This window comes from Actinophytocola xinjiangensis (genome assembly GCF_001921215.1).
Classification (GTDB): Bacteria; Actinomycetota; Actinomycetes; order Mycobacteriales; family Pseudonocardiaceae; genus Actinophytocola; species Actinophytocola xinjiangensis.
The window spans coordinates 169,323-284,665 of sequence record NZ_MSIF01000004.1 but is presented as its reverse complement, the minus strand read 5'-3'; the positions used below and the strand labels follow the sequence as shown (position 1 = coordinate 284,665).

The window sequence follows — 115,343 nt, the reverse complement described above, 5'->3', positions numbered from 1 at the left end:
CCGGTGGCTACGTCGGTGGCCTCGACGCGAAGCAGACCCTCCTCACCCTGGAGAACGAGATGGTCAGCGGTTGCCCTTGACCCACTCCGGCCACGGGATCTGCCAGTCACCGAGGCCGTCCCAGGACTCCAGCCTGGGACCGCCGGAGTTCTTGACGACGATGATGTCGCCCTTCTGGGAGATCCGCTGCAACCAGGCGGCGTTCTCGGTGGTCATGTTGATACAGCCGTGACTGACGTTGCGGTGGCCCTGATCGCCGACCGACCACGGGGCCGAGTGGTAGAAGATCCCGCTGTTGGACATCCGGGTCGCGATCTCGACATGGGTCCGGTAGCCGAGCGGTGAGTCGGCCGGCACGCCGTAGGTGCTCGAGTCCATTGTGTAGTTCGTGTGCTCGCTCATCACGACATACGTGCCGAACGGGGTCTCGTTGCCGGGTTTACCCATCGCGATCGGAATCGTCCGGACGACCTTGCCGTCGATCGCCACCGTCATCTGATGGGTGCCGCCGTCTGCCACGGCCGTGATCGCCTTACCGACAGTGACGTTGGCGACACGGTCCTCGTTGCCGAAAACACCGCCGCCGAAGTTCCTGCCGTAGATGGTGGCCCGAACCGAGATCTTGGTGCCCGACGGCCAGTACTCCTTCGGTCGCCAGTGGACCTCACTGTCGTTGAACCAGTAGAAGGCACCCGTGACATGCGGCGTGGTCGTGATCTGGATCGCCTGCTCGGCCGCCCGCTTGTTCGGGATGTCCACGTCGAAGTAGAACGCCAGCGGCTGGCCGACGCCCACCGTCTGCCCGTCCTGCGGGTTCATCGACAGATCGGCCTTCAGCCGCGGCGTGATCGTCCTGAACGACGAGGTCAGCGACGCCGGCTTGCCGTCGGAGCCTTCCGCCTTCGCGCTGACCGTGTACCTGCGGTCGAACCCGAGCGGCTCGGCGGCCTGCCAGGTCGTCGAGTCCGGTGACAACGTTCCTGCCACCGGCCGGCCGTCGTCGTTCTTCAGCGCGACCTGCGTGATCCGCCCACCCACGGCGGCGACCGTGATCGGATCGCCCGGAGCGACGTCCGCGGCCTTGTTCCCCGGCGAGATCGACAGTTTCACCGGCGTCCCCGGCGGTTTGGGCCTGGTCGACGCCGTCTGCTCACCTCCGGCCTGCTCGACCGGATCGGCCGTCGTGCCGCTCGTGCACGCACTGGCCAGTGCGACCGTGACCAAAGCCACGACCGCGGTTCCCCACCAACGTCCCTCACCCCGTCCAGCCATTGCCCACCCCACAGATTTGTCCAGCTCCTACCACCCTGGGTCTAGTCTGCCGGATCCCCCAATCGTGTGGACACGGATGGGTGCAGGTCGCGAAAGGGAATCCGGTTTCGGTGGCCTCCGGGAGCCGTGCTACGGTTTCGCCGTCACGGTGGGGGGCAACCTCCAGACGGGCGCCGCTAGCTCAACTGGCAGAGCAGCTGGCTCTTAACCAGCGGGTTCGGGGTTCGAGTCCCTGGCGGCGTACCTTTTGGCCGGCCCTGCGAGGTTGCTGATGCAGCATCGCAGGGCCGGCCGTAGTTATTTCTGGGACAGGGCACCAGCACCGCGATCGGTAGGGCGGATCGTGACTTCGAGACCTTCACGGATCCACGAGGAGTAACCACGTGTCGGGGTTCACCAGTCTCCGTGAGGTTATGTCGGCCGAGCAGTCATCCCGGGACTGGATGCGCCGGAGCAGCTCCTGGCCTGGGGCGTGGGCCACAAGGAACCCGACCTGTACGGCTGGATCATGACCTCCGCCCTGGCGGACGAGTGGCCGGTCGTGGTGTGGAGACGGCAGGAAACCCCGGACTTCGTCCACTTCGACATGGGCATGGTCGATTTCCTCCATCGGCTGACGACCGGGGACCTACCGGAGAACCCCGCGAGCAACGACCTGGTCTGGGGCCTGCGGAAGCCGTATATCGGCTGGCGAGCGACACTCACGTGAACGACGGCTCGGCGGCCCCGTTAGCGGGCTTCACCGTGGTCACGGCGACGGAGCACCGGTCGGCACCGCCGCCTGCTCGTCGTCGGTTCGCCGAGCACGTCTACCAGCAGTTCCCGGTTCCTGTGCCGTACCGTCAGCGATACGACTGACCTGCGGTGTGGTGTTCGCGCACCGTCGGGGACCGTCCGTTGTGGCCGGTCGGGAGCGAATACTCGGTGTCCTGCCGGTCCCGGAAGCCACACAATGGCTCGCATGCCCCTGACCACCCCCGTCCTGGACACCGATCGCCTGCGGTTGCGGCCGGTCACCGGCGCCGACGGCGACCGTCTTTTCGCGCTGCACAGCAGCGCCCACGTGATGCGCTACTGGGATTCCCCGCCGTGGAGCGAGCGGGCCCGCGCCGATCGCTTCGTCGCGGTCAGCCACAGGATGGCCGAGGAGGGCACCGGCGCGCGGCTGGCCATCGACCGCGGCGCCGACGGGGCCTTCGTCGGCTGGTGTGCTCTGACCGGCTGGGACGCGGACAACCGCAGCGCCGAACTGGGCTATGTGCTCGACGCGGCGATGTGGGGTCACGGTTACGCCACGGAAGCCGCGCGGGCCGTGCTGCGGTGGGCCTTCGACACCCTGGACCTGAATCGGGTTCAGGCCGAGACCGATACCCGCAACGTGGCCTCCGCCCGGGTCCTTGAGAAGATCGGCTTCGTGCGCGAGGGGACGTTGCGGGAGAACTGTGTGGTGAACGGCGAGGTGTCCGACTCGTGGGTGTTCGGGCTGCTCCGCCGGGACCGGTGACCACACCGTGACGCTTCCCTACCCGGACGCCGGACAGTGCGTCCCGCTGCTGAAGGTCGCCGGCGCGGTGCTCGCCGACCTGCGGGAGTGGACCGCTGCCGCCCTGCCCGGCCACGACGACCTGCCGTTGGTGAGCCTCGCGTTCGGGGCGGCGGTCGTCGGGCCGTGGGCCAGCGCCGACCAGCTGCGGCTGCCCACCCGCATGGCCGCCTGGGCCTACGCCCTCGACGACCACCTCGAACTGCGGGCCACCGACGCCGACGACCTCGTCGACCGCTGTCTGGCCGTCGTCCGGACAGGGCAGGCCGACACCAGCCACCCGCTGCTGACCAGCCTGTCCGCCTGGAACCAGGAGCTGACCAGCCTGCCCGGCTACCCACCGCTGGACACGCTGTGGCAGGCGAAGTTCGCCAGCTGCCTGCGCGGCCACCGCTACGACTGGGTCGCCGGCCGCACCCGAGAACGCGGCACCGTCGCCGAGTACCTCGACCACGCCGACAGCATCTCGCTGTGGCTGGTGAACCTGCCCCGCTGGGTGGCCTACGGCGGCCCCGACCTCCCCGCGCACCTCGACGTGCTCGTCCCGGCCGTGGACGACCTGTCGATGGCGGTGCGGCTGGCCAACGACCTCGCGACCATCGACCGCGAACGCGACCAGCCGGGCCAGAACAACATCCTGATGTACGACGGCGTCACCGCCGACTGGGTACGCGGCCGGGTCGCCGAGCGTCTCACCGCGATGCGACGCCGCCTGGAACCACTGCTCACCAGCGACTTCCTGCCCGCGGTCGGGGTCGTTCGGCTGTCGGAGTGGGCCATCGGCGTCTATCAGGGCACCGATCTGCGGACCCTGACGCCGCCGTAGCGGGGAGGGCTCCCGTGGCGCCGTCGTTACCGTACGCGCCGACATGCCACCGACATGCCACGGAGAACTGAGATGAAACGAGCCTGTCTAGCGGGTCTGACCCTGGTGCTCGCGGCCGGACTGGTGGGGGTCGCCGACACGGTCGCCCTGGCGGAGGGGGATCCGCTGCCGGTCACCGGTGTGCGGGCCAGCGGCGACGACGGCAACGTGCCGGCCAACACCCTCGACAACGATCTGGACACGCGCTGGTCCGACGAGGGCGACGGCGTGTGGATCGAGTACGACCTCGGGTCCGCGCGGACCGTCGGCTCGGTGTCGCTGGCCTGGCACAAGGGCGACGAGCGGACCTCCAGCTTCGAGATCCGGCTTTCCGCCGACGGGTCGTCGTGGACGACCGTGCTCTCCCGGCGTGACACCAGCGGCGCCACGCTGGAGTTGGAGAACCACGACTTCGCCGACCGCTCCGCGCGCTACGTCCGGATCGTCGGCCACGGCAACCCGGTCAACGACTGGACCTCCATCACCGAGACCACGGTCAACGCGGCCGACGGCGGCGGGGGCGGCGACGAGTGCGCCTACCCGGCCGACGTGCTGGACCTGCGGAACTGGTACATCGGCCTGCCGATCGGCGAGGAGGAGAGTCCGCTCAACATCAGGCAGCCGGAGCTGGCGACCTACTCGATCGACCCGTGGTTCCGTGCCACCGACGACTGCGCGGCGGTCCAGTTCCGCGCGGCCGTCAACGGGGTGACCACCAGCGGCTCGAACTATCCGCGCTCGGAGCTGCGGGAGATGACCGACTCGGGGCAGGAGATGGCCGACTGGTCGTCCACGTCCGGCACGCACACGATGGTGATCGACCAGGCCATCACCGCCACGCCCGAGGGCCGGCCCAACGTCGTCGCCGGCCAGATCCACGACGACAGCGACGACCTGTCGGTGTTCCGGTTGGAGGGCAGCAAGCTCTACGTCACCGACGAGAACGAGAAGCACACCCTCATCACCGACGAGTACGTCACCGGCACCCGGTTCCAGGCCAAGTTCGTGGTCAGCGACGGCAAGATCCGCGCGTACTACAACAACGAGCTCAAGGCCACCCTGTCCAAGAGCTTCACCGGCGGCTACTTCAAGGCCGGCGCCTACACGCAGGCCAACTGCGGCAACGCCTCCCCGTGCAGCTCGGGCAACTACGGCGAGGTCGAGATCTACGGCCTGACCGTCACCCACACCGACTGATCCGCCCGGGTCCGCCCGGGGCGCGACGGCCCCGGGCGGGCACCGGTCAGCGCGGCGGCCGCCAGAGGTGGAGGCTGGCCTGCGCGGACATCGCCACCCGGCCGTCCGCCAGGACGGTGCACAGGCGGTAGGGAACGCGCCGAGGTCGGTGACCGCGCCGTTGGTGACGCGGACCCGGGACAGCCGCCCGGCGACGCGGACGCAGAGCGCGCAGGTTTCGGTCAAGGCCGGAATATGGTCGGGGCGGGTGGGTACCACAAGGACGGTTCGCTGCCCGGCCGACGACCGGAAGTGGTTCAGCTGGGCAGTCGACCAATGGTCACGGTACCCAGCTTGGTTTCCAGGAACCGTCGGTGCCCGCGAGTAGGCTGGCAACCGGGGGGCGGAGGCCCACCCCAGCCCTGACCTGATGGCGCTCGGGGCAGCGGGCCTCGAAGCTCGCGGGACGGTTTGGGCCTGGACCGTTGCGTTTCGTCGCGGCTGCCGGGTTGGCTGATCCCTTCCCGGCGAGCGGGGGTGGGCGTCTAGCTCTGTCGCCGGGCGAACAGCATTCCCGACGGGGAGTCCCCGTTGAGTTGGATCTCCGCCTCCACCGCGAATCCGGCATCGCACAGCCACCCGCTGACCCGTGTCAGTGGGCGTCGGTGCACCTGGACCTCCATCGGCAGGCCGCCGTAGCCGGAGGTCTTCAGTCGCACCTCGTCGCCGGTGTGGAAGCCCAGTTGCAGTGGTGCCCCGGGGCGCAGGACGCGGTGGAAGTCCTCGAGTGCCAGGGGAATCACGTCGTCCGGGAGGTGGATGAGGGTCCACCAGGACAGCACGCCGGCGACCGAGCCGGTCGCCAGCGGCAGGGTTGGCATCGCACCGACCAGGAAGGCGAGGTCGGGGTGTTCCCGGCGGGCCACGTCGATCATTCCGGGTGCGAGGTCCAGGCCGAAGGTGTTGACGCCCAACGCCTTCAGGTGTGCCGTCACGTGTCCGGGGCCGCAGCCCACGTCGGCAACGGGTGCGTCGGCGTCGCGTAGTTCCTCGGCCAGGTGTGCCAGTGCTGTGCGGAGGTAGGGGTGGTGCGACAGGGCGTCGCGCGTGAGGTCCGCGTAGTTGGCGGCCACCGTGTTGTAGGAGGTTTGGGTCGGGGACGGCATCGGTCCAACCTAGCGGCGGGGTTCTCCCCGGTAGTGGCCGAAGGACCAGTAGTTGCCCTCGGGGTCGGCGATGCTGAACTCGCGGTTGCCGTAGTCCTGGTCGGCCAGCTCGCTGACGATCGTCGCGCCGGAGGACCTGACGCGCTCGTACAGTGCGTCGACGTCGTCGGTGACCACGTACATGCCGGCGGTTCCCGGCTCGCGGGTCCAGGCTCGGCCGGGGCGGTGGGAGCCCAGCATGACGCCGCCGCCTTCCGGCCAGTCGAGTTGGGCGTGGGCGACCAGGTCACCGTCGGCGTAGACGGCTGTCTTCTCGAAGCCGAGGGTGTTGACCAGGAAGTCGATCAGGGCTGGTGCGTTCCTGGCCTGCAGGGTGGGCCAGACGGTCTTGTTCGGTGTGTTCATGACGGCCAGTCTTGCGCGCGTTGGTGGGCGCCGGCTTGGATGTTTTGGCGTTCCTCGGTGAGCCAGCGGGTCGGGCTCGTGCCGGTGTACTGCTGGAAATCCCTGACCAGGTGGGAATGGTCGAAGTAGCCGCAGGCGCTGGCGATACCGGCCAGGTCCAGCGGCTGCGCCGCGCGCACGAGGGACGCCATCCGCTGTCTGGTGTACTCGAAGCGCATCAGGCGGGACACCGCTTTGGGCGACAGGCCGATCTCCTGGCGGAACACCGTGGTCAGCTGGCGTTGGCTCAGCAGCACGTGGTTGGCGAGGCCGGCCATCGAACCCGTCCCCCGGTGCCAGGCGATCCAGCGCCACGCCTCCGCCACCTCCGCGCGCGGCTCGCGGACCCGCCCGTCGCGGCGGTCGCGCAGATAGCCGCGCAGGGCGGCGAACCGTTCGGGCCACGTGTCCAGTTCGGCCAGTTGTTCACGCAGGCTCGACGCCGACGCGCCGAGGATGTCGGCACCCTCGGTGGTCAGGGCGCGCAGTTCACCGGCCGGGACGCCGAACAGCTCCCTGGCCGCCAGCGGGCGCACGGCCAGTTGGATACCGGCCTGCACCGGCGGTTGGGCGATGTAGGCGGGGCTGGTGTGCAGGCCGCCGACGACGATCTGGTTGCGGTAGGCCCCCGGGCCGTGCGCGTGCGCCGGCGACAGGCCGGTGACGATCGGGTCGTCCAGGCTGAACACCACGGTCAGTGACGGGGAGGGCAGGCCCCGGTGGGTCACCGGTGTCGCACCGGCGATGCGGTACCCCACCGCCGACACGACGGCGTCCGGCGCGAGACCCGGAACGCTCACGAACTCGGCCTGCACACCGCCACGGTAGCTCGCACACGCCACGAAAGCTCACGACAGGTGCGCGAGCACGTTGACCACCGTCCCACCTGGATCCTCGACGAAGAACCGCCGCACGCCCCACGGTTCGTCGGTCAACGGGTAGGTCACGCGCAGGCCACGGCGGCGCACCTCGGCGTGGGCCTGGTCGACGGCGGCCGGGGTGCCGACGTCGATGCCGAGGTCCGCGCTCGGTGTCCCAGGTGGAGTGACGATGACCTGGGCGGCCGGGGTGTCCGGCGAACGCAGGCCCAGCACCGGGTCGGTCATGGTCACCTCCAGGCCGAGCACGTCGACGTAGAAGTCGCGGGAGGCGTCCAGGTCACGGCCGCCGGCATAGGGAATGATTCGTGTGATCATGCCGCCACCGTGCCATCCCGACCCGGCCGGTGGCTTGGACGGATCGGCGGTCCCCCGGTGGTCGTGGGGACGCGTTCCCCCTGGTCGCGCACCGTGATCACCCGGACGCGGATCACGGGTCTTCTACACTCCGGTGAACCCGCTGGGAAGGTGTTCATGGAGTTCGTGGTGTTCGGGACGATCGGGGTCCGGCAGGACGAGGAGTCCGCCCCGCTGTCCGGACGCCTCGCGCGGACCCTGCTCGGTGTGCTGCTCATCCGGCGCAACACCCCCGTGTCCGTGGACGTCCTGGTCGACGCGCTGTGGCCGGGCGACGCACGCACCGGCGCGGCGCGGCGGCTGCAACTGCACGTCTCCCGGCTGCGCACGCTCGTCGGCGACCCCGCGCGGCTGGTGTTCGAACAGGACGCTTACCAGCTGACCGTGCGGCCGGGCGAGCTGGACGCGCAGACCTTCGAGGACCTTCTCGACCAGGCGACCGAACTCGCCGACACCGACCCCGTGCGCTGCGCCGCCCTGGTCCGCGAGGCCCTGGGTCTGTGGCGCGGCGAACCCTACGGCGGACTGGACCTGCTGCTGGTCGCCGACGAGGCGCGCCGGCTCGGGGAACGGCGCCTCGCCGGGCTGGGTCTGTTGTACCGGGCCGAGATCGGCGCCGGCCGGCACGCTGAGGTCCTGCCCGAACTCGTCGACCTCGCCGCCCGCCACCCCCTCGACGAGCGCCTGCACGGCGTCCTGATCACCGCGCTGCACCGGTGCGGGCGGCCCGCCGACGCGCTGGCCGCCTACCGCACCATCCGCCGCAACCTGGTCGAGGAGCTGGGAATCGAGCCGGGCGCCGAGCTGCGCGAGCTGGAAGCGCGGGTGCTGGCCGGCGAACCGATCGCGCCGGCCGGGGGCACCCCGCCGGTCCAGCGCGCCGAGGTCCCCGCGCAGCTCCCCCGCCGGGTGCGCACGTTCGTCGGCCGCGACCACGAGCTCGCCGACCTCGACGACCAGCAGCGCGCCGGGGACGACACCGGGGACGACACCGCGCCCGTGGTGGTGATCTCCGGGACCGCGGGCGTCGGCAAGACCACCCTCGCGCTGCGCTGGGCCCACCAGGTCCGCGACCGTTTCCCCGACGGCCAGCTCTACGCCGACCTGCTCGGCTACAGCCCGCGGCAGCCGGCGTCGGCCGGGGACGTGCTCGCCGGGTTCCTGCGCGCGCTCGGGGTCGACGGCGCCGCCATCCCGCACCGCCTGGCCGAACGCGCCGCCCGGTTCCGCACGCTGCTGCACGGCCGGCGGATGCTGGTCGTGTTGGACAACGCCGCCAGCACCGAGCAGGTCCGGCCGCTGCTGCCGGGCGGCCCACCGGCGTTCGTCCTGGTCACCAGCCGTGACGCGCTGGCCGGGCTGGTCGCGATGCAGGACGCCCACCGGATCATGCTCGACCGGCTGCCCACCGCCGAGGCCGAGACGCTCGTGCGGTCGCTGCTCGGCGACCGGGCCAGCGCCGAACCGGCGGCCACCCGCGCCCTGATCGACCGCTGCGCGCGGCTGCCGCTGGCTCTGCGGGTGGCCGCCGAGCTGGTCCGCGCGCACCCCACCACCAGCGTCGCCGGGCTGGTCGCCGAACTCGCCCAGGAGCAGGGGCAGCTGGACTGGTTGAGCATCGACGGTGACCCGAGCACGGCCGTCGGCGCGGTGTTCTCCTGGTCCTACAAGCATCTGAGCGATCCCGCCGGGCGCCTGTTCCGGCGCTTGGGCCTGCCGAGGGGCCGCGATCTGGACGTGCACGCGCTGGCCGCGCTGGCCGGCACCCCGCTGGCCCGCACCCGCCGCGTGCTCGACGAGCTGATCAGGGCGAATCTGGTGGAGCAGACCCAGGACGGCCGGCTGCGCCAGCACGACCTGCTCCGCGCGTACGCCGCCGACCTGGCGGTGGCCACCGACTCGGAGGCCGACCGGCACGCGGCGCTGGCCCGCCTGTTCGACCACTACCTGCGCTGCGCGGCGCGGGCCATGGACGCCGTCGCGCCCTACGCGGCGGCCGTGCGCCCCACGGTCGCCGGCACCGACCTGGTGACCCCCGACCTGTCCACCCACGACCTGGCGGTCGCCTGGCTGGACGCCGACCGGGCGAACCTGCTGCTGGCCGTGGAGCACGCCGCGGAGCTGCGCTGGGCGGAGTTCCCGGCGTCGCTGTCCGGGGTGATCGGGCGCTACCTGTCGATGGGCGGGTTCCACGAGGAGGCGCTCGGTGTGCACGAACGCGGCCGGGTCGCCGCCCGGGCCCTCGGGGACCGGGCAGCGCAGGCGCGGGCGTTGATCCACCAGGGCGTGGCCAGCAAACAGCTCGGCCGGGCGGAGTCGTCGCTGGTGGCCTGCCAGCAGGGGCTGGTGCTGGCCAACGCGATCGGCGACCGGGCGTTGGAGGCCACGGCGCTCAACAACATCGCGATCGCGTTGTTCACCGCCGGCCGGCTGCGCGCGGCGGCCGACGCGGTGGCGCGGGCGTTGGCGCTCTACCGGGAGCTGGCCCAGACCGGCATGCTGGTCGTCCCGCTGTACAACCTGGGTGTGCTGCGCTGGCGGCTGGGCGAGCGGGCCGAGGCGACCCGGCTCTTCCACGAGGCGTTGGAGGTCGCCGAGCGGGCCGGCAACCTGGCCATCCAGTCGGCGGCGCTGTGCGGGTGCGCCAGGGCGCATCTGGGGCGGGGTGATCCCGAGGCGGCGATCGAGGCGGCGCGCCGCTCGGTGTCGCTGGCCTGTGAGAGCGACGACCGGGGCGCCGAGGTGGAGGCGCGGTACGTGCTGGCGGTCAGCTACCGCCGGCTGGGCCACCCGGAGGCGGCGTGGCGCCAGCACGAGCAGGCGGTGGCGGTGGCCAGGGCCATCGGCGACAACATTCTGCTGGTGGAGGCGCTGAACCGGTTCGCGGAGACCCAGGCGGCGCTCGGCGCGCGGACCGGGGCGCTGCGGCTGCACCGGGAGGCCGTGGAGACCGCGACCGCCGCCCGCTACCGCGACGAGCTGGCGCGGGCGCACACCGGCCTCGGCGACGTCTACGCCGATCTCGGCCGGGCGGAGGCGCGCACGCACTGGGAGCTGGCGCGGGCGATCTACCAGGAGCTGGACCTGCCGGACGTGGCCGAGCTGGACGCGAAACTCACCGGCTGACCGGTCACCCGGTGGCCTCGGCGACGTCCCAACCGCCGGTCTTGGCCATGTTGTCCAACGAGGACTGCTGGTGGGGCAGCGGCGGGAAGGTCGTCGCGGTGATCTCGATCTGGGTCAGGTTCTCCTCGTAGCCACCCATGACGAGGGCGGCGTCGGCGATCAGGTCACCGACGGTCCTGACGAACTCCGACAGCGCGCTGCCGAGTTCCCAGACCTCCACGACCGAGGACATGTTGACCACGTTGGCGGCGGTGCTGGACATGAAGCGCAGGACGTCGCTGTAGGTCGTGTGGACGAGCATGATCGCCTCGGCGACCCGGGAGCCGATCTCGGTCATCCTGTCCGAGGTGGTGACGACCCTTTCGAAGATGTCCTCCAGGTAGTTGGAGAACGCGTCGAACGCGCCGCCGTCCCAGTAGAAGTCGACGTTGTTGCGTTCGTCCTCCAGGGTTTCCTTGACCGTCAACGACGCCGTGGACAGTTCCGCCCAGCCGATGCCGATGTCCCTGGCGACCGTCCAGTCGCCGAGGAACGTGCGGATGGTGTCCATGGTGGCCAGGATGGCGATTTCGAAGGTGGCGGCCGCGGGGTTGAGCAGCACCACGATCGAGTCGACGTAGGCCGCCCTGTCCCGCAGGGTCTCGGCATCGCTGTCGGGGAACGGTTCGGGGGTCAGGTGTTTCAGTTCACCGGGAGAGACCGGGGAGGTCATCGGGGCTCCGTTCCTGGCTCAGTTCTGGGAGTCGGCGAGGTAGCCGAACTGCTCGTACCACTCGGCGTCCTTGGCCAGGTAGGTCTGGGCGACGGCGTCCATCGCCGTGGCCATGTCCTGCCACACGGTCACGCCGTCGTCGAGCACGTCGTGGACCTGGTCCTTGATGGTGTTGTAGCGGGCGGGGTAGTCCTTGGCCTCGCCGAGCATCCCGAGGTCCAGCACCCCCATCCGCATTCCGTCGACCGTCGAGGCGACGCTGTTCCAGGAGTCGGCGGCCTTCCTGAGCGCGGTGGCCAACCTGACCAGCGCGTCGGGTACGACCCGGAAGTCCTCTGCCACGTCATCTCCTGTGCGGGGTGTCGGCGTCGAAGGCCGTGTTCACGGCGCGCGTGAGGTGGTCGCCGATCCGGTCGGCCGGTGTTGTCCGGATGGCCTGTTCGTCGAGGTCGATGGCGAGGTCGTCGCCCTGGACGCCGACCCGGCCCAGGCCGCCGGCGATCTCGACGCGGGTGGCGTAGCCGGCGGTGGTGCCGTCCCGCTCGGGGAGGTCGCCCTCGACATCGCCGTCGACATCGTCGTCGAACGCGTCGTGGAACACGTAGTGGTTCACCGCCACGCCTCCCCCGGTGGGCCGGCGAGCGCCGTGGCCAGGCGGCGACGGGCGGCGGCGGCCCCGGCGCGTGCCTCGGTGACGGCCTGGACGGTCTGGGCGGCGAGGTCGCCGGCGCGGTTGCGGGTCGGCGCGGTCGGCTCGATCTGGATCGCGAGTACCCGTGAGGTGTGGTCCACGTGGGCGGTGACCAGGCCGCCGGCGGAGTTCGCTGTGAACCGCGTGCCGGACAGCTCACGGGTCAGTTCGCGGCCGATCCGGGTCACCTCGGCCAGCCGGCGCGCGTGGTCGAACAGCAGGTTCACTTCGTGTCGCATGTCCGAAGGGTGGCCGACGGCCCGCTCGCGACGGTCTCAGGACGCGCTCATCGGGTGCTGGTGAACACCGCCTCCCGTTCCCGGGCGATGATCGGCGGGATGTCCAGGTCGTAGTTGCACAGGATGACGCCGACGAGGTCGCGCTGGCGGTAGATCGACCAGTTGGTGTTGCCGCCGCCGATTCCGCCGCCGTGCCCGACAACCTGCTCGCCGTGGGTGAGGCCGGCGACGACCCCGTAGGCGCCGAAGGGGTGGTCGGGGCCGCCGGTGGCCTCGGTGCGCAGCGGGGTCTGGGGCACCTTCGGGCTCAGGTACAGCTCGCGGAAGGCCGGGGTGAGCAGCCGGTCCTGGCCCAGGGCGGTGGCGAAGGAGACCAGGTCACCGGCGGTGGCGAACCCGCCACCGCCGCCCGAGCCGATGTAGCCCCTGGCCGCGTTGGAGCCCGGTCCACCGCCCAGGACCGCGCCGGCGTCCAGGTTCCGCACCGCGTCGACCCGCGATCCATCCTCCTGATACATGTACGGGTGGGCGATCCTCGGGTTGGTCAGCCAGTCGTCGCGGGTGTAGTAGTCCGAAGAGGACATTCCAGCTGGACGGAGGATGTGCTCGGCGACGTACTCGTGGAAGTACCTCCCGGTCACCTTCGCGACGATCTCACCCAGGATGGACATGCCCACCGAGCTGTACTCGTGCTGGCTGCCGGGCGGGAACCTCGGCGTGCCCCGGCGGTTGCGCTCGTGCTCACGGGCCGTCGCCTCCTCGACGCTGTTGTTGACGTGCTTGTCGTCGGCGTCGACCAGGTTGGGCAGGCCACCGGTGTGGGTGAGCAGGTGGTGGATGGTGACCGTGGTGGCCGTCTGGTCGGGGTAGTCGTGCAGGTGGGTGCCGATGGTGTCGGTGAACCGCAGCCGGTTCGCCTGCGCCAGCTGGACGATCGCCAGCGCGGTGAACGGCTTGGACGCCGACGCGAGGTTGTAGATCGTGTCGATCTCGTTGCGGATCCCGCGTTCCCGGTCGGCCAGGCCGTAGGCGCGGGCGAGCACCGTCCGCCCCCGGTGGGCGATCAGGACGGTCCCGGAGAACTGGTCCGCCTCGGCCAGCCCCCGAATGAACCGGTCGTAGCCGCCGCCCGGCAGCAGGTCCCGGGAAACCCTTGTGCCGCCGGAGGAATCGGCCGCCGCGAGGGCGCCGCTGGCCACCAGCGGCCCCAGCCCCAACAACCCCAACGCGACCCGACGCGACGTGCGCGTCCCCTCAGCCGAAGTGCTCACAGAGTTCTCCTCCGTCGTCGTAGGAACACCCGCATGCAACTCCGCGGAGTGTTTCCGTGACGTTTCCGTTGGGAACGTCTGGTTGATGGACCAGTCACGCGCACCGGTCATCGAGGCGATCGACGCCCATCGCCGGGGGGCGCACCTGTCGTTCCTGCCGCCGGGCCACAAACAGGGCCGGGGCGTCGACGACCGGACCCTGGCGGTACTCGGCCGCGACGCGTTCGAGGCCGACGTGATCATGATGAGCGGCCTGGACGACCGCGCGATGCGCCACGAGGTACTCGCCGAGGCAGAACAGCTGATGGCCCAGGCCGTCGACGCCGACCGGGCGTTCTTCTCCACCTGCGGCAGCTCGCTGTCGGTGAAGAGCGCGATGCTCGCCGTCGCCGGCCCCGGCGAGCGGCTGCTGGTGTCGCGCAACGCCCACAAGTCGGTGGTCGCCGGCCTGATCATCAGCGGCGTCGAGCCGGTCTGGGTGCACCCCCGGTGGGACGCCGACCAGCACGTCGCCCATCCCCCGGAGCCCGACGACGTCCGCGCCGCCTTCGACCGCGCCCCCGACGCGAAGGGCATGCTGCTGATCACCCCGACCGACTACGGCACGTGCGGCGACATCGCCGGCACGGCGTCGGTGTGCCACGCCCACGGTGTTCCGCTGATCGTCGACGAGGCCTGGGGCGCGCACCTGCCGTTCCACCCCGACCTGCCGGCGTGGGCGATGGACGCCGGTGCGGACCTGTGCGTCACCAGCGTGCACAAGATGGGCTGCGGGTTCGAGCAGGGTTCGGTGTACCACCAGCGCGGTGACCTGGTGGACGTCGACGTGCTGGCCGCCAGGGCGGACCTGCTCAACACCACCAGTCCCAGCGCCCTCATCTACGCCGGCCTGGACGGTTGGCGCCGCCACATGGTCCACCACGGCCGCGCCCTGCTCGACCGAACCCTGCGTCTGGCCCACCAGACCCGCGCCACCATCGCCGACCTGCCCGGGATCCGGGTACTCGGCCCACCCGAGCTGGTCGGCCCCGGCAGGTCCGTCGACCACGACCCCCTCAAAACCGTCCTCGACCTGGACGGCCTGGGGCCGTCGGGCTACCAGGCCAACGAGTGGCTGCGCGCCCACGAGCACGTCGACGTCGGCGTGTCGGATCACCGGCGGATCGCCGCCCAGTTCACCGTCGCCGACGACCAGGACACGGCCGATCGTCTCGTCCGCGCCCTGCGCTCCCTGGCCGACCACGCCGGCGACCTGCCAGCCGCGCCGCCGATCGACCTGCCCGCGCCCGGTGATCTCGAACTGGAGCAGGCGATGCTGCCCAGGGACGCGTTCTTCGGCCCCGCCGAACAGATCCCGGCGTCGCGGGCCCCCGGCCGCATCTGCGCCGAAACGGTGAGCCCCTACCCGCCCGGGGTGCCGGCGCTGCTGCCCGGCGAGGTCATCACGCGACCGGTGATCGACTACCTGCGCAGCGGGGTGGCCGCGGGGATGTATCTGCCGGACCCGGCGGACCACCGGCTGGAGACGGTGCGGGTGGTCAGCGGTTCAGCGCGGCGGTGAGGGTGGGGCACAGGAGGAAGGTCTGACGCAGACCGAGGACCGCCAGCGGTCGGGTGACGGGCCGGTCGGCCAGGACGTGCAGCGGGGTGTGGTGACGTTGGCAGCGCTGGTGGGCGCGGAGCAGGACGCTGACGCCGTTGGAACCGAAGAACATGACCTCACGAAGATCGGCGACGACCGGCGCCGGGGGGTCGGCCAGGGTGGCGGCGGCGGTGAGGTGGTCATCGAGCAGCTGCGCGGTGGTGAGGTCGACGTCCCCGGCGGCCTTGACGATGATCGCCGGGCCGGAGAAGTGGTGGTCGACGTGCAGGGTGGCCATGTGGTGCCTCCCGGTGGTCGGTTCCGTCTACCAGCGTACGCGGTTGGTGAGTCGCTGTTGGGGTGGCGTCGGGCCGGGAGAACGCTCAGGTGGTCGGCTTGACCGCCATCCCGGCGAAGGACAGCTCGTTCATCTCGGGGTCGTCGGTGATGTCCCCGGCCCCCCCGGGCCGCCAGGTCCCCGTCGGCACCAATCCGGGCTCGACGAACTCGAAGTCCCCGAACATCGCCGTGATCTCGCCCCTGGTCCGGGGGAAGACCTGCCCGTCCCCCCGGCTGCTCCGCACGATCCCCGCCACGTCACTGATCTTGTCCCGCTGGATGTCGTCAGTCATATGGGTGACGACCAGGTGACTCCCCGTAGCTAAGACTTCGCGGTAGCGGGCGACCAGCGCGGGCGGGTCGGCGTCGTCCGGTACCCAGTGCAGGACCAGCAGGAACAGCAACCCGACCGGCTCACTGAAGTCGATCAGCTCCCTGGTCCGCGATCCCAGGACCGACTCGGGATCACGCATGTCGGCCTGCACGATGGTCGCCCGGTCGTTGCCGGCGAGCATCATCTCGCTGTGGGCCACGGCGATCGGATCGATGTCGACGTACACCACGCGGCACGACGGGTCCTCCTGGTGCGCGATCTCGTGCACGTTGCCCACCGTCGGGATCCCGGAGCCGATGTCCAGGAACTGGCGCACGCCCCTGCCGACCAGGTACCGCACGGCCCGACCGAGGAACGCCCGGTTGAGCCTGGCCGCGTCACGGATCCCCGGAACGGCCTGCTCGACCTTGTCGGCCATCTCGCGGTCGGCCGCGAAGTTGTGGCTGCCGCCCAACAGGTAGTCGTAGGTACGCGCGCCACTGGGCGCCGTCGTGTCCACAAGTCGCGGGACCCAGTCCTGCTGCGTCACAGCGGAAACACCTGCTTTTCCGATTCGTGATTCGGTGGGGAGCCACTGTGGAGCATGCCCTAATGACCCGAAAGTGTCACCTGCCGCCACCCGTTCGGCCGCTGTCGGTTACAACTGGATAACCTCTACTGTTGGCAACCCATCGCTGGCCAAGGAGTGCGCATGGCCGTTCGGACCGCACCGGGGAAGTGGCCCGTTCTTGGCCACACCCCGGCGATGCTGCGTCGGCGGTTCGCGTTCACCTCGGCCCTGCGCGAGCACGGCGACCTGGTTCGGCTCTATCTCGGCGCGAAGCCCATCTACTTCGTCACGACCCCGGAACTCACCCATCAGGTGCTGGTCACCGACGGTTCGGCATTCGAGAAAGGGGCGATGTTCGACAAGTTCCGACCATTCGTCGGAAACGGAATCGTAATCTCCAGCGGAGCCTTTCACCTGCGACAACGCCGGCTCATCCAGCCCGCTTTCCACCGCGAGCGGATCGCGCACTACGCCGCCACCATGCGCGCCGCGGTCGAGCGGCTCACCGGCTCCTGGCGACCAGGCCAGGTCCGCGAGATCAACGACGACATGCAGGCCCTCGCCGTGACCATCACCGGTGAGGCCCTGTTCGGCACCGAGTTCGGCACCGCCGCCATCGAGCAGGCCCGCGAGTCCATCCCCATCGTGATCCGCCACGGCATGATCCGTGCGCTGTCCCCCGCTTTCGTCGAGAAACTGCTGATGCGCGGCAACCGGCAGTTCGACAACGCGGTCGTCCGCATGCGCGCGGTGGTGCTCGACCTCATCGCCCGGTGGCGCGCCGAGGACACCGACCGGGGCGACCTGCTGTCGATGCTGCTCATGGCCCGCGACGACGGCGGCGATGGCATGACCGACGACCAGGCCTACGACGAGGTCGTCACCCTGCTCAGCGCCGGCATCGAGACCAGCGCGCTCGCCCTGGCCTGGCTGTTCCACGAGATCTCCCAGCATCCCGACGTGGAGGCCCGGCTGCACGCCGAACTCGACGAGGTGCTCGACGGCCAGCCGGTGACGGGCGACCACGTCCCCCGGCTGACCTACACCCGCCAGGTCATCAACGAGACCCTGCGGATGTACCCGATCTGGATCCTGATGCGGCGCACCACCAGCGAGGTCGACCTGGCCGGCGCCACGATCCCGCCCGGCACCGAGGTGACGATCAGCCCACACGCACTGCACTTCGACCCCCGATCCTTCCCCCACCCGGACCGGTTCGACCCGGACCGGTGGTCCGCGCGGCGGGCCGACAGCGTGCTGCGCGGCGCGTTCGTCCCGTTCGGCGCCGGCAACCGCCAGTGCGTCGGCAACGCGTTCGCGCTGACCGAGATGGTGGTCACGATCGCCACCGTCGCCGCCCGCTGGCGGCTCGTACCGGTGCCCGACCGGCCCCTGCGGGTGAAGTACACCTCCACCGCCTATCCCGCCCGGCTGTCGATGTCAGTCGTGCCGAGAACCTGAGAAAGGCCAATCCCGCCGTGTCCCGGATGTCCCCGCGGCGAGCCCGGCTCGCCGCGTCGGCGCTCGTCGCCCTGCTGTGCTCCCTGCTGCTCACCCCCGCCGCCGCGCACGCGGCCCCGGCCCCGGCCCCGAACTGTCGGGAGCTGAGTTTCCCGGTGACGGTCCTGCACCTGGCGCAGACCGTGTCCGGGACGCTGTGCGTGCCCGCCGGTGGCGCGGACACCGTGCACCTGCTGGTTCCCGGCGGCCTGTACAACCGCACGTACTGGGACGCCTCGGTCCACCAGGGCACCCGCTCGTTCCGGGCGGCGATGAACCGCGCCGGCCACGCGACGCTGACCGTCGACCGGCTCGGCAGCGGACGCAGCTCGTCCCCGCCCAGCGTGCTGCTCACCGCCATCGCCCAGGCCGACGCGATGCACCAGGTCGTCGGGTCGCTGCGGGCCGGTGAGCGGAGCCCCCGGTTCGGCACGGTGATCATCGCCGGGCACTCGCTGGGGTCGGCCGTCGCGGTCATCGAGGCCGCCACCTACCGCGACGTCGACGGCGTGCTGGTCACGTCGATGGCCCACCGGCTCAACGTCCTTGGCCTGGTACCGATCTTCGCCACGTTCGTCCCGGCGGCGATCGACCCCGCCTTCCGCGGCCGCGTCCTCGACCCCGGCTATCTCACGACCGCGCCCGGCACCCGGTTCGACTCGCTGCACAGCCCCGGCGCCTACGACGCCGAGGTCGACGCCGCCGACGAGTCCACAAAGGACGTCACGTCGCCCGGCGAGCTGGTCGACGGCGCGCTGATCGGCGTGGTGCTGCCCTACAGCCGGCGCATCGACGTCCCGGTGATGACCGTCATGGGCTCCGGTGACCCGACGTTCTGCAACCGGCTGCTGGCCACCGACTGCTCGTCGGCCGGCGCGCTGGCGCGCTCGGAGAAACCGTTCTACAGCGCGAAAGCCCAGCTGAGGACGTACGTGGTCGACGGCTACGGGCACTCGATCAACTATGCGCCCAACGTCGCCGGCTACCACGCCGCCGTCGCCGAGTGGGCGGAAACCACGGTCGGCACCCCCGAATGACCTCGATACCGGCGTCACGACCGGACGACTCGCACAGAGCGGGTGGTCCGCGCCGGTCACCCGAGGAACGCGACCGGGCCAGGGTGCGGCTGACCAGGAAGTGGGCCTACCTGGTCAGCATGACCGCGTACGTGCCGCTGGTGCCCACCGAGCTCGAGATCCCGCTGCGCGAGATGGTCGACACGGTGTTCGCCGCGGTCGCCGGTGAGGGTGAGGAGGCGGCGGCGGAGGCCGTCGAGCAGGTCGGTGTGCGGCTGGTCGAGCTGAACTGCGTGGACCGCAAGAGCCTGCGGACCAGCGTCGACATCCTCGCCGGCGCGCTGCTGGCCGACCCCGACCTGCGCGGCCTCGACCGGTTGACCGAGCGGGTCGTCCGCGTCATCGGCGCCCTGTCCGGCGGCTTCGCCGAGGCGATCCGCAAACGCACCGCCGACCAGCAGGACAGCATGTGCCGTGCGCTGATGGAGGTCACCCGCCGGGCGGTGGCCGACGCGCAGGAACGCGCGAACTCGCTGAACGAGGTGAACACCGAGCTGACGTTGCTGCAGCGTCAGCTGGGCCACCAGCTGCTGCACGATCCGCTCACCGGACTGCCCAACCGTCAGTTCTTCACCACCAGGTTGGAGGAGATGCTCGCCTCCCCGGGCCCGGTGACGCTCTACCGCCTGGAACTGAACGGCTTCCCCCTGGTCAGCGACGGCCTGGGCCGCCAGGGCGGCGAACGCCTGCTGGGCGCGGCGGCGTCCCGCATCCTGACCGCGGCCGGCGAGTCGGCGATGGTCGCCCGCTTCGACGGCGCACACTTCGCCATCCTGCGTGAGGGCCCCGCCGACCCCGAGGTGGTGGACCGCCTCAACCACGCCCTGTCCGAACCGGCCTACGTCGAGGAGTCGGGCCTGGCGACCACGGCCAACGCCGGTGTCGTGCAGTGCCCGCCGCACGGCGCCGACCCCACGGAGTTGCTGCACGCCGCCGACCTGGCCCTGCGCCACGCCACCCGCCGAGGCCCCGGCCAGTGGGTCCTCCACCAACCCGACGACGACGCCGACGACCGGCGGTTGCTGCGCCTGGCCGCGATCATGCCCGGGGCGTGGGAAACCGGTCAGGTCCGAGTCGGCTACCGCCTGCGCGTCCGCCTCGCCGACCTGGAGCCCGTGGCGGTCGACGCGTTCGTCCGCTGGCCGGAGGCCGAACGAGCCGGCCAGCCCCGCCACAAGTGCATCGACCTGGCCGAACGAACCGGCCTGAGCCAACAACTGGACGGCTGGCTGCTACGCAGCGCCGGCGAACGCCTCCGCACGTGGAACGAGGAGTCAGGCCGGGACCTGCCCCTGACCGTGAGCCTGTCCCCCAACCAGTCCAGCGCCCCCACCCTGGTCGACACGGTCCTGGGCTCCCTCGCCTACAGCGGCCTGCCCCGGGAGCGGTTGCGGTTGGCCATGCCCGCGGCGGAGCTGTTCCACGGCCGGGAACAAGCGGCGACCAACCTGACCGCCCTCGCCGAGGCGGGCGTCAGCATGGCCGTCCACGACTTCGACGGAGCCGCCGGAGACATCGTGTACCTGGAAGAACTGCCACTGCATTCGGTGGGACTGAGCGCGGCCCTGGCGTCCCGGGCAGTGGGGAGTCCGCGGACATCGTTGGTGGTCAAGGCATTGACCGGCCTGGTCGCCCTGACCCACCTGGCCGGGCTGCCGGTGTGGGTGGACGACGTCGGCGCGGGAGAGGTCGACTGGTGGCGGGCCATCCAGATCGACACCGCCGGCTTCGGCTCTGCCGGCGACATCGGGTTGCTCTTCTGAGTGCGCCCCTGCCGGACCGTCGTCAGCAACGGAGGACGGCTGGCCATGACAGGAAGTGACCGACACGACCACCGCCACCGCCGACCTGCTCCAACCGCCGTGAACCCCTTGTCTCAGACCCCCGCCCTCACCGGGGGCACCCCTCAGCGCCATTCTATCCGGCAAAGGTGCTGGCCAGAGGGGTGGTGGCGGGCCTGTGGACAACTCGGGGCGCGACTGGCGGCAAAGCAGGCAAACAGGCGTCGCGAGTGACATTCGTCACAGAGACCGGTCGGAGTGGGACGAAGAGTAAGCGGGTAACAAGTACTTGTCACGGTCCGATATCGTTGAGGGCGGGTCGAGAGGCGCTGCAACGGACCACGCCGGTCCGCCACGCTCGATCCGTAGTCCAGTAGAGCTGTAAGGGCGCCTCCCATGATGAGACTCTGGGAGGTAGCGCATGAACAGCGATCGTCACCAGGCCCTGCGGGATCTGCTCGCCCAGCGGATCGCCGTCCTCGACGGTGCGTGGGGCACGATGCTCCAGGGCGCCGGTCTGACCCCTGAGGACTACAAGGGCGACCGGTTCACCGAGCACACCCACGACGTCACGGGTGACCCCGACCTGCTCAACCTCATGCGCCCGGACGTCGTTCTCGACGTCCACCGCCAGTACCTCGAGGCCGGCGCGGACATCACGACGACGAACACGTTCACCGCGACCTCGATCGGCCAGGCCGACTACGGGCTGCAACACCTCGTGCGCGAGATGAACGTCGAGGCCGCGAAGCTCGCTCGTCAGGCCGCCGACCAGTTCGACAACCGGTTCGTGGCGGGGTCGATCGGGCCGCTGAACGTCACGCTCTCGCTCTCGCCGAAGGTGGAGGACCCGGCTTATCGGGCGGTCACCTTCGACCAGGTGCGCGCGACCTACGCGGAGCAGATCTCGGCGCTGGCCGAGGGCGGCGTCGACCTGCTGCTGATCGAGACGATCTTCGACACGCTCAACGCGAAGGCGGCGATCGCGGCCGCGCGTGAGGTCGCACCCGATCTGCCGTTGTGGATCTCGGTGACGATCGTCGACCTGTCCGGGCGCACGTTGTCGGGGCAGACGGTGGAGGCGTTCTGGCGGTCGATCGCGCACGCCGAGCCGATGGTCGTGGGCGTGAACTGTGCGTTGGGGGCCGAGGAGATGCGCCCGCACATCACCGAGCTGGCCCAGTTCGCGGGGACCTACACCGCCAGCCATCCCAACGCCGGGTTGCCCAACGCGTTCGGCGGCTACGACCAGACGCCGGCCGAGACGGCCGCGCTGCTCAAGGACTTCGCCGGGGCGAACCTGGTCAACATCGTCGGCGGGTGTTGTGGGACCACGCCGGCGCACATCGGCAAGATCGCCGAGGCGGTGCGGGGGATGGCGCCCCGTGAGGTGCCCGCGCCGGCCCCGACCACCCGGTTCTCCGGGCTGGAGCCGTTCGCGATCGGTGAGGACACCGGGTTCGTGATGATCGGCGAGCGCACGAACGTCACCGGGTCGGCGAAGTTCCGCCGGCTCATCGAGGCCGACGACCACCAGGCCGCGTTGGACGTCGCGCTGGAGCAGGTGCGCGGTGGCGCGAACCTGCTGGACGTCAACATGGACGCCGACCTGCTCGACAGCGAGCAGGCGATGACCACCTTCCTGAACCTGGTCTCCACCGAGCCCGAGGTCGCCCGCATCCCGATCATGATTGACAGTTCCAAGTGGACTGTTCTGGAGGCGGGGCTGAAGTGCGTGCAGGGCAAGGGCGTGGTCAACTCGATCAGCCTCAAGGAGGGTGAGGAGCAGTTCCTCAGCCAGGCCCGCAAGATCCGCGACTACGGCGCCGGTGTCGTCGTGATGGCCTTCGACGAGCAGGGCCAGGCCGACACCACCGACCGCAAGGTCGACATCTGTGCCCGCGCCTACGACCTGCTCACCCAGAAGATCGGGTTCCCGGCCGAGGACATCATCTTCGACCCGAACGTGCTCGCGGTCGCCACCGGCATCTCCGAGCACAACGGCTACGCCAAGGCGTTCATCGACGCGCTGCCCCGGATCAAGCAGCGCTGTCCCGGCGTGCACATCTCCGGCGGCATCTCGAACCTGTCGTTCTCCTTCCGGGGCAACAACGTGGTGCGCGAGGCGATGCACTCGGCGTTCCTGCTGCACGCGGTGCGCGCCGGCCTGGACATGGGCATCGTCAACGCCGGGCAGCTCGCGGTCTACGAGGACATCCCCGCCGACCTGCTGGAGCTGGTCGAGGACGTGCTGTTCGACCGGCGCGAGGACGCCACCGACCGGTTGGTCAGTTTCGCCGAGAACGTCAAGGGCTCGGGCACCAAGCGCACCGTCGATCTCACCTGGCGGGAGGGCACGGTCGCCGAGCGGCTCTCGCACGCGCTGGTGCACGGGATCGTGGACTTCATCGAGGACGACACCGAGGAGGCCCGCCAGCTGTTCCCCCGGCCGCTGGAGGTCATCGAGGGTCCGCTGATGGACGGCATGAAGATCGTCGGTGACCTGTTCGGCGCCGGCAAGATGTTCCTGCCTCAGGTGGTGAAGAGCGCGCGGGTGATGAAGCGTTCGGTCGCCTACCTTGAGCCGTTCATGGAGGCGGAGAAGGAGGCCGCGCGCGCCGCCGGCAAGGCGGAGTCGGTGCGCGGGCAGGGCAAGGTCGTGCTCGCCACCGTCAAGGGCGACGTGCACGACATCGGCAAGAACATCGTCGGCGTCGTGTTGGGCTGCAACAACTACGAGGTGATCGACCTCGGGGTGATGGTGCCGGCGTCGGTCATCCTGGACACCGCGGTCGCCGAGGGCGCCGACGTGATCGGCCTGTCCGGCCTGATCACCCCGTCGCTGGACGAGATGGTCACGGTCGCCACCGAGATGCAGCGGCGCGGGCAGAAGCTGCCGCTGCTGATCGGCGGCGCGACGACCTCCCGCCAGCACACGGCGGTGCGCATCGCCCCGGCCTACGAGAACACGACCGTGCACGTGCTGGATGCGTCGCGGGTCGTCGGCGTGGTCTCCAACCTGCTCGACCCCGACCGCGCCGAGACGTTGGACGCGGAGAACCGGGCCGAGCAGGCGCAGCTGCGGGAGGCGCACGAGAACAAGCAACGGCGCCCGCTGTTGACTGTGGAGCAGGCCCGCGCCAACCGTGAGGTGGTGTCCTTCGAGGACCTGCCGACCCCGGAGTTCCTCGGTCTGAAGACGGTGTCGCCGTCGATCGCCGAGCTGCGCGAGATGATCGACTGGCAGTTCCTGTTCCTGGCGTGGGAGTTGCGCGGCAAGTACCCGGCGATCCTGGACCAGCCGGTGGCCCGCGAGCTGTTCGACGACGCGAACACGTTGCTCGACGAGATCATCGCGGACGGCAGCTTCACCGCCGCCGGCGTCTACGGTTTCTGGCCGGCGCACTCCGAGGGCGACGACATCGTGCTGGCCGACGGCACGCGGTTCGCCATGCTGCGCCAGCAGACGGAGAAGCCGGCGGGCCGGCCGAACCGGTCCCTGGCCGACTACATCGCCCCCGAGGGCGACCACCTGGGCGGGTTCGCGGTGGCCATCCACGGCGCCGAGGACCTGGCCGGGCGCTACGAGGCGAACAACGACGACTACCGCTCGATCATGGTCAAGGCGCTGGCCGACCGGCTGGCCGAGGCGTTCGCCGAGTACATCCACCTGGCGGCGCGGCGGGCGTGGTTCGAGCCGGACGTGGAGCCGGACCTGGCCGACCTGCACGCGGAGCGTTTCCGTGGCATCCGCCCGGCGCTGGGCTACCCGGCGAGCCCGGACCACAGCGAGAAGGAGATGCTGTTCGACCTGTTGTCCGCCAAGGAGTTGGGTCTGGACCTGACCGAGTCGTACGCGATGACCCCGGCGGCGAGCGTCAGCGGGTTGATCTTCGCGCACCCGCAGGCGAAGTACTTCACCGTCGGCCGGGTGAACCGGGACCAGATCGAGGACTACGCGCCGCGCCGTGGGCTTGAGCTGTCCGAGGTGGAGCGTTGGCTGCGGCCGAACCTGGCCTACGACCCGGAGTAGTGGTCCGGCCGGGTCAGCCGGCCGGGCAGCCGGGTCGACGCGTCGCCGGTGGCGGCGTTGACCTGGAACTGGGTGAGGAACAGTGATGTCGACAGGTCGGCGCCGGCGAGGTTCGCCCCGCGCAGGTCGGCGCCGATCAGGTCGGCCAGTCGCAGGTCGGCGCGGGTGAGGTCGGTGCCGATCAGGTAGGCGCCGCGCAGGTTCGCCCGCCGGAGGTCCCGTGTGGACAGGTCGCGGCCGACGAGGTCGGCGCCCCGGTGCTCCGGGCCACGGCCGCGCAGGGTCGCCGAGGCCCGCAGCAGGAGTTGGTTGACGCGTTCCCGGTGCGCGCCGATGTCCGTGGTGGGCGTGAGGCCGGCGGCGAGCCGTTCGGTGTCGTCCACAGCGGACGCGAGGTCGGCGCGCAGCGCGGGGACACGGTCGCGGACCTCGGTGAGGTACCAGAGCAGCTCGTGCAGGTCACGCATGGTGCCGAAGACGGCTGGCGCGTCGTCGCGCCGGGCCACCCGCTGCCCGGCACCGAAGCAGTCGTAGACCGTGCAGCCGGTGAAACCCTTGCGCCGCAACGAGTCGTGAATACCGCAGCGGTGGTCGGCGAGCAGGTTCGGACAGGCCACGCCGGCCGGCTTGCTGATCGCGAAGTCGGCCGACGCGGCGAACGCGGGCACGACACAGCACAGGCCGACGCACCTGGCACAGTCCGCTCGCAGTTCGGTCACCCCGCCACGCTACCGGTGGGCTCAGGCCACCAGGGTCGGCCGGTCGGCGCGCTGCTCGCCGGGCTCCCGCAACGCGAGGACCCGCTGGGCGAGGACCACGAACCGCTCCAGAGCGGGCCGCTCGAAGGCGAGGTACTGCCCGTCGCCGGTGGGGGCACCGAAGGTGAAGCGCAGTTCGTCGTGGAAGTCGAGCATGCCCTCCATCCGGCAGTCGTCGGGAACCTCCAGCCAGGACGTGACACGCGGTGGGTTGCTCATGGGCCGCTCCGTTCTCTCGTGGGCCGCCGTTCGACCTGGTAGGGGGCGAATTCCGCAGACGAACGGCGTGGGATACGGTTTCACCGGTTCCGGTGAAGTCCTCCCAGAACTGTAGCCCCACCAAACAGTAGGTCGCTACAGTTTGTACCCGACCGAGTGACCCACCGATCCTGGTAAGAGGTGAGCGCCCCATGGTGGCGCACGTTTCCCGATCCGCCGTTCGCCGCTGGATCGCCATCGAACTGAAGCGGCTACGCGAGGACGCGGGCTACGAGACCGACGAGGTCGCGGCCCGCATCTCCAAGGGCGTCGGGGCCTACCGGCACTACGAGAACAACGTCCGAATGCCGTCGGCGAGCGACATGGAGGTGCTGCTCACCTGGTACGGCAAACCCGAGCGCGCCGACTTCTTCCGCGAACTGCTGCGGGCCGCGCACCGGGGCAAGGACTGGTGGACCAGTTTCACCACCGCCGTCCCCGACTGGTTCGAGCTCTACCTCGGCCTCGAGTACGGCGCCGCCCGCATCAGCTCCTACGACACGGTCATCCCCGGCCTGCTCCAGACCCGCGAGTACGCCGAAGCCCTGATCAGGTCGGGCGAACATCACCTCACCGAGGAGCAGGTGGCCGAGCAGGTGGAGATGCGAATGGCCCGACAGCAGACCCTTCTCCGAGACGTGGGCGCCCCGCAGCTGTGGTCAGTACTGGATGAAGGTGCCGTGCAACGCGTCGTCGGCGGACCCGAGGTCATGCGGGCGCAACTGGAGCACCTGACCACGATGTCCAAGCGGAGCAACGTCGAGATCCAGATGCTTCCCAACAGCGTCGGGGCCCACCCTGGCATGGACGGCGCGTTCGCGATCCTGGACTATCCCGCAGCTTTCACGGGTGACCCCGGCACGGTTTACGTGCAGACTCGCCTACGAGGCATCTACTACGAGAACATGGCCGAGGTGACCGACTACCGTCGAGTGTTCGAACGCCTGCAAATGTTGGCTCTACGTCCCGACGAGTCACGCGAAGCGCTCGCCAGGTGACGTGACGGAAGGAACGACGATGGAACAAGACGTGTTAGGCACCTGGCGCAAGTCCAGCCGCTCACAGGGCGCCAACACCTGCGTCGAGCTGCACCCGGCCGGCCTCGTGCGCGACAGCAAGAACCCGGCGGGGCCGACGCTGAGTGTCGACCTGGCTGGCTTGCTCGCCGCCGTCAAGACCGGCTGACGCCGGACCACCGTGCTGGTGGGGACTTCGGTCATGGGCCCAGGGGCCGGCCTCCCGTCGCCGGGAAGCCGGCTCTGGGTCCTCCACACCGAGGCCGCTGTCAGACAGCAACGACACCGAGCGGTGCCGAAGCCGTTCTTCTTTTCACCCGGCGTCAATCACTGACCACGAATTTCGTGGACGATCATCGGCCGGGCGCGGACAAGATCAAATATTCTTCTGGTCGACCAATGACGTAACGCTGGCCCCATTCGCGCCGACATTGTCTACACCTGGCTCATCACTGGTGGTCGTCGCACCCAGGTGGGGGTGAATGCGCAGCCACCTCCTACCGAGCCTGCTAGGAGTGCCTGGTGGCGAGCGAATCTGGTGCCACGCACGGACGCGGTCTCTTCGTGACACTCGACGGGCCCAGTGGCGTCGGCAAGACGACGGTGAGCACGTTGTTGGGCGAACAACTGGCCAGCCAAGGCGTTCCGACATTGGTCACCGCGACTCCCTCGCCGTCCAGTATCGGCGAGTTGGCCCGGCACGGCACCCATGAGTTCCACGGCCCGTCCCTGACCTGTCTGGTGGCAGCCGACCGATATCACCAGGCCAACATCATGATCTCACCGGCCGTCGAGCAGGGCACAACGGTGGTTTGTGATCGTTTCGTGCCGTCGTCGCTGGTCCTTGATCCCCTCGACGGTATCGAACGCGGCTTTGTGTGGGACATCTATCGGAAGATTCTCGTACCCGATATCGCCATCGTGTTGATGGGCGATGCATCACTGTGCGCCACGCGGGTCGCGAATCGTGGACGATTCAGTCGGTTTCATGGCAGTGACTACGAAGATCATCGACGTGAACGCGAATACTTCACCGAAGCACTGGCCTTCCTGAGAGGAGCCGGCTATCCGGCCCACGAGTACGATATTGGGAGGGCGACGGCCCGTGAAGTGGCGGCCGGGCTTGCACACTTCATCCTGGCCATCAAGGACGGTCGATCATGAAGGTGGCTTTGCTGTACCCAGAAGTATACGACATGGCGCGCTTCAAGGAGCAGCGCAAGGAGTTCCCGCCCTTTGGGGTCATGTATCTGGCCGCCGTCGTGGAGAAGGCGGGAAACTCTGTCTCCATCATCAAGGTCACGCCGTTCACGACCGAACTCGACCTGAGCGGTTACGACGCCATCGGGTTCAGCCTGGCGTCATCCGCCACCTACGACATGATGCGCGCCGCCAGGGATGGCGGCACAATTCGCGACGACACACTGGTAATGGTCGGCGGAGTTCACTGCAACTTCTATCCCGAAGGGAGCATCAGGGACTTTCGGGCGCACGTGGCCACCGACGGCGAGTCCGAAGAAACAATCCTTGACATCCTGGCGCACGCCAGCAGCAAGCAATTTCACGACGTAGCCGGCGCGTTGTGGCTGAGTGGAAGTGAACTACACCGCGAACGACCTCGACCGTTGCTGCGGAACATCGATCAGCTACCATTGCCGGCACGCCACCTGCTGCCGGTCGAGGATTTCGTGATATCCGATCGCCTCGCGGGAACCGATGTCCGAATGGCGCACGTGATGTTCAGTCGCGGCTGCCCGTTTCCCTGCAGCTTCTGCGCGGCCGGCCAGACCCGGATTCAGTACCGAAGCGGCGCCAGCGCACGATCCGAACTCACACATCTCATGGAGACCTACGGCATCCAGGGATTCGCTGTCGTTGATGACAACTTCATTGTCAACAAGCACAGGGTTGGTGACATCTGCGACCACATCGATGATCTGGGCCTTCGATGGTCGGCATTGTCTCGTGTTGACACCGTCGATGAACCGCTACTGAAGAAGATGGCACGCGCCGGCTGCATCGAAATCAAGTTCGGCATGGAGTCCGGCAGCGAGCCACTGCTCAAAGCCATGCGAAAGAACACCAGGCGGGAGCACATCAGACGGGCGGTACACATGACCGCCGATGCCGGAATCGCCGCGAAGGTGTTCATCATCCATGGGTTTCCAGGAGAAGATGCCTCGACAACCGAGCAGACAGTGGAACTCCTGGACGAGCTCGGCGAAAATATTTCTCGCGTTTCACTGTTCCGGTTCGTACCCCTGCCCGGCACACAGGTCTATGAGCAGGCCGATCATTACGGCATACGCGGGACGCATCTGCAACAGGACTGGGACGGTGATTGGTCGAAGTTTCACATTCACCACAACGAGCGACGATGGTGGGGCACGGACGCCCAGTGGTCGGAGACCGAGCAGTCATATCAACGGTTGCGAAACTTCGTGGAATCTCACTGGAACACGCAGGGCTGATTGTCGCCCAGATTCCTGTGTGTTACCGTTCGCGCATGGCTGTCGTTCCAGAATGTACTGGATCGCACACGATCCCGAAGCCCGAAGCCGAGCGACTCTGGAGCTGGCTGCTTCGCCGACAGGGCCTTTGCGACGACCTGAAGTATGCGTCTGTCGTGGAGATTGCCCATGCTTCCCTCGGACTACATGCGGCACGCCTGCCAACACCGTTCGCGACGGTACTCGCACGCGGCACATCACCCGCCGTCGCCCTGAGCCTCTTCAGTTCTTCCACTGCGGATAATGTCGTGACATTGCGGTGCATGCGGAAGACATTGCACAGTTTGCCGCTCCCTTTGGCGGCTGCGGCGCACGCCGCGACTCTCCACTTCCGCGAGCGTGACGCACTTCGCTCGATAGCGAATCACGGCATGAGCGCACGGACGGTGACCCGGGTAACAACAGCCATTATCGACCTTGTGGAGCAATGCGGGCCGCTGAACCACCGCGCCATGGAAGCGAGGCTCACTGACAGCAGAACTGACACGGTGTCCGTGCGACTGGCACTCAAACTTGCCTGGGAGCGGGGTGTACTGACCTATCTCAACCGGACCAACTGCTGGAACAGGGAGCATCGCAGGTTCGGTCTGACAGGCAGGCTCCATCCAGGTCTCGACATGGCGATGGACAGACACCGGGCAACCACAGAGCTGGTGATTGAGTATTTTGATCGCTATGGCCCGGCATCACTTCGTGACGCGGCCTGGTGGTCGGGCCTGTCCCGATCCGCCATAACGGCAGCCATGAACGAGTCCGCCAGAGATTTTGTCATGGTCCACACCTCGTGGTGCGAGTCGCCCATGTACATGTACCGGGACAGACTCGAAGAGTTCCGCTCAGACTCCGCCGAGCAGCGGAGTTCCGGGATAAGTTTTCTGGCCCACGAGGATGTCGCCCTGAAGGCCTATTTCGAGAGCCGCAGGCGGTACCTGGGCGACCTGCCGCCACGGACCGCGTTCAACCAGATCGGCGAAGTGCTACCGACCGTCATCATTGACGGGCAGCTGGCAGGGACCTGGAAATGGGACACCGGCAAGAAAGCGGTCGGCTGGTCGCTCGTGTCATCCTGTCGATCAACGGTGCTACGGCGAGAGATCCGACACCGCGCTCACACTCTCACCGAGGCACTTCGACTCGGCTGGGGAACCGGCGACAGGAAGAAGGTCACCACCGCGCAGCAGGAAGTTACGCCCACGTCCTCGTCTCGTTGAGTTGTTCCTTCTTTCGAAACGCCTCATCGAGACTGATGTCGAGCCGGTTGGCGATTGCGCACACGTAGATCAACACATCGGCGAGCTCCTCATCGACACTTCCGGTCACCGATGTCGTGGCCACGCGCATCTTCTGGCTTTTGCGGACGGCCTTGAACAGCTCGCCGACTTCTTCGCCCAGCAGGAGGCACTGTTGCACGACGTCACGTTCGCTGAACCCACGTTCTTTCTCCATCTCGGCGACATACTGTTGGAGATCCGCGAGCGCAGACGTTGGCTTCAGCGGGATCATGGGCAACCTCACGGGCAGGAGTGTCGTGAACTGAGTGTCACGATCCGAGGGCACGCACCCTAGCGCGGCCGCATTGTGGATCGCTATGTGGGCAGCACGCCAAAACAGCTGGGGTGACGTGGTTCCGTACCGGCCACGGGGTCTGGACAGTTCGCGCCACCTGACCACGAAAGGCCTGGTTGGCCACGTGGACTGGTCATCGACGCCGGTGGACGGGCCTACCGGGAAAGATCATGGCAGGGTCGTGCCGGAACGCTACGTACTCAGCGATCTGACACGACGTAGTCATGTTTCACTCGATCGGTCCACGTTCACCGCATGACTCCTCGCCGGTCTGTGACTGCCGGCCGGCTGTGCCCCTCCCGTTCTGGCGCGGACAGCCACCCGGCCGGGCCGACGTTGACTGTCGACCTGGCCGGGTGGCTGGCGGCCGTCAAGGCCGGTCAGCGCTGGACCACCGTGCAGGTGGCGGTGGCGGTCTTGCTGGGGTCGCTCTCGGAGGTCGCGGTCAGCCGGACGGTGGCCGAGGTCGGGCCGGTGCCGGTGCGCTTGGCGTAGACCGGGATGTCGACGTAGCGGCCGAACTCCGCCGACGCCAGCGTGTTGGGGACCTTCGTCGCCCAGCCGGCGCCGTCGACGGTGGCTGACAGGCGGTAGACGTCGCGGTTGAGGTACTGGGACACGTTCTCCGGGTGTTCGCCGGCCGAGGCGGTGCCGGTGCCGCTGTTGGTCAGCGGGAACTCGCACTTCGCGAGGCCGGACCGGTTCGGCACGCTGACCGTCGGCAGGACCCGCACGCCCCGGCGTTGCGGGCCGGCGCCGTCCAGGGAGCGGATCGCGACCGTGTAGGTCAGTTCGCCGGCCGGGTTGCGGTGCAGGTCCAGCACGTAGAAGTGCAGGCGGTTGGCCTCGTCGACGTACTCGTACTGGCTGCCCGAGTCCGCACCGGCGTGGAACAGGGCGTCCGAGAGCTGGCGGTAGTCACCGATGGTGATCGGGACCTCGGTGCCGTCGGGCAGGACGTAGTCGGTCATGCCGATGTCCTGCGGGTTCGCGTCGATCACCCACTCGAACGGGGCGCGGTCGACGTTCTTGGTCTTGGCCAGCAGCACCCCCGAGTCGGGCGTGAACGAGTCGGCGCCCATCCGGTCGACGACCTCGACGGTGTAGTTGTCGTAGCCGCCGCCGTCGCAGAACGGGTCCGTCGTCGGGGAGCAGGACGGGCTGTGGTCGCCGTTGTCGAGGGCGATGTTGATGCCGGACAGGCCGTTGCGGCCCGGCTGGACCACCCGCGCGGTGACCGTGGCGGTCACCAGGCCGGAGTCGGCCAGGGCGTCGCGGGACAGGCGCAGCACGTTGCGTTCGTCGACCATGCCGAGGTCGATCTTGTTGCGCAGCATGTGTTGTGCGCCCATCGACGAGCCGCCGGTCGCTGGGATCGCCCAGCGGCTGTGCGGGCCGCCGGGGCCGTTGAACGTGCCCCGGGACAGCATCTCCCAGATCCCCGAGTACGCGCGGCGCGGCGGGTTTCCGTAGGGGTTGTTGTAGTTGTCGGCGATGCCGAGGATGTGGCTCAGCTCGTGGGCGTAGGTGCTCATGCCCGACGACTCGGCCTGCGTGGACGACCCGGCTGACGCGTTGGGCCAGATCGTGGCGCCCGACGCCCACGACGTCCAGTCGACGTAGCGGGTGTCCGACCAGTTCGGCAGGGCGTCGTCCGGCGGGCCGAACTCGTCGGTCACGTCCTCCTTGGTCGGGAACTTCATCATCCCGAACTCCTGCCAGGTCGCCGACTCGTCCTGGCCGGCCGACAGGAAGAACACGAAGTCGAACCCGGCCGGCACCCCGGTGCCGACGTCGGCCACCCACGCCGCGCGCCCGTCGGTACGGATGTCGCGGTCGCAGTCGTCCCCGGCGGGACAACCCGTGCCGCCCTGGAACTCCATGGCGTACTCGTGGGCCTTGCCGGGCATCTCGTAGGGCCCGAACGCGGTGAGGTCGACGCCGTAGCGGCCGCCGGAGTCCTCCATCCACCACTCGTGGATGGTGTGGCCCCGGTTGAGCGCGCCGGGCCTGTTGAGGAAGTCGTGGTACCACTGGGCGACGTCGGCACGCGGGATGTCGTGGGCCTCGGCGCTGGGGTTGCCGAACACCGTCGAGTTCTGCGGCTGGGTCACGGCGAAGGGCTGGTTCGGGTAGTCCAGCAGCACCAGCGCGCCTTTGAAGTCGCGCACCGAGCCGTCGACGTCCGGGTTGGCCCAGTCGGTGTTCGGCGGCGGGCGGTAGTCCGCCCACGTCATGTGGTCGGGGTTCTGCCAGTCCTGCTGGTCGATCGGCGGGGGGAAGCCGGCGGCGGTGGCGAGTTGGGCGGCCAGCGGCGTCGCGCCGGGCCCGGACTGCTGCCAGGGCTGCTGCTGGGGCCAGTGGTCGTAGCGCCAGGGGTGCTCGGGGGTGGTGTCGGGAGCTGCGGCGGCCGGCCCGGCGGTGGTCCCGGCGACGAGTGCCGCGGCCGAGAGCAGCGCCGTCACCAGCAGGGAGTGGCGGGTCACGACCTCTGACGCTAGCTCGCGGTGTTGACCACATCACCGATCCGTTGTAGAGAACGTGGTCCGCTGCGTTGCGACATCTGTCGAAACCGGGAGGTCAGGGTGGCCGAGGAGGTCCAGCGCATCGTGGAGGACCTGGCGGTGCGGATCGGCCGGCCGGTGCTGCTGGAGGACCCTGGCCAGCGGGTCGTGGCCTACAGCGAGCAGACCGGCCCGATGGACGACCTGCGCCGCGACTCGATCCTGCGCCGGCACACCTCCGACGCCGCCCGGACCCACTTCCGCGCGGCCGGCATCTTCGACGCGCGCGGCCCGCTGCGGATCCCCGCGTCGGGCGGGGTCCTGGCGCGGGTGTGCGTGCCGGCGCGCCACCGCGACCGGCTGCTGGGGTTCGTCTGGCTGATCGACGACGCGCCGCCGATGACCGACGAGCAGGTGCGGGTCGCGGCCGGGGCGGCACCGGCGCTGGCGCTGACCCTGTTCCGGGACAGTCTCGCCGCCGGGCTGGGGTACCGGCGTGAGCTGGAGGCGGTGTCCCGCCTGCTGTTCGGCGAGCAGGGCACGGCGCGCGCGGCGGCGCGGCTGCTGACCGAGGCCGGCGGGTTCCCGGTGTCCTCGCCGGTGACCGCGGTCGTGCTGCGGCCGGCGGGGCGGGAGCCGGTGGAGGAGGCGGTGCTGGCGGCGCGGTTCACGCTGGCCGCGCGGCAGCCGCTGCACCACGTGCGGCACGACCACGGGGTGCTGCTGTGCGCGGGGACGCCGCCGGTGGCCGAGGTGCGCTCGGCGCTCGGGCAGGGCCTGGTCGCCGGGGTCGGCCGGCCGCGCCCGGCGCTGACCGAGGCGGCGCGGTCCTACCGGGAGGCGGTGCACGCGGCGCTGGTGGCCGCCAGGGTGCCCGGCCACGGGCCGGTCGCGGCGTGGCCGGAGCTGGGGGTGTACCGGATGCTGGCCGGGGTGCCGGCGGGTGAGCTGCACCCCGGGCTGGAGCGGCTGCTGGCCGACCAGGCGCACCGGCCGCTGCTGGACACCCTGGAGACCTACCTCGACCTGGCCGGCAGCGTCGCGGCAACGGCCAGGGCGCTGCGGCTGCACCGCACGTCGCTGTACTACCGATTACAGCGGGTCGAGGAGCTGGCGGGCACGGACCTGAGAAGCGGCGACGAGCGGCTGACCCTGCACCTCGGCCTGAAGCTGGCGAGGCTGTCCGGCCGGCTGGATTGAGTAGTCGTACGGATCCGCGCCGGCCCGCGCTCCCCGACACTGACCGCATGGCAACCGACCGGCTCACGCGGTTGGCCGACGCCCTGTTGGAGGTCGGCCACCGCATCGACGAGATCTCCGCCGAGCTGCGCCACGAGCAGGCGCTGCGCACCGACGCGACCACACCGAAGCCGACCGACCAGCCGGCCGGTTCCCCGTTGCCGCTCGGCCACGGCGACCTTCCGACCGACCGGTCGGTCCCGCACCCGTCCGGTGACCTCGCCGCCCTGACCAACGGGCCAACGGCCCCGTTCCCCCCGGCCGGCCACGGCGGTTCGCCGACCGACCGGTCGGCCGGCGATGCCCCGTTCCCGGCTGCGCCGACGCTCCAGTACCCGCCGGTGGGCGACGGGGCCCTGCCGCCCGCGCCCGTCCCGTTCTGGCGGCGGGAGGGCTTCGGCGCGCGGTCGTTGGCGATGGTCGGCGCAACGGTCACCCTCGCCGGGGTCGTGCTGCTGCTCGTGCTGGCCGTGCAGCGCGGCTACCTCGGCCCGCTGCCCCGCGTGCTGCTCGGCGTCGCCCTCGGTCTCGGGCTGGCCGGTGTCGGGTTGTGGCTGCACCGCACCCCCGCCGGCCGGGTCGGCGCGCTGGCCTGCGCGGCGACCGGGATCACCGTGCTGTACCTGGACGTCGTCGCCGCCACCGTCCTGTTCGGACAGCTGCCGCCGGCCGCCGGGCTGGTGGCCGGGCTGGTCGTCGCGGCGGTCGGGGTGCTGCTGGCCGACCGGTGGGACGCCGAGGCGCTCGCGGTGTTCGTCGTGGTCGGGTGTGCGGTGTCGGCACCGGTGATCACCGGCGGGTTCACGCCGCTGCTGCTCGGGTTCCTGCTGGTCCTCCAGCTCGGCACGACGCCGGTGTACCTGGCGCGCCGCTGGCCCGTGCTGTGCCTGGCCGCCGCGCTGCCGGCGGTGCTGGGCACGGCCGCCGCCGTCGTGTTCGACGCCACCGGGGTCGAATCGCCGACGATCGCCCTGCTCGGGATGGTGACCAGCCTCGCGCAGGTGGGGGTCGCGGTCGCCGGGGCGCTGCGGGAGGGCGGTCTCGCGCCGGTCGGGCAGGTGCTGCTGGCGCCGGTGCCGGTGATGGTGGTCGCCTCGCTGGTGCCCCAGGTCGCCGCGGTGGCGTTGCCGGGGACGGTCGGGGCCCTGCTGGTGCTGGTGTGGGTGCTCGGGTTCCGCCGGTTCCCGCCGTCGTTCGCCAAGGTGGCGGGGGCCGCCGGGCTGGTCGCGATCCTGCAGGCCACGCTGACCGCCGTGGACGGGTCGGTCGCGGCGATCGTGCTGCTGGCCCAGGCCCTGCTGCTGACGCTGGTCGCGCGGGCCGCGCGCTATCCCGCCGCGCTCTCGGCGGCGGTGGTGTTCGCCGTCACCGGCCTCGGGTTCACGCTGCTCGACGCCGCGCCGCTGGAACTGCTGGTGGTGGCGCCGGAGGTGCCGGTGCCGGCGCACGTGGCGGCCACCGCCGGGTTGACCGGGCTGCTGCTGTCGGTGACCGCCGTGGCGATGTGTGTCACCGGCCGCCGCTGGCTGGCGACGGCCGGCGTGGTCACCCTGTACGGCGCGGCCGCCGCCGTGCTGTCGGCGACCCTGCTGGTCTCCCCCGGCGACAGCGGGTTCGTGCTGGGGCACGTGTTGGTGACGGTGTCCTGGACGGTCGGCGCGCTGGTCCTGCTGGCCAGGGGGATCGACTCGGTGTTCGCCCGCACGGCCGGCCTGTCGCTGGTCGGCGCGGCCCTGGCCAAACTCGTCCTGTTCGACCTGTCCTCATTGGACGGCATGGCCAGGGTGGCGGTGTTCCTGGTGGCCGGCCTGGTCCTGCTCGCCGCCGGCACCCGCTACGCGAAGGTCCTCAGGACCGGCTGGCGGTGAACGAGCTGTACACCCAGAACACCGGCCCGAGGGGGACCTGGTAGACCCAGAAGAGCTCCCCGGTGAAGGACTGGACCACGCCGTTCGCGCAGGTCACGCTCTCGGTCGTGTAGCGGCTGGTCTCGCCTTCGCCGCCCGGCACACCACTCTCGGCAGTGGTCCAGACCAGCGAGTCGCCGGTGAGGACGGGGTCGCCGTAGGGCGGCATCCGCTTCCAGCCGTTGATCAGCGTGTCCACCGCCAGGACGCCGTCCGTCAGCGTGATCGTGTGGTCCAGCGGCCACTCGTCACCGCTGTCCTGGCGGTTGATGCCGGGGAAGTACCCGACCCACTGTTCGGGAGTCGTACCGCAGGCCGGCTCCGCCTGGGCGGCGGCCGTGGGCAGGGCGAGAGTCACCACGATCGCGGACACCAGTAACGCCAGTGCTCTTCTCATGTCCGAAGGGTACGGGGACGGTCGTCACCGTTGCCCAGGAAGAGTTCCCGGGCAACGGTGACGGATTCCGTGCTACGGCAAGGAGTCCAGGAAGGGCCGATGGCTGTCGGCGAACTCCCAGCCGTAGTAGCGGTCCCAGTTGATCGACCAGGTCATCAGGCCGCGGATCGCCGGTGACGCGCCGCCGCGCAGGGTGTACCCGGCGCAGTTCTGGTTGCGGGACAGGCAGGTCAGCGCCTGCTGGACCTGGGCCGGCGCGGTGTGGCCGTTGCCGGCGCTGACCGCCGCCGGGACGCCGAACGCGATCTGGTCCTCGCGCAGGCCGGGGAACCGGTGGCCGGTGCGCGCGACCGGGAACCCGGCCTTGACCATGTCGGTCATCGCGATGTGGAAGTCGGCGCCGCCCATCGTGTGGTACTGGTCGTCCAGGCCCATGACCGGGCCGGAGTTGTAGTCCTGGACGTGCAGCACGGTCAGCGCGTCGCGCAGGGCGTGGATCACCGGCAGGTAGGACCCGGTGCGGTTGTCCCCGCCGCCGGCCCCGCCGTAGAACTGGTAGCCGACCTGGACGAAGAACGTCTCCGGCGCCATGGTGAGAATGAAGTCGTTGCCGTAGCGGGACTTCAGGGTCCGCAGCGCGGAGATCAGGTTGACGATGACCGGTGTGGTCGGGTTGGCGAAGTCGGTGTCCCCGGCGTTGAGGTACAGCGAGTGGCCCTCGAAGTCGATGTCCAGACCGTCCAGGCCGTAGCGGTCGATGATCGCCGACACCGAGGAGACGAACCGGTCGCGGGCGGCGGTGGTGGTCAGCTGGACCTGGCCGTTGGCGCCGCCGATGGAGATCAGCACCTTCTTGCCCTGCGCCTGTTTCGCGCGGATCGCCGCGACGAACTCGGCCTCGGACTCGACGTTGGGGCACTCGGCGGCCGGGCAGAGCCGGAACTGGATGTCGCCCGAGGTCGCGGTGGTTGGCTCGCCGAAGGCCAGGTTGATCACGTCCCAGGCGGGCGGCACGTCGGCCATCCTGATGTAGCCCGAGCCGTTGGCGAAGCTGGTGTGCAGGTAGCCGATCAGCGCGTGCCGGGGCAGGTCGGCCTGCTGGCAGCCGGTGGTCGTCGCGGTCACCGGGGCGCTGCGGGCGGACTCGCCGGCGTCGTTGACGGCGGTCACCGCGAAGGTGTGGGTGGAGCAGGCGGTCAGCCCGCCGATGGTGGCGCTGGTGCCGGTCACGCTGGCGCGCACGGTGGCGCCCTCGTGGACGCGGTAGCCGGTGGCGCCGGTCACCGCGGGCCAGGACAGCGCGACCGAGGTGTCGGTGACGGTGCCCAGGGTCGGGTTGCCCGGCGTCGCCGGGGCGCCCGGGGTGCCGCCGCCGGGACCGTCGAGTTCGACGTCGTCGGCGTGGTAGGTGCCGGCGCCGTACCAGCCGTGCAGGTAGAGCTGGGCGGTGGTCTGGCTGGCGCCGGTGGTGAACGTGAGCGCCAGGCGGGTGTAGGTGGTGGCGGCGGTCCAGGTCGACGGGCCGCCGTCGACGCCCAGGTACACGGGGTTGCCGCGCACCCAGGCCGACACGCTGTAGGTGGTGGCGGGCCGCACGGTGACGGTCTGGGCGCAGCGGGCGGTGTCCGAGGCGGTGGCGGTGGCGGCCAGCGCGTAGGAGCCGGTGTGCACCGGGCTGGTGACCACCGCGCCGCCCGCGCAGGTCCAGCCGGACAGTGAGCCGGTCTCGAACCCGGCGTTGGTCAGCAGGTTCGCCGCCGAGGCGGGGGTGGCCAGCCCGACCAGCACGACCAGTGCGGACAGGGCCGCGAGGACGCGCCTCATGGCAGGGTGTCCAGGTGCGGGGCGACGGTGCGGGCGAAGTTGTTGCCGTTGGTGACGTCCCAGTTGATCGACCAGGTCATGGCGCCGCGGATGTCCGGGTAGGTCCTGGGTGGCCGGAAGGTGCCGCAGTTGGTGGCCCTGGCCAGGCAGTCCAGCGCGTTGGTGACCACCGACGGGGCGACGATCCCGCCGCCGGCCGCGCCGGGCCCGGCGGGCAGGCCGACGGCGACCTGGTCGGGGCGTAGGCCGTTCTCCAGTTGGATGCAGGTCAGCGCGGTGATGAAGTTGACCGTGCCCTGGCCGTAGGCCTGGGACTGGTCGCAGCCCAGCATCGAGCCGGAGTTGTAGAACTGGGTGTGCACGACGGTGAGGATGTCGCGGATGCTCAGGGCGAGCGCGAAGTAGGAGCCGCCGGTGGACTGCATGTCGATGGTCTGCGGGGCCATCGTGATGATCAGTCCGGCGCCCACCTGGCCGCGCAGGTTGCGCAGTGCCTGAGCCATGTACGTCGGGTTGAGACCGTTCTCCAGGTCGATGTCCACGCCGTCGAAACCGAACTCGGTCATGGCCGCGCGCACGCTGTTGGCGAAGTTCGTGGCCGAGGCGGAGTCGCCGACCGACACCCGGCCGGCCTCACCGCCGACCGACAGGATGACCTTCTTGCCCTTGGCCTTGAGCGCGGTCACGTCGGCCTTGAACTGGGCGTCGGTGTAGCCGCCGAGCGCGCTGGACAGTCCGGGGTCGACCCCGAAGCTGACCTGGCCGGGGGTGCCGGTGGCCTCGGCGAAGGCCACGGCGACCAGGTCGTACTCGTCGGGCACGGCCGACAGGCGCAGCTCGGTGGCCGGGTTGACGAAGTTGTGCCAGTAGCCGGTGAGGAAGTGGCGCGGCAGGTCGGCCTGCGGGCAGCCGGTGGTGGTGCCGGTGACCGGGGCGCTGCGCGGCGACTCGCCGGTGGCGTTGTAGGCGGCGACGGTGTAGGTGCGGCTGGTGCAGGCGGGCAGGCCGCCGAAGGTCGCGGTGGTGGCGGTGGTCGTGGCGGCGACGGTGTTGCCCTCGTAGACGCGGTAGCCGGTGACCGTGCCAGGGGTGGCGCTCCAGCCCAGGGTGATGGCGGTGCCGGTGGTGGCGGTCACGCGGACGTTGCCGGGGGTGGCCGGGGCGCCCGGGTCCGGGCCGCCACCTCCGCCGCAGTCGGCGCCGTTGACCAGGCAGTTCGTCGGACTGCCCGGCCCGGTGCCGAGGAAGCCGAAGGTGGCGCTGGCGCCGGGGGCGAGGGTGCCGTTGTACTCGCGGTTGACGAAGGTGTGGTGGCTGCCGCTGGAGGTGAGCAGGGCGTCCCAGTAGCTGCCGACGCCGGTGCCGGCCGGCAGGTCGAACTCGACCCGCCAGGAGCTGATCGGGGTGGTCCCGCCGTTGGTGACGGTGAACCGGCCTTCCCAGCCGGAGCCCCAGTCGGCGGTCTTGACGAACGCGGCCCGCTCACCGGCGGCGGTGGCGACCGGGGCGACCGTGCCCAGGCAGGCGAGCACGGCGGCCATGACCAGTACGAAGGAACGCCTCATTACGACCTCCATGATGGACGTGCGGTGAGCAGGGATGCACCGCACGTCACCTAAATGTCTAGACCAATCCGATCGGATTGTCTAGTCCAATCCCCGGGAATACCTGGCGCGATAGGCTCGTTGGGCAGATTAGTTGAGTTCACAACTAGTTGAGGGTGGATGAGAGAGATGCAGTTCGGGATCTTCACCGTCGGCGACGTGACCACGGATCCGACGACCGGGCACACGATCAGTGAGCACGACCGGATCAAGGCGATGGTCACGATCGCGCTCAAGGCGGAGGAGGTCGGGCTGGACGTGTTCGCCACCGGTGAACACCACAACCCGCCGTTCGTGCCGTCGTCGCCGACGACCATGCTCGGATACATCGCCGCCCGCACCGAGCGGCTCATCCTGTCGACGTCCACGACGCTGATCACCACCAACGACCCGGTGAAGATCGCCGAGGACTACGCCATGCTCCAGCACCTGGCCGACGGCCGCGTCGACCTGATGATGGGCCGAGGCAACACCGGACCGGTCTACCCGTGGTTCGGCCAGGACATCCGGCAGGGCATCCCGCTGGCCATCGAGAACTACGCGCTGCTGCACGACCTGTGGCGCAAGGACGTCGTCGACTGGCAGGGCAAGTTCCGCACCCCGCTGCAGGGCTTCACCTCCACCCCGCGCCCGCTCGACGGCGTGCCGCCGTTCGTCTGGCACGGGTCGATCCGCAGCCCGGAGATCGCCGAGCAGGCCGCGTACTACGGCGACGGGTTCTTCGCCAACAACATCTTCTGGCCCAAGGAGCACTACATCCGGCTGATCGGGCTGTACCGGCAGCGCTACGCCCACTACGGGCACGGCACGCCGGAGCAGGCGATCGTCGGCCTCGGCGGGCAGGTGTTCATGCGCCGCAACTCCCAGGACGCGGTCAACGAGTTCCGGCCCTACTTCGACAACGCGCCGGTCTACGGGCACGGACCGTCGCTGGAGGACTTCACCGAACAGACCCCGCTGACCGTCGGCAGCCCGCAGCAGGTGATCGACCGGACGCTGACGTTCCGCGAGTCGTTCGGCGACTACCAGCGCCAGCTGTTCCTGATGGACCACGCCGGACTGCCGCTCAAGACGGTGCTGGAGCAGCTGGACCTGCTGGGCGAGGAAGTGGTTCCGGTGCTGCGCAAGGAGTTCGCCAACGGGCGGCCGGAGTCGGTTCCCGACGCCCCCACCCACGAGTCGCTCAGGAAGGTGAGTGCGTGATGCGTCGGTTGGCTGTGGTGTCGGCCGGGGTGACCGTGCCGTCGTCCACCCGGTTGCTGGCCGAGAGGCTGGCCGCGGCCGTCGGTGAGCAGACCTCGGTGTCCGTCGAGTTCGTCGATCTGCGGGACCTGGCCACCGACATCGCCAACAACGTCGTGACCGGGTTCCCCAGCCCACGGTTGTCGGCCGCGATCGCGGCCGTCACCGGGGCGGACGGGCTGATCGCGGCGACCCCGATCTTCACCGCGTCCTACTCGGGACTGTTCAAGTCGTTCTTCGACGTCGTCGAGCAGGACGCGTTGGTGGGCAAGCCGGTGCTGATCGCCGCCACCGGCGGCACCGCCCGGCACTCGCTGGCCCTGGAGCACGCGCTTCGGCCGATGTTCACCTACCTGCGGGCCGTCGTCGTCCCGACCGGGGTGTACGCGGCGTCGGAGGACTGGGCGTCGGGTGAGCTGGGTGAGCGGATCGCCCGGGCGTCCGGGGAACTGGTCGAGCTGATGGCCGGGCGGCCGGCGGTGGCCGCCCCGGCCCAGGAGCAGGTCATTCCCTTCGAGCAGCAGCTCGCGGCACTGCGGCCGCCGCCCGAAGGGTGACGACCGGTCAGAAGCTCGTTTCTCCTGGCAGACCGAAGTAGTCGTGCCATTTCGCGCCGCCGCCGAAGGCGGTGCCGGTGGACAGCGCGGTGTACACGTCGGCCAGGTTGTTGTGGGTGAAGGTGACGACGTCGTCCCTGCCGTCGCCGTTGAAGTCCCCGGTGTAGGGGAACTCCCCGGCGATGCCGAAGAAGTCGTTCCACTTCTGTTCGGTGCCGACGAACGCCGACCCGTTGGACAGGGCGACGTAGACGTCGGCGGCGGCGTTGACGGTGAAGGTCGCGATGTCGGCCTTCCCGTCGCCGTTGAAGTCCCCGATCCGGGGGAGTTCGCCGCCGACGGAGAACCAGTCGTGCCACTTGGCGCTCGCCCCGAACCCTGAGCCGGTGGACAGCGCGACGTAGACGTCGCCGAGGGTGCCTCGGGTGAACACGACGATGTCGTCGCGGCCGTCGCCGTTGACGTCGGCCACGCCGGGGTACTCGCCGGCGATCCCGAAGAAGTCGTGCCACTTCTGACTGGCGCCGAAGGACGTGCCGGTGGAGAGCGCGACGTAGACGTCGGCCAGGTTGTTGCGGGTGAAGGTGATGATGTCGTCGCGGCCGTCACCGTTCACGTCACCGACAGCGGGGACTTCTCCGTTGAGGGCGAAGAAGTCGTGCCATTTCTGGCCGGGGCCGAACGACGAGCCGGTGGACAGGGCGACGTAGACGTCGGTCAGGGAACCGTGCGTGAACGTCACGATGTCGTCGCGGCCGTCGCCGTTGAAGTCCCCGGTCAGCGGCGTCTCGCCGGACAGGGCGAACCGGTCGTGCCACTTGACGGTGGTGCCGGTGAACCCGGCCCCCGAGGACAGGGCCACGTACACGTCGTCCAGCGGACCGTGGGTGAAGGTCACGATGTCGTCGCGGCCGTCGCCGTCGAAGTCGGTCGACGAACCGGTGAACACGCCGCCCGACGAGCCGCCGCCGTTGACCAGGTCGAGGTAGTGGCCCCAGTTCCAGTGCGGGCCGGGGTCGGTGTGGTCGTTGCCGGGGACCTCGTTGTGGCCGACGATGCCCTGCCTGGTCTTCGGGATGCCGTGGCGGTCGGCCAGCCAGCGGGTCAGGGCCGCCGACGAGCGGTACATCGATTCGGTGAACCACGCCGGGTTGTCGACGAAACCCTCGTGTTCGATGCCCAGGGTGCGGGGGTTCGCCGACCGCGCGTGGTACGCGGTGTCACCGTCGCGCACCATCTGGGTGACCTCGCCGTTGGACGACTTCACCACGTAGTGGGCGCTGACGCCCGAGGACGGGTTCTGGAACCAGCTGATCGTGCCGGCGTAGGACCCCTGGGTGACGTGGATGACGATCTGGTTGATGGCGGCGGAGCGGCCGGCGCCGTAGTTCGCGCCGTGGGCGGGGATCCAGCGCGAGTCGGGGTAGTCGGGGCCCTGGGCGTGGAGGTCGTCGCTGGTGGCGCGGGCCGGCAGCGACCGGTGGGCGGGGAAGCCGATGATCTCGCCGTCGGGGGCGCGGGTGGCGAGACCCTCGCGGAGCAGGGCGAACGTGTCGTTGGCGGACAGTGTGCTCCCGTAGGACGCGACCACGGGGTACCACTGGTCGAGACTGGCACGGTCGGTGAGACCGGCGTCGTCGGCGAGGGCGTCGAGGACGGCGGCCGCGCCCCGGATGTTGGTGGGACTGTGGGATCTCAGGGCGTCCAGGCTGGCGCCGGTGAGGTCGGCGGCCTGGGCCAGCGTTGCGCTGGTCGGGTTGTCGACCAGGTGCATGACGCCGAAACCGTTGTCCTGGCTGGGTTGTCCGCCGTGGCCGTCGAGCCGGGTCTCGTTGTGGCCGACGGCGACCAGCAGGTCACGGGGGACGTCGTACTCCTGCGCGGCCTGGGCGAAGGCCGCGTCGAGGTCCAGGGCGTGGGTGTCGGGTTCGGCGTGCGCCGGCCAGGTGGCGAGGCCGAGCGTGGTCAGGGTGGCCGCGCCGAGGGCGAGCAGTCGTGAACGCATGTTCGTCTCCCTCTCAGAAACTGGTCTCACCGGCGAGACCGAAGAAGTCGTGCCACTTCGCGCCGCCACCGAAGCCGGTGCCGGTGGACAGCGCGGTGTAGACATCGGCCAGCGAGTTGTGGGTGAAGGTGACGACGTCGTCCCTGCCGTCCCCGTTGAAGTCCCCGGTGTAGGGGAACTCGCCGGCCAGAGCGAAGAAGTCGTTCCACTTCTGCTCGGTGCCGACGAACGCCGACCCGTTCGACAGGGCCACGTACACGTCGGCCGCCGCGTTGGTGGTGAACGTCGCGATGTCGGCCTTCCCGTCACCGTTGAAGTCCCCGATCCTGGGCAGTTCACCGCCCACGGAGAACCAGTCGTGCCACTTCGCACTCGCGCCGAAGCCAGAACCGGTCGACAGGGCCACGTAGACGTCACCCAGGTTCCCCCGGGTGAACACCACGATGTCGTCGCGCCCGTCACCGTTGACGTCGGCCACCCCCGGGTACTCACCGGCGATCCCGAAGAAGTCGTGCCACTTCTGACTCGCGCCGAACGACGTCCCGGTGGACAACGCCACGTACACGTCAGCCAGGTTGTCGCGGGTGAACGTGATGATGTCGTCGCGGCCGTCACCGTTCACGTCACCGACCGCCGGCACTTCACCGTTGAGCGAGAAGAAGTCGTGCCACTTGCCCCCCGGCCCGAACGACGAACCCGTCGACAGCGCGACGTACACGTCGGCCAGGGAACCGTGCGTGAACGTCACGATGTCGTCCCGGCCGTCCCCGTTGAAGTCCCCGGTCAGCGGCGTCTCGCCGGACAGGGCGAACCGGTCGTGCCACTTGACCGTCGTCCCGGTGAACCCCGAACCCGACGACAGGGCCACGTACACATCGTCCAGCGGGCCGTGGGTGAACGTCACGATGTCGTCGCGGCCGTCACCGTCGAAGTCGGTCGACGAGCCGGTGAACGCGCGCGGGCTGATCATCCCCGCCGCCTCGGCCATCATCGACCGGGCGCGGCCCTCGGCCTGGTCGTACCGCTCGGGGCAGCACGACCGCTGCACGCTCTGCGCGAGCAGCCCCGCGGTGTAGTTCGGGTACAGCGGCTCGTTGCGCTGGGCCTGCACGAAGAACTGGGTCGACGCGTAGGCCACGTCCATGATCTGCTCGGGTGTCCCCCAGCCCTGGCTGGGCCGCTGCTGGAACACCCCGAGCGAGTCCTTGTCCCCGCACGGCAGGTTGTTCATCCTCGACTCGACCCAGCCGGCCTCGAACGCGGCGAGCATGACCTTCGGTGAGACGTTGCGGTCGAGCCCGACCTGGTAGACGATCCGGATCACGTTCGGATCGTGGCTGGGCGGAATACTGGGGCAGGCCAACGGATTGACCGTCAGCGGAACGTGGTCTCCGGTCGGCGGCGGCTCCGCCGTGGCGGGGGCGACCAGGGTCAGCGAGACCGCGACCGCGGCCACCACACCCCGGATCAGTGCGAACCTGGACATGTGCGGGGTCCTTCCAGGAAAAACGATGACAGCTCTGGACTCAACGCAGGCTGGGGCGGGGTAGCTCGGTCCCGCCGGCGAGTTGGCCGTGCCACACCGACGACGACCCGAACGCCGACGCCGTCGAGGGCGCCACCCACACGTCGGCGGCCGCGCCGCCGGTGAAGGTCAGCACGTCCGCCCGGCCGTCCCCGGTCACGTCCCCGATCCCGGGCGTCTCCTCCCCGAGCGCGAAGTGGTCGTGCCAGCGCCAGGCGTTCTGCACGAACCGCCCACCGTCGGACAGGGACACGTAGACGTCGGCCTGGTCGCCCCGGGTGAAGGTGATCACGTCGTCGCGACCGTCACCGTTCACGTCACCGGCCCCGGCGACCTCCGTGCCGATGGCGAAGTTGTTGTGCCACAACCACACCTCCTGCACGAACGCCACCCCGTTGGACAGCGAGACGAACACGTCGCCCTGCGCGCCCCCGGTGAACACGGCGACGTCGTCACGACCGTCCCCGTCGAAGTCCCCGACCGCCGGCCGTTCGGCGCCGTAACCGAAGTTGTCCTGCCACTTCACGCCCGGCCCGAACCCGTTCCCGGTCGACAGCGCGACATACACGTCCCCGGCGCTGCCCCGGGTGAACGTGATCAGGTCGGCCCGGCCGTCCCCGTTGACGTCGCCCAGCTCCGGGTACTCGTCCCCGGCCGCGAAGAAGTCGTGCCACTTCACCGACGGCCCGAACCCGCCGCCGGTGGACAGCGCGACGTACACGTCGGCCGCCGCGCCCCGGGTGAAGGTGACGATGTCCGCGCGCCCGTCCCCGTTCACGTCGCCGGTCCTGGGCACCTCCCCGTCGAGCGAGAAGTAGTCGTGCCCCACCACCGGATCGCCGAACGCGGTCCCCGTCGACCCGGCGACCAGCACGTCGGCCGCCGCCCCCTGGGTGAACACGACGACGTCGTCGCGCCCGTCACCGTTGACGTCACTGGAGTTCCGACCCCGGGCGGTGGCGTTCACCACGGCCGACGCCGGCCCCGCGTTCCCCGCCCGGTCCACCGCGACGACCCGGTAGTACCGCTGCGCGCCGGCCGGCAACGGCCCGTGCCGGAAGGCCGGCGTGGTCGTCGTCCCGACCAGACCGCCCACCGACCCGGCGCTGGTCGACGCGTACACCCGATACCCGGCGACCCCGACGTCGTCGGTGGCCGGGTTCCAGGACAACGGAATCGCGTGCGTCCGTCCACTTCCGACCACCAGACCGCTGACCGCGCCCGGCGCCGCCGTGTCACTGAACGGCGCCACGAGACTCACCGCCTCGTACCGCCCGGCCGTCCACTGAGGACCACTGGGCACGAGCCGCACGACGACCGACGACTTCCCCTCGGTCAACGCCGGCGGGAGGGTGAAGTCGTCGTCGAGCCACCGCTGGAACCCGTTGCCGAGCGCCTGCGTCCAGGTCCCGGCCGGCGCACCGTCCACGGTGACCGTCGCCGACTGGTAGGCGGTGTTCTGGTCGCTGGTCCGTCGCAGCCGGACGCCGTCGTTGCCGGGATCGATGGCCAGCCGGAAGCTGACCGCACCGGAGGTGGACCGCACCTGGGCGGTCAGCGCGTCGTGGTCGTCGTCGCCCTCGTAGGTCGCGGTGAGCCCGTACTGGCTGGCGGCGCTGTCGGTGTAGTCGTGGGCGGCGCGGCTGGCGGCGTCGCCGACCGTGATCGTGTCGGTGGTCCGCAGGGCCACGTTCGGCCTGGTGTAGAGGAAGGCGGTGGTCGACTCGGCCACGGGAAGATCGTTCTGTGCCCCGTGCTCGATCCCGAACCGCAGCCCGGCGGAGTAGGGGACGGCGTCGCCGATCTGCACCCGGTACATGGCGTCGCATTCGACAGCGCAGCCCGCGGTGCGGACCTGGTGCCCGGTGTTCCCGGTGAAGACCCCCGAGTACTCGCCCCGGTTGAAGTACCAGCCGGACTCGTAGTAGTCCTCGGTGCCGGTGCCGTGGAAGGCGGGGCTCCGCCCGCCGTCGACGTGGATCCGCTCGTCGCCCTCCAGATACCCACGCTCGTTGCCACCAGGGTTGGAGTTCCGCACGACCTGGCTGAGTCCGACGAACCTCCCCCGCCCCGGCTGGTCCACGGCGAGCCAGTCCCGCGCCGGGGTCGAGAGCCCACTGCGCGACTGGGTGGTGAAATGCCCCGATCCCCCGGCCGGTCCGAGTTCGGTGGCCCACCGGGTGTTCGGCGCGTGCGTGATCTCCGACTGGAGGCCGCTGATCGCGGCCCCGGTGGTGTTGGCCAGGGAGATGGTGGCGCTGTGGGCGTAGGGCATCATCCACCAGGCGCTGTACCAGCCGCCCGGGGCGGGGTCCATGCCGAACATCAGGGCACGCACGTCCCGCTCGCCCAGTCCGGCGCCGAAGAACTCACCCACCGGAGAGTCCACAGTAGATCGTCCGTCGAACGTCATCCGCAACCGAAGCCCGCTCAACGTGGCCTCGGTGGCCGCGCCGTCCGGAATCCGCAGCCGCAGAGCCGTGACCGCCGCGGGCCCGGTCAGCCTCGCCAACTCGACACTCCCACCGGCTCCCGGCGAGACGGTGGCGCGCTCGGTCACCGCCCCCGGCTGTGCCGGCTTGGGATCGGTCCGCCCGGCCTGCCGCAACCGTTCGATGACGTCGGTGGCCGGATCGCCGGGATCGAACCGGCTCACCCCGTCCGCGCTGGCGAACTCCCGGTACCCGACGTGGTGGAACAACGGGTTGTTGGTGGTGGTGACGATCATCGATTCCCGATAGCTCATCGGAACCTTGATCGTGACCCCGCCCGAGGTCTGGTCGGCGTTGGTCACCAACGGCCAGCTGAACGGCGCACCGAGATCACCGTTGACGACGCTCTGCAGGCTGGCGTTGAGCACGGTGACCCCATCGAGCACGACCCGGATCGTGCCGGTGGCGCTGACGTTCCCCTCGTCGCGCGTGAACCAGATGGACTGGATCTCCCCCGCCCCCCGATCCTCGGCGATGACACAGCCGGGGCCGTTGGTGCGCAGGCAGGAGTAGCGACCGCCGAAGCCGTCGTCGTTGCTCCCGTTACGGGCGAAGCTGGAGAACTGTTTGGTCTGTGAGGCCGAGGCAAGATCCGGAAGAAGATCAAGGCGCCGGTAGGTGTCCCAGCCAGTAGGTCCGTTGCTGGCGGTGACAGCCGGGCTCGCACTCACGGTCGTAGGGGCGACGAGGGACAGGAGGACGGCGATGGTGGAGAGCAGGGGGCTCCGCATCACGGCCACCTTTCGGTGACGGGTAAACGATTACCCAGTCTCCTTTTTGTTCCTTTCTGACGTCAATAGACCGGATGGCGGCATCGATTCACGTGAGTTGATCTTTCTGAATCGTTTTGCGGTGGAGACTTGAGCCGCTACGGGATGCCACCGGGGGAAGGCACTGATCTCACCACCGAACGCAGCCCACAGCCCACAGCCCGCAACCCAGCCCAGAGACAGAGACAGAGACAGAGGCCTTCGGTCACGGCCCGGCCTCAACGGACCGATACGGGCTCACCCCGCCACACCACCGCACCTCCGGCCACGGCCCCAACCTCCAACGGACCGACACAGGCCAAACCAGAACCCCCCACCACGGAGCCCTCGCCCACCCGGGTCTGGCGGTGGACACACCGCAGGGGCAGGGCGCAGCCCTGCCCCTCAAGGCCCTGCCTCAGGGCGGCGGAGGCTCACGGGTCAAGAGGCCCACGGGTAGCACGAACCCAGACAAAGCCCAGCTCAGGGCCTCTTGAGGCGTGAGTGGCCGCCCGTAAATCCACCGCCAGACCCGGGCAAGACAGGCAAACCCCCCCACCACCCACACCCCAAGAACCCGCGACCCACACCCCCAGAACCCCACGCCCCACGCCCACAACCCAAGAACCCACAACCCAAGAACCCCAACAACAACTACACCCGAAACCGCCGAGAAACAGCGTAAGCGAGATCAGCCACCAACCGGCTCAACCGATCCCGGGACCCAGAGGAAACCTGCCCCCGCAACCGAAGGGTCAGTCCGGCCACCGCCACGCCGTCAGCCACCACCGGCGCCGAGAACTCGGCGACCCGCCCCGGCGCCACGACCCGACGCCATCGGGCCGCGAGGTGGTAGGCGCCGGCTCCTTCTTCCCGGCACACGATCTCCAGTTCCTCCAGTGTCCCCAGGATCCGATGGGTGGACGACTTCGGCAGGCCGGTCGCGTCGGCGAGGTGGGTGAGGCGCATGCCGTCCGGGCTTCCGGCGAGTGATTCCAGGAGCCGGAAGGCGTTGCGGACCGACGGGCAGGTCTCCTGTGCGGCCATCTCGAACCCCCAAGGTTCCATCTGTAGGACAAGAGTATTGCAGGATTGTCCTACGAAATCTAGCCTCAGGGAAGCGCCACCACCGGCCGAGATGGGATGTGACCCCATGACCTCTGCTCAACGCGCCGTCAACCCGCGCGACCTACGCCGCGCCTATGCCGCCAGCCTGTCCGGCACCGCCCTGGAGTACTACGACTTCGCCGCCTACTCGGTCGCGGCGGCGACCCTGTTCGGGGACCTCTTCTTCCCCTCCGGGGACCCGCTCGTGGGCACGATGAGCGCCTTCTCCACCTATGCGGTGGGCTATCTGGCCCGGCCGCTCGGGGGGTTCGTCTTCGGACGGCTGGGTGACGTGATCGGGCGGAAGAAGGTTCTGGTCTACACGTTGCTGCTGGCCGGGATCGCCACGTTCCTCATCGGACTGTTGCCCACACATGCCTCGATCGGGGGAACGGCCGCGGTCCTGCTGGTGATCCTGCGGTTCGCGCAGGGCGTCGCGGTGGGCGGGGAGTGGGGTGGCGCGGTCCTGCTGTCCAGTGAGTACGGGGATCCGCGCAAACGCGGGTTCTGGGCCTCCGCCGCGCAGATCGGGCCACCAGCGGGAACACTGCTGGCCAACGGGGTGCTCGCACTGCTCGCGGGGCTGATGAGCGAGGAGACGTTCACCTCCGGCGGCTGGCGGATCGCGTTCCTGCTCTCCGCCGTGCTGGTCCTGTTCGGACTGTGGATTCGGCTGCGGCTGGAGGACACGCCGGTGTTCAAGCAGATCGTCGACCGCCGGGAGCGGCCAAGCGCCCCGGTGTCCGAAGTGGTCGGTGCGGAGCGTCGGGCGCTGATCGCGGGGATCCTGGTTCGGGTCTGCCCGGACGTGCTGTACTCGCTGTTCACCGTCTTCACCCTCACGTACATCACCCAGGAACTGGGTATGTCTCGCGGAGAGGGGACGATCGCCGTCATGATCGGCTCGGCCTGCCAGGTGCTGCTGATGCCGGCCTTCGGCGCGCTGTCCGACCGGATCAACCGGCGGCGGCTCTACCTCTACGGCACGATCGCCGCGGCGGTCTGGCCGTTCGTGTTCTTCCCGATGATCGGCGGCGGATCGTTCGCGGTGCTGATCATCGGAACGGTGGTCGCACTGGCGATCCACGCGTCGATGTACGGGCCGCAGGCCGCACTGATCACCGAGCAGTTCTCGCCGCGGCTGCGCTACACCGGCTCCTCCCTCGCCTACACGCTCGCCGGCGTGATCGGCGGCGCCCCCGCCCCGCTGATCATGACCGCGCTGATCGCCTGGTTGGACAACTGGTGGATCCTGGGGGTCTATCTCGCGCTCACCGCGGTGGTCACCGGGGTCGGGCTGTGGCTGTCCCGCGACCCGGTCGTGGAGTCCGAAGTGGAGGAGTCGGTGGTGCCGGCATGACGGTGGAGGCGAACGTGGATCGGGGTTGGCAGTTCTGGGTCGACCGGGGTGGCACCTTCACCGACGTCGTGGCCCGCCGACCGGACGGCGGGCTGGTCACCCACAAGGTGCTCTCGGACAACCCGACGCGCTACGCCGACGCCGCCGTCGCCGGGATCGGCGCGCTGCTGGGGCTCGGCGCGAACGAGCCGGTGCCGGCCGAGCTGATCGAGCAGGTCCGGATGGGCACCACGGTGGCCACCAACGCCCTGCTGGAACGCACCGGCGAACGCACCGTCCTGGTCATCACCCGAGGTTTCGGGGACGCGCTGCGGATCGGCAACCAGAACCGGCCGCGGATCTTCGAACGCGACATCGTGCTGCCCGACCAGCTCTACGAACGCGTCGTCGAGGTCGACGAGCGGATCATGGCCGACGGCACCGTCCTGCGCGCGCCCGACCTCGACCGGCTCGCCCGCGACCTCGCCGACGCCCACGCCGACGGGATCCGCGCGGTGGCCGTGGTCTGCCTGCACAGCCACCTCCACCCCGCCCACGAACAGGCGATCGGCGCGCTCGCCGAACAGGTCGGCTTCGCGCAGATCTCACTGTCCAGTGAGGTCAGTCCGCTGATGAAGCTGGTCCCGCGCGGCGACACGACCGTCGTCGACGCCTACCTGTCCCCCGTGCTGCGCCGCTACGTCGACCAGGTCGCCGGGCAGCTGCGCGGCGTCGCGCTGATGTTCATGCAGTCCAACGGCGGCCTCGCGCAGGCCGGCCACTTCCGCGGCAAGGACGCGATCCTGTCCGGGCCGGCCGGCGGCATCGTCGGCATGGCGCGGGTCTCCCAGCTCGCCGGGTTCGACAAGGTCATCGGCTTCGACATGGGCGGCACGTCCACCGACGTGTCGCACTTCGCCGGGGAGTACCAGCGGGTGTTCCAGGCGCAGGTCGCCGGGGTGCGGCTGCGGGCCCCGATGATGGACATCCACACCGTCGCCGCCGGCGGCGGGTCGATCCTGCACTTCGACGGCAGCCGCTACCGCGTCGGCCCGGACTCGGCCGGCGCGAACCCCGGCCCGGCGTGCTACCGCAACGGCGGCCCACTGACCGTCACCGACGCCAACGTGATGCTCGGCCGCATCCAGCCCCACCGGTTCCCGTCGGTGTTCGGGCCCGGCGGGGACCAGCCGCTGGACGCGCGGGTCGTGCGGGAGCGGTTCGCCGCGCTGGCCGACGAGATCCGCGAGCACACCGGCGACGACCGCTCCCCCGAGCAGGTCGCCGAGGGCTACCTGCGGATCGCGGTGGCGAACATGGCCAACGCGGTGAAACGGATCTCGGTGGAGAAGGGCCACGACGTCACCGAGTACGCGCTCACCACCTTCGGCGGTGCCGGCGGCCAGCACGCCTGCGCGGTCGCCGACTCGCTGGGCATCCGCACCGTGCTCGTCCCGCCGATGGCCGGGGTGCTCTCCGCGCTGGGCATCGGCCTGGCCGACCTCACCGCCATGCGCGAACAGTCCGTGGAGGCGGAACTGACGCCGTCGCTGATGCCCCGGCTGCACGAGGTCGCCGACGCGCTGGACACCGCGTCCCGCACCGAACTCGCCGACCAGGACGTGCCGGCCGCGCGGGTGCGGGTCGCCCGGCGCGCGCACCTGCGCTACGACGGCACCGACACCACGGTCGTGGTCGAGTTGGCCGAGCCGGCCGCCATGGTCGCCGCGTTCGAGCAGGGCTACCGGCGCACCTACTCGTTCCTGATGGACCGGCCGCTGGTGGTGGAGGCGGTGTCGGTCGAGGCGACCGGCCTGACCGAGGAACCCGACCTGACCGGCCTCGGCGACCACGCCACCGGGCCCGACCAGGCCGAGCGGGTCCGCCTGCACGCCGGTGGCTCCTGGCACACCGCGCCGCTGCACCAGCGGGAGCGGCTGGCGCCGGGCCACGCGGTCGACGGCCCGGCGATCATCGCCGAGGCCAACGCGACGACCGTCGTCGAACCCGGCTGGCGGGCCACCATGACCGCAACGGGGAACCTGCTGGTGGAACGGGTCGCGGCACGCGCGCGGTCCCGGGTGGGCACCGAGGCGGACCCGGTCATGCTGGAGATCTTCAACAACCTGTTCATGTCGATCGCCGAGCAGATGGGGGCGGCCCTGGAGTCGACCGCCCAGTCGGTCAACATCCGGGAGCGGCTGGACTTCTCGTGCGCGCTGTTCGACCCGGACGGTGACCTGATCGCCAACGCGCCGCACATCCCGGTGCACCTCGGGTCGATGGGCGCCACCGTCAAGGAGGTGGTGCGCCGCCGCGCGGGCGAGGTGCGCCCCGGTGACGTGTACGCGGTCAACGACCCGTACCACGGGGGCACCCACCTGCCGGACGTCACCGTCGTGACCCCGGTGTTCGACCAGGCCGGACACCGGATCCTGTTCTTCGTCGCCTCCCGGGGCCACCACGCGGAGATCGGCGGGATCACCCCGGGGTCGATGCCGGCGCACAGCCGCGAGGTCCACGAGGAGGGCGTGCTGTTCGACAACTGGCTGCTCGCCGAGAACGGTCGTTTCCGCGAGGCGGAGACCCGGGCGCTGCTCACCGGCGCGCGCTACCCGTCACGCAACCCGGACACCAACCTCACCGACCTGCGCGCCCAGGTCGCCGCCAACAACAAGGGCGTACACGAGGTCGCCCGGATGATCGACGCGTTCGGCCTGGACGTCGTGCAGGCCTACATGCGTCACGTCCAGGACAACGCCGAGGAGGCCGTGCGCCGCGTCATCGACGCCCTCGACGACGGCGAGTTCCGGTACACGATGGACTCCGGCGCGGTGATCGCCGTGCGGATCACCGTGGACCGCGAGGCCCGCGCGGCGACGATCGACTTCACCGGCACCTCCGGCCAGCTGGACACGAACTTCAACGCCCCGTCGTCGGTGGCGACCGCGGCGGTGCTGTACGTGTTCCGCACGCTGGTCGCCGACGAGATCCCCCTCAACGACGGCTGTCTGCGTCCCCTGCGGATGATCGTCCCGGACGGGTCGATGCTGGCCCCGAGCTTCCCGGCGGCTGTGGTCGCCGGCAACGTCGAGACCTCCCAGGCGATCACCGGCGCGCTGTACGGCGCGCTGAGCGTGCAGGCCGAGGGCTCGGGAACGATGAACAACGTGACGTTCGGCAACGAACGCCACCAGTACTACGAGACGCTCGGCTCCGGTTCCGGGGCGGGCGACGGGTTCGCCGGGGCGTCGGTGGTCCAGACCCACATGACGAACTCGCGCCTGACCGACCCCGAGGTCCTGGAATGGCGCTTCCCCGTGCTGCTGGAGGAGTTCACCGTCCGCCGGGGCAGCGGCGGCGCCGGCCGCTGGCGCGGCGGCGACGGCGCGGTGCGCCGACTCCGTTTCCTGGAGCCGATGACGGTGAGCACCCTGACCGGCCACCGGCGGGTCGCGCCGTACGGCATGGCCGGCGGTGCACCGGGCGCTCTGGGGTCCAACGAGGTCCGGCGCGCGGACGGCACCGTGGTCGGAATGGCCAGCGCCGACTCGGTGGACGTCGGCGTCGACGACGTGCTGGTGATCGAGACACCGGGCGGCGGCGGCTACGGCACCGCCCCACCGTGACCGGGCCCGGCCGCCCATGGGGACAACCCTCCCGCCGTCACCAGGAACTGTCGGTCCCGCTCGGTAGACTGGAAAACGGGGGGATCCCCGCGCCCTGACCAGGCACAACAGCAAAAATCGCCGCCACGGCGGGCGGGTGGGTCGGCCTCCGGTGGCTACGCCACCGGATGGGCGGCGGCGTTGCGGGCGGCGGTCACGAGGTTGTTGGCCGGCTGGTCGGCGGCGGGCGTGTTGCGCACGTGGTTCATGACGTAGCCGACGGCCAGGCCGGTCTCCGGGTCGGCGTAGCCGAGGGAGCCGCCCAGGCCCCCGAAACCGAAGGCGCGCGGGGAGTGCCAGGGGGTGGCCGGTGTGGGCAGGCTGAAGCCGAGGCCGAGGTGGAAGGGCTGGAGGGTGACCAGATCCGGGCCGGTGGTGTGTTCGGCGGTGGCCGCGGCGAGGGTCTGGTCGGTGAGGACGCGGTGGCCGTCGACCTCGCCGATCAGGGCGGCGTAGAAGCGGGCGAGGGCGCGGGCGGTGCACAGGCCGTTGGTGGCGGGGATCTCGGCGGTCCACTCGGCGGGGTCGTTGTGGTCCAGCGGGGGCGCGACGCAGCCGTAGGCGCGGCGGGTGAGCGAGGTCGGGTCGGTCATGGCCGCGACGAGGGCGCGGATCGGTTCGGGCAGCGCGTCGAGGTCGACCGAGGCGGCGGCCGCGCCGAGGTCCATGGCGGGCTGGGCGAGCCGGCTGACGCGGTGGTGCTGGCCGGCGGGGAGTCCGATGTGGAAGTCGAGGTCCAGCGGGCGGGCGATCTCGTCGCGGAAGAAGGTGCCCAGCGTGCGGCCGGTGATCCGGCGGACGACCTCGCCGACGAGGAAGCCGAAGGTCAGCGCGTGGTAGCCGTGCCGTGTCCCCGGCGTCCACTGAGGACTCTGCGCGGCGAGGGCGTCGACCATCGGCTGCCAGTCGAGGACGTCGTCGCGGGTGACCGGTTCGTCGAGGGCGACCAGTCCGGCCTGGTGGGTCAGCAGCCAGCGGACCGGCAGGTCCTCCTTGCCGGCGGCGGCGAACTCGGGCCAGTAGGCGGCGACCGGCGCGTCCAGGTCGAGTTCGCCGCGCTGGGCGAGCAGCAGCGCGCACGCCGTGGTGGCGCCCTTGGTGGTGGAGTAGACGATCTGCAGGGTGTCGCGCTCCCAGGGGCGGCCGGTGTCGCGGTCGGCGACCCCGCCCCACAGGTCGACGACCGGCTCGCCGCGCAGGTACACGCTGACCGCCGCGCCGACCTCGACCCCGTCGGCGAAGTTCGCCGCGAACGCCTCGCGGACCGCGTCGAAGCCGGGGGCGGCGAAACCGTGGATCTCGGACATTCAGGAACTCCTCGGGGCTTTCTCGACGGCGTGCCGGCAGAGGTCGACCAGCTCGGCGGTGTAGGTGGGGACGTCCAGGTCAGGGGTGTTCAGCAGCCGCGCCAGCGCGCCGGAGAGCAGATCCCGGATCACGGTCGCGGTGACGCGCGGGGTGAGGTCCCCCCGGAACTCGCCGGCGGCCTGCCCCTCGACGAGAACCTGCTCGATGCCGTCCAGCTCGGCGGCGTTGGCCTCGTCGACCCAGCGTTCGCGGGCGTGCGGATGCCCGTGGAGGATCTGCAGCAACGTGCGCATGTGATCGCGGTGGCTGTCGTAGAACTCCACACTGCCCGCGACGAACGCGGCGAGCGCCTGCGCGCTGGAACCGGCCTCGTCGGCGCGCGGCCGGATCCGGTCGCCGCCCGTGCGGTAGATCGCGGCCACCACCTGACCGATCAACTCGTCCTTGTCGGCGAAGTGGTAGGAGATCAACCCCGGACTGCTCAGCCCGGCCCGCTGCGCGATCCGCGCGAACGACGCGGCGGAATATCCCACCTCGGCGATCGTCCCGATGGCGGCGTCGACGATCTGCCGCCGCCGCCCGACCTCGGTGAAGGTCGGCTCATCCCGCCGTTTAGGTCGCACAACCCAAAACTAGCTCACCCAACCCAATCCACCCGATCCCACCCATCCCATGTGCGACTGCGAACGCCAACCCCCAGCCTCCCCACCACCGCGAAGGGGGACCCCTTGCATCAAGGGTAGGGCTCGACACCGACAGTTCCGGGCGGCGAAGGGTCACGCCGGGCGATCTGTGGACAACTCGGCCACGAACGGCAGTGGGCGGACAACGGACGAACCACCCCAACCCGTGTGCGATTGCGAACGCCAACCTCCGCACGCTCCCGCAATCGCCAAGGGGGACCCCTGCTTCAAGGGTAGACGCCAGCACCGACAGTTCTGCGCGGCGAAGCCCGGACCAGCCGGACCGGGTCAGCGGGTGGCCACGGCCTGGTACGCCTCGACCAGTTGGTGTTCGGAGTCGTTGAGGTAGGTGCGCAGGAGGTCCTCGGCCCCCGCGCCGTCCCCGGTCTCGATCATGGCGAGGATGTCGCGGTTGCGGGCCAGGTAGGGCTCGTGCAGGCGCCGGGGGTCGTTCATCGAGTGGAAGTGGAGGCGGAGTTCGGCGAGGACGCCGCGCATGATCTCGTTCATTCTCGGGCTGCCGGCCAGGGCGGTGATGGCCTGGTGGAACAGCATGTTCGCGGTGCCGAGGGCGCGCCAGTCGCTCGCCAGGACCGCGGCCTGGGCGTCGGCCACGGCCGAGGCCATCGCGGTGGTTCGGGGTGGTGCGGTGAGGTCGCGGACGGCCCCGCATTCCAGCAGGGTCCGCACGCGGTACAGGTCGACCAGGTCGTCGACGGTCAGTTTGCGGACGAAGACGCCTCGGTTCAGCTCGTGTACCAGGAGGCGTTCATGGGTCAGCAGGCGAAACGCCTCGCGCACGGTGTTGCGGCTCACCTTGAGCGACGTGCCGATCGCGTCCTCGGCCAGGCGCTCCCCCGGCTTGTAGTGACCCTCGGTGATCCGACCGCGCAGTAGGTCGGCCAGCTGCTCCACCATGCTGGTCCGGCCGAGCAGGTCACGCTCGGCGACCAACCCGTCCTCCGGGTTCACGCCCACTCCCACCGTCCCTGACCTGCGGTATCGTCCGGCGCCGATTGTATCCTCACCGACCGGGGCCAGCGGCGGGGCGTCCGGCGACCCGTTTCTGTCCACTATCTGTCCGCTCCGCGAAAAAAGGCCACGCGCCGCCCGAATCGGACAGTTGCGGGACGTAATTCCCTTACTTGAGAGTAACGACTAGACAGGACCCGGCGCGGTTGGCAAGGTGCGCCACACGAAACGCGACTGACATTCCTCATGCGGACCTCCCATGACCAATTCATGACCATGGTTGTCGGGATTGTCCGATGAGGACAGTTTCGTCCGTCCCCTGCCGCACCCGGCGGAGATCGAGAAGTCTGGGGGGATTCTCGAGCCCACCGGGTGCGGCAGTGCTGAATATCCAACAGGGCAGGGGAACAACAGCTATGCCGACCATCACCTACGACCCGATCCTGGAAACGACCGCACCGGTCACCACCCCACGCACCAACACCGCACTGGTTCTGGAGACCCTGCGCGGCCAACGACTCGTCGTCCTCCACGGCGAACCGGTCCCGCACCGCCCCACCGGCGGCTACCGCCGCGCGCACCTGGTCGACCTGGCCCTGCACCAACTCGTCCTCGAGGCCCAACTTCCCAGCAAGGACCGCACCTTCCCGTTCGACGCCACCGTCTCCTTCACCTGCCAGGTGACCAACCCGGCCATGATCTCCGCCGGCGAACTGCACGACCTCACCGCCGCCGTCCGCCCGCGACTGGTCAAGATCCTGCGCGCGGTCGCCCAGCGCTACGACGTGCTCGACGTCGCGGTGGCCGAGGCCGCGCTGAACTCCGCCCTCGACCGCCACTACGGCAACTCGGCGCTGCGACTGGGCCGGTTCGTCGTCGAACTGGAGACCGGCGACCTGTCCGCCCTGCACGAACTGCGCCGGCTCACCCGCTGGCTCGCACCGGTCAGCCCGCCAGTACGGTCCCGACCAGTATTCCCACGACAGTGATCCAGAAAACGATTCGAACGATGGTCGAGAATGACACCAGTACCTGCATCGTACTTTCCTTTCGGAAGTGAATTTCCGCCCTGAACAAATCATCCGGCCGACGCGCCGCCCGAACAACCGGGTTCCCGTTTCCCGTCGTATTCGGAAACCCTGAACACGGAACCGGTGGACACCTCCGCCGCCCGAGTGTCCGGTCCGGCGTCCAGTCACCGCCGGCCCGTTCACTCGGGCGGCGGCTGGACAAACCGCCCAGGAGTTCACGAGGATCATCAAGTTGGGGCCCGCACGCTGTGGGGAGATGCTCGGAATGAACTTCAGCGTCACCGATCTGGTCGCTGAGCTGAAAAACCTGCGCAAGGGCCGCGGGATTCAGGCGCCGCATATCGTCGACCGAATCGGGCCCGCGATGCGGGCCGTCTGCGCCATTACCGAAAACGACGACGCCGCCTCGGTCCGGCAGAAGGTCGCGGCCCGCCTGCGGGACCTGTCGGCCAAGCTGCCGCCCGATCTGCAGATCGGCGTCACCGCCGCCTTCGGCCTCGACGACACCCTGCACACGCCCTTCTACAAGGACCGCCTGCGCTGGGCCGAGGACGAACTGGAACGCAACACCCGCACCGTCCGCCGCCGGATCGACGAGGCGATCGTCCAGCTGGCCGAACTCGCGGTGCACCGGATGGCCGCCAACGGCCTCCCGGGCCAGCACTCGGCCAGCAGCCGCTGGTACAACGCCGACATCCGCCAGGTCCTGGTCCTGGACCAGGGATCGGCGCACGCCATGGAGCAGCGCCGCATCGTCGCCGACGAGGACGGGGTGAGCGAACTGGACCTGGCGCTGACCGTGCCGACCCCCGACGCCGTCCCCGGCGACCGGCCGACGGAGGTCACCATCGACGTCCTCTACGGCGGCCGGCTGCTCGAACGGCGCATGGAGTCCACCGAGCGGATCGGCTACCGGCTGGCGCTGCCGCGCCCGCTGCGCCTGGGCGACGAGCACGAGTTCGCCCTGCGGGCCCTGCCCCGCCGCGAACTCGCGCCGCACTACGTCTGCCTGCCCCGGCACCGCTGCGACCGGTGCGAGGTGCGGGTGCGCTTCGACCTCGACCGCCGGCCGACCCGGCTGGAACGGCTCGACGGCGTGTACCAGCGCGACATCGTCGACCCGCGCGGCGACGCCCAGCCCGTCGGGCTCGACGCGTGCGGCGAGGTCGCCGAGCGGTTCACCAACCTCACCCCCGGCCTGGCCTACGGCCTGCGCTGGACCTTCGGCGACTGACCGGATCCCTGTCAAACTGGACAGGGACACCGGGAGGCGCGCGATGACCGCACCGCAGGACGGGCTGCACCGCACCGAACTCGCCTCGCCCGGCGGTCGCCGGCTCGCGGCCACCGGCGTGTTTCACCTGCGTGGAGCCGTGTACACGGTCACCTTCGACCACGAGTCGGCACTGGACACCTTCCTTGACCTCTATCTGTCCAGCGCCGACGACACCAAGGTCGCCCGGCTGCACCTGACCCCGGAGGGCACCGGCCTGCCGGCGGCGAACCTGCGTTTCCAGCTCAACCTCGCGCACGGGGTCGCCGCGGCCGTGCTGATCGCCATGGACGCCGACGGGCGCAGCCACTCGTGGCGCACCAACGGCGGCAGCGCCCGCACCGGCGTGCTGCTCGCCCACGACACCTGGCACCCCGACGAGACCGCGCTGCCACCGGAGTCGTTCATCACCACCGGCCAGCTGCGCACGGTCATCGCCCAGTGGGCCTTCGGCGAGATGCTGCCGCCGCCGGCCGTCGAGTGGGTCACCGTGCGGGACGTCGGCTGGTTCTGAAAACATTCCCGGAATTGCTCGCCAAAATGCTGACGCGGCGCATTGCCACCGCTATTATCACCGCCCATGGGCGCCCAAACCGACAGTAACCTGGCGGTTCGCCCGGTGGGCACCGAGCCGTCCGCCGGTCATCTCGAGATACTGCGTGTGCTCGGCCGGTCGGAGAACGCCGACAGCGTGGTCGACCAGATCCTCGTGTCGGTCGGGACGGCCATTGTGGAGGCCCGGCTGCGGCCCGGCGACGACCTCAACTCCGTCGAACTGGCACGGACCTTCCGCAGCAGCCGAACCCCTGTACGGGAAGCGTTGCTGACCCTGGAGCGGGAAGGTCTGGTGGAGATCGCCGCGCACCGCCGGCCCCGGGTTCGGCGGCTGTCGCTGGACGAGGTCCGGGAAATCTACGAGCTGCGGGCGACACTGTACGCCTTGGTGAGCCAGCGCATTGTAGAAAACGCTACAGAATCCGACCTGAACCGGCTGCGCGACATTCAACGACAGCAGGAACAGGCGGCGACCGCCGGCGACGTCGACCGGTACTTCTGGCTCAACGTCGGATTTCGCAACAATGAGGCGTCGATCGCCGGGAACACGACCGTCAGCCGCGTGCTGGACAGCCTCGGCGTGCGGATCCTGCAACTGCGCCACCTGAGCCTGTCCGCGCCCGACCGGCTCGCCAGCTCGGTCATCGACCACCGCCGGCTGCTGCACGCCTACGAGGAACGCGACGCCGACCTGGCCGCCGCGCTGAGCCGGTCGATCCTGCGGCGGGGCCTGGCCGCGATCGAGCACTCGGGCTGGACCGGCCGCCCCTAGCGTCGGGGCGGGTCGCCGGGCAGTTCGCGGGGCGCCAGACGCTCCTCCTGGGCCTGGATCTCCACGTGGGACTCCTGGGCGATGGGGTGGAAGATCTCGTCGATGATCGTCATCGAGGAGCTTCCGACGCCGCTGACCCCGTTGCGCCTGGCGCGCGCGGCGAACTTGGCCAGGCCCAGCACCACCACGCCGAAGCCCGCGACCACCAGCAGGAACGGAACCAGGACGTCCACGCGACCAGTGTAGGGCAGAGATCTAGGATCGGGCCCGTGAACGACGTGCTGGCCACGACCCTGACCTACGTCTCGCTGGCGGCGGCACTGTGGGCGCTCGTGCTGGCGATCGCCGGCCAGCCGACGCGGCCCGACCGCTGGTACGGGGTCGGTGTGCTCGGGGTGGTGGCGCTGCTGGAGCTGGGTCTGGTGGTGCAGGCCGTCGGCGGCATCGTCGCGCTGTTCGTCACCGAGCGGGAGCTGGACGGGTTCTCCTTCGTCGGCTACCTGGTCGGCCCGGTGCTGGTGCTGGCGCTGGCGGCGTTCTGGGCGCTGGCCGAGAAGACCCGGTGGGGCCCGGCGGTGCTGGTGGTGGGCTGTCTGGCGGTGCCGGTGATGCTGCTGCGCCTCCAGCAGGTCTGGGACGCGCATGCCTGAGCCGGGACTCGCGCAGCGGACCCGGTCGGGGCCGGGCCGGCTGCTGATCGCGGTGTACGCGGTGTTCGCGCTGGCGGCGACCGCGCGGTCGGCCGTGCAGATCGGCACGCGGTTCGGTGAGGCGCCGGTGGCCTACCTGCTGTCGGCGTTCGCGGCGGTGGTGTACGTGGTGGCCACGGTGTGCCTGGTGCGCGGCTCGGCCACGTCCCGCACCGTCGCCTGGGTGTCCATTGTGGTCGAACTGGTCGGGGTGCTGGCCGTCGGCACGTTCAGTCTCGTTGACCCACAGGCGTTTCCGGACGCCACGGTGTGGTCGGAGTTCGGCCGCGGCTACGTGTTCATCCCGGCGGTGCTGCCGGTGCTCGGCCTGTGGTGGCTGCGGGTGAGCGCCCGCGACCCGGTGGCGTAGCCGGCGTTCGTGCGGGAGACCGACCGGGGTCGTGGCCTCTGGTTCGTTCCCGACCCGCGAGACCCTGGACCAGCGGTTGCGCACCTGGGCCGAAACTCTGGGACGATCACTGGCGCAACCCCGCCCAGGAAAGAGGTGCCCATGTCAGCGGAGGCCAGGGTCGAGCTCAACCAGGACCAGTTCCGCTACGAGCTGCTGGTCGGTGACCAGGTCGCCGGCTTCGCCCAGTTCCACGACAGCGGCAACCGCATCGTGTTCACGCACAGTGAGATCGACGACGCGTTCGCCGGTCAGGGCCTGGGCAAGGTCCTCGCGGGCGGCGCGCTCGACGACGCGGTCGCGCGGGAGAAGGTGATCGTGCCGGTGTGCCCGTTCATCGCCGCCTACGTGCGCAAGAACATGGACCGGTACGCGGGACACCTGCAGACGCCGCCCGAAGGTTCCTAGCGCCGTGAGTAATCTCGACGTCGCGCCTGGTCTGACGGTGTGCCGGACGGCGGCCGACGATCACGCTGTCGCGGAGCTGTTCGCGGCGCGGGAGGTGCCGTTGGGCGGGGTGCGGGGCATGCGGGTCGACCGGGTGCTGCCGCAGCGGGGGCTGCCGACGGTCGGCGCGTGGTGTTTCCTCGACGCGTTCGGCCCGCACGACGAGGCGATGCGGGTCCCGCCGCACCCGCACATCGGGTTGCAGACGGTGACCTGGCCGCTGGTCGGCGAGATCCACCACCGGGACAGCGTCGGCAGTGACGTGCTGGTCCGGCCTGGCCAGCTGAACCTGATGACCAGTGGCCGGGGGGTCGCGCACTCGGAGTTCTCGCCGGCCGGCGGGGCGCCGCTGCACGGGCTCCAGCTGTGGGTCGCGCTGCCCGGCGGGCACGCCGGCACCGATCCGGCCTTCGAGCAGCACACCGCCCTGCCCCGGTTCACCGACGGCGGCCTGTCGGCCACGGTGTTCGTCGGCACGCTCGGTGACGCGGTGTCACCGGCGACGACGTTCTCGCCGTTGGTCGGCGCCGATCTCGTGGTGGCCGGCGGGTCGGCGGCGCGGCTGCCGCTGCGCCAGGACTTCGAGTACGCGCTGCTGGCGGTCACCGGCTCGCCGGTGGTGGCCGGGGTCACCGTGCCGCGCGGGCAGATGCTGTACCTGGGCACGGGACGCGCGGAGCTGGCGGTGTCGGCCGACGGGCCGGTGCGCGCGGTGCTGCTGGGCGGCGAACCGTTTCCGGACGAGCTGGTCATGTGGTGGAACTTCGTGGGCCGCTCCCACGACGAGATCGCCACGGCCCGCGACGACTGGGAGGCCGGGTCGGACCGTTTCGGCGTGGTCGGCGGGCAGGACGGGCGGCGGGTGCCGGCCCCGGACCTGCCGAACGTGCGGCTCACCCCACGACGGCGAACCCGCCCGAGGTAACCCCCTACCCGAGCGGCGAACCCGCACAGCCGGCCAAACCCCATACCCGAGCGCCCGGAGCGACGAACCCGCCCAGCGGGCCAAACCCTTACCCGAGGACCCGGACCGGCGCACCCGCGCGGTGGGCCAGGATGTCGTCGACGATGTCCCGGTAGAACACGTCGAAGGTGCGCCGGGACACGTAGCCGAGGTGGGGCAGCAGCACCGACCGGGGCAGGGCGCGCAGTGGGCTGTGCGCCGGCAGTGGTTCGACGTCGTAGACGTCCAGGCCGACGCCGGCGAGCCGGCCCGAGGTCACCGCCTCGACCAGCGCGGTCTCGTCGACCAGCGGTCCCCGGGAGGTGTTCACCAGGTAGGCGGTCGGCTTCATCAGTGCCAGTTCCGCCGCGCCGAGGACGCCGCGGGTGCGCTCGCTCAGGCGCAGGTGCAGGGTGACCACGTCGCTGGTGGCCAGCAGTTCCTCCTTGGTCACCGCCGTCACGCCGGCGGCCCGCGCCGGGGCGGCGGTCAGGTTCTGGCTCCAGGCAACGACCCGCATGCCGAACGCGGCGCCGACGGCGGCCACCCGTGCGCCGATCCGGCCGAGCCCGACCACGCCCAGGGTCGCGTCCGCCAGGTCGCCGCCCATGGCCTCGGGGCCGCGGCCGGTGTGCCAGCCCTGCTCAAGGAAAGCCTTTTCCTGGGCGGGCAGCTGGCGGACGGCGGCCAGGATCAACGCCCAGGTCAGCTCGACGGTCGACGAGGTCAGCACCGTGGTCCCGGACACGGTGATCCCGAGGTCCCGGGTGGCGTCCAGGTCGATGGCCGCGTTGGCCATGCCGGTGGTCACCAGCAGCGCCAGGTTCGGGAGCCGCTCGAGAACCGATCGCGGCAACGCCGTGCGCTCCCGCATCGCCACCACCACGTCGAACGGCTCAAGTCGGGCCACCAGCGCGTCGGGATCGCTGACGTGGTCGTGGAAAGGCACCACCGTCACCTCCGCCGGCAACTCCGTCCAGTACACAGAGGACAACGCGACGTGCTGGTAGTCGTCGAGTACGGCGATGTTCACGCGTGGACACTAACGGTGAGGAGGCAGGCGATGCGCGCATGGCGGGTGCACGAGCTCGGTGATCCGGACCACGTGCTGGTGCTGGAGGACGACGTCCCCGACCCGGTGCCTGGCCCGGGCGAGGTGCTGGTCGACGTGGAGGCCGCCGCGCTGAACTTCAGCGACGTGCTGCTGTGCCGTGGCCGCTACCAGGAACGGCCGCCGCTGCCGTTCGTGCCGGGGTTCGAGGTCGCCGGGCGCGTGGCCGGCACCGGCGAACGCGTGGTCGGGCTGTGCCGGCTGCCGGCCGGTGGCCTGGCGCAACGCACCGTGCTGGCCGACCCGCTGCCGGTCCCGGACACCATGAGCGCCACCGACGCCGCCGCGATGTCGGTCACCTACCTGACCGCCCACCTCGCCCTGCACCGCCGGGCGCGGCTGGCCCCCGGTGAGACCGTGCTGGTGCACGCCGGCGCCGGCGGGGTCGGCAGCGCCACCATCCAGCTGGCGAAGGCCGCCGGCGCGCGGGTGGTCGCCACCGCGGGCGGCGCCGACAAGGTCGCGCTGTGCCGCGAGCTGGGCGCGGACCTCGCGCTGGACCACCGGGAGGGCGACTTCGTCGACCCGGTCCGGGAGTTCACCGGCGGGCGGGGCGCGGACGTGATCGTCGACCCGGTCGGCGGGGACACCTTCGACCGGTCGCGCCGCGCGGTCGCGTTCGAGGGCCGGATCCTGGTCGTCGGCTTCGGCGGCGGGCGGGTGGCCGAGCTGCCGACCAACCACGCGCTGGTCAAGACCTACGCGGTGCTCGGGCTCAACCTCGGCGGCTACCGCACGCACGCGCCGGACGCGCTGGCGCACGCACACGCCGCCGTGCTGGACGAGTACGCGCGCGGCACGGTGTCACCGCTGGTGTCCGAGGTGCTCACGCTGGAGCAGGTCCCCGACGGCCTGGCCCGGCTGCACGGGCGGGGCACCGTCGGCAAGCTGGTCGTGGCCCTCAGCTGAGTCGCCCGCAGCTGAGAAGTGGCTGTGAAGTGCGCCCCGGCGGGCACAGCCGGGCAGGGGCGGGCGTTGTGCCAGGTAGGACTCCCCTACCCAGGAGGTGATTCCGACATGACGACAGCCTTCACGCCGACGCCGTCGGCGATGGGTCTGCCGACCCTGCCGGATGGTTGGCCGATCGGCTCCTACGACACCTACGAGCAGGCCCAGCGGGCTGTGGACCACTTGGCGGACAACGAGTTCCCGGTCCAGGACGTGACCATTGTCGGCGTCGAGCCGATGGTCGTCGAGCGGGTCGCCGCGCGGCTGACGTGGAGCCGCGTCCTGCGGTCCGGCGCGCTGTCGGGCGCCTGGTTCGGCCTGTTCGTCGGTCTGCTGCTGAGCCTGTTCTCCCCCGGCGCCGGCATCGCGGCGATCCTGATCGGACTGGCCTCCGGTGTGGTGTTCGGCGTGGCCGCCTCGGCCGCCCGCTACGGCGCGACCCGGGGTCAGCGTGACTTCGTCTCGCACAGCCAGCTGGTGGCCCGCCGCTACGACGTGCTGAGCAAGCCGCGCAACGCCGAGCAGGGCCGTGACATGCTCGCCAAACTCTCGATGGGTTTCTGACTCATCTGACGCGCCGGCCGGACGGTCCGGTGGTGTAGATCTGAAGGGATGCACCACCAGTACCCGACCCACCGCTCCGTCGTGGCGTTCGACGTGGAGGGGTTCAGCGACCCCTACCGCGACGACGGCGCGCAGAGCGCCGTACGGGCACGGGTGTACGAGCTGGTGCGCGAGGCGTTCGACTCCGCCGGGGTGCCGTGGTCGGCGTGCACCCACGAGGACCGGGGCGACGGCGCGATCGTGCTGGTCCCGGCCGAGATCTCCAAGGTTCTGTTGCTCGACCCGCTGCCCGGGCACCTGTCGGCGGCGCTGACCGAGCACAACCGGGGCGCGCCGCTGGCCCACCGGATCCGGCTGCGGCTGGCGGTGCACGCCGGCGAGATCAGCGTCGACCAGCACGGCCTGTCGGGCACCGACCTGGTGGAGGCGTGCCGGCTGCTCGACGCCGACCAGCTGCGGGACGCGCTGCGGCACTCGCCGGTGCCGCTGGCGCTGGCGGTGTCCGGCACGGTCTACGACGGGATCGTGCGCCACCGCCACCGCGGCATCGACCCCGCCACCTACCACCCGGTGACCGTCGAGGTGAAACGCACGCGGCTGGCGGCGTGGATCCACCTGCCGGGCACCGCCACCCCGCCGGTCATCGCCGGGGCCGCGGCGCGGGACTCGCCGCGTCAGCTGCGCCCGGACGTGACGAGTTTCGTCAACCGGGTCGGTGAGCTGGCGGAGCTGGACCGGGCGCACCGCCGCGCGCGGCTGGTGGTGCTGGTCGGCCCGCCGGGGGTGGGCAAGACGGCGTTCGCGCTGCACTGGGCGCACCGGGTGCGCGAGCGTTACGAGGACGGTCAGCTGTTCGCCGATCTGGGTGGGCCGGGCCGTCCGGTGGAGCTGGCGGAGGTGTTCGGCCGGTTCCTGCGGGCGCTGGGCGTCGCCCCCCAGCAGGTTCCGCTCGACCCCGACGAGCAGGCAACGATGTTCCGTTCGCTGACCGCCGGGCGGCGGCTGATGATGCTGTTGGACAACGTGGCGTCGGCCGAGCAGGTGCGCACGCTGCTGCCGGCCTCGGCGCAGGCGCTCACGGTGGCCACCAGCCGTTCGCAGCTCGGCGCGCTGATCGCGGACGGTGCCCGGTTCGTGCAGGTCGACCGGCTCGCCGCCGGTGACGGGGTGGCGCTGCTGGCCAGGACGGTCGGCCGGCGGCGGGTCGACGCGGAGGCCGGGCCGGCGCGGCAGCTGGTCACGTTGTGCGGCGGGCTGCCGATCGCGCTGTGCGTGGCCGCGGCGCGGCTGGTGTCACGTCCGAAGTGGACATTGGAGAAAGTCGTGGCGGACCTGGTCGACGAGCAGCGCAGGCTCGCCCGGCTCAGCTTCAGCGACGACCTGTCGGTCAAGGCGGTGTTCGACGTGTCCTACCACGCGCTGTCCTCCCCGGCGGCCCGGCTCTACCGGCTGCTGGGCCTGCATCCGGGCAACGACTTCGACACCGGGGTGGCGGCGGCCGTGCTGCACACCTCGCTGCCCGACGCCGAACCGCTGGTCGACGAGTTGCTGACGGCGAGCCTGCTGGAGGAGACCGGCGAGGACCAGTACCGCTTCCACGACCTGATCCGGTTGCACGCCCAGTCGCTGGCCGACCAGCTGGACTCGCCGGCCGAGCGGCTGCTGGCGGTGCGCCGCATGCTGGACTGGTACCTGGCCTCGGCCACCGAGGCGGGCCGGCTGGTCACCCCGCACCGGCGCGTTCCCCGCCGCGACATCGAACACGGCCCGGTCGAGGAGGTCCGGTTCACCGACCACACCGAGGCGCTGGACTGGCTGGACCGCCAGCGGCGCAACCTGCTGGCCGCCGCCAGAACCGCGCACGAGCACGGCCTGGCGGCCACGACCTGGCAGCTCGCCGACGCCATGTGGGGCCTGTTCCTGGTCCGCACCCACTACCACGACTGGATGCAGTTCGACCTGCTGGCCGTCGAGGCGACCCGGGGCGGTCCGGACACCGCCGCCGAGGCCGAGGCCCAGGACCGGCTCGGCCTGCTGTTCCACGCCCTGGGCCGCAACGACGAGGCCCTCGAACACATGCGCCGGGCCGCCGGTCTCTGGGAGCACCTCGGCGACCGGCACCGGGTGGCCGGCTCGACCGAGCGGTTCGGCTTCGCCTACCTGGACCAGGGCCGCACCGAGTTGGCGATCGAACACTTCCGGCGCGCGCTCGCCGGCTACCGCGAGGTCGGCGAGACCCGCAGCGTGGGCCTGGCGCTGATCAGCGTGGCCAGGGCGCTGGTCGAGGCCGGCCGCCCGGCGGAGGCGATCGAGCACGCGCTCGCGGCCCGCGCCGAGCTGGCCGCGCTCACCCCGCCCGACCCGTACAACCTCGCCCGCGCCGTGCTGGTGCTGGGCCGGGCCCGCACCGGCACCGGCGCCTGGGCGCAGGCCAGAACCGACCTGGAGGAGACCCTGGCCGCCATGCGCACGGTCAGGTCCCCCCTGGGCGAGGCGGACGCCCACTGGGCGATGGCCGAGCTCCACGAGAGAGCCGGCGAGCCGACCCTGGCCCGGGAGTCCTACCTGCTCACCGAGGCCATGCTGACCGAGTTGGGAAACCCGGGCGTGGACCGGGTACGCGCCCAGCTCGACGCTCTCGGCCCCGCCTGACCCCGACACCGGCCCGCGGACGACGACAGCCTCCGCTCGGCCGCCACACCACCGGAACGCGACCGCGCCGGCCACCGGCCCGAACCGCGGTGCCCACGGCACGCCCACGACGTGCCGGTCCGGCACCGGACAGCCGGTGCGCATCACCGACACCACGGACGATCGCGGAGGAGGGTCCGGGACGGCGCGCCTCACACCGCCAGGACGCGGCGGTAGGTCGGGGGGATGGGGTCCTCGGTGGCGTCGGTGACCGGGACGCCGTCGACCTCGATCCAGGCGTGGAAGGTCTGCGGGTCCACGGCCGTGCCGAAGCACCAGTCGACCGCGTGGCCGCACAGGGCGGCGGTCAGGACGGCCGTCAGGGACACCTCCAGGCACGCGACCCGGCCAGGGTAGGAGCGGCTGACCCAGTAGGTGGCCGACAGCGCCGCGCCCGCCTCTCCCGGTGTCGCCGGGCGGTGGGCCAGCCAGCGGCGCAGGCGCGCCACGGTCGGTGTCGTGACGCGGAACGGCAGCCGCAGCAGGACCAGGGCCAGCACGAACGCCACGATGGCCGCCAGGCGGCGGGACGCGACCGGGGCCGGGGTGGCGGCGGGGGCGGTCATCGCCACGGCGGCCGGGTTGCGCGGGCCGGTGTCGGCGTCGTCGACGGACAGGGTCAGCAGGCCCCGGGCGACGAGGGTGGCGACGAGCCGTTCGACGTCGGCGCGGATGCGGGTGGCCGGGACCGTCGGGTGGCGGGCGGTGAGGGTGGCGACGGCCTGGTCGATGGTGGCCCCGGCGCGCACGGCCTCGAAGAAGGCGCGGCCGGTGCGGTTGAGCTTGTGCCAGCGGCCGGTCGCGCCGTTGAGCAGGACCAGGTCGCCGTTGCTGTCGGGGGCGGCGTGGACGGCCTCCGGGACGGCGAAACCACTCACCGGAGCAGGCCCTTCGCCGTCAGGTCACGCAGCCACAGCTCGACCGCCAGGACCTGGTTGAACGCCCGCCACGGGGTCGGCAGGCCCTGGACGGCGCTGTCCAGCACGGCGCGGACCGGCACCGGGTCGAGCAGGCCGTGGTCGGCGGCGACCGGCTCGGCCAGCAGGCCGCGCAGCGCGGGCGCCGCGCGGCGGACACCGGCGTAGGCGCCGCGGACGTAGTTGCCCTTGGTGGTCCTGGTCAGCACGGAGTCGGGGACCAGGCCGGTCAACGCCGTGCGCAGCAGGGGTTTGGCGACCGCCGGGTCGGCGCGGCGCCAGGCCGGCAGCGCCAGGCACGCCCGCACGACGTCGCTGTCCAGGTACGGGGCGTGGACGTCCACACCGAACTCGCGGCCGGTGGCGCGCACGGCCCGCTCGGCGACGACCTGCGTGCGCAGTTGGCTCAACGTCACCGCGTCGGCCACGCCGAGGCCGTCGGCGGGGTCGGCCTGCCGGTCGTCGGCCAGGGCGTGGACGTGGTCGGCCAGGTCGGTCCTGGCGCGGCGGGTCAGCCACCGGCCGCGCGGCTGCTCCCAGTAGCCGATCGCGCCGAGGTGCCACGCCGTGCGGTCCCGCGCCGGGGCCGCCAGGACGATCTCGGTGGCCAGTGCGCGCAGCGCCTGCCGGCGGCTGACCCGCCCCACGGCCAGCGCGCGGCGCAGCAGTGACAGCGGCGAGCACTGGCGCACCCGGCCCCACCGCAGGCAGTGCTGCCACAGCGCCGCCCACTCGCCCTGCCGGGCGAGATCGGCCAGGTAGGCCGGCGGGGCGCCCAGCACCAGGTCCCCGCCCTCGCCGACCAGATGGGTGGAGCCGTGATCGCGTGCCAGTCGAAGACGGGCGCGCAGCGGCCCGGCCGCCAGGGCCGCCGGATGCGGCTGCTCACCCGGTCCGGAGAGGATCTGGTAAGGAAGCTCTTCGTCGGTGGCCACCACGGAGTGGTGGGTCAATCCGGGGGCCTGGGCGGCGAAGTGCCGGGCCCACACCAGGTCGTCCTCGGCCTCGATGTCCGAATTCTGGAAAGTGAACCCGGACACCGGCACACCGGCCCGCAGGGCGAGCAGGAGAAGGGTCGACGAATCAATTCCTCCACTGAAGTCGCCGGTGATTGGTCGACCATTTCCGGTGCGCGCGTCAATAGCCCGAACCAAGGACTCACGTAATCGTTCCGCCGCGTCGTCGGAATTGTTCTCGACACCGACGTCGAGCCCGCCGCACGGGGTCACCGAAATGCCGGAAGAATTCACCGTGACCGCGCTGCCCACCGGCAGCCGGCGCACCCCGGCGAACTCGGTGCCGTTGTCCGCGAGCCCGAGCACGTCGTCGCAGGCGATGACCATGGCCAGCCGGTCGCGGTCGACGCGCGCGCCGGCCCGCAGCGCCAGGTCGACCGCCGACGAGCCGAACCACTGCCCGCCGGGCACCGGCGCGAGGTACCACGGGAACTGCCCGACCGGGTCGGTCAACAGCAGCAACTCGTGCGGGAACAGGACAGCCAGTGAGTAACAGCCGGGCCAGGCCGAGGAGTTCGCGTCCAGTCGACGGGTGCGCGTCACCGTCCGCAGACAGTCGGCGAGTTCGGCCTCGGCGGCCAGGCAGTGCCCGAGAACGACCAGCCTGGCATCATCCGAACCCACCGTGCGGGTCGGCTCCCCGGCGGTCAGCGTGAGGTTCTCCACCACGGCGCGCCCCTCGTTCCACAGGCCGGCGACACTCATCCGAACCTCTGACGGACACGAGCCGGGGCAGCGACGCGGGGCGCGTTAACTGTATTCCTGCCCGTTGGCGTCGGAGTTTCCCGATCCGCTGCCCCGGGTGACCTCGAACACCGGCCCGAAATCGAACACCACGGGCGCTTCGTAGGGCGACTCCACGAGCGCCGGCTCGGGCCTGATGTCGATGTCATTGTCAGCCATCGGTCACCTCCAGAACTGCGATTACCAACAGTCGCATGCACTTAACGGTGCGTCAATCCTACCGGCGACCTTCCGGATCTCGCTAGGGGCGATAACCCTGGGCGTTACCCAAATCATGAGCGGGAAGTTTCTTGAATTCGATGCCCACGGGACATCCCACCGAAGGTGCGGACACCGACATACTGACGAGCTAACATGTTCAATCCGAACATGTGGCCTCATTGAGCTGAGTACCGGGGTTCCCGGTAAGCTGGCGCGCGATCCACTTCAGCTCGAAGGAGGGCGTGGGCCGTGACGTCCAGCAGTACGACCCACGACGCACGAGAACTGCTCTGGAAGCCGTCGGACTCGCTCCGCGACGCGAACCGGCGCAAGATCATCCGTGCGGTCATGGTCGAGCCGAACACGCAGGTCAACATCGCGCGGTTCACCGGCCTGTCCCAGGCCACGGTCTCCGGCCTGGTCAACGAACTGGTCGGCGAGAACGTCCTGCGGGTGGACAGCGGCGGCGACAACGAGCGCGGCAAGAAGCTGCGGGTCGGCGCCGTACGCGGGGTCGCGGTCGGCATCGAGGTCAACCACAACGGCCTGACGGTCGCCGCCCGCCGGGTGGACACCTCCTCGGTGGAGTACGAGACCGCCAACTTCGGCGCCGAACAGGGCGACAACGCCTGGGTGCGCGAGAGCGCGCGGCTGATCAGGGACCTGGCCACCAAGACCGGCCTGGACGCCGAGCACGTGGTGTCGATCGGCCTGGGCATCCCGGCCGCCATCGACCCCCGGACCGGCATGGTCACCCAGGTCGCGTCCTCACTGGACTGGGACCTCAGCGGCAACCCCCGGCACCGGTTCAGCGACCACTTCCCGCACGTGCCGGTGATCGTGGACAACGAGGCCAACCTGGCCGCCTACGGCGAGTACGTCTACGGCGCCGGCCGCTCGGTGGAGTCCATGTACTTCATCAAGGCCTCGACCAGCATCGGCTCCGGGCTGATCACCAACGGTGCCATCTACCGAGGCCGCCACGGGCTGGCCGGCGAGATCGGGCACGTCACGATGGACCCCCAGGGCACGGTCTGCCGCTGCGGCAACCGGGGCTGCCTGGACACGATCGTCGGCGGGAACCGGCTGGTGGAACAGGTTCGGCAGGCCTACACCGGCTACCGGGTCGACCTGCCGACCAGCCTGGAGGGCATGATCGAGCGCGCCAAGCGCGGCGACCAGGTCTGCACCCGCATCCTGCAGGACGCCAGCCGCGACATCGGGCTCGCGCTGGCGCGGGTCGCCAACCTGCTCAACCCGGACATCATGGTGCTCGGCGGCGAACTCGGCCGCGCGGCGGACCTGCTGGTCGGTCCGGCCACCAACGAGATGCAGTTGTTCTCACTGCGCGGCATGTACGACCACGCCGCGCCGACCAAACTCGTCGGCTCGGAGCTGGGACTGCTGGCTGGTGCGCAGGGCGCACTGGCGTTCGCCCTGCGCGTCGACTCGACCGTTGCGGTTTGACCCACCGGTAGATACGAAGCCAAAGACCCTTGACTTCGATTCGAAGAGTCGTACCCTTTCGTCATACCCTTGTGCGGGTGGGCCACGAGTCGAGGGGGCGCCATGAGACTGCGAATTCCACTGGCCGACCAGCCGGCGACGGGCCGCCGCGCGGGACGGCCGCGACAACACCGCTGGTCACGACCTCAGCGAAAGCCACCGCTGTCATGGACGTGACCCCGCAACGTCCCCACCCGGCCGAGTTCCCGCCCGACGGTCCGCCCGGCCGTCCGCGCCGCGCCAGCCTCGGCATTCGCAACTTCCGGCCCACCAGCGCCCGACTGGCCCTGCTGGGCGAGTCCGCCAACCAGCTGTGGCGGCGGACGGTTAACCCGCAGCCAGTCAGGGTTCAGTCCGAAGCCGGGCCGTTCCGCACGGTCGACACCCACCGGGTCGTGCTGGTCGCGGTGCACACGGTCGCCAGCCTGATGCGGCTGGAGGACATCGTCCCGCTGCTGGAGATCGACCGGCGGGTGCAGCTGGTCTACACCCAGGTCCCCGACCAGCTCGGCCACGGCGTGCACCAGCGACTACAGGCGCTGGACGTGAAGGTGATCCCGTGGGAGGAGGCCCAACGCCAGGACTTCGACCTGGCGATCTCGGCGAGCCTGCACCAGATGGAACGGGTCAACGCCACCTTCCGGTTCGCCGTCCCGCACGGCGCCGGGTTCAACAAGCTCTGGCCGCTGACCGACTGGAACGGCGACAAGAACGACCGTCCGGTCTACGGCCTGGACCGCCGCTCGCTGCTGCGCAACGGCCGGCGGGTGTTCGACGCGCTGGTCCTGCCGCACCAGGACAACCTGAACACGTTGCGCCGCCAGTGCCCGGAATCGCTGCCGGCGGCGGTGCTGGCCGGCGACCCGTGCCTGGACCGGCTCACCGCCTCGCTGCCCGACCGGGACCGCTACCGGGAACTGCTCGGGGTGCGGCGCGGCCAGGTCCTGGTCGCGGTGGCCTCCACCTGGGGGCAGCGGTCGCTGTTCGCGACCCACCACGAGTTGCTGGTGCGGCTGCCGGCGGAACTGCCGGCCAACCACCGGGTGATCGCCACGCTGCACCCGGCGATCTGGGCCGAGCACAGCGCCCGCCAGGTCAGGGCCTGGGTGCGGGAGGCGCGCGACGCCGGGGTCGACCTGATCGACGTCGGCGAGGACTGGCGGGGGCTGGTCAGCGCGGCCGACCTGCTGATCGCCGACCACAGCTCGATCTCGGTGTACGCGGCGGCGGTCGGGGTTCCGCTGCTGCTGAGCCATTTCGCCGCCGACGAGGTGGCGCCGGACTCGATCATCTCGGAGATCGCGAAGGTCAGCCCGATCCTCGACCACGCCCAGCCGCTCTACGAACAGCTCTACAGCGCGCGGATGACCTCGTCGGTGCAGTGGGTCGCGGCGGCCGAGCGGGTCTCGGCGGCGCGCGGCTCGTCGGCGATGATCCTGCGCCAGAGTCTCTACGAACTGCTCGACCTCACCGAGCCGGATCTTCCGGTGCAGTGGGCCAAGGTGCCGGCCCCACGGACGGTCAAGGACATCGACACGGTCTGAGTCACGATCTGAGTCGGACAGTCCGGAACCGGGTCCGGAACCGGGTCCGGAACCGGTTTCGAAATTATCCACCGAACTCTTGTCGCCTTGGTCTAGACCATGGCATTCTTTGTTGTCACGGACAACAAACCTAGTTCGTCGGTGGTGACACAGATGTCCTCACGCCCCTGCATTCGACGACTTCCCGCCATCATCGGCGCCCTCGCCTCGGCCGTTCTGGTCAGCACGCTGACCACCGGCACCCAGGCCCAGGGCGCCCCCGTCCCCCAGCCCGATCCCGGCACGACCGCCGTGACGTTCGCCGACGAGTTCAACGCGGCCGCCGGCGCCCCCGTCGACGGCTCCAAATGGCAGTTGGAGACCGGCGACAACGTCAACAACCACGAACGGCAGTACTACACCAACTCCACCCGCAACGCCGCGCACGACGGCCAGGGCAACCTGGTCATCACCGCCCGGCGGGAGAACCCGAACAACTACCAGTGCTGGTACGGAACCTGCCAGTACACCTCCGCCCGGCTCAACACCGCCGGCCGGTTCACCCAAACCTACGGCACCTTCGAGACCCGCCTGAAGATGTCCCGGGGCCAGGGCATGTGGCCCGCGTTCTGGATGCTGGGCAACGACATCGGCAACGTCGGCTGGCCGCAGAGCGGCGAGATCGACATCATGGAGAACGTCGGGTTCGAGCCGAACACCGTGCACGGCACCCTGCACGGCCCCGGCTACTCCGGCTCGGGCGGCATCGGCGCCGGCTACTCCATCGGCAGCCCGTTCGCCGACGGCTTCCACACCTTCAAGGTCGAGTGGTCACCCAACCGCATCGTCTGGTCGGTGGACGGAAACGTCTACCAGACACGGACCCCGGCCGACCTCGGCGGCCGCCAGTGGGTCTTCGACAAGCCGTTCTTCATGATCCTCAACCTGGCCGTCGGCGGCTACTGGCCCGGCGACCCGGACGGCAACACCCCGTTCCCGAACACCCTGACCGTCGACTACGTGCGGGTCACCAACGACACCAGCGGCGGCGGTGGCGACGGCTCGGCGATCCGCGGCCTGGGCGGCAAGTGCGTCGACGTCGCCGGGGCCAGCAGCGCCAACGGCACCCCGGTACAGCTCTACGACTGCAACGGCACCGCCGCGCAGCGCTGGACGGTCAACGGCGACGGCTCGATCCGGGCGCTGGGCAAGTGCCTGGACGTCACCTCGGGGTCCACCGCCAACGGCGCCAAGATCCAGCTGTGGGACTGCAACGGCAGCGGCGCCCAACGCTGGACGGTCAGCGGCGCGCGGGACATCGTCAACCTCGCGGCCAACAAGTGTCTCGACGTCACCGACAACAGCTCCGCCAACGGCGCCCGGCTCCAGATCTGGGAGTGCGCCGGCACGGCCAACCAGAAGTGGACGGTCGGGTAGGAACATCCGGATCGCCACTGCGCCGGCGATCCGCTGCCGAGGGCGGCCCGGGAGTCTGGACCCGGGCCGCCCTCTCTTTCTCAGGCCGGTTGGGTGATGTCGACCATCCAGGGGACGCCGTAGCGGTCCACCAGCTGGCCGAACTCGTCACCCCACATCTGCTTGTCCAGGGCGACGTTCACGGTGGCACCGTCGGCGAGCTTGTTCCAGTAGCCGCGCAGCGTGTCGGCGTCGTCGCCGCTGACGCTGACCGTGATCGTGTTGCCCGGCTCGTGGGTCATGCCCGGTGGCGTGTCCGAGGCCATCAGCGTGAACCCGTTGTCGGTGACCAGCGAGGCGTGCATGACCTGGTCGGCGATGGCGGCGTTCTGGTCGCCGAACTGGCCGAAGGTGTTGACGGTCAGCTCGCCGCCGAACACGCTCTGGTAGAACTCCATCGCCGAGCGCGCGTCGCCGGTGAAGTTGAGATAGGGGTTGAGGCGGGAAGTCATGATCGCTCCTCTCGAGCGGGTGTCCCGCCGGCAACCCTACGCCTGTTCCAGCAGGACGCTGAACGTCTGCTCGCGGAGGAACAGTTCGTAGGAGGGCAGGGTTCCCGGCCCGCAGGAGGCCGTGCCGATGCCCTGGTGTCCGGCGTCGAGGGACAGCTCCACCGTGGAACCCGGGGTCAGCTCGACACGGTGGCGGGCGGCGTCCAGCACGGCCGGGGTCCAGCGCGTGAGGCCAAGGCCGAAGCGCGGCAGGCCGGTGATCCGCAGACCCCGGCCGGTGGCGTCGGTGACCGTGGCGTGCCGGACCTCGCCCCGGCGGCCGTTCTCCTGCGGTCGGACGTACGGCGTCGCCAGTTCATCCACAGTAGACTCGAAGGTGCCGACCCGGTTGGCGAACCCGGTGTCCGGATAGGACTCGCCGGGGCCGGGCCCGTACCAGCGCACGCGGTCCAGTTCCGGCGGCAGGGTCAGGCACACGGCGATCCGGGCGACCGGTTCCGGCCAGTCGCCTTCGGGTTCGAGGTGCACGCCCAGCAGCAGCCCATCACCGACCGGAGTCCACTCGTAGGTGACGCGCACGCCCCGGTCGGTGCCGGCGGGGGCGACCCGGACGCGGGTCACCAGGGTGTCGCCGACGTCGACGGCGTCGAGGCGGTGGGTCAGCCGGTGCAGGCCGACGGCCGACCAGGTCTCGTGCAGGCGGGCGCCCCGGTCGTTGTCGGTGGGGGCGCGCCACAGGTCCAGCCGTGGAGCGCCGACCGGGATGCCGGCGAAGGTCGTGAGCTGGCCCCGCCGGTCGAACTCGGCCGGGCCGAAGGAGATGCCCTCGTCGGTCCGTTGTGGACGAACCGAGGTCGGTGTGGTGGGGACGTCCGGGGCAGCGGCGAGCAGGTGCTGGGCCCAGGCGACCTCGTGGCCGGCCGGGGCCCACGGCGTGTCGACCGAGAGCACGGCGCGCACGGTCAGCCAGGTCTCCCCGGTGAACGCCGGCCACTCGGGTAACGCGGCACCGCCGCCGCCCGGCGGGACACGCAGGGTGCCGGTCGAACCGTCCGGCAGGGTCCACTCGAAACGCAGACGGGACAGGTCACCGCGCTTGGGCGTGATCGTCACCTGGTCGCCGGTGAAGGCGAAGGCGACCGGCTCGTAGGCCTTGTGCACGTCCAGCAGACCGGGCGACGGGGTGCGGTCGGGGAACAGCAAACCGTCGATGACGAAGTTCCCGTCGTGCACCGGCTCGTCGTAGTCACCGCCGTAGGCGAACTCGTGCACCGGGTGGCGCAGGCCGTGGTCGATCCACTCCCAGACGAAACCGCCGGCACAGCCCGGGTTCTCGTCGAACAGGGCGACGTACTCGGCCAGGCCGCCCGGGCCGTTGCCCATGGCGTGCGCGTACTCGCACTGCACGAACGGCAGTGGGCCGTGGCTGAACCGCTCGGTTTCCTCGTGGGTGGCGTACATCCGGCTGTGCACGTCCACATAGGCACAGTCGGCGTCGCCCTCGTAGTGCACCGGGCGGGACGGGTCGCGGTCACGGGTCCAGTCGGCCATGGCCGCCAGGTTCGACCCGGTGTGGCTCTCGTTGCCCAGCGACCACAGCACGATGCTCGGGTGGTTCTTGTCCCGCTCGACCGTGCGCCGCATGCGGTCCAGGTAGGACTCCCGCCAGGACTCGTCGGCGGACGGGTTGTTCCGCCAGCCGACGAAGGTGAAGCCGTGGGTCTCCAGGTCGCACTCGTCGATCACCCACAGGCCGTACTCGTCGCACAGGTCGAGGAAGGCCGGGTGCGGCGGGTAGTGGCTGGTGCGCACGGCGTTGATGTTGTGCCGCTTCATCAGCAGCACGTCCTCTCGCATGGTCTCCACCGGCAGCGCGCGGCCGTGGTCGGGGTGGAACTCGTGCCGGTTCACCCCGCGCAGGTGCAGCGGCTCACCGTTGACCAGCAGCACACCGTCCACGATGGACACCGTGCGGAACCCGATGCGCAGCCGCACGGTCTCCCCGGACGAGGTGACCGTCGCGTCGTAGAGCGTCGGGTTCTCCGCCGACCACGGCCTGACCGGCACGGTCACCGGCGCCCCGGTCGGCACGGCCGCCAGACCCAGGCCCGGCACCGCCACGGTCGCCGGCACCGGGGTGTCCACCCGCAGCGTGCCCAGGCCGGTGGTGTGGTCGAAGTCGGCGTGCACGAACACGTCGTCCAGCCCGCCGGTGGGGCGCACCAGCAGGGTGACCGGGCGGAAGATCCCGGGCAGCCACCACATGTCCTGGTCCTCCAGGTAGCTGCCGGCCGACCACTGGTGCACCCGCACGGCCAGCACGTTGCGGCCCGACCGCAGCAGCGCGCCGACGTCGAACTCGGCCGGCAGGCGGCTGCCGGTGAACATCCCCAACTCGGCGCCGTTGAGCCAGACCCGCGCACACGAGTCGACCCCGTCGAAGCGCAGCACGACGTCCTCGCCGGCCCAGTCCGCCGGCAGGTCGAACACGCACCGGTAGTCGCCGGTCGGGTTGTCGGTCGGCGGGTGCGGCGGGTCGAGCGGGAACGGGTAGACGACGTTGGTGTACGCGGGGGCGCCGTGGCCGTGCAGCGGCCAGTGCGCGGGCACCGGCAGCGTGTCCCAGCCGGTGTCGTCGTAGGCCGGGGTGGCGAACTCGACCGGGCCGTCGGCCTCCGGCAGCAGGCGGAACCGCCAGTCGCCGCCGAGGTCGAGGCGGGGCGCGTCGGAGTCCAGGGCGGCGCGCGGCGCGCGCAGACCGGACGTTGGCTGGTGGTCGGCGTAGTAGGTCACACGTTCTCCGTGAACTCGTGTTCGGCGGCGAAACCGAGCAGGGTCCGCGCCACGGTCAGGTCAACCGGCGTCGAGCGGCCGGGAAGCGGTGCGCGCCGGGGGACTCCCGGCAGGAACCGGTCGAGCAGGTCCTCGGTCGGGTGCGCGCAGAGGGTGTCCGGCGCGGCGAGGAACATCGGGTGGCAGCCGGTGAGCGGGACGGTCGAGGCGAGCCAGCAGGCCCGCGCGGCGTCCCGGCTGTCCAGGTAGGTCCACAGCGAACAGACGCCCCGCACCGGGTCGCGGGTGAACAGCGCGGCCAGGTCCGCCGGTTCGGCGCTGCCGGGGAAGACCAGGTACGGGAACCGCAGCGGGGTGACGGTCAACCCGTGTGCCAGGGCGGCCATCGCGGCGGTGGCCTCGTCGGCCTGTTTGGACAGTGCGTAGGGGTCGGCGACCTGGAGCGGGGCCCGCTCGTCCAGCGGCAGGTAGGGCGGGACGAGCGTACGGGGGCCGAAGGGCAGGCCGGTGACCGAGAAGCTGCTGGCGATCACCGCGCGGGTGACCCCGGCCCTGGCGGCCTCGTCCAGGACGGTGAACGTGGCGGCGGTGTTGGCGGTGAACACCTCGGCGCCGGGGTGCGCGAGCGGTGTCGGGATGGCGGCCAGGTGGTAGACGGTGTCCACACCGGAGAGCGCCGCGCGCACCAGGGCGGGGTCACCGGCGTTGCCCTGGAAGGACTTCTCGGCCGGGCCGGCGGGCTCGGCCCGGTCGAGCGCGACGGCCGGCACACCGCGCGCGGCGAGGTCGGCGAGCACCACCCGCCCCAACCGTCCGGCCGCCCCGGTGACCAGGACGCGGTGTGGCTGGTGGCTGTTCATCGGTCGCCAGCATAGTTCCCGACGGTGCCCAGCAGCCTGCGCAATACCGGCGCGCGGTTGTCCGGCGACCACGCCAGCGCCATCTCCCACGGCGGCAGGTCGTCGGTCAGCGGCCGGAACACCACGGCCCGCCCGTCGCTGGGCGGGGTCGGCGAGATCAGCAGCGACACCCCGAGCCCGGCGGCGACCAGCGCGACGATCGTCTGCACGTCCAGGGCGCCCTGCACGATCGCCGGGGTGAAGCCGGCGGCCAGGCAGTGGCCGACGATGCGGTCGTGGACCGACGGCCCGGAGTCGCGGGTGTAGAAGACGAAGTCCTCGCCGGACAGGTCGGCCAGCGCCAGCCGGTCGCGGCCGGCGAGCGGGTGGTCGGCGGGCAGCGCGGCGACCAGCGGGTCGACCGAGACCGTGCGGGTGGCCAGGCCGGGTTCGTCGAAGGTGGGGCGCAGCAGGCCGGCGTCCAGGGTGCCCTCGCGCAGGGCGCGTTTCTGCGCGAGCGTGGTCATCGCGGTGGCCTGGACCTCGACGTCCGGGCAGGCCCGGCGGAACGCGGTGAGCAGCCGGGGCAGTGCCAGGAAGGTCGCCGACTGGACGAACCCGACCCGCAGCAGGCCCAGTTCGCCCCGGTGGGCGCGGCGGGTGCCGTCGACGAGCGTGTCGGCGCGGCGCACCAGGTCGGTGGCGCCGGCGAGGAACTCCGCGCCGGCGGGGGTGAGCGTCAGGCGGCGGTGGGACCGGTCGAACAGCGGCACGCCGAGGTCGCGTTCGAGGGCGGCGAGTTGGCGCGAGAGCGTCGGCTGGGTGACGGCGAGGCGTTCGGCGGCCCGGCCGACGTGCAGTTCGGCGGCGATCTCCAGGAACGCGCGGACGTGTCGTAACTCCACGACCGGTGATGATGCGTCATCGGCATGGATGGTGTCGAGATCCGGCATTGGACGTATCGATGGGCGCTGCCTACCGTCGGCGCCGTGCGGACAATCGAACTGGGGCGCACCGGCGAGCGGGTCAGCCAGCTCGCCCTCGGCGCCATGCTGATGGGAACGGCCACCGACGAGGAGACCTCCCACCGGATCCTCGACGAGTACCTCGACCTCGGCGGGTCCTTTGTGGACACCGCGAACTGCTATGCCTGGTGGAACGCGCCCGGGGACATCGGTGGCGAGAGCGAGCGGCTGCTCGGCCGCTGGCTGGCCACCGGACGTCGCCGGGACAGCGTTTTCCTGGCGACCAAGGGCGGCGCGTGGGTCGCCGACCCCGAACGCTGGCGCCCCGAGGCCGACCGGGCGGAGTACTCCGGCGCGCGCGTCGCCACCCTGCGCCGCGAGCTGGAGGAGAGCCTACACCGGCTGGGCACCGACCACGTCGACCTGTACTACGTGCACGTCGACGACCTGACCACACCGCTGGAGGAAACCCTCGACGCGCTGGCCGGGCTGGTCGCGGCCGGCAAGGTCCGCCACCTCGGCTGGTCGAACGTGCGGACCTGGCGGCTGGAGCGGATCCGGGCGCTGTGCGAGCGCCACGGCTGGCCCGCGCCGGTCGCCGTGCAGCAGCAGCACAGCTACCTGCGGCCCACCGGGCCGACCGGCACGCGCGGGGTGGTCGTCGGCGAGGAACAGCTGGACCACCTGCGGCACAACCCGGAGCTGACACTGGTGTCGTACTCCCCGCTGCTCAAGGGGTCCTACAGCTACCCGGCCAAGCGGACCCCCGCGCAGATGGCCGCCTACCGGGGCCCGGCGAACGAGGCCCGGCTGGCGGCGGCCGAGCGGGTGGCGCGGGATCTGGGCGTGACGCCCAACCAGGTCGTGCTGGCGTGGCTGCTGCGCCAGACCTCACCGGAGTCGGTGACGCTGATCGGGCCGAGGACCCACGACCAGGCGCGGGAGTCCTTCGCCGCGCTGGACCTCGACCTCACCGACGTCCACCTCAAGACCCTGGACACCGCCGGCGGCTGAGCCCCTCAGAACCCGAGGCGGCGCAGCATGACCGGCAGACCATCGGGCCCGATCGACTCGGCGACCAACCCGGCGAACGCGGCCCGGTAACGGGCGACGTCCACGGGCGAGTCGTAGTGGTAGCCGCTGACCATGGTCTCCTCGTAGACGGCGGTGGGTTCGTCGCCGAGGCCGAGGCCGGGGAAGGTCAGCAGGGTGAACGGCCCGGGGTGGCGGGGCGCCTCGACGGGCAGGATCCGGACCTCGACGGTGGGCCGCCGCGTCAACGCGACCAGATGGTCGACCTGGGCGCGGACCACGGCGGGCTCGCCGACCGGCCAACGCAGCGCCACCTCACCGATGACCAGTGTCACGGCGGGGGCGTTGTCGTCGAGCACGGCCCGCTGCCGGTCGGCGAGCAGCGCGAGCCGCTGGTCGAGGTCCTCGGGCGGGGTGTCGGTGGCGCGCAGCAGGGCGGCGGCGTAGTCGGGGGTGCTGGCGAGCTCGGGGACGTGCTGGGGGTCCCAGACCTCGATGCGCTCGGCGACGGTCTCGCCGCCGAGGAACAGGGTGCGGTAGGCCGGGATGGCGTCGGCGGGGTGCACGGACCACCAGTCATGGCCGGCGCGGGCGCGTTCGCGCAGGTCGAGGAAGGCGGGGATGCGCTCGGGGCAGCCGTAGTGGGCCAGCAGCTTCTCCAACTGCAACCCGCTGGGCAGCGACCGGGCGGTCTCGATGTGACCGATGGTGGGCACGCTGGCCCGGATCACCGACGCCGCGTCCTCCCGGCTGATCCCCGCCCGCTCGCGCAGCGTGCGCAGTCCCGAGGCGACCTGATGTTTCAACGCGGTCCGAGTCATGCCGTCGACCTTTCCGTAGTGTGCTCGATCTGTCATCACTCATTCGAAGGACTTCCGACCTGAGAGGGCTCGAATGTAGAGTCCTACAAATGAGTGCACTACCGGCCAGCCCCTCACGACCCTCGACCGGGGAGGACTACACCGTGATCGAACCGCCCGCGGTCGACCACTCGGTCCAGCTCTCGTCGTGGGTCGGCGTCCCGGCCGACGCCACCATGGAATGCCGGATCAACCCCCACCGCGACTTCGAGTTCACCGTCGGCACCTGGCAGGTCGGCGTGGAGTTGGTGTTCGAGCGGCACGCCCTCCAGCGGTTCGTCGACCTGGCCCAACGCGCGCTCGCCCAACCCGAACGCGGCGACCCCAAGGGCGAGCGCGTGTTCGCCAGTCCTCTCCCCTGATTCCCCCACCGATTCCCGCACGTCGGCGTGCCGGGTGACCCACGGTCCCCGGCACGCCGGCCCGTCCCCCTCCGGACGCGAACCGGTACACCGTCAGCGTTTCCCGAGCCGGACGCACCGTAGATCGCTTACCCGAACGGCCCAGGCGACGGCGAACAGCGCACGGTCAGCGACCTCGCCCGTCCCGGCGAAAACCACTCGAGTGCCGAGGAAGTCTCCCCGAGTGGAGCAGTGGACTTGCGCTACGCGAGCCATTGCCGCCCCCCTCTCACTGCACCCAGTGATTATTTCCCTGGTTTCTCCCGATGCCCCACTCCGGCGGGTACTCACCCTGTTGGGCGACTTTTCGGGCCATGATCAATGGTGTTAGTTTTGCCCTGCTCGAAAACCTTCCCCATTTATTTCCCACCCTTAGGCAAAACAAAGCAACGATTGGTGGTGTGCGTTGTGACGGTGACCGAACCAGTGGCGCCCGACGTCGACCAGAACGGGAACAGCCAGCAGAGCCTGGCGACGACCGCCGCGCGGAATCTCGCGACGACGAAGAAGTCCGTTCCGCAGATGCAGGGCATCACGTCCCGCTGGTTGCTCCGCATGCTCCCCTGGATCGAAGTCTCCGGCGGCACCTACCGGGTCAACCGCCGCCTCACCTATGCCGTCGGCGACGGCCGCGTGACCTTCGTCAACACCGGCAGCGACGTCGCGGTAATTCCCGCCGAACTGGGCGAGCTGCCCATCCTGCGCGGCTACGACGACCTCGATGTCCTGACCACTCTGGCCGACCGTTTCGAACAACGCGAATACGCCGCCGGGGACGTCATCGTCGAGTTCGGACATGAATCCAATCAGGCATTCCTGATCGCCCATGGAAAAGTGAACAAAATTGGTGCCGGGCATTACGGTAACGACACCAGTCTGGGCACGCTGGCCGACGGCGACCATTTCGGCGCGGAAACCCTCGCCGACCCGCAGAGCATGTGGGAGTACACGGTCAAGGCCATCACGCCGTGCACCGTCCTGATGCTCCCCCAGAACGCGTTCGACGAGCTCCTCGACCAGTCCGAGACGCTGCGCACCCAGCTGGAGCGCTTCCGGACCGGCCAGCTCGCCCCCCGCAACCCGCACGGCGAGGCCGACATCGAGCTCGCCTCCGGCCACAGCGGCGAGCCCGACCTGCCGGCCACCTTCGTCGACTACGAACTCGCCCCGCGCGAGTACGAGCTGTCGGTCGCCCAGACGGTCCTGCGCGTGCACAGCCGCGTCGCCGACCTCTACAACGAGCCGATGGACCAGGTCGAACAGCAGCTGCGACTGACCATCGAGGCGCTGCGCGAGCGCCAGGAACACGAGATGGTCAACAACCCGGAGTTCGGCCTGCTGGCCAACGCCGACCTCGGCCACCGCATCCAGACCCGCTCCGGCCCGCCCACCCCCGACGACATGGACGACCTGCTCTCCGTCGTCTGGAAGCAACCGTCACACTTCCTGGCCCACCCGCGCACCATCGCCGCGTTCGGCCGCGAGTGCAGCAAGCGCGGCGTCTACCCCGAGTCCGTCGACGTCGGCGGCCACCGCGTGCCGGCCTGGCGGGGCGTGCCCCTCTTCCCGTGCAACAAGATCGCCGTGTCCCCCACCCGCACCAGCTCGGTCATGCTGATGCGCGTCGGCGAGCAGCAGCAGGGTGTCGTCGGCCTGCACCAGACCGGCCTGCCCGACGAGTACCAGCCGGGGCTTTCCGTGCGGTTCATGGGAATCAGCCCGAAGGCCATCGTGTCCTACCTGGTCAGCGCGTACTACTCGGCCGCGATTCTGGTGCCCGACGCGCTCGGCGTCCTGGAGAACGTCGAGCTGGGCCGGGAGGACTGACCAGCCGTGACCATCGAGACCGACGTACGGATCGAGGCCACGATCCGCCGCAGCCTCGGCACCGAGGCCGCACGCAACCTCACCACCACCACCAAGACCGTCCCGCAGATGCGCGGCATCACCCCGCGCTGGCTGCTGCGCATGCTGCCGTGGGTCGAGGCCAAGGGCGCCACCTACCGGGTCAACCGCCGCCTCACGCTCACCGTCGGCGACGGCCGGCTCACCTTCGTCAACGTCGGCGACGACATCCGGGTCGTCCCGGCGGAACTGCGCGAGCTGCCGCTGCTGCGCGAGTTCACCGACGACGCGGCCCTCGACGCGCTGGCCCAACGGTTCACCCAGCAGCGCTTCGAGCCGGGTGAGGTGATCGTCGAGCGGGGCCAGGCGCGTGACCGGCTGTTCCTGCTGGCGCACGGAAAGGTCCAGAAACTGGGCACCGGCTCCTACGGCGACCCGGTCGTGCTCGACGTGCTCGCCGAGGGCGCCTACTTCGGCAACGAGGTGCTCGCCGGGTCGGCCGACGAGTGGGACTTCACCGTCAAGGCGGTCACCCCGGTCACCGTGCTGGTGCTGGCCGCCCAGGCCTTCCAGCAGATGAACGGCCAGTCCGACAGCCTGCGCGAGCACATCGCCGCCGAGCTGGCCAGGCCGGACCGGCCGAGCAACAAGCACGGCGAGGCGTCGATCGACCTGTCCTCCGGGCACGCGGGCGAGGTCGACCTGCCGGGCACGTTCGTCGACTACGAGCTCACGCCACGCGAGTACGAGCTGTCGGTCGTGCAGACGCTGCTCAAGGTCCACTCGCGGGTCGCCGATCTCTACAACGACCCGATGAACCAGACCGAGCAGCAGATCCGGCTGACCGTCGAGGCCCTGCGCGAACGCCAGGAACACGAGATGGTCAACAACCGGGAGTTCGGCCTGCTGCACAACGCCGACCTCAGGCAGCGGGTGTTCACCCGCACCGGCCCGCCGACCCCCGACGACCTCGACGAGCTGCTGTCCCGGCGGCGTCGGTCGGACCTGTTCCTGGCCCACCCGCGCACGATCGCCGCGTTCCGCCGCGAGTGCACCGCGCGCAAGCTCTACCCGGCCAACATCGACGTCTCCGGCTCCACGGTGCAGTCCTGGCGCGGCGTGCCGATCCTGCCGTGCGACAAGATCCCGGTGACCGACGACCACCTCAGCTCGATCATCGTGATGCGCCTGGGAGAGCAGGAGCAGGGCGTCATCGGCCTGCACGAGACCGGCATCGACGACGAGGTGTCGCCGGGCATGAACGTGCGGTTCATGGGCATCGATGACAAGGCGATCATCTCCTACCTGGTCAGCGCGTACTTCTCGTGCGCGGTACTGGTTCCCGACGCGCTCGGTGTGCTCGAGCACGTCGAGGTCGGTCGCTGACATGGCCGCGCCGGAGCTGCACCCCGGTGCGTCCTACGCCCAGGAGACGCTCGCCTGGAGCCGGGCGATGATCGACCCGGCGCTGCGGGCGGCGGTGGACACGCTGCCGGAGTCGATGCGCCGGATTTCCGGCTACCACCTCGGCTGGTCCGACGAGCACGGCGAGGAGGTGACCGCCCCGGCCGGCAAGGCCATTCGGCCGACACTGGTCCTGCTGAGCGCGGCGGTCACCGGCGGCTCGCCGCGTGAGGCGGTGCCGGCGGCGGTGGCGGTGGAGCTGGTGCACAACTTCTCGCTGCTGCACGACGACGTGATGGACGGCGACGCGACCCGCCGGCACCGGCCGACCGCCTGGCGGCTGTTCGGGGTCGGCGCGGCGATCCTGGCCGGCGACGCGATGCTCACCCTGGCGCTGGACGTGCTCGCCGCCAGCGGGCACGCCGAGTCGGGGCGCGGCATGCGAATGCTCTCGGCGGCGGTGCAGGACCTGGTCGACGGGCAGAGCGCGGACATGGACTTCGAGCAGCGCGACACCGTCGAGCCGGCCGAGTGCCAGACGATGGCCGCGCACAAGACCGCCGCGCTGATCGGGTGCTCGTGCGCGCTCGGGGCACTGTTCGGCGGGGCGAGCGACACCGCGGTCGGCCGGCTGCGCACCTTCGGCGAACACCTCGGGCTGGCCTTCCAGCACGTCGACGACCTGCTGGGCATCTGGGGCGACTCGGCGGTGACCGGCAAGCCGGTGTTCTCGGACCTGCGCAACCGCAAGAAGTCCCTGCCGGTGGTGTTCGCCATGGCCTCGGACTCGGCACCCGGGCGGGAGCTGGCCGCGCTCTACGGCCGGTCCGGTCCGCTGTCGGACGAGGAGGTGGCGCGCGCGGCGTCACTGGTGGCCGACGCCGGCGGCCGGGACTGGAGCCAGGCCGAGGCCGACCGGTTGCTGGCCCACGCCCTCGACCAGCTCGACCACGGCGACCACGGCATCGCCGCCACCGAGCTGGCCGCGCTGGCCCGCCTGGTGACCCGCCGCGACCACTGATCGACCCCTTCGCGTACGAGCAGGAGACCGTCATGTCATCCCCGGTTCCCCACACGGTGCTGCTCGCCGCCCCGCGCTCGTTCTGCGCGGGCGTCGAGCGGGCGATCGAGATCGTCGAGCACGCGCTGCGCCGGCACGGCGCTCCCGTGTACGTGCGCAAGCAGATCGTGCACAACACCCACGTCGTCGCCGAGCTGGAGGAGCGCGGGGCGGTGTTCGTCGAGGAGCTGGACGAGGTTCCGGCGGGGGCGACCGTGGTGTTCTCCGCGCACGGGGTCTCCCCCGCGGTGCGCGCCGACGGCGAGCACCGGGGCCTGGACGTGATCGACGCGACCTGTCCGCTGGTGACCAAGGTGCACACCGAGGCCCGCCGGTTCGCCGCGCGTGGCGACACCGTGCTGCTGATCGGCCACGGCGGCCACGAGGAGGTCGAGGGGACGCTGGGCGAGGCGCCGGAGCGCACGGTGCTGGTCGAGGACGTCGCCGCCGCGCACTCCGTCGAGGTGCCCGACCCCGAACGGGTTTCCTACCTGACCCAGACCACGCTGGCCGTCGACGAGACGGTCGAGATCGTTTCCGTGCTGCGTCAGCGTTTCCCGGCGCTGCGCGGTCCGGCGTCGGACGACATCTGCTACGCGACGACCAATCGTCAGGAGGCGCTGAGCGCTGTGGCACGAGAAGCTGATCTCGTGCTCGTCGTCGGCTCGGCCAACTCGTCGAACTCGGTGCGCCTGGTGGAGCTGGCCCGTCGTGGCGGCACGCCCGCGTACCTGGTCGACGACGCATCGGCGATCCGTGCCGAGTGGCTGGACGGGGTGTCGGTGGTCGGCCTGACGGCCGGCGCGTCGGCCCCGCCCCGGTTGGTGGACGAGGTGATCGCCGCGCTCGGCCCGGTCGAGGTGGTCGAGCGGACCACGGCGACCGAGACCGTGCACTTCACCCTGCCGCTGGCGGTACGACCGTGACCGCGCTGGCCGACATCCACACGCCGGCCGACCTCGCCGGGCTGTCGGCCGGGCAACTGTCGGACCTCGCGGCGCAGGTGCGGACGTTCCTGGTCGACCGGGTCGAGACGACCGGCGGGCACCTCGGGCCGAACCTGGGCGCGGTGGAGCTGACGATCGCGCTGCACCGGGTGTTCCGCTCGCCGCACGACGCGCTGCTGTTCGACACGGGCCACCAGGCCTACGTGCACAAGCTGCTCACCGGGCGCCGCGACGGGTTCGCCGCGCTGCGCCAGTCGGGCGGCGTGTCCGGGTACCCGTCGCGCACCGAGTCGCCGCACGACCTCGTGGAGAACTCGCACGCCTCCACCGCCCTGTCCTACGCCGACGGGCTGGCCAAGGCGTTCGCCCTGCGCGGCACGGCCGACCGGCGGGTGGTGGCGGTCGTCGGCGACGGCGCGCTGACCGGCGGGATGTGCTGGGAGGCACTGAACAACCTCGGCGCGGCGCCGGACCGGCCGGTGGTGGTCGTGCTCAACGACAACGCCCGCTCCTACGACCCGACGGTCGGCGCGCTGGCCGGGCACCTGCGGGCGCTGCGCACCGGCCCGACCGCCGGCAACCTGTTCACCGATCTCGGCCTGGACTACCTTGGGCCGGTCGACGGGCACGACGTGGCGGCGCTGGAGTCGGCGCTGATCCGGGCCCGTGACCTGCATCGGCCGGTGGTCGTGCACTGTGTCACCGAGAAGGGCCGGGGTCATCCGCCGGCCGAGACCGACGAGGCCGACCGCCAGCACACCATCGGCCCGCGCACCACCGCGCCGGCCGGCGAGTCCTGGACCTCGGTGTTCGCCAGCACCATCGAGCAGTTGGGTGCCGAGCGGCCGGACCTGGTGTGCCTGACCGCCGCGATGACCCAGCCGACCGGTCTTGGCCGGTTCGCCAGGCGGTTCCCGGAGCGGGTGTTCGACGTCGGGATCGCCGAGCAGCACGCGGTCACCTCGGCGGCCGGCCTGGCGATGGGCGGGCTGCACCCGGTGGTCGCGGTGTACGCGACGTTCCTGTCGCGGGCGTTCGACCAGGTGCTGATGGACGTGGCGCTGCACCGGCTGGGGGTCACCTTCGTGCTGGACCGCGCCGGGGTCACCGGCCCGGACGGCGCCAGCCACCACGGCATGTGGGACGCCTCGATCCTGCCGGTGGTGCCGGGGCTGCGGATCGCCGCGCCCCGCGACCCGGCGCGGCTGGTGGAGTTGCTGCGGGCGGCGGTGGCGGTGCGCGACGCGCCGACCGTCGTGCGTTACCCGAAGGCCAGCGTCGGCCCCGACATCCCCGCGGTGCGCCGCTTCGGCGGCTGCGACGTGTTGCGCGAGCACCCGGACGCGCGGGTACTGCTGGTGGCGGTCGGACCGCTGGCCGGCGTGTGCCTGGACGCCGCCGAGGAGCTCGCCACCCATGACGTGCCGGTCACCGTCGTCGATCCACAATGGACAGCACCCCTGGATCCGTGCCTGCTCAAGCTGTCCGCCGCGCACCACTTGGTGCTGGCGGTGGAGGACACGACGGTGACCGGCGCGCTCGGCGGCCGGCTGGCCCAGGCGCTGGCCGCGGCCGGCGAGCCGACCCGCGTCGCGACGTTCGCGCTGCCGGGCGCGTTCCTGCCGCACGCGTCCCGGTCGGAGATCCTGCGCGCGCACGGACTCGACGCCGCCGGCATCACCACGACCGTCCTCAAGCGACTGTCCAGACCGAACCACCCGGAGGTAACTCGATGACCCTGGTCGATCTCGGCATTCCGGCGGCACGACCAAGCCCCCCGCGACGGGTGAGCCGGCAGCTGATGGTCGGTTCGGTCCCGGTCGGTGGGGACGCCCCGGTCTCGGTGCAGTCGATGACCACGACGGTGACCGCCGACGTGGACGCCACGCTCCAGCAGATCGCCGAGCTGACCGCCGCCGGCTGCCAGATCGTGCGGGTGGCGGTGCCCTCGGCCGACGACGCCGACGCGCTGCCCGCGATCGTGGCCCGCTCGACCATCCCGGTGATCGCCGACATCCACTTCCAGCCGCGTTACGTGTTCGCCGCGATCGACGCCGGCTGCGCGGCGGTGCGGGTGAACCCGGGCAACATCAAGAAGTTCGACGACCGGGTGGGCGAGATCGCGCACGCGGCCAAGGCCGCCGGGGTGTCCATCCGGATCGGCGTGAACGCCGGCTCGCTCGACCCGCGCGTGCTGGAGCGCCACGGGAAGGCGACCCCGGAGGCGCTGGTCGAGTCCGCGTTGTGGGAGTGCTCGCTGTTCGCCGAGCACGGGTTCGACGACCTGAAGCTGTCGGTCAAGCACCACGACCCGATGGTGATGATCGCGGCCTACCGGCAGCTGGCCCAGCGCTGCGAGTATCCGCTGCACCTGGGGGTGACCGAGGCGGGGCCCAGGTTCCAGGGCACGATCAAGTCGGCGGTGGCGTTCGGGGTGCTGCTGGCCGAGGGGATCGGCGACACGATCAGGGTGTCGCTCTCGGCGCCGCCGGTCGAGGAGGTCAAGGTCGGCACGGCGATCCTGGAATCGCTCGGCCTGCGCCCGAAACGGCTGGAGATCGTGTCCTGTCCGTCGTGCGGGCGCGCACAGGTCGACGTGTACCGGCTCGCCGAGCAGGTGACCGCCGCGTTCGAGGGTTTCGAGACGCCGCTGCGGGTGGCGGTGATGGGGTGTGTGGTCAACGGCCCCGGTGAGGCGCGCGAGGCGGACCTGGGGGTCTCCTCGGGCAACGGCAAGGGGCAGATCTTCGTGCGGGGCAAGGTGGTCCGGACGGTCCCGGAGAGCCAGATCGTGGAGGCGCTGGTCGAGGAGGCGCTCAATCGCGACTGGAGTGAGACCGGGGAGGCGTCGTGAGCGGAGCCTGCGGAGCGAACCATCAGACACAGGGCGACCGCGAAGGGGCGTCGTGAGTATCTATCTGTCAGGTTTGTTGTGGGTGGCCGGGGCGGCGGCGGTGGCCGGGTTCGGGGCCTACCTCATTCGGCGGCTCGGGTCGGCCGAGGGCACGGTGGAGAACAACGACGCCGCCGGCCAGGTCTTCACGCTGGTCGGCGGTTTGCAGGCGGTGTTGGTCGCGTTCGTGCTGATCTCGCTGTTCGACGACGCGGCGGCGGCCGAGGACGGGTCCTACACCGAGGCGGACAGCATCGTGGCGGCGGTGTGGGCGGCCGAGGCGTTCCCCGACCAGACCCAGGCCGAGATCACCGACCAGGCGCGCCGGTACGCGCTCACCGTCATCGACGAGGAGTGGCCCCGGATGCGGGAGGGCGCGGAGGTGAGCGACCAGGGTTGGCAGGAGCTGTCGGACCTGCGCAGCCTGGTGTCCGGCGCGCCGGCGTCCGACGAGTGGAGCATCGACCAGAAGAACGAGGCGTCCGACCAGCTGTGGGCGGCCTACCAGGCGCGCCAGGACCGGCTGAACACCGCGGCCGGCGGCGGCGTGAACCCGGTGGTGTGGTTCGCGCTGGTCGCCGGGGCGGTCATGTCGCTGGGGCTGCCGCTGCTGTTCGGCGGGCCGCGTCCGGCCACGCACATCGTCATCGTCGCCACGCTGGCCGCGACGATGACGTTGCTGCTGTTCGCGACCTACCAGTTGCAGAACCCCTACGGCGGCAGCGCCGAGGTCGACCCGACCGCGTTCGTCGCGGCCCTGGACCGACTGCGGTGACCACCGGGGCGCGCATCGTGGCGGCGGCCGCGGCCCTGGCCGTGGTCACGGTCACCCTGGCGGGGGTGGCCGAGCGGACCAGCGCGGCGGCCGGCGAACCGGACGACGCCCGGCGTCCGCCGCCGACCCGTCCGTGGCCGTGGCCCGAGCCGACGGTTCCGGTGCCGACACCGCCGACGGTTCCGCCCCCGGTGCCGCCGCCGGTCCCGCCGCCGGCGACCACCCCGCCGCCCCTGCCCGAGCCGGAACCGGAGCCAGAACCCGCGCCCGCGCCGGTACCGCCGGTCAACACCCCGCCGGCCGAGCAGCCGGTGCCGGCGCCCACCCCGGCGCCCACGCCGACGACGCCCGCCCCCACGCCCGCCCCCCTGTACCGCGACGGCGACGAGACTCCGCCGGCGGTCGGCATCGGCGGGGTGCGGGCGGAGACCGAACGCAAGCGCCGCTGGGCACTGACCGTGCTGATCCTGGTGGTGGCGGCCGGAGCCGCGGCCGCCCGCAACATGCGGCGACACTGAGAAAGCGAGCACTGTGACCGGGCGCGGGCCGCTCAGGCAGGGTGCAGCCAGTCGAGCGCGACGGTCGCGGTCCAGGACTGCTGCTGGCTGCCCAGCGGTTCCCCGGTGAGCGGGTGGTAGTACTCGCCGAACGTGCCGTCCTCGACCAGCCGTAGGCACTCGGTGCGTAACCGGGCCGCCTCGGCGGTCCAGCCGTGGTGTTCGAACGCCCAGCCGAACAGCCAGGCGATCACCGGCCACACCGGGCCGCGCCAGTACTCGCGGGCGCGGAAGGCCGGGTCGTTGGGCGAGACCGACGGTGGGATGGCGGCGAACAGGTCGGGGTGGCCGGCCCAGTCCGGTCCGAGGATCGTGGCCAGCATGCGGTTCTCGTCGGCCGCCGGCAGGCCGCCGCACAGCAGTGGGGCGAAGCCGGCGAGGGTGGCGGTGGACAGCCAGGTTCCGGCGCGCAGGTCGTAGTCGCGGGCCAGGCCGGTGGCCGGGTCGTAGGCCGAGGCGACGGCCACCCGGGAGCGCCGCGCCCAGCCGCGCAGCTGCCGGATCCGCCACGACGGCTGGCCGCTCTGTTCTCCCAGTGTCGCGAGGACCTCGCTGGCCAGGGCGAACAGTGCGGTGACGAACACGTCGCCGACCAGGAAGCTGGAGGTGCGTACGACCTGGTCGGCGTCGTAGCGGACCTTGCGCATCTGCTCGACCAGCCACAGGTACCGGTCGTACTCGGCGTCGCTGGGGCGTTCGGCCGCCGCCGCGACCCGGCGGTCCAGACGTTCGTAGGGCGGTAGGTCGGGGCCGGGAATGACGGCGGCGTAAGGGAGATCCCAGCGCGGCGAGTTGTCCATACCGGACTCCCAGCCGTGGGTGATGGCCAGCAGGCCGGTGCCGTGCGGGTCGCGGTGGCGCACGAGCCACTCGTGCCAGCGGTAGAGCTTGGGCCAGCCGTCGGTGAGCAGCCGGTCGACGGCCGGGGACCCGCCGCCGATGTCGACGATGCGCCGCAGGGCGATCGCGTGTACCGGTGGCTGGCAGATCCCGGAGGTGCGCGGCGAGTCGGGGGCGTCGGCGTTCAGTTCGGCGGCGCCCCAGCGCTGCGGTCCGGGGAAGTAGCCGCCGTCCTCGGAGAACACGATGTGCGGCAGCATCCCGTCGCGCCACTGGGCGGCGAACAGGGTCTCCAGTTCGCGGACGGCGCGGTCGACGTTGAGGTGGGCCAGGCCGATCGAGATGAACGCGGTGTCCCAGCTCCACATGTGGGGGTAGAGCCGGGGCGCGGCGGTGATCATGGTGCCGTTGTCGTTGCCGCCCAGGGTCCACGCGGCGCGGGCGGCGAGCTGGACCGAGTCGAACCTGCGGCGGGCGGGTCGCACGGGGCCTCCACGTTGCGCCATCCAGACTTATGTCTAATAATTGAACATAAGTGATGGTTACCAATTTAGGCGGCCCCAGTGGATGACGTCAACCGGCGGACCGGGACGGGCTCGGCGGCCTCGCCGGGCAATGTTGTCGCCGTGTTACGCGACCTCGGCCCGGTCACCCGCCAGCAGCTCCAGCAGCACCTTGGCCTGTCCCGGGCGACCCTGGTCGAACGGCTGGACGTGCTGGCCCGCCACCGGCTGGTCACCACCGTCGGCCTGCGCGCCTCCAGCGGCGGGCGCCCCGCCCAGCTGCTGGCCGTCGACCGGACCAGCCGGGTCGCGGTCGTCGGCGCCGTCGGCGCCACCCTGGTCAGCGTCGGCGTGGCCGACCTGCGCGGCACCGTCCTGGCCGAACGCACCGAACGGCTGCCCCCCGGCCACACGCCGGACGACGTGCTGCCCTGGCTGCTCGACACCGCCCGCGACCAGCTGCGGACCCTGGGCCGCCAGGGCGACCTGGCCGCCGCCGGCCTCGCCGTGCCCGGCCAGATCGACCAGCGCACCGGGATCTCGGTCATGCCGCCGACGATGACCGCCTGGCGCGACCAGCCGCTGCGCACCCCGCTGGCCGAGGGCCTGTCGGTCGACGTGCAGCTGGAGAACGACGCCAACGCCCTGGCCTACGGCGAGTACCTGGCCGCCGACGCGCCCCGGGCGACGGTCCTCGGCGTATCCGTCGGCTCCGGGATCGGCGCCGGCGTGGTCATCGGCGGGCGCCCGCACCGGGGCGCCACCGGCTGCGCCGGGGAGATCGGCCACATCCGCATCGAGGACCGCGAGGAGCGCTGCACCTGCGGGCGGCACGGCTGTGTGGCCGCCCTGGCCAGCGGCACCGCTCTGGTCCGCCGGCTGCGTTTCGACGGCGTGCGCACCATCCCGGACGTGATCCGCCGGGTGAGCACCGGCGAGCAGTTCGCCTCCGACCTGGCCCACGAGGCCGGCCGGCTGGTCGGCACGGTGCTGGCGACCGTGGTGACGATCCTCAACCCCGACCTGGTCCGGGTCGGCGGCGAGATCGGTTCGCTGCCACCGTTCCTGGCCGGGCTGACCTCGACACTGCGCGAGCAGGCGCACGAGGTCGCCGCGCGCGGGCTGGACATCGGGCCGGCGGTCCTGGGCGAGCGCGCCCAGCTCGTCGGGCTGGCCGGGCTGGCGGCGGAGGCGGTGCTGGCGCCGGCGGCGGTCGACCGGCTGGCCGCCGGCTGACCACCCTTTGGACCACAGTCTCCTTGCGGTTCGGCGACCTAATGTAGTCGGTGACGATCACCGCAGGAGGTACGCATGTCCTACGACGTGTCCGAGGTCCGGGCCCAGTTCCCCGCTCTGGCCGAGGGCGCCGCCCACTTCGACGGACCCGGCGGGTCCCAGTCACCGGTCGCGGTCGCCGACGCCGTCGCCGGCGTGCTGCGATCGGCCGTCGCGAACCGGGGAAGCGTGACCCGCGCCGAGCAGCGGGCCGACGAGATCGTGCTGGCCGCCCGGCAGGCCACCGCCGACCTGGTCGGCGGTGTGCCGGGCGGCGTGGTGCTCGGCCGCAGCATGACCCAGCTGACCTACGACCTGGCGCGGGCGCTGGCCAAGAACTGGGGCCCCGGCGACGAGGTCCTGGTGACCCGCCTGGACCACGACGCCAACATCCGCCCGTGGGTGCACGCCGCCACCGCCGCCGGCGCGTCGGTGCACTGGGCGGGCTTCGACCGCGACAGCGGGGTGCTCTCGGTCGAGGACGTCGCGGCGGCGATCACCCCGCGCACCAGGCTGGTGGCGGTCACCGCCGCCTCCAACCTGCTCGGTTCCCGCCCGGACGTCGCCCGGATCGCCGCCGCCGCGCGGTCGGTCGGCGCGCTGACCTATGTGGACGGTGTGCACCTGACAGCACACGACCTGGTGTCGGTCACCGAACTGGGAGCGGACTTCTACGTCTGCTCGCCCTACAAGTTCCTCGGCCCGCACCTGGGGCTGCTGCACGCCGACCCCGAGCTGCTGGCCCACCTGCACCCGGACAAGCTCCTGCCGGCCACCGACGACGTGCCGGAGCGCTTCGAACTCGGCACCCTGCCCTACGAGTCGCTGGCCGGCACCACCGCGGCCATCGACTTCCTGGCCGGGCTGGTGCCCGGCGCCGGCACCCGCCGCGAACGGCTGACCGTGTCGCTGGCGGCGCTGGCCGAGCACGAGGCCGGGCTGCTCGCCCAGCTCGACGCCGGCCTGGCCGAGATCCCCGGCGTGCGGCGACTGGGCGACCCGGACCGCGTCCGGACCCCGACGACGTTGTTCACCGTGGACGGCGTCGCCCCCGCCCAGGTGCACCGGGAGCTGGCCGAGCAGAACGTGAACGCGCCGGCCGGCAGTTTCTACGCCCTGGAGTGTGCGCGCTGGCTCGGTCTTGGCCCCGAGGGCGCGGTGCGCGCCGGGATCGCCCCCTACACCGACGAGTCGGACGTCGAGCGACTGGTCAAGGGGGTCACCGGCATCGCGACCAGGCGTTAGAACCGGCTCCGGCGGGGAATCCCTCGGTCACGACAGGCGCCAGGACGCGGGGGTGGTCGAGCGTGACCGGACAGACCCGGCTCGACCGTCGGCGTGTGCGTGCCCTGGGTGAGCTGGCCGCCAGGATCGCCGGGGCCACCGAGGTCGACGAGGTCGGTCCGGCCGCGGTGACCGCGCTCACCGACGCCGGCCTGCCCTTCGCCAGGCTCTACGAGTGCGACGGCCCGCTGCTGTCGCTCTCGGCCGCGGCCCCCGACGGCGAGCACGGTCCGGCGCCGCCGGCCCTGGCCGAGGTGCTCTCCGCCGGTGAGCCGGCCACGCTGCCCGCCGGCCTGTTCTCCGCGGCCGGCCGGGGCGAGCGGGCGCTGGCCGTTCCGTTGCGCGACGGTCAGGGCGTGCTGGGCGTGCTGGTCACCGCGCTCGAACCGAACCGGGACGCGCGCGAGTTCGTCGATCTGGTGGCGCGCACGACGACCGCCGCGCTGGCCAACGCCGCCGCGCGCACCGCCGACCGCCGCCGGGTGGGCGAGTTGGAGGAGCAGGACGCGGCCCGCAGCGACCTGTTCGTCAGTGCCAGCGACGAGCTGCGGACCCCGTTGACGTTGGTGTCCGCGCCGGCCGAGGAGGCGCTGGCCGACACCGACGACCCGCTGCCGCCGGCCCAGCGCGAGCGCATCCGGCTGGTCCGGCGCAACGCCGCGCGGCTGCGCCGGATGCTCAACAACATCATCGACGTCACCCGGGTCTCCAGCGGCAGTCTGCACGCCGAGCGGGTCGCCACCGAGCTGGGCCAGCTGACCCGGGAGGTCGCCGCCTCGTTCGCGCCGGCCATCGAACGCGGCGGGCTGGATCTGGAGGTGGACAGCCCGGGGTTGGCCCGGATGGTGTTCGTCGACCGGGAGATGTGGGAGCGGATCGTGCTGAACCTGCTCTCCAACGCGCTCAAGTTCACCCTCTCCGGCCAGATCACGCTGCGGCTGCACGGCGGGCGGGACGACGTGCGGCTCACCGTGCAGGACACCGGCCTTGGCATTCCGCCCGAGGAGATTCCGTTGCTGTTCAAGCGGTTCCACCGGCCGCCGGGTGTCGCCGGGCGCACCGGCGAGGGCGCGGGGATCGGCCTGGCGCTGGTCAACGACCTGGTGGCGTTGCACGGCGGGACGGTGACCGCGCACAGCGCGCCGGGCACCGGTACGACCTTCGAGGTGCTGGTGCCCTACGGCACCGGGGCGATGAGCGCGCCGAGTGGTCAGCCGGGCTGGGTGCGTGAGGTGCACCTGGCCGAGGCGTTCGGCTGGCTGGCCGAGGATCCCGATCCGCCGGGCGGTGTCGGCGGGCCGCCGGTGCTGGTGGTCGAGGACAACGCCGAGCTGCGTGGCTACCTCGTCCGCCTGTTGAGTCCACAGTGGACTATCCAGTCGGCGGCCGACGGACGGACCGCGCTCGCGCTGGCCCGCTCCCTGCGCCCGGCGCTGGTCCTCACCGACCTGAGTCTGCCGACCATGAACGGGCTGGCGCTGCTCAACGCGCTGCGCGGCAACCCGGCCACCCGCGACGTGCCGGTCATCCTGCTCTCCGCCCAGACCGGCGCCGAGGCCGCCGCCGCCGCGCTGCACGCCGGCGCCGACGACTACCTGGTCAAACCGTTCTCCTCGGTCGAGCTGCTGGCCAGGGTCCGCTCGACCATCGAGCTGGCCAGGCTGCGCGCCCAGCAGAGCGCCCGCGAGGTCGTCCAGGCACGCTTCGCCGAGCAGCTCGCCGAGGCCACCGAGGTCCAGGAGGTGCTGGCCGTCGCCGCCGACCACCTCGGCGAGCCGTGGTCGGCCAGCGCCCTGACCGTCGTGGCCTGGGACCCCACCCAGGAGCCGGCGACCATCGCCGGCCGGCCGTGGGACACGCTGCCCGCCGACGTGCGCCAGGTGATGGAGGACCTGCGCCACCAGCCGGGGCTGTCGGTCACCAGCCGGCCCGCCGACTACGCCACCGGGGCCGGCGCGGGCGCCGGCGCCACCGTCGACGTGCTCGGCGAGCACACCGTGGTGTGGCTGGACCTGCCGGCCGAGCCACCGCTGACCAGCTCGGACCGCAACCTGCTCCGCGCGCTGTGCGGGCAGCTCGGCCTGGCGCTGAGCCGGGCGCGCTCCTTCGAACAGCAGCGCACCGTCGCGGTGACCCTGCAACGCTCGATCCTGGGCCCGGTCACCACGCCCGGCGGCGGGTTCGCCGCCCGCTACGAGCCGGCGCGCAGCCCGCTGGAGGTCGGCGGCGACTGGTACGACATCGTCGACCTGCCCTACGGCGGCACCGGCCTGGTCGTCGGCGACTGCGTCGGCAGCGGGCTGGAGGCGGCCACCGTGATGGGCCAGCTGCGCAGCGCCTGCCGGGCGCTGCTGCTCCAGCACAACAGTCCCGCCGCCACGCTCAGCGCGCTGGACGGGTTCGCCGGCACGCTGGAGGGCGGGGCGTGCACCACCGTGCTGTGCGCGTGGCTGTCCCCGGACACCGGCGTGCTCACCTACAGCTCGGCCGGCCACCCGCCGCCGGTCGTGGTCGACCCCGACGGCAACCGGACCCTGCTCGACCAGGCGACGTCCGTGCCGCTGGCGGTGCGCGCCAACGTCACCCGCCCCGAGCACACGGTGACCCTGGCGCCCGGCTCGACCCTGCTGCTCTACACCGACGGCCTGGTGGAACGCCCCGAGCGACCCATCGACGACGGCATCGACGCGGCCGCCGACATCCTGGTCGCCGGCTGGCGCGTGCCCGAGGAGGCGCTGGCCGACCGGGTGCTGGGCGTGCTCGGCCCGCGCACCGGCGCCGACGACGTGGCCGTGCTGCTCTACCGGCAGTCCGCGCCGGGCGCGGCCCGGTTCGTCCGGTCCTTCGCCGCAGACCCGGCGGAGCTGCGGCCGGCGCGGGTGGCGTTGCAGGAGTGGCTCACCGCGTGGACCGCCGACCAGGACGTGATCGAACGGGCGATGCTGGCCTCCGGCGAGGCGTGGACCAACTCCCTGGAGCACGGCTACCAGCTCAACCGGGACCGCAAGGTGCACACCACGGCCACCATCCACGACGGCCAGCTGGAGATCGTGGTGGCCGACCTCGGCCACTGGCGCACGCCGGGGCCGGTCGGCGACCGGGGCCGGGGCATCCGGCTGATGGAGGGCGTGTGCGACCAGGTCGTCATCGACACCGACGAGCAGGGCACGACGGTGCGGCTGGTGATCGAGCTGTAGCCGCTACTCCGCGGCCGGGGTGCCCAGCGCCTCGTCCAGGCTGGGGTGCACCGAGAACACCTGGTCCAACGCGGTCACCTGGATGGCGCGCGGCACGACCGTGCCGTTGGCGACCAGGGCCAGCAGCACCCCGCGCTCCACGCACTGGTTGTTCAGGTCGACCAGCAGGGCCAGACCGGCCGACCCGATGAACGTCAGCCCGGACAGGTCGACCACGAGCGGTGAGGGCGCCGAGGACACCTCGGGCACGCCGTCCAACCGCTCCCGCAGCACCGGGACGGTGGCCAGATCCAGCTCGCCACTCACCGACACCACGACCGCACTGCCCCGGGCACCCACGTCCACGGTGAGCAGATCCGAAGAACCCACTACGCCTCCACCTCACGTCGCCGGCACCAGCCTACCGGCGCCACGTCCAGGCCACCGACGCTACGCCGGGGGCGCCACTCTTTCCGGTTTCACCTGGTAGGCGGCCGAGAACAGCAGGTTCTCCAGGGCACGCAGACAGTCCTCGACCGGGACCAGCGTGGTGTCGGAGTGCAGGGTGACCTCGGCCCGGCCCACCGTCAGGTGAGCGCCGCCGACCGGGTGCGGCGTGGCCGGCGGTGGCTCCCGCTGGCCCAGCGGCCGCACGTCGACACAGGCGAACGGCCGGCCCGGAACCGCTTTGGCCAGTTTGTCAGGGTCGTAGCGGGCGAAGCGGTGCGCGCGGACCACCGCGCGCCAGGTCTGGGTCACCAGGTCGCCGAAGGAGGGCACCGCCAGGTCCAGCACGACCAGCCCGTCCTGGGCGACCGAGGCCACCACGTCCCGGCAGTCGGGGTGGAACCGGTTGCTGACCACCGTGCGCAGCGGGACCAGGTTCTCGTCGGTGAGCGTGCCGACGACCTTCGCGAACGCCGCCAGGTACACCGTCGAGGGCCGCACGCCGTGCCGCTGGGCCACCACGTGCGCGGCGTTGCCCAGGGCAGTGGAACGCAGCGTCACCGCCGCCGGTTCGCCGGGCGGGGCGTCGACCAGCGTCACCCGGCGCAGCTGGGTACGCCAGTGCCGGATGGCGCGCTCGGTGAGCGGCGCGCCGGTCTCGCGCTGGCGCTGGGCCTCGTCGGCCGGGCGGGTGGCGCTACGCACCGGCAGCGCGCCGCGCAGCAGCAGCCCCAGGTCCTTGACGACCAGGTCCATGCCGTTGTCGTCGACGGCCAGCGGACTGCACACCAGCACCATGTGCACCACGATGTCGGCGGCCACCACCACCGCCACCCGCAGCGGCCACTCCTCGACGTGGTTGAACGCCCTGGTCGCCAGGCGGGTCCTGGCGCCGGCGAGCACCGTGGCGGTCTCCTCGGGGGCGCAGTGCAGCACGTCCAGGGTGAGCGCGCCGGTGCTGGCGACCTGCTGGCGGACCAGTTCGGCGACCCCGTCGGCCAGGTCGGCCGGCAGGTCCTCCGGGCGGTCGGGGCCGATCAGCCGGGTACGCAGCGCCTCGTGCCGCCCGACCAGCGCGGTGATCGCGTCCACGGCCAGCGGCAACAGCACCGGCGGGGTGTCCAGGACCCGGGTGACGTTGAGCGCGCTGTGCTGGCGCATGACGTGTCGCTGGCCCCAGGTCAACGGCGCGACGAGGCTCCGCTCCCCGGTGAACACGATCTTCATGGTGACCCTGGCCTTCACGGGGCTCGGCGGAGAAGAAGTACCCGGACGGCGCGCGAGTCTGGCATGTCAGGTCAGCGCGAACAAGAGACCGTCCGGGTACTGGTCGCTCAGCGCACCACCACCGGCTCGCGTTCCACCGACACCGCCGGCAGGCGCCGCTCCAGCCAGTGCGGCAGCCACCACGCCCGCGCGCCGAACAGCCGCATCACCGCCGGCACCACCAGGCACCGGATCACCAGCGCGTCGACCAGCACGGCCACCGCGAGACCCAGGCCGAACTGGCGCAGCATCCGGTCCGGGCTGAGCAGGAACGCGCCGAAGACCACCACCATGATCGCCGCGGCGGCGGTGATCACACCGCCGGTGCCGGCCAGTCCCTCGCGCACGGCGTGCGCGGCGTCGCGGGTGCGCCGCCACTCCTCGTGCATCCTGGTCACCAGGAACACCTCGTAGTCCATCGACAGCCCGAACACGATGGCGAAGATCATCACCGGGACGAACGCCTCCACCGGCCCCGGCTGCGCGCCGAACCAGCCCTCGCCGAACACCAGCGTGACCACGCCCAGCGACGCGCCGATGCTCAGCAGGTTGAGCACCGCCGCCTTGAGCGGCACCAGCACCGAGCGGAACACCACCACCAGCAGCACGGTCGACAGGCCCACGACGACCAGCAGGAACAGCGGCATCCGGTCGCCGACGGCACCGGCGAAGTCGGTGGCCGCGGCGGTCGCGCCGCCGATCAGGTAGGTCGCCCCGGTCCGCTCGGCCAGCGGCGGCACCACCTCGGTCCGCAGCCGGGTCACCAGCTCGCTGGTCGCCTCGTCCTGCGGCGAGCTGTCCGGGTACACCAGCACCAGGCCCAGGCCATCGGCCGGGCGCAGCGGCTCGCCGACCCTGGCCACGCCGTCGGTCACCGCGAGCTCGCCGGCCAGTGCGTCCAGCCCGGCCGGATCACCTTCGGCGACCGCGACCAGCGGGCCGTTCACGCCGTCGCCGAAGCCCTCGGCCAGCAGGTCGTAGGCCTGGCGGCTGGTGTGGTCGGGCGCCTCGGTGCCGGCGTCGGCGAACCCCAGGTGCATGCCGAGCGCCGGCAGCGACAGGCCGGCCAGCAGGGCCAGCGATCCGACCAGCACCGGCCACGGCCGGCGCTGCACGACCCCGCCCCAGCGCCGCCAGCCCTCGCCGCTGCCGCGCCGCCGCCGCAGTACCGAACGCTCCAGCCGCCGGCCGAACAGCGTGAGCAGCGCCGGCAGCAGGGTGATCGAGGCGACCATGGTGACCAGCACGGTCAGCGAGACCGCCAGCGCCACCCCGCGCAGCGAGCCAAGGCCCAGCGCCAGCAGACCCAGCAACGCGATCATCACCGTGGCGCCGGCGAACAGCACCGACCGGCCGGCGGTGTCCAGCGCGGTGCGGGCGGCGGTGTCCCGGTCGGCGCCGCCGCGCAGCTCACCCCGGTACCTGGTGAAGATCAACAGGGCGTAGTCGATGCCGACACCCAGACCGACCAGCATCATCAGCGGCGGCGCGTAGCTGGGCAGGTCCACCAGCCAGCTCGCCAGCGAGATCACGCCCAGCGTGCTGCCGACCGCCAGCAACGCGGTCACCAGCGGCAACGCCGCCGCCAGCAGCGAGCCGAACATGAACACCAGGATCACCAGCGCGGCCAGCATCCCGGCGCCCTCGGCCGCCCCGCCGGCGCTCTCCTCGGCGCCCCGGACCGCCTCCCCGCCCAGCTCCACCCGCAGGCCGTCGCCCTGCGCGGCCTTGGCGGTGTCGATGATCCGCCGCACGTCCTCGACCGGCACGTCGGTCGCCGCCCCGTCCAGGGTCACCGTGACGAACCCGACCGAGCCCTCCGGCGACCGCACCGGTTCCCGTTCGACCTCGCTGACGTGCGGCAACGCGGCCACCTCGGTCAGCATCGCGGCGACCCGCCCGTCACCGGTGTCGCCGTCGAACACGATCTGGACGGTGTCCCCCGCCCGCGACGGCGCCTGCCCGGCGAGCGCCTCGGCCACCCGCGCGGACTCGGTGCCCGGCAGCGAGTGGTCGTCGCGGTAGTCGCTGCCCACGACCTGCGAGACGGCCGTGATCCCGGCGAGGGTCACCAGCCACAGCACCAGCGCGAGCCAGTGGTGGCGCCGCGACCAGCCCGCCACCCTGGTCAGCATTCCGTTGTCGTTCTGCCTGTTCTCCACGCCGACAGGCTGGCCCGCCGGCCCGGTCCGGATCATCGGGCGCGGGATGGCAATCGGCCTACGACCCGGGTCGCCCCGTCAGGGCGATCCCGTACGCCCGGAGTCGTCCAGCCAGCGCGGCCGGACCGTGCCCGACTCGTAGGCCAGCACCACCAGCTGCGCCCGGTCCCGGCAGCCCAGTTTGGTCAGGATGCGGCTGACGTGCGTCTTGGCGGTGGCCGGGCTGAACACCAGCCGCCCGGCGATCTCGTCGTTGGACAGGCCGGCGGCGACCAGGGTCAGCACCTCGCGTTCGCGTTCGGTCAGCGAGTTGAGCCGGGGTCCCGGCTCTGGCGCGGTGACCCGGGCGGCGAACTCGGCGATCAGCCGGCGGGTCACGGCCGGCGCGAGCAGCGCGTCGCCCCGGGCGACGACCCGCACGCCGTGGATCAGCTCAGCCGGCTCGGTGTCCTTGACCAGGAACCCGCTCGCGCCGGCGCGCAGCGCGCCGTAGACGTGGTCGTCGAGGTCGAAGGTGGTCAGGATGATCACCCGGACCTCGCCGAGGGCGGGGTCGGCGAGGATCTGGCGGGTCGCGGCCAGGCCGTCGAGGTGGGGCATCCGGATGTCCATCAGCACGACGTCGGGCGCCAGCGAGCGGGTCAGCGCGACCGCCTCGTGCCCGTCGCCGGCCTCGCCGACCACCGTGATGCCGTCCTCGCCGTCGAGGATCGACCGGAAGCCGGCGCGCACCAGGTTCTGGTCGTCGGCCAGCAGGACCCGGATCACGGCGCCCCGAGCGGGAGCCTGGCCAGCACGCGGAACCCGCCGCCGTCGCGGGCCCCGGCGACCAGCGTGCCGCCCAGCGCCCGCGCCCGTTCCCGCATGCCCTGGATGCCGTTTCCCTGAATGCCGTTGCCCGCGATCCCGTTGCCGGGGCGGACGCCGTTCGTGCCCGTACCGCCACTGCCGTTGTCGTCCACCTGGACGCTGACCTCCTCGTCGGTGTAGCTGATCCGCACGACCACGCGGCCCGCCCCGGCGTGCCGGGTGACGTTGGTCAGCGCCTCCTGCACGATCCGGTAGGCCGCCAGGTCCACCCCCGGGGGCAGCCGGGCGGGTTCCCCGGACACCTCGCGGTGTACGTCCAGGCCGGCCGCGCGGGCCCGGTCGAGCAGGTCGTCGACCGCGTCCAGGCCGGGGACGGCCAGCGGCGCGGCCTCGTCGACCTGGCGCAGCACGCCGAGCGTGCCGCGCAGCTCGCGCAGGGCCTGACGGCTGGAGTCCTTGATCGCGGCCAGCGCCGGGCGGGAGCCGTCGGGCGCCGGGCCGTCGCGGTCCAGCCGGTGCAGCGCGGCGCTGGCCTGCACGTTGATCAGCGAGATGTTGTGCCCGAGGACGTCGTGCAGCTCGCGGGCGATGCGCAGCCGCTCCTCGGTGGCCCGCCGGGCCGCCTCGGCCTCCCGGCCGTGCTCGGCGACCCGCGCCCGGCTCTCGGCCTCCCGCAGCAGCTCGCGCCGCCCGTGCACCACGGCGCCGACCGCGATCACCGCGACGAACCAGCCGACCATCAGGAACATCGAGATGTTGTCCAGGTGTCTGGCCTCGGTGGTGGCCAGCTCGCCGGCCACGGTCAGCCCGACGGCCAGCACCGCCGTCCCGGCCGCGACCGCCACCCGCCCGCGGGCCGCCGCGCTGAACAGCGCCACCGCGAACGTCAGCACGATCGGACTACCGGGACCGGTCAGCGGGTAGTACAGCGAACAGGCCAGCAGGGTCGCGGCGAGCACCGCGACCGGGTAGCGCCGCCGCCAGCCGAGCACGGCCGCCGACGACACGATCAGCACCCAGCCCAGCGCGGTCATCTCGCCGTCGCCACTGGCCGCGGCGAGCAGTGTCGCGACCGTCACGAACGCGCCGGTGGCCGCCGCCACCAGCGGATCCGTCCATCTACGCGCGACCGTCCACACAGCCGCAGCATAGGGAGGCGGTGACGGCCGGGGCGTCAGCACAGAGATGTATTCCGTCGCATGCGGACTGTGTCACGACCGGGAATCGGTGATCGCCGGTGACCTGTTGCGACTGTCGCGGGACAAGTAGTGTCTTGCCGATCGGTCCCAGCCGGGACACCTACCCTAAGCTGCACGGATACCCGCGAGATTGCTCCGAAAGGACGAATACTGGCATCTGGGAACCACGGCGGACCAACCGTCGAACCCCACGGTTCTCATCCCTGCCGGTACTCTGAGCTACGTGGTGATGACAGATCAGTATCATCACGAGGGCGATCACGTAGTTGACCACGGACCGTGCGTGGCGAACGCCGGTGGTCAGCGGGACGCGGGGGGTCGTCCGCCTCTGGGGCGGGAGCAGCCGACGAGAGGTCGACACGGGGGTTGACGTTGAACCAACGGACGCCGGGTTTCTCCGCCGTACTGGCGGTCCGGGAGTTCCGTGCGATCTGGTTCGCGGAAGCACAGTCGATCTTCGGTGACCAACTGGCGAAGGTCGCGCTCACGATCCTGGTCTACGAGCGGACCGAGTCCGCGCTGTGGGCCGCGCTGGTCTACGCCCTCACGTTCCTCTCCGCGCTGGCCGGCGGACTCGGCCTGTCCCAGTTGGCCGACCGCTTCCCGCGCCGCCAGCTGATGGTCGTCTGCACCGCCGGGCAGGCGGTGCTGGTCGGCCTGATGGCCATTCCCGGCATGCCGATCCCGGTGCTGTGCGCGCTGGTGGTCGGCGTCGGCCTGCTCCAGTCACCGGCCGCGGCCGCGCAGAACGCCGTGACCAGGGTGATCCTCACCGACGACGACCTGTACCTGCGCAGCCAGGACCTGCGCGGGATCACCACCAACACGCTGATGCTGCTCGGCCTGGCCGGCGGCGGCGTGCTCGTGGTGGGTATCGGCACCAGCTGGGCGCTGGCGATCAACGCGGTCACGTTCGCGATCAGCACGGTCGTCGTGCACCGGTACGTGCGCAGCCGGGAGGCCGCCGGTGCCGGCGAGGAAGGCTGGTTCGGCGCCGCCCGCCACGTGTTCACCACGGGACGGCTGCGGACGCTGGTCACCCTGTCCTGGCTGGTCGGTCTGGTCGTCATCCCCGAGGGCCTGGTCGCGCCGCTGGCCAGCGAGCTCGGCGCGTCCTCGGCGACCATCGGTGTGATGCTCGCGGCGGACCCGCTGGGGTTCGTCGTCGGCGCGTACGTCCTGAGCAAGTTCGTTCCCGCGCACCAGCGGGTGCGCGTGATGGGCGTGCTGGCCACCTGCGCGTCGGCCACGCTCGTGCTGTTCGCGTTGAACCCGCACGTGGCGTTCGCGATCGGCCTGCTGGCGTTGTCCGGGGCGTTCGGCGCCTACCAGATCACGGTCAGCGCGACCTTCACGTCCCTGGTGCCCGACGAGATCCGGGGCGGCGCGTTCGGGGTCATCCGAACGGGCCTACGGGTCTCACAGGGCGTAGGCGTGGCGATCGGCGGAGCGGTCGCGGAAGGCATCGGTTCGACGACGACGACCATCGCGTTGGCCGGTGCGCTCGGTGTGGCCATCGCGATCCCCACGACTGTTGCCTGGGCACGCCACAACCGACCCGAGCGGGCCGAACCCACGTCGAACCTGAACATCTCCACATCATGACGGTCCTGCCGCCGATCACCAGACCTCGGACGGCAGCCGCGCGGAATCACATGTCGCGGTCCCTCATCGGGTTCACCTCCACGGAGACGCCATCGAGTCAATCTCACCGTAGCGGTGGGACATTATGGCAAGCTCGCCTGTCGCGTACAGACCACGGTCCGAGATCCAGCCATCTTCCGCCACGGCACGAGGGACACCGGAAGTCGGGGAAAGCGGGCACCGAAGCCCGCCCCCCGACGTCAACAACCTCGGGGCACACTGTGGGGTGTCACGAACGGAAGGATCTACGCGCATGAACTCCGCCGCTGCCGAGGGGCCCAGGCAGGCGTCGTGTCCGCCGACTGATCCTTCCGTGGCGGAGGACCATGATCGGCGGCAGAACACTCGGCTTACCGGGGCGCGATACCAATGTCACCTACAAGTGTGAACGATCCCGGTGGATCGCAACACTCCGGAGCCACATTTTTAGTGCGTTTGCGTCAGTGGGCACTCTGGCAACAACCGCCGGCCCTGATCGTCTATATGGTCGTATCCGGGCTACTCGCGACCACCGCGATCGTCCTGACCACGGTCACCGCCTCCACCCCGGTACGCGAGGACTGGTTCCGGTTCGCCGCGCTCGCGGTCTGCGCGTCGGTGCACCTGCAACTGTCCCGCCGCCAGGAGGAACGCCGCAGGTCACGCAAGCCGACGGTGCAGATCGACCTGGTCGGTATCTGGTCGTTCGCCGGCGTGGTGGTGCTGCCCATCCACCTGGCCCTGCTGGGCATCGTGCTCAGCCGGACCCAGCGCTGGGTGGTCGCCCGGCGCCCGCTGTACCGATTCATGTTCTCCACCTCCAGCGTCCTGCTGGCCGCGGTGGTGGCCCACGAGGCGCTCGCCGCGTTCGGTCCCCGGACGTGGTCGCGCACCGGCGTGATCGACTCGATCGCCGAGTTCGGGATCCTGATGCTGGCCGGGATCGTGTACTTCTCGGTCCAGGCGGCGGTGATCGCCATCGGCATCATCCTGCTCCGACCGTCGCAGCCGACGATCCGGACCGTCCTGGGCACCAAGGACGACAACGAGCTCGAGGCGCTGACCATCGCCCTGGGCACGGTCGCGGCGATCCTGCTGGTCAACGTCCCGGCGGCGCTGGCGATCATCGTGGTGGTGTCGGTCATCGGCAACCGGATCGCCGAGATCAACCAGTTGCAGGAGGCCGTGCGCACCGACCCCAAGACCGGCCTGCTCAACATCCGGGGCTGGCGCGAGGGCGCCGAACGCGCCCTGTCACGGGTCGAACGCGCCAACGGCTCGGCCGCGGTGCTGATGGTCGACCTCGACCACTTCAAGTCGATCAACGACACCTGGGGCCACCCGGCCGGCGACGACATGCTGGAGTACGTCGCGCACGCGCTGCGCGGGGCGACCCGCCCCAGCGACATCCTGGGCCGCTTCGGCGGCGAGGAGTTCGTGGTGTTCCTGCCCGACGCGTCCACCGACGAGGCCAAGCTCGCCGGCGAACGCATCCGCCGGATGATCTCCGAGCTGCACGTGCCGACCACCGACAAGCGCGGCGGCCCGGTGGCCATCACCCACCGCACCACCTCGATCGGTGTCGCCATCTACCCCGACCACGCCAAGGAGCTCGGGGACCTGTTGCAGTCGGCCGACGCGGCGGTCTACGAGGCCAAGGAGAACGGCCGCGACCAGGTACGCATCGCTTCCTGACCCGCCTCCTGAGTGATCGCCCGGGTGAGTTCGGTAACCGGACGAACCGGCCGTTGGCGCTGATCCCTACGGGTAATCTGCTTCCATGGGGACTCGCGTGCCCGGCGGCCGATGATCGGGGGAACCGCCGCGGACCCGGAGCTGGGAGGCGACCGGGTCCATTCCGGCATGCCCCGACCACTGTGGCTGGTGGCGATGCTGTTGGCCGCCGCCGCGTTCGCGGTGATCGCCTCGCGCCCGACCCCGCCGGTCACCAGCCCGCCGACCGGTGACGTCGCCAAGGTCGCGGCCGCCATCGAGGCCCAGCTCGACCCGGCCGGCGGCCGGGACCCGATCGCCCTGCTGCCCGACGACTTCACCGAGGTCAGCGGGCGCGAACCGATCCACCTCACGGCCCCGGACGGCACCGTGCGCGCGGTCCACCCCGACGGCGCCTGTTCCTCGCCGTGGGGCGACACCCGCTGGGACTACAGCGTCGGCTGCAAGGCCCACGACCTGGGCTACGACATGCTGCGCTACGCCGAGGCCAAGGGCCAGCCGCTGTCCACCGACCTGCGCGAACGCCTCGACGACCGGCTGTCGCTGGACATGCACGCCCAGTGCGGGTACAACCCGCGTGGCTCCCCGGCCTCCTGCGAGGTCGTCGCCTCGCTGTACACCGTGGGTCTGGTCGTCAACTCCTGGCACCAGCAGTGGGGCCCGCCCAAGAACGAGCCGGTCGGCCCGTGGTCGGTGGCGATGGTGGTCATCACGCTGCTGGTCGTGGCCCGCGCGCCGGCCGTGGTGCGCCGGGGCCCGCGCCGCCATCGGCCGCGCCGCGCGCTGGTCCCACTGGCGCTGCGGCCGGCCGAACGTGCCCGCGCCGAGTACCTGCGGCTGCTGCGCGCGGTGGCGCTGGCCGGGATCGTGGCCGCCGAGTCCCTGCTGGCGTTCACCATGCGCGGGGACGCCGAACCGGGCTGGGTGTGGCCGCTGACCTGGCTGTTGCAGCTGGTTCCGCTGTTCTTCCTGGCCGGCGGGCACGCCACGCTGCTGGCCTGGCGGGCGACCCGCGCGGCCGGCGCCGGCTACGGCACCTACCTGGTCGACCGCATCGGCTGGCTGATCCGCCCGGTGCTGGCGTTCGTCATCGCCTGGCTGGTCATCCCGCTGTCGCTGGAGCTGCTGGAGGCACCGGACGAGTCGGTGACCGCGTTCAGCAGGCTGATCGTGCAGCCGCTGTGGCTGTTGGGGCTCTACCTGCTGGTGGTGGCGTTGCAGCCGGTGACGTCCTGGCTGCACGAGCGGCTGCCGGTGGTGACGCCGGTGGTCCTGGTCGCCGGGGTGGTGGGGCTGAGCTTCGTCGGCGGCTCGCTGGCCGCGCACGTCGGCGGGGTGCTGGTGGCGCTGCTGTTCGCCCAGCTGGCCTGCCTCTACGCGGCCGGCACGCTGTGGCGGGTGCCCCGGTGGCTGCTGGTGGGCGTGGCGGTGAGCGCGTTCGCCGGGCTGGTGGTGCTCACGGTGTTCGGCGCGCAGCCGAGGTTGCAGCTGGCGGAGCCGACCGGGTACGCGGCGTTCGCGCCGTCGCTGGCCGGGGTGCTGCTGATCGGGGTCGTCCAGCTGTGCCTGGTGGTGCTGCCGCGCGAGCCGGCCCTGCGGGCGCTGGCGACCAGCCCGACGGCCAGGACGGTGTCGGTCGTGCGGACCGCGCCGATGACCGTCTACCTGCTGTACCTGTGCGCGATGCTGGTGCTGGAGGGTCTGGTGGGGGTCGCCAGCGGCGGCCAGATCCCCGGCAGCGGCATCGAGTGGCTGACCCGCCCGCGCACGCTGCTGGCCATCGGTCTGGTCGCGCTGCCGACGCTGGTGACGTTCCTGTGGTTCGAGCGCGAGCGCCGGGGTGCCCCGGCGCCGGCCGAGACCGTCGAGGACCTCGGTGTCGACCCCGGGCCGCGCCGGACGTGGCCCGACAGTGTCGCGGCTGGGCTGGGCGTGGTCTACGGGGTGCTCGGGGTGCTCGGCTTCGCGGTGACCGGGCTGTCCGGCTGGACGCAGACCTCGACGCTGCTCGGCCTGCCGATCGACCCGATGGCCAACCTGATCCATCTGCTGGTCGGCTGGTACCTGGTGCACTGCGTCCACCTGCAGACCGCCGGCCGGCCGGGGCCGTGGGTGGTCACCGCGATCGCCGGTGTGCCGCCGATGCTCACGACCATCAGCGGTGTCGGCACGGCCGTGCACGGTGCCACGATGGTCGTCGCGTTGGGGGTCGCGTTCGCGTGCGTCCAGCCGGTGCGGGCCAGACCGGCCGGTGCCGGCACGGTGCCCGTCGGTCGGTGAAGTTTCCGCGTTGATCATGCGTGCCGGACCGGTCACCCTGCGCGACGTGTGCGAGTCTGGAAGACAACCTCAGGCGCGGCCGACACGTCCATGCGGTACAGGTCGATGCTTGTGCCGGGTCGGAGCGGGGAAGCCCAGGATCGTCCGCTGTGGGAGGAGTACGGGGTGAACTATCGGCCACCAGGGCCGGAAGGCCGGGGGTCACCGCCGGAGCGGCGGGGGTACGGGGCGGGTCACGGCCGCCCGGTCCCGCCGCGCGACGGCGGGCGGATGCCGCCGCCGTCGACCCCGCCGGCCAACGCCGGCCGGGTGGTCGGTCGCCCCGGTGACCGACCGGACCCGTACCGTCGCCCGCCGCGCACGGCCGACGCCCGCTGGGAGCCGAGATCCGACCCGCGCACCCGGCCGGTCCCCCGCCCGCCGCACCGCCCGCCGCACCGCCCGCCGCACCACCCGCCGCGCCGTCCGGTGCTGGCCGGGGCCAAGGTGGCGCTGACGGTGCTCTCGGTGCTGGTGCTGGCAGCCACCGGCTACTACTGGGGGCGCATCGAGGAGTTCCGGGCCAGTCTGACGACCGCCGACGTGATCGGCGGGTTGGAGGAGCGGCCGGCCGACGGCGCGGTCGACATCCTGATGGTCGGCATGGACAGCCGCACCGACGCGCGGGGCAACCCGCTGTCGGACGAGCAGTTGCGGATGCTCTCGGCCGGGGTGAGCGACGGCGAGCTGAACACCGACACGCTGATCATGATCCGGATCCCGAACGACGGCGGGAAGGCCTACGCGGTGTCGATGCCCCGCGACTCCTACGTCGACATCCCGGGCTACGGCGAACACAAGATCAACTCCGCGTACCTGCGGGCGAAGAACGACGCCATGGAGCGGTTGGAGGAGGAGGGCGTCACCGACGACGCCGACCTCCAGGTGCGGTCCAACCGGGACGGCGCCAAGAAGCTGATCGCGACCGTCGAACAGCTGACCGGGGCGACGATCGACCGCTACGCCGAGGTCAACCTGCTCGGCTTCTACGACATCACCAAGGCCATCGGCGGGATCGAGGTCTGTCTCAAGGCCCCGGTCGACGACTGGCGTTCGGGGGCGCGCTTCCCGGCCGGGAAGCAGAACCTGTCCGGGGTGGCCGCGCTGGCGTTCGTGCGCCAGCGCCACGGCCTGCCCAACGGCGACCTCGACCGGATCGTGCGTCAGCAGGTGTTCCTCAACGGGATGGCGAAGAAGGTCTTCTCGCAGGACCTGCTGGCGCCGGGTTCGGACACGCTGGACCGGTTGCAGGACGCCATCGGGAAGTCGGTGGTGTTGAGCAAGGACTGGAACGTCGTCGAGTTCGCCCAGGACATGATGGACCTGACCGGCGGCAAGATGTCGTTCCAGACGATCCCGGTCGGCACGCCCGATCTGGACACTCCCGAGGACGGCTCGGCGGTGGAGGTCGACCCGGACGAGGTCCAGGAGTTCGTCGCCGGGCTCGTCGGCACCAAGGCGACGTCCTCGCCCGCGCCGCCCGACGACAGTTCGACCTCGCCGAGCCAGATCACGGTGAACGTGCGGAACGCGACCGGGCAGACCGGCCTGGCCGACTCGGTGGCCTCGTCGCTGGCCGACGAGGGTTTCACCCGGGGCGAGGTCGGCAACGCGCAGGCGCGGGAGCGGACCGTTGTCCGGCACGCGGCCGGCGAGCAGGCTCTCGGTCAGCAGGTGGCCGAGTCGCTGGGCGGTTCGGTGCTCGTCGAGCGGGACGAGAATCTGGCGGAGGGTTCGGTGACCGTGCTGCTCGGTTCGGACTTCTCGGGGCCGGGGACCAACAACGGTTTCGCGGCGAAACCGTTGCTGCGCCTGGATCCGGCCAGGACCGCACAACAGGACCAACCGGACGCCAATGGGTGTGTCAACTAACTTCACACTATCGGGCGACGTTAAGTCGTGTAACCCGAAGTCACAGCGTTGCTGGGTGTCATCGGGCGAACAATTTGTGAAAAGCCGCGTAATCACGACGCCCTGATCCATTCCCTTCTATGTGGGGAGCTGGTCCGATGATCGGCTCCCACCTCGGAGAGGGGCGATCGTGCGGCTGGACACAGCGACCTACCAACGAATACTCGGGGACGAGCTACGGCGCCTGCGCAAACGTCGCGGGTGGACCAGGCGAGACCTCAACCAGCGTCTGCAGAGCGACATCTCGCTGCAGACGCTGGCGACCTACGAACTGGGGACCCGCCAGTGCTCGGTGGTGCGGCTGGTGGAGCTGTGCCTGGCGATGGACGAGGTCCCGCACGAGCTCATGGCCCGCGTCCACGAACGGGTCTTCGACGACTCCCCGGTCGGGGCCATCCGGGTGGACCTGCGCCGGGTCGTGCGCGACAACCGCCCCGCACTGCTCCCGCTGCGCCGCTGGGCCAAGGGAAAACTGGCCGAGAACAACGGACACCAGCCGGCCGACGTCAGCCTGGACATCGCCGCGCTGGAACGGATGGCGGAACTGTGCGGGCTGGAAACCGTGGACCTGATCGCGAGTCTCCGAGAGATCACCTCCCCCGCCGAGGACTAACCGGTCGCCCGCCGCGGCAGCAGGGTGAACGTCTCCGGGTCGGGGTCGCGGGTGTCGAGCCAGTAGCGCCAGGTGAAGCCCGGCCAGATGGTCCGGTTGACGCCCTGGCTGTCCAGGTACCAGCTGCGGCAACCGCCCTGGGTCCACACGCCCTCGACGAGCCGGCGCTGGATCCCCGACTGGAACCGCGCCTGCGCGGACTCCTTGGTGTCCAGCGCTTCCGCGCCGGCCTCATCGGCCATGGCCATCGCCTTGGCCACGTACCGGATCTGCGACTCGATCATGAACACCACCGAGTTGTGCCCGAGCGCGGTGTTGGGGCCCAGCAGGAAGAACAGGTTGGGGTAGCCGGCGACGGTGATGCCGAGGTGGGTCTG

97 protein-coding genes, 1 tRNA gene and 1 riboswitch (2 of these 99 cut by a window edge) are annotated in these 115,343 nt (G+C 71.1%); of the genes, 55 read left to right on the top strand and 43 right to left on the bottom strand.

Annotation, left to right across the window (positions count from 1 at the left end):
• Positions 1-80, top strand: partial view of a methylated-DNA--[protein]-cysteine S-methyltransferase gene (locus BLA60_RS11750; RefSeq protein ID WP_425427050.1) — the 3' end only. It extends 679 nt beyond the left edge of the window; only the last 80 of its 759 coding nucleotides appear in the window; the start codon falls outside the window, past its left edge; its stop codon occupies positions 78-80.
• Here the strand turns inward: BLA60_RS11750 and BLA60_RS11745 are convergent.
• Entirely contained in the window at positions 64-1,230 is a 1,167-nt protein-coding gene (locus BLA60_RS11745) for a L,D-transpeptidase (protein ID WP_245811940.1), read from the bottom strand. The genes BLA60_RS11750 and BLA60_RS11745 overlap by 17 nt on opposite strands.
• Before the next feature lie 212 nt (positions 1,231-1,442).
• Between BLA60_RS11745 and BLA60_RS11740 the strand changes: the two genes are divergently transcribed.
• The 5 genes from BLA60_RS11740 to BLA60_RS11720 all read left to right on the top strand — a co-directional run bounded on the left by BLA60_RS11740 (position 1,443) and on the right by BLA60_RS11720 (position 4,877).
• A tRNA-Lys gene (locus BLA60_RS11740) sits at positions 1,443-1,515 on the top strand.
• 265 nt (positions 1,516-1,780) lie between these two features.
• Entirely contained in the window at positions 1,781-1,981 is a 201-nt protein-coding gene (locus BLA60_RS11735; protein ID WP_154814284.1) for a hypothetical protein, read from the top strand.
• 252 nt (positions 1,982-2,233) lie between these two features.
• A complete protein-coding gene (locus BLA60_RS11730; protein ID WP_075132843.1) occupies positions 2,234-2,776 on the top strand; it encodes a GNAT family N-acetyltransferase in 543 nt (180 codons plus the stop codon).
• Positions 2,777-2,783: 7 nt separating this feature from the next.
• Positions 2,784-3,641, top strand: coding sequence for a terpene synthase family protein (locus BLA60_RS11725; protein ID WP_075132842.1), 858 nt, complete (start codon positions 2,784-2,786; stop codon positions 3,639-3,641).
• A gap of 72 nt (positions 3,642-3,713) precedes the next feature.
• A complete protein-coding gene (locus tag BLA60_RS11720) occupies positions 3,714-4,877 on the top strand; it encodes a polysaccharide lyase family 7 protein (RefSeq protein ID WP_084734849.1) in 1,164 nt (387 codons plus the stop codon).
• 524 nt (positions 4,878-5,401) lie between these two features.
• Here the strand turns inward: BLA60_RS11720 and BLA60_RS11715 are convergent.
• From BLA60_RS11715 to BLA60_RS11700, 4 genes are read right to left on the bottom strand one after another with little or no spacing between them, the layout of a single operon-like run.
• Positions 5,402-6,022 carry a class I SAM-dependent methyltransferase gene (locus BLA60_RS11715; RefSeq protein ID WP_075132841.1) on the bottom strand — a complete coding sequence of 207 codons (621 nt, stop codon included), beginning with the start codon at positions 6,020-6,022 and terminating at the stop codon, positions 5,402-5,404.
• A gap of 9 nt (positions 6,023-6,031) precedes the next feature.
• The gene (locus tag BLA60_RS11710; RefSeq protein WP_075132840.1) at positions 6,032-6,427 is read right to left on the bottom strand and encodes a VOC family protein; all 396 of its coding nucleotides are present in this window, start codon (positions 6,425-6,427) and stop codon (positions 6,032-6,034) included.
• The gene (locus tag BLA60_RS11705) at positions 6,424-7,281 is read right to left on the bottom strand and encodes an AraC family transcriptional regulator (RefSeq protein ID WP_075132839.1); all 858 of its coding nucleotides are present in this window, start codon (positions 7,279-7,281) and stop codon (positions 6,424-6,426) included. Before BLA60_RS11705 ends, BLA60_RS11710 begins: the two co-directional genes overlap by 4 nt.
• Before the next feature lie 33 nt (positions 7,282-7,314).
• Complete coding sequence (locus tag BLA60_RS11700) at positions 7,315-7,662, bottom strand: VOC family protein (RefSeq protein WP_075132838.1); 348 nt, start codon at positions 7,660-7,662, stop codon at positions 7,315-7,317.
• 156 nt (positions 7,663-7,818) lie between these two features.
• Between BLA60_RS11700 and BLA60_RS11695 the strand changes: the two genes are divergently transcribed.
• On the top strand, positions 7,819-10,827 hold the full coding sequence (locus BLA60_RS11695; protein WP_084734848.1) for an AfsR/SARP family transcriptional regulator: 3,009 nt from the start codon (positions 7,819-7,821) through the stop codon (positions 10,825-10,827).
• A 4-nt stretch (positions 10,828-10,831) separates the two neighbouring features.
• Here the strand turns inward: BLA60_RS11695 and BLA60_RS11690 are convergent, their stop codons facing one another.
• The 5 genes from BLA60_RS11690 to BLA60_RS11670 are packed head-to-tail and all read right to left on the bottom strand — an operon-like array spanning position 10,832 to position 13,740.
• Entirely contained in the window at positions 10,832-11,539 is a 708-nt protein-coding gene (locus BLA60_RS11690) for a hypothetical protein (RefSeq protein WP_075132837.1), read from the bottom strand.
• 18 nt (positions 11,540-11,557) lie between these two features.
• Positions 11,558-11,881 carry a hypothetical protein gene (locus BLA60_RS11685; RefSeq protein WP_075132836.1) on the bottom strand — a complete coding sequence of 108 codons (324 nt, stop codon included), beginning with the start codon at positions 11,879-11,881 and terminating at the stop codon, positions 11,558-11,560.
• Between the two features lies 1 nt (position 11,882).
• Positions 11,883-12,152, bottom strand: a complete 270-nt coding sequence (locus BLA60_RS11680) for a hypothetical protein (protein ID WP_154814283.1) — start codon at positions 12,150-12,152, stop codon at positions 11,883-11,885.
• Positions 12,149-12,469, bottom strand: coding sequence for a YbaB/EbfC family nucleoid-associated protein (locus tag BLA60_RS11675; RefSeq protein ID WP_084734847.1), 321 nt, complete (start codon positions 12,467-12,469; stop codon positions 12,149-12,151). Before BLA60_RS11675 ends, BLA60_RS11680 begins: the two co-directional genes overlap by 4 nt.
• 47 nt (positions 12,470-12,516) lie before the next feature.
• Positions 12,517-13,740: a serine hydrolase domain-containing protein gene (locus BLA60_RS11670; protein WP_075132833.1), complete on the bottom strand. Its 1,224-nt coding sequence runs from the start codon at positions 13,738-13,740 to the stop codon at positions 12,517-12,519.
• Positions 13,741-13,825: 85 nt separating this feature from the next.
• On the opposite strand from BLA60_RS11670, the gene BLA60_RS11665 reads away from it, so the two are divergent.
• Positions 13,826-15,301 (top strand): aminotransferase class I/II-fold pyridoxal phosphate-dependent enzyme, encoded by a 1,476-nt coding sequence (locus BLA60_RS11665; protein WP_075132832.1) that lies wholly within the window; start codon positions 13,826-13,828, stop codon positions 15,299-15,301.
• On the opposite strand, the gene BLA60_RS11660 is transcribed toward BLA60_RS11665, so the two are convergent.
• Both BLA60_RS11660 and BLA60_RS11655 read right to left on the bottom strand, forming a co-directional pair.
• Positions 15,279-15,620, bottom strand: coding sequence for an STAS domain-containing protein (locus tag BLA60_RS11660; protein WP_075132831.1), 342 nt, complete (start codon positions 15,618-15,620; stop codon positions 15,279-15,281). The two genes, BLA60_RS11665 and BLA60_RS11660, sit on opposite strands and share 23 nt — an antisense overlap.
• An 85-nt stretch (positions 15,621-15,705) precedes the next feature.
• A complete protein-coding gene (locus BLA60_RS11655; RefSeq protein WP_075132830.1) occupies positions 15,706-16,524 on the bottom strand; it encodes an SAM-dependent methyltransferase in 819 nt (272 codons plus the stop codon).
• Between the two features lie 162 nt (positions 16,525-16,686).
• On the opposite strand from BLA60_RS11655, the gene BLA60_RS11650 reads away from it, so the two are divergent.
• The 4 genes from BLA60_RS11650 to metH all read left to right on the top strand — a co-directional run bounded on the left by BLA60_RS11650 (position 16,687) and on the right by metH (position 24,935).
• Complete coding sequence (locus tag BLA60_RS11650) at positions 16,687-18,006, top strand: cytochrome P450 (protein ID WP_075132829.1); 1,320 nt, start codon at positions 16,687-16,689, stop codon at positions 18,004-18,006.
• Between the two features lie 26 nt (positions 18,007-18,032).
• On the top strand, positions 18,033-19,082 hold the full coding sequence (locus BLA60_RS11645; RefSeq protein ID WP_075132828.1) for an alpha/beta fold hydrolase: 1,050 nt from the start codon (positions 18,033-18,035) through the stop codon (positions 19,080-19,082).
• The gene (locus tag BLA60_RS11640; protein WP_084734846.1) at positions 19,079-20,884 is read left to right on the top strand and encodes an EAL domain-containing protein; all 1,806 of its coding nucleotides are present in this window, start codon (positions 19,079-19,081) and stop codon (positions 20,882-20,884) included. The genes BLA60_RS11645 and BLA60_RS11640 overlap by 4 nt, the downstream gene beginning before the upstream one ends.
• 333 nt (positions 20,885-21,217) lie before the next feature.
• Positions 21,218-21,302, top strand: a riboswitch (S-adenosyl-L-homocysteine riboswitch).
• 21 nt (positions 21,303-21,323) lie between these two features.
• Positions 21,324-24,935, top strand: a complete 3,612-nt coding sequence (metH, locus tag BLA60_RS11635) for a methionine synthase (RefSeq protein WP_075132826.1) — start codon at positions 21,324-21,326, stop codon at positions 24,933-24,935.
• Here metH and BLA60_RS11630 read toward each other — a convergent pair.
• A complete protein-coding gene (locus BLA60_RS11630) occupies positions 24,920-25,654 on the bottom strand; it encodes a pentapeptide repeat-containing protein (RefSeq protein WP_075132825.1) in 735 nt (244 codons plus the stop codon). The genes metH and BLA60_RS11630 overlap by 16 nt on opposite strands.
• A 21-nt stretch (positions 25,655-25,675) precedes the next feature.
• Positions 25,676-25,912, bottom strand: a complete 237-nt coding sequence (locus BLA60_RS11625; protein WP_075132824.1) for a hypothetical protein — start codon at positions 25,910-25,912, stop codon at positions 25,676-25,678.
• Positions 25,913-26,103: 191 nt separating this feature from the next.
• Between BLA60_RS11625 and BLA60_RS11620 the strand changes: the two genes are divergently transcribed.
• The 5 genes from BLA60_RS11620 (at position 26,104) to BLA60_RS11600 (ending at position 30,688) form a co-directional block, all read left to right on the top strand.
• A complete protein-coding gene (locus BLA60_RS11620) occupies positions 26,104-26,949 on the top strand; it encodes a helix-turn-helix domain-containing protein (RefSeq protein ID WP_075132823.1) in 846 nt (281 codons plus the stop codon).
• A gap of 19 nt (positions 26,950-26,968) precedes the next feature.
• The gene (locus tag BLA60_RS11615; RefSeq protein ID WP_075132822.1) at positions 26,969-27,136 is read left to right on the top strand and encodes a DUF397 domain-containing protein; all 168 of its coding nucleotides are present in this window, start codon (positions 26,969-26,971) and stop codon (positions 27,134-27,136) included.
• 353 nt (positions 27,137-27,489) lie between these two features.
• Positions 27,490-28,131: a dTMP kinase gene (locus BLA60_RS11610; protein ID WP_075132821.1), complete on the top strand. Its 642-nt coding sequence runs from the start codon at positions 27,490-27,492 to the stop codon at positions 28,129-28,131.
• Positions 28,128-29,438, top strand: a complete 1,311-nt coding sequence (locus BLA60_RS11605) for a B12-binding domain-containing radical SAM protein (protein ID WP_075132820.1) — start codon at positions 28,128-28,130, stop codon at positions 29,436-29,438. Before BLA60_RS11610 ends, BLA60_RS11605 begins: the two co-directional genes overlap by 4 nt.
• A gap of 35 nt (positions 29,439-29,473) precedes the next feature.
• Positions 29,474-30,688, top strand: coding sequence for a DNA glycosylase AlkZ-like family protein (locus BLA60_RS11600; protein WP_162292944.1), 1,215 nt, complete (start codon positions 29,474-29,476; stop codon positions 30,686-30,688).
• On the opposite strand, the gene BLA60_RS11595 is transcribed toward BLA60_RS11600, so the two are convergent.
• Entirely contained in the window at positions 30,663-30,980 is a 318-nt protein-coding gene (locus BLA60_RS11595) for a MazG nucleotide pyrophosphohydrolase domain-containing protein (RefSeq protein ID WP_075132818.1), read from the bottom strand. The genes BLA60_RS11600 and BLA60_RS11595 overlap by 26 nt on opposite strands.
• A gap of 443 nt (positions 30,981-31,423) precedes the next feature.
• Positions 31,424-33,280, bottom strand: coding sequence for a M6 family metalloprotease domain-containing protein (locus BLA60_RS11590; protein WP_211288708.1), 1,857 nt, complete (start codon positions 33,278-33,280; stop codon positions 31,424-31,426).
• Positions 33,281-33,628: 348 nt separating this feature from the next.
• Between BLA60_RS11590 and BLA60_RS11585 the strand changes: the two genes are divergently transcribed.
• Both BLA60_RS11585 and BLA60_RS11580 read left to right on the top strand, forming a co-directional pair.
• Positions 33,629-34,747, top strand: coding sequence for a PucR family transcriptional regulator (locus BLA60_RS11585; RefSeq protein WP_084734842.1), 1,119 nt, complete (start codon positions 33,629-33,631; stop codon positions 34,745-34,747).
• Between the two features lie 47 nt (positions 34,748-34,794).
• Positions 34,795-36,654: a DUF2339 domain-containing protein gene (locus BLA60_RS11580; RefSeq protein WP_075132817.1), complete on the top strand. Its 1,860-nt coding sequence runs from the start codon at positions 34,795-34,797 to the stop codon at positions 36,652-36,654.
• On the opposite strand, the gene BLA60_RS11575 is transcribed toward BLA60_RS11580, so the two are convergent.
• From BLA60_RS11575 to BLA60_RS11565, 3 genes are all read right to left on the bottom strand, one after another.
• Positions 36,635-37,090 carry a hypothetical protein gene (locus BLA60_RS11575; protein WP_154814282.1) on the bottom strand — a complete coding sequence of 152 codons (456 nt, stop codon included), beginning with the start codon at positions 37,088-37,090 and terminating at the stop codon, positions 36,635-36,637. The genes BLA60_RS11580 and BLA60_RS11575 overlap by 20 nt on opposite strands.
• A gap of 72 nt (positions 37,091-37,162) precedes the next feature.
• Positions 37,163-38,914: a chitinase gene (locus tag BLA60_RS11570; RefSeq protein WP_075132815.1), complete on the bottom strand. Its 1,752-nt coding sequence runs from the start codon at positions 38,912-38,914 to the stop codon at positions 37,163-37,165.
• A complete protein-coding gene (locus BLA60_RS11565) occupies positions 38,911-40,479 on the bottom strand; it encodes a chitinase (RefSeq protein WP_211288691.1) in 1,569 nt (522 codons plus the stop codon). The genes BLA60_RS11570 and BLA60_RS11565 overlap by 4 nt, the downstream gene beginning before the upstream one ends.
• Before the next feature lie 168 nt (positions 40,480-40,647).
• On the opposite strand from BLA60_RS11565, the gene BLA60_RS11550 reads away from it, so the two are divergent.
• Positions 40,648-41,721: an LLM class flavin-dependent oxidoreductase gene (locus tag BLA60_RS11550; RefSeq protein ID WP_075132814.1), complete on the top strand. Its 1,074-nt coding sequence runs from the start codon at positions 40,648-40,650 to the stop codon at positions 41,719-41,721.
• Positions 41,721-42,317 (top strand): FMN reductase, encoded by a 597-nt coding sequence (locus BLA60_RS11545; RefSeq protein ID WP_084734878.1) that lies wholly within the window; start codon positions 41,721-41,723, stop codon positions 42,315-42,317. The genes BLA60_RS11550 and BLA60_RS11545 overlap by 1 nt, the downstream gene beginning before the upstream one ends.
• Before the next feature lie 7 nt (positions 42,318-42,324).
• Here the strand turns inward: BLA60_RS11545 and BLA60_RS11540 are convergent, their stop codons facing one another.
• The 4 genes from BLA60_RS11540 to BLA60_RS11525 form a co-directional block, all read right to left on the bottom strand.
• Positions 42,325-44,322, bottom strand: coding sequence for an N-acetylmuramoyl-L-alanine amidase (locus tag BLA60_RS11540; protein WP_075132812.1), 1,998 nt, complete (start codon positions 44,320-44,322; stop codon positions 42,325-42,327).
• Positions 44,323-44,335: 13 nt separating this feature from the next.
• Positions 44,336-45,808, bottom strand: a complete 1,473-nt coding sequence (locus BLA60_RS11535; protein WP_084734841.1) for an FG-GAP repeat domain-containing protein — start codon at positions 45,806-45,808, stop codon at positions 44,336-44,338.
• Between the two features lie 40 nt (positions 45,809-45,848).
• Entirely contained in the window at positions 45,849-49,070 is a 3,222-nt protein-coding gene (locus BLA60_RS11530) for a DUF2961 domain-containing protein (protein WP_154814281.1), read from the bottom strand.
• A 672-nt stretch (positions 49,071-49,742) separates the two neighbouring features.
• Complete coding sequence (locus tag BLA60_RS11525) at positions 49,743-50,156, bottom strand: helix-turn-helix domain-containing protein (protein ID WP_162292943.1); 414 nt, start codon at positions 50,154-50,156, stop codon at positions 49,743-49,745.
• An 85-nt stretch (positions 50,157-50,241) separates the two neighbouring features.
• On the opposite strand from BLA60_RS11525, the gene BLA60_RS11520 reads away from it, so the two are divergent.
• Complete coding sequence (locus tag BLA60_RS11520; protein ID WP_075132809.1) at positions 50,242-51,555, top strand: MFS transporter; 1,314 nt, start codon at positions 50,242-50,244, stop codon at positions 51,553-51,555.
• The gene (locus BLA60_RS11515; RefSeq protein WP_075132808.1) at positions 51,552-55,163 is read left to right on the top strand and encodes a hydantoinase B/oxoprolinase family protein; all 3,612 of its coding nucleotides are present in this window, start codon (positions 51,552-51,554) and stop codon (positions 55,161-55,163) included. Before BLA60_RS11520 ends, BLA60_RS11515 begins: the two co-directional genes overlap by 4 nt.
• A gap of 155 nt (positions 55,164-55,318) precedes the next feature.
• Here the strand turns inward: BLA60_RS11515 and BLA60_RS11510 are convergent, their stop codons facing one another.
• From BLA60_RS11510 to BLA60_RS11500, 3 genes are all read right to left on the bottom strand, one after another.
• The gene (locus BLA60_RS11510) at positions 55,319-56,509 is read right to left on the bottom strand and encodes a serine hydrolase domain-containing protein (protein WP_075132807.1); all 1,191 of its coding nucleotides are present in this window, start codon (positions 56,507-56,509) and stop codon (positions 55,319-55,321) included.
• Positions 56,510-57,133: a TetR/AcrR family transcriptional regulator gene (locus tag BLA60_RS11505; protein ID WP_075132806.1), complete on the bottom strand. Its 624-nt coding sequence runs from the start codon at positions 57,131-57,133 to the stop codon at positions 56,510-56,512.
• Positions 57,134-57,481: 348 nt separating this feature from the next.
• Positions 57,482-58,111 carry a GntR family transcriptional regulator gene (locus BLA60_RS11500; protein ID WP_075132994.1) on the bottom strand — a complete coding sequence of 210 codons (630 nt, stop codon included), beginning with the start codon at positions 58,109-58,111 and terminating at the stop codon, positions 57,482-57,484.
• Positions 58,112-58,581: 470 nt separating this feature from the next.
• Here BLA60_RS11500 and BLA60_RS11495 point away from each other — a divergent pair, with 470 nt between their 5' ends.
• The 4 genes from BLA60_RS11495 (at position 58,582) to BLA60_RS11480 (ending at position 61,796) form a co-directional block, all read left to right on the top strand.
• Positions 58,582-59,154 carry a hypothetical protein gene (locus tag BLA60_RS11495; protein ID WP_075132805.1) on the top strand — a complete coding sequence of 191 codons (573 nt, stop codon included), beginning with the start codon at positions 58,582-58,584 and terminating at the stop codon, positions 59,152-59,154.
• 307 nt (positions 59,155-59,461) lie between these two features.
• Entirely contained in the window at positions 59,462-60,430 is a 969-nt protein-coding gene (locus BLA60_RS11490; RefSeq protein WP_075132993.1) for a hypothetical protein, read from the top strand.
• Between the two features lie 43 nt (positions 60,431-60,473).
• The gene (locus BLA60_RS11485; protein WP_075132804.1) at positions 60,474-60,983 is read left to right on the top strand and encodes a hypothetical protein; all 510 of its coding nucleotides are present in this window, start codon (positions 60,474-60,476) and stop codon (positions 60,981-60,983) included.
• 105 nt (positions 60,984-61,088) lie between these two features.
• On the top strand, positions 61,089-61,796 hold the full coding sequence (locus tag BLA60_RS11480) for a GntR family transcriptional regulator (RefSeq protein ID WP_245811939.1): 708 nt from the start codon (positions 61,089-61,091) through the stop codon (positions 61,794-61,796).
• On the opposite strand, the gene BLA60_RS11475 is transcribed toward BLA60_RS11480, so the two are convergent.
• On the bottom strand, positions 61,793-62,029 hold the full coding sequence (locus BLA60_RS11475; protein ID WP_075132803.1) for a hypothetical protein: 237 nt from the start codon (positions 62,027-62,029) through the stop codon (positions 61,793-61,795). The genes BLA60_RS11480 and BLA60_RS11475 overlap by 4 nt on opposite strands.
• A gap of 36 nt (positions 62,030-62,065) precedes the next feature.
• Between BLA60_RS11475 and BLA60_RS11470 the strand changes: the two genes are divergently transcribed.
• From BLA60_RS11470 to BLA60_RS11455, 4 genes are all read left to right on the top strand, one after another.
• On the top strand, positions 62,066-62,446 hold the full coding sequence (locus BLA60_RS11470) for a hypothetical protein (RefSeq protein WP_075132802.1): 381 nt from the start codon (positions 62,066-62,068) through the stop codon (positions 62,444-62,446).
• A complete protein-coding gene (locus BLA60_RS11465; protein WP_075132801.1) occupies positions 62,439-62,855 on the top strand; it encodes a hypothetical protein in 417 nt (138 codons plus the stop codon). The genes BLA60_RS11470 and BLA60_RS11465 overlap by 8 nt, the downstream gene beginning before the upstream one ends.
• Positions 62,856-62,996: 141 nt before the next feature.
• Complete coding sequence (locus BLA60_RS11460) at positions 62,997-63,302, top strand: GNAT family N-acetyltransferase (RefSeq protein WP_075132800.1); 306 nt, start codon at positions 62,997-62,999, stop codon at positions 63,300-63,302.
• Between the two features lie 4 nt (positions 63,303-63,306).
• Positions 63,307-64,266, top strand: coding sequence for a pirin family protein (locus BLA60_RS11455; protein ID WP_075132799.1), 960 nt, complete (start codon positions 63,307-63,309; stop codon positions 64,264-64,266).
• Between the two features lie 88 nt (positions 64,267-64,354).
• On the opposite strand, the gene BLA60_RS11450 is transcribed toward BLA60_RS11455, so the two are convergent.
• Positions 64,355-65,317 (bottom strand): D-2-hydroxyacid dehydrogenase family protein, encoded by a 963-nt coding sequence (locus BLA60_RS11450; RefSeq protein WP_075132798.1) that lies wholly within the window; start codon positions 65,315-65,317, stop codon positions 64,355-64,357.
• Positions 65,318-65,347: 30 nt separating this feature from the next.
• Here BLA60_RS11450 and BLA60_RS11445 point away from each other — a divergent pair, with 30 nt between their 5' ends.
• The 3 genes from BLA60_RS11445 to BLA60_RS11435 all read left to right on the top strand — a co-directional run bounded on the left by BLA60_RS11445 (position 65,348) and on the right by BLA60_RS11435 (position 69,559).
• Positions 65,348-66,304: an NADPH:quinone oxidoreductase family protein gene (locus tag BLA60_RS11445; protein ID WP_075132797.1), complete on the top strand. Its 957-nt coding sequence runs from the start codon at positions 65,348-65,350 to the stop codon at positions 66,302-66,304.
• Positions 66,305-66,412: 108 nt separating this feature from the next.
• Positions 66,413-66,907, top strand: coding sequence for a general stress protein (locus BLA60_RS11440; RefSeq protein ID WP_075132796.1), 495 nt, complete (start codon positions 66,413-66,415; stop codon positions 66,905-66,907).
• A 48-nt stretch (positions 66,908-66,955) separates the two neighbouring features.
• Positions 66,956-69,559 carry an ATP-binding protein gene (locus BLA60_RS11435; protein ID WP_075132795.1) on the top strand — a complete coding sequence of 868 codons (2,604 nt, stop codon included), beginning with the start codon at positions 66,956-66,958 and terminating at the stop codon, positions 69,557-69,559.
• Between the two features lie 191 nt (positions 69,560-69,750).
• On the opposite strand, the gene BLA60_RS11430 is transcribed toward BLA60_RS11435, so the two are convergent.
• Genes BLA60_RS11430 through BLA60_RS43145 form a run of 3 tightly spaced genes read right to left on the bottom strand, consistent with a single transcriptional unit; the run spans position 69,751 to position 72,434 of the window.
• Positions 69,751-70,476 carry a lasso peptide biosynthesis B2 protein gene (locus BLA60_RS11430; RefSeq protein ID WP_075132794.1) on the bottom strand — a complete coding sequence of 242 codons (726 nt, stop codon included), beginning with the start codon at positions 70,474-70,476 and terminating at the stop codon, positions 69,751-69,753.
• Positions 70,473-72,236 carry an albusnodin/ikarugamycin family macrolactam cyclase gene (locus BLA60_RS11425; protein WP_075132793.1) on the bottom strand — a complete coding sequence of 588 codons (1,764 nt, stop codon included), beginning with the start codon at positions 72,234-72,236 and terminating at the stop codon, positions 70,473-70,475. The genes BLA60_RS11430 and BLA60_RS11425 overlap by 4 nt, the downstream gene beginning before the upstream one ends.
• A gap of 45 nt (positions 72,237-72,281) precedes the next feature.
• Complete coding sequence (locus BLA60_RS43145; RefSeq protein WP_154814280.1) at positions 72,282-72,434, bottom strand: hypothetical protein; 153 nt, start codon at positions 72,432-72,434, stop codon at positions 72,282-72,284.
• A gap of 291 nt (positions 72,435-72,725) precedes the next feature.
• Between BLA60_RS43145 and BLA60_RS11420 the strand changes: the two genes are divergently transcribed.
• The 3 genes from BLA60_RS11420 to BLA60_RS11410 all read left to right on the top strand — a co-directional run bounded on the left by BLA60_RS11420 (position 72,726) and on the right by BLA60_RS11410 (position 76,942).
• Entirely contained in the window at positions 72,726-73,943 is a 1,218-nt protein-coding gene (locus BLA60_RS11420) for an ROK family transcriptional regulator (RefSeq protein ID WP_075132792.1), read from the top strand.
• A 212-nt stretch (positions 73,944-74,155) separates the two neighbouring features.
• Positions 74,156-75,526, top strand: a complete 1,371-nt coding sequence (locus tag BLA60_RS11415; RefSeq protein ID WP_162292942.1) for a CDP-glycerol glycerophosphotransferase family protein — start codon at positions 74,156-74,158, stop codon at positions 75,524-75,526.
• A 153-nt stretch (positions 75,527-75,679) separates the two neighbouring features.
• The gene (locus BLA60_RS11410) at positions 75,680-76,942 is read left to right on the top strand and encodes a glycoside hydrolase family 16 protein (RefSeq protein WP_075132791.1); all 1,263 of its coding nucleotides are present in this window, start codon (positions 75,680-75,682) and stop codon (positions 76,940-76,942) included.
• Positions 76,943-77,022: 80 nt separating this feature from the next.
• Here BLA60_RS11410 and BLA60_RS11405 read toward each other — a convergent pair whose 3' ends face one another.
• Genes BLA60_RS11405 through BLA60_RS43140 form a run of 4 tightly spaced genes read right to left on the bottom strand, consistent with a single transcriptional unit; the run spans position 77,023 to position 81,970 of the window.
• Positions 77,023-77,433, bottom strand: a complete 411-nt coding sequence (locus tag BLA60_RS11405) for a VOC family protein (protein WP_075132790.1) — start codon at positions 77,431-77,433, stop codon at positions 77,023-77,025.
• A 36-nt stretch (positions 77,434-77,469) separates the two neighbouring features.
• Positions 77,470-80,226 carry a glycoside hydrolase family 2 TIM barrel-domain containing protein gene (locus tag BLA60_RS11400; RefSeq protein ID WP_075132789.1) on the bottom strand — a complete coding sequence of 919 codons (2,757 nt, stop codon included), beginning with the start codon at positions 80,224-80,226 and terminating at the stop codon, positions 77,470-77,472.
• Positions 80,223-81,086: an NAD-dependent epimerase/dehydratase family protein gene (locus BLA60_RS11395; protein ID WP_075132788.1), complete on the bottom strand. Its 864-nt coding sequence runs from the start codon at positions 81,084-81,086 to the stop codon at positions 80,223-80,225. The genes BLA60_RS11400 and BLA60_RS11395 overlap by 4 nt, the downstream gene beginning before the upstream one ends.
• Positions 81,083-81,970 (bottom strand): LysR family transcriptional regulator, encoded by an 888-nt coding sequence (locus BLA60_RS43140; RefSeq protein ID WP_075132787.1) that lies wholly within the window; start codon positions 81,968-81,970, stop codon positions 81,083-81,085. Before BLA60_RS43140 ends, BLA60_RS11395 begins: the two co-directional genes overlap by 4 nt.
• 84 nt (positions 81,971-82,054) lie before the next feature.
• Between BLA60_RS43140 and BLA60_RS11385 the strand changes: the two genes are divergently transcribed.
• The gene (locus tag BLA60_RS11385) at positions 82,055-83,044 is read left to right on the top strand and encodes an aldo/keto reductase (RefSeq protein ID WP_154814278.1); all 990 of its coding nucleotides are present in this window, start codon (positions 82,055-82,057) and stop codon (positions 83,042-83,044) included.
• Between the two features lie 5 nt (positions 83,045-83,049).
• On the opposite strand, the gene BLA60_RS11380 is transcribed toward BLA60_RS11385, so the two are convergent.
• Complete coding sequence (locus BLA60_RS11380) at positions 83,050-83,883, bottom strand: helix-turn-helix domain-containing protein (RefSeq protein WP_075132785.1); 834 nt, start codon at positions 83,881-83,883, stop codon at positions 83,050-83,052.
• 89 nt (positions 83,884-83,972) lie between these two features.
• Between BLA60_RS11380 and BLA60_RS11375 the strand changes: the two genes are divergently transcribed.
• The 9 genes from BLA60_RS11375 (at position 83,973) to BLA60_RS11340 (ending at position 93,765) form a co-directional block, all read left to right on the top strand.
• On the top strand, positions 83,973-84,284 hold the full coding sequence (locus tag BLA60_RS11375; RefSeq protein WP_154814277.1) for a hypothetical protein: 312 nt from the start codon (positions 83,973-83,975) through the stop codon (positions 84,282-84,284).
• A gap of 447 nt (positions 84,285-84,731) precedes the next feature.
• The gene (locus tag BLA60_RS44780; RefSeq protein ID WP_075132783.1) at positions 84,732-86,150 is read left to right on the top strand and encodes a family 2B encapsulin nanocompartment shell protein; all 1,419 of its coding nucleotides are present in this window, start codon (positions 84,732-84,734) and stop codon (positions 86,148-86,150) included.
• A 6-nt stretch (positions 86,151-86,156) separates the two neighbouring features.
• Positions 86,157-87,554 carry a family 2B encapsulin nanocompartment shell protein gene (locus BLA60_RS44775; RefSeq protein WP_245811938.1) on the top strand — a complete coding sequence of 466 codons (1,398 nt, stop codon included), beginning with the start codon at positions 86,157-86,159 and terminating at the stop codon, positions 87,552-87,554.
• 1 nt (position 87,555) lies between these two features.
• Positions 87,556-88,593 (top strand): family 2 encapsulin nanocompartment cargo protein polyprenyl transferase, encoded by a 1,038-nt coding sequence (locus BLA60_RS43125; protein ID WP_154814275.1) that lies wholly within the window; start codon positions 87,556-87,558, stop codon positions 88,591-88,593.
• Between the two features lie 32 nt (positions 88,594-88,625).
• Entirely contained in the window at positions 88,626-89,558 is a 933-nt protein-coding gene (ispH, locus tag BLA60_RS11360) for a 4-hydroxy-3-methylbut-2-enyl diphosphate reductase (protein WP_154814274.1), read from the top strand.
• Complete coding sequence (locus BLA60_RS11355; RefSeq protein WP_075132782.1) at positions 89,555-91,315, top strand: 1-deoxy-D-xylulose-5-phosphate synthase; 1,761 nt, start codon at positions 89,555-89,557, stop codon at positions 91,313-91,315. The genes ispH and BLA60_RS11355 overlap by 4 nt, the downstream gene beginning before the upstream one ends.
• Positions 91,312-92,433 (top strand): flavodoxin-dependent (E)-4-hydroxy-3-methylbut-2-enyl-diphosphate synthase, encoded by a 1,122-nt coding sequence (gene ispG, locus BLA60_RS11350; RefSeq protein WP_075132781.1) that lies wholly within the window; start codon positions 91,312-91,314, stop codon positions 92,431-92,433. Before BLA60_RS11355 ends, ispG begins: the two co-directional genes overlap by 4 nt.
• A 52-nt stretch (positions 92,434-92,485) precedes the next feature.
• Positions 92,486-93,247, top strand: coding sequence for a bestrophin-like domain (locus BLA60_RS11345; protein ID WP_075132780.1), 762 nt, complete (start codon positions 92,486-92,488; stop codon positions 93,245-93,247).
• The gene (locus tag BLA60_RS11340; protein WP_075132779.1) at positions 93,244-93,765 is read left to right on the top strand and encodes a hypothetical protein; all 522 of its coding nucleotides are present in this window, start codon (positions 93,244-93,246) and stop codon (positions 93,763-93,765) included. The genes BLA60_RS11345 and BLA60_RS11340 overlap by 4 nt, the downstream gene beginning before the upstream one ends.
• A gap of 32 nt (positions 93,766-93,797) precedes the next feature.
• On the opposite strand, the gene ggh is transcribed toward BLA60_RS11340, so the two are convergent.
• On the bottom strand, positions 93,798-95,129 hold the full coding sequence (gene ggh, locus BLA60_RS11335) for a glucosylglycerate hydrolase (RefSeq protein WP_245811937.1): 1,332 nt from the start codon (positions 95,127-95,129) through the stop codon (positions 93,798-93,800).
• A gap of 141 nt (positions 95,130-95,270) precedes the next feature.
• Between ggh and BLA60_RS11330 the strand changes: the two genes are divergently transcribed.
• From BLA60_RS11330 to BLA60_RS11320, 3 genes are all read left to right on the top strand, one after another.
• Complete coding sequence (locus BLA60_RS11330) at positions 95,271-96,383, top strand: ROK family transcriptional regulator (RefSeq protein ID WP_245811936.1); 1,113 nt, start codon at positions 95,271-95,273, stop codon at positions 96,381-96,383.
• Positions 96,384-96,458: 75 nt separating this feature from the next.
• Complete coding sequence (locus tag BLA60_RS11325; RefSeq protein ID WP_075132776.1) at positions 96,459-97,667, top strand: cysteine desulfurase-like protein; 1,209 nt, start codon at positions 96,459-96,461, stop codon at positions 97,665-97,667.
• Between the two features lie 62 nt (positions 97,668-97,729).
• Positions 97,730-100,903, top strand: a complete 3,174-nt coding sequence (locus BLA60_RS11320; protein WP_075132775.1) for a SpoIIE family protein phosphatase — start codon at positions 97,730-97,732, stop codon at positions 100,901-100,903.
• 3 nt (positions 100,904-100,906) lie between these two features.
• On the opposite strand, the gene BLA60_RS11315 is transcribed toward BLA60_RS11320, so the two are convergent.
• From BLA60_RS11315 to BLA60_RS11295, 5 genes are all read right to left on the bottom strand, one after another.
• Positions 100,907-101,272 carry an STAS domain-containing protein gene (locus BLA60_RS11315; RefSeq protein WP_084734832.1) on the bottom strand — a complete coding sequence of 122 codons (366 nt, stop codon included), beginning with the start codon at positions 101,270-101,272 and terminating at the stop codon, positions 100,907-100,909.
• Between the two features lie 60 nt (positions 101,273-101,332).
• Entirely contained in the window at positions 101,333-102,556 is a 1,224-nt protein-coding gene (locus tag BLA60_RS11310; protein ID WP_154814273.1) for a condensation domain-containing protein, read from the bottom strand.
• 107 nt (positions 102,557-102,663) lie between these two features.
• Positions 102,664-104,757 (bottom strand): MMPL family transporter, encoded by a 2,094-nt coding sequence (locus BLA60_RS11305; protein ID WP_342744725.1) that lies wholly within the window; start codon positions 104,755-104,757, stop codon positions 102,664-102,666.
• 78 nt (positions 104,758-104,835) lie between these two features.
• Positions 104,836-105,525 (bottom strand): response regulator, encoded by a 690-nt coding sequence (locus tag BLA60_RS11300; protein WP_075132773.1) that lies wholly within the window; start codon positions 105,523-105,525, stop codon positions 104,836-104,838.
• Entirely contained in the window at positions 105,522-106,670 is a 1,149-nt protein-coding gene (locus BLA60_RS11295; RefSeq protein ID WP_154814272.1) for a sensor histidine kinase, read from the bottom strand. The genes BLA60_RS11300 and BLA60_RS11295 overlap by 4 nt, the downstream gene beginning before the upstream one ends.
• Positions 106,671-107,138: 468 nt before the next feature.
• Here BLA60_RS11295 and BLA60_RS11290 point away from each other — a divergent pair, with 468 nt between their 5' ends.
• From BLA60_RS11290 to BLA60_RS11270, 5 genes are all read left to right on the top strand, one after another.
• Positions 107,139-108,371, top strand: a complete 1,233-nt coding sequence (locus BLA60_RS11290; RefSeq protein ID WP_075132772.1) for an MFS transporter — start codon at positions 107,139-107,141, stop codon at positions 108,369-108,371.
• A 522-nt stretch (positions 108,372-108,893) separates the two neighbouring features.
• Positions 108,894-110,084, top strand: a complete 1,191-nt coding sequence (locus BLA60_RS11285) for a GGDEF domain-containing protein (protein WP_075132771.1) — start codon at positions 108,894-108,896, stop codon at positions 110,082-110,084.
• A gap of 168 nt (positions 110,085-110,252) precedes the next feature.
• Complete coding sequence (locus BLA60_RS11280) at positions 110,253-112,403, top strand: phospholipase A2 family protein (protein WP_075132985.1); 2,151 nt, start codon at positions 110,253-110,255, stop codon at positions 112,401-112,403.
• Between the two features lie 165 nt (positions 112,404-112,568).
• Positions 112,569-114,314 carry an LCP family protein gene (locus BLA60_RS11275; RefSeq protein ID WP_162292941.1) on the top strand — a complete coding sequence of 582 codons (1,746 nt, stop codon included), beginning with the start codon at positions 112,569-112,571 and terminating at the stop codon, positions 114,312-114,314.
• Positions 114,315-114,483: 169 nt separating this feature from the next.
• Positions 114,484-114,966, top strand: coding sequence for a helix-turn-helix domain-containing protein (locus BLA60_RS11270; RefSeq protein WP_075132770.1), 483 nt, complete (start codon positions 114,484-114,486; stop codon positions 114,964-114,966).
• Here BLA60_RS11270 and BLA60_RS11265 read toward each other — a convergent pair.
• Positions 114,963-115,343, bottom strand: partial view of a flavin-containing monooxygenase gene (locus BLA60_RS11265; protein ID WP_425427049.1) — the final stretch only. The gene runs 1,104 nt beyond the window's last position; only the last 381 of its 1,485 coding nucleotides appear in the window; the start codon falls outside the window, past its right edge; it ends in the stop codon at positions 114,963-114,965. The two genes, BLA60_RS11270 and BLA60_RS11265, sit on opposite strands and share 4 nt — an antisense overlap.

Bases quoted from the DNA above. Each gene is read 5' to 3' on its own strand.
- BLA60_RS11735 (WP_154814284.1), top strand. From the start codon at position 1,781: ATGACCTCCGCCCTGGCGGACGAGTGGCCGGTCGTGGTGTGGAGACGG.
- BLA60_RS11730 (WP_075132843.1), top strand. From the start codon at position 2,234: ATGCCCCTGACCACCCCCGTCCTGGACACCGATCGCCTGCGGTTGCGG.
- BLA60_RS11720 (WP_084734849.1), top strand. From the start codon at position 3,714: ATGAAACGAGCCTGTCTAGCGGGTCTGACCCTGGTGCTCGCGGCCGGA.
- BLA60_RS11715 (WP_075132841.1), bottom strand. From the start codon at position 6,022: ATGCCGTCCCCGACCCAAACCTCCTACAACACGGTGGCCGCCAACTAC.
- BLA60_RS11710 (WP_075132840.1), bottom strand. From the start codon at position 6,427: ATGAACACACCGAACAAGACCGTCTGGCCCACCCTGCAGGCCAGGAAC.
- BLA60_RS11700 (WP_075132838.1), bottom strand. From the start codon at position 7,662: ATGATCACACGAATCATTCCCTATGCCGGCGGCCGTGACCTGGACGCC.
- BLA60_RS11695 (WP_084734848.1), top strand. From the start codon at position 7,819: ATGGAGTTCGTGGTGTTCGGGACGATCGGGGTCCGGCAGGACGAGGAG.
- BLA60_RS11690 (WP_075132837.1), bottom strand. From the start codon at position 11,539: ATGACCTCCCCGGTCTCTCCCGGTGAACTGAAACACCTGACCCCCGAA.
- BLA60_RS11675 (WP_084734847.1), bottom strand. From the start codon at position 12,469: ATGCGACACGAAGTGAACCTGCTGTTCGACCACGCGCGCCGGCTGGCC.
- BLA60_RS11665 (WP_075132832.1), top strand. From the start codon at position 13,826: ATGGACCAGTCACGCGCACCGGTCATCGAGGCGATCGACGCCCATCGC.
- BLA60_RS11660 (WP_075132831.1), bottom strand. From the start codon at position 15,620: ATGGCCACCCTGCACGTCGACCACCACTTCTCCGGCCCGGCGATCATC.
- BLA60_RS11650 (WP_075132829.1), top strand. From the start codon at position 16,687: ATGGCCGTTCGGACCGCACCGGGGAAGTGGCCCGTTCTTGGCCACACC.
- BLA60_RS11645 (WP_075132828.1), top strand. From the start codon at position 18,033: ATGTCCCCGCGGCGAGCCCGGCTCGCCGCGTCGGCGCTCGTCGCCCTG.
- BLA60_RS11640 (WP_084734846.1), top strand. From the start codon at position 19,079: ATGACCTCGATACCGGCGTCACGACCGGACGACTCGCACAGAGCGGGT.
- metH (WP_075132826.1), top strand. From the start codon at position 21,324: ATGAACAGCGATCGTCACCAGGCCCTGCGGGATCTGCTCGCCCAGCGG.
- BLA60_RS11625 (WP_075132824.1), bottom strand. From the start codon at position 25,912: ATGAGCAACCCACCGCGTGTCACGTCCTGGCTGGAGGTTCCCGACGAC.
- BLA60_RS11620 (WP_075132823.1), top strand. From the start codon at position 26,104: ATGGTGGCGCACGTTTCCCGATCCGCCGTTCGCCGCTGGATCGCCATC.
- BLA60_RS11615 (WP_075132822.1), top strand. From the start codon at position 26,969: ATGGAACAAGACGTGTTAGGCACCTGGCGCAAGTCCAGCCGCTCACAG.
- BLA60_RS11605 (WP_075132820.1), top strand. From the start codon at position 28,128: ATGAAGGTGGCTTTGCTGTACCCAGAAGTATACGACATGGCGCGCTTC.
- BLA60_RS11600 (WP_162292944.1), top strand. From the start codon at position 29,474: ATGGCTGTCGTTCCAGAATGTACTGGATCGCACACGATCCCGAAGCCC.
- BLA60_RS11595 (WP_075132818.1), bottom strand. From the start codon at position 30,980: ATGATCCCGCTGAAGCCAACGTCTGCGCTCGCGGATCTCCAACAGTAT.
- BLA60_RS11590 (WP_211288708.1), bottom strand. From the start codon at position 33,280: ATGACGTGGGCGGACTACCGCCCGCCGCCGAACACCGACTGGGCCAAC.
- BLA60_RS11580 (WP_075132817.1), top strand. From the start codon at position 34,795: ATGGCAACCGACCGGCTCACGCGGTTGGCCGACGCCCTGTTGGAGGTC.
- BLA60_RS11575 (WP_154814282.1), bottom strand. From the start codon at position 37,090: ATGAGAAGAGCACTGGCGTTACTGGTGTCCGCGATCGTGGTGACTCTC.
- BLA60_RS11570 (WP_075132815.1), bottom strand. From the start codon at position 38,914: ATGAGGCGCGTCCTCGCGGCCCTGTCCGCACTGGTCGTGCTGGTCGGG.
- BLA60_RS11565 (WP_211288691.1), bottom strand. From the start codon at position 40,479: ATGAGGCGTTCCTTCGTACTGGTCATGGCCGCCGTGCTCGCCTGCCTG.
- BLA60_RS11550 (WP_075132814.1), top strand. From the start codon at position 40,648: ATGCAGTTCGGGATCTTCACCGTCGGCGACGTGACCACGGATCCGACG.
- BLA60_RS11545 (WP_084734878.1), top strand. From the start codon at position 41,721: ATGCGTCGGTTGGCTGTGGTGTCGGCCGGGGTGACCGTGCCGTCGTCC.
- BLA60_RS11540 (WP_075132812.1), bottom strand. From the start codon at position 44,322: ATGCGTTCACGACTGCTCGCCCTCGGCGCGGCCACCCTGACCACGCTC.
- BLA60_RS11535 (WP_084734841.1), bottom strand. From the start codon at position 45,808: ATGTCCAGGTTCGCACTGATCCGGGGTGTGGTGGCCGCGGTCGCGGTC.
- BLA60_RS11530 (WP_154814281.1), bottom strand. From the start codon at position 49,070: ATGCGGAGCCCCCTGCTCTCCACCATCGCCGTCCTCCTGTCCCTCGTC.
- BLA60_RS11525 (WP_162292943.1), bottom strand. From the start codon at position 50,156: ATGGAACCTTGGGGGTTCGAGATGGCCGCACAGGAGACCTGCCCGTCG.
- BLA60_RS11520 (WP_075132809.1), top strand. From the start codon at position 50,242: ATGACCTCTGCTCAACGCGCCGTCAACCCGCGCGACCTACGCCGCGCC.
- BLA60_RS11515 (WP_075132808.1), top strand. From the start codon at position 51,552: ATGACGGTGGAGGCGAACGTGGATCGGGGTTGGCAGTTCTGGGTCGAC.
- BLA60_RS11510 (WP_075132807.1), bottom strand. From the start codon at position 56,509: ATGTCCGAGATCCACGGTTTCGCCGCCCCCGGCTTCGACGCGGTCCGC.
- BLA60_RS11500 (WP_075132994.1), bottom strand. From the start codon at position 58,111: ATGGTGGAGCAGCTGGCCGACCTACTGCGCGGTCGGATCACCGAGGGT.
- BLA60_RS11495 (WP_075132805.1), top strand. From the start codon at position 58,582: ATGCCGACCATCACCTACGACCCGATCCTGGAAACGACCGCACCGGTC.
- BLA60_RS11490 (WP_075132993.1), top strand. From the start codon at position 59,462: ATGAACTTCAGCGTCACCGATCTGGTCGCTGAGCTGAAAAACCTGCGC.
- BLA60_RS11485 (WP_075132804.1), top strand. From the start codon at position 60,474: ATGACCGCACCGCAGGACGGGCTGCACCGCACCGAACTCGCCTCGCCC.
- BLA60_RS11465 (WP_075132801.1), top strand. From the start codon at position 62,439: ATGCCTGAGCCGGGACTCGCGCAGCGGACCCGGTCGGGGCCGGGCCGG.
- BLA60_RS11460 (WP_075132800.1), top strand. From the start codon at position 62,997: ATGTCAGCGGAGGCCAGGGTCGAGCTCAACCAGGACCAGTTCCGCTAC.
- BLA60_RS11445 (WP_075132797.1), top strand. From the start codon at position 65,348: ATGCGCGCATGGCGGGTGCACGAGCTCGGTGATCCGGACCACGTGCTG.
- BLA60_RS11440 (WP_075132796.1), top strand. From the start codon at position 66,413: ATGACGACAGCCTTCACGCCGACGCCGTCGGCGATGGGTCTGCCGACC.
- BLA60_RS11435 (WP_075132795.1), top strand. From the start codon at position 66,956: ATGCACCACCAGTACCCGACCCACCGCTCCGTCGTGGCGTTCGACGTG.
- BLA60_RS11425 (WP_075132793.1), bottom strand. From the start codon at position 72,236: ATGAGTGTCGCCGGCCTGTGGAACGAGGGGCGCGCCGTGGTGGAGAAC.
- BLA60_RS43145 (WP_154814280.1), bottom strand. From the start codon at position 72,434: ATGGCTGACAATGACATCGACATCAGGCCCGAGCCGGCGCTCGTGGAG.
- BLA60_RS11410 (WP_075132791.1), top strand. From the start codon at position 75,680: ATGTCCTCACGCCCCTGCATTCGACGACTTCCCGCCATCATCGGCGCC.
- BLA60_RS11405 (WP_075132790.1), bottom strand. From the start codon at position 77,433: ATGACTTCCCGCCTCAACCCCTATCTCAACTTCACCGGCGACGCGCGC.
- BLA60_RS11395 (WP_075132788.1), bottom strand. From the start codon at position 81,086: ATGAACAGCCACCAGCCACACCGCGTCCTGGTCACCGGGGCGGCCGGA.
- BLA60_RS11380 (WP_075132785.1), bottom strand. From the start codon at position 83,883: ATGACTCGGACCGCGTTGAAACATCAGGTCGCCTCGGGACTGCGCACG.
- BLA60_RS11375 (WP_154814277.1), top strand. From the start codon at position 83,973: ATGAGTGCACTACCGGCCAGCCCCTCACGACCCTCGACCGGGGAGGAC.
- BLA60_RS43125 (WP_154814275.1), top strand. From the start codon at position 87,556: ATGGCCGCGCCGGAGCTGCACCCCGGTGCGTCCTACGCCCAGGAGACG.
- ispH (WP_154814274.1), top strand. From the start codon at position 88,626: ATGTCATCCCCGGTTCCCCACACGGTGCTGCTCGCCGCCCCGCGCTCG.
- ispG (WP_075132781.1), top strand. From the start codon at position 91,312: ATGACCCTGGTCGATCTCGGCATTCCGGCGGCACGACCAAGCCCCCCG.
- BLA60_RS11325 (WP_075132776.1), top strand. From the start codon at position 96,459: ATGTCCTACGACGTGTCCGAGGTCCGGGCCCAGTTCCCCGCTCTGGCC.
- BLA60_RS11310 (WP_154814273.1), bottom strand. From the start codon at position 102,556: ATGAAGATCGTGTTCACCGGGGAGCGGAGCCTCGTCGCGCCGTTGACC.
- BLA60_RS11285 (WP_075132771.1), top strand. From the start codon at position 108,894: ATGGTCGTATCCGGGCTACTCGCGACCACCGCGATCGTCCTGACCACG.
- BLA60_RS11280 (WP_075132985.1), top strand. From the start codon at position 110,253: ATGCCCCGACCACTGTGGCTGGTGGCGATGCTGTTGGCCGCCGCCGCG.